This is a genomic window from Curtobacterium sp. P97 (assembly GCF_023712445.1).
Classification (GTDB): domain Bacteria; phylum Actinomycetota; class Actinomycetes; order Actinomycetales; family Microbacteriaceae; genus Curtobacterium.
On sequence record NZ_JAMAYF010000007.1, the window covers coordinates 1 to 109593 of the forward strand.

Here is a 109593-nt window from a genome sequence, read left to right on the forward strand (position 1 = left end):
GCCCCCGGGGCGGGCGGGGGGGGGGGGGGCGGGGGGCCCCCGCGCCTCCCGTCCGTCCGTCCGTCCGTCATCCGTGTCGCACCGGTGCCGGGTCGGAGGCTCCCGGCCCACCTAGGATCTTCCGGTGAGCACCGCGACCGCGCCGCCGACGCCCCTCGACCGCCCCGACCACCTCGTCGGCGAGTCGACGCACGACCCCTCCGGAGCGCTGCACGACCGCGGTCGACGGGCGCTTCGCGGGACGCTCGCGGCGCTGGCGATCTGGGCGGTGGCCCGGGTGCTGCTCGAGGGAGCCGCCCTCGTCGCCTGGCTCGTCGAGCGACCGGGACAGCTCGGCCTGCGGACGCTGCCGACCGTCCTGAACCACTGGGACGCGGAGAACTACCTGCACGTCGCCCTGGCCGGCTACCCGACCTTCGGCGTCGTGCCGTTCGACGAGGCGTTCCTGCCCGGGTACCCCTTCCTCTCCCGCTTCGTCGCCGAGGGTGTGTTCTTCACCGTCACCCCGAACCCGACCCAGGTCGCCGCGGCCATGTGGCTCGTGACCGGCCTCTCCGCCGCCGTCGCCGCGGTGCTGCTGTGGAAGGTCGTCCGCGACCGCTTCGACGCGCGCGTCGCGGCCGGCGCCGTCGCGCTCCTGGTCGCGGGGCCCTACGCCCACTTCATGGTCGCGCCGTACGCCGGGTCGCCCTACCTGGCCTTCGCGATCGCCGCCTGGCTGCTCGTCCAGCGCGGCCGCTGGCTCACCGGGGCGCTGCTCTGCATCCCGGCGGGACTGATCCGTGTGGAGACGGTCTACCTCGTGGCGGCCCTGGTCGTCGCGCAGCTGCTCGGCCCGCGGATCCGGCCGTTCTGGTCGCGCCTGTGGCGAGCCGCCGCCTTCGGTGCGGTGGGGTCGCTCGGCCTGGGCTACTACCTCGCCTGGCTCTGGCACCAGACCGGAAACCCGACGCACTGGTTCCTCGTCCAGAAGCTCGGGTGGCACCGCGAGACGCAGTGGCCGTGGGAGACGTTCCGCACGACGCTCCGGATCGCGACCGGGACGACCGGGTCGGGGCAGTTCCAGGAGTGGTCGGACATCGTGATGGTCGCGGTCTACCTGGTCGCGGTCGGCTTCCTCATCGCGAAGCGGTGGTGGCCCGAGCTGGTGTACACGGGCCTCATGGTGGTGTCCATGGGGACGAGCTACGCGTGGACCTCGATGGCCCGCGAGAGCTCGGTGCAGTTCCCGCTCATGGTGCTCGTGGCCTCCACGCTGGCCGGCCGTCGTCGCTCACGGTGGGTCTTCTGGGTGGTGCTCGGCATCGGGATCGTGGACGCGACCTACCAGTCGTACCGGTTCGCACTCGGCGACTGGGGCGACTGAGCCGTCAGCGGCCTGCTCGACGGGCGGTCCGGGCGTCGGGCGGTCCCGGTCCTCGCCGTTCCACAGGTCCGCGCAGTCGACCGCGGAGGCCCCCGCCCGCCGGAGCCAGGCACCGGCGACCCGGTCCCCCGGGTCGGCCGTGACCGCCGCGACGAGCGCCCCGCGGTGCGCCGGACCGACCAGCACCGGGTGACCCGGTCGGCCGTCGAACGCGGCACGCCGCAGGACGTCCGCACCCGCAGACGCCCCGATGACGCGGCGCACGACCGTCGGTGGCATCGTCGGCAGGTCGACGAGCGCGACGCACGCGACGACCCCGTCGTCGAGCACCCGCAGCCCCGCCGCGAGCGACGCACCGGGTCCCTCGGCCCAGTGCTCGGCGACCACCGTGCGGACGGACGGCAGGTCCGGCACGAGCACTCGGGCGTCCCCGGCCGCGGCGCCGAGGACCACGACCACCGAGGCGCAGCCGCCGTCGAGCAGTGCCCGGCTCACGGACCCGAGCCACGGCGTCCCGTCCGTCGTCCGCACCAGCGCCTTCGGCATGCCCATGCGCGTCCCGGCACCGGCGGCGAGCAGGACCCCGGTCACCGGCAGCGGGACGTGCGGGGCGACCGGCAGCGGGTCGTCCGGTCGCGGCACGCGCGGGCCGCCGCTCAGACGAACGCCGGGACGGACGTCCAGGCTGCCGGGGCGTCCTCGACCCCGTCACGCACGACCGTGCCCGAGATGAGTCCGTAGGGACGGTCGGCGGCGAAGAACACCTCGCCCGGGTTCTCGAGCCCGAACGGGGACAGGTCGACCAGGAAGTGGTGCTTGTTCGGCATCGAGAAGCGCACTTCGGCGATCTCGGGGAACGACTCGATCGCCGCGCGCCCCATCGCGAACAGGGTCTGCTGCAGGGCGAGCGAGTGCAGGTCCGCGAAGGTCGCGAGCATCCGGTCGAGCACGCCGGTCCACACCCCGTCGTAGTCGATGCCGTCGGCGACCGCCTCGGGTGTGTAGCGCCACCGCGCGGTGACCGACGTCGCGAGGATCCGGTCGTCGGTCTCGGCGAGCGTCGTGTACGCGTCACGCGGGAAGCCGTGGAACTCGCTGCCCGTCGACTTCAGGACCGTCAGGTCGGTCACGCCGGCGAGCACGTGGACGTCGTCGCCGTCGACCTGCACCACGGCGGTGCGGGTGCCGCGGCCGGACCGGACGAACGCGTGGTCGTGCGCCCGACCGTCGACCGCGATCCGCTCCCAGGCGTGCTGCTCGGCGGACAGCGTCGACCCGTCGTACCAGTCGAACGCCGTCGCGAAGTGCCGGCCGAGGCGGAGGAGGAACTCCTCCGGGGCGCCCACACCGTGCTCCTTCGCGAACGCGTAGACGGTGTTCTTCTGCGTGTCCGTCGCGACGACCTTCGCGTTGTCGCCCTCGGTGTAGGACTCGGCGAGCGCCGCACCGCGCAGCTGGGTCGTGACCGTCAGGTCCTCGATCTCGTGGCGGTCGGTGTCGCGGGTGACCCGGACGAGGCGGACCTCGGCCTTGCCGTACTGGTTCGCACCGAGGCGGACGGACGTGCTGACGGGGGCTGCGGTGGCGGTGGTGTCCATGCGGCGACGATGACAGCCGCGTGTTTCGGTGGTGCGTCGATCAGGTCACGAGCTCCGTCCGCCGAGCCGGCCCGGTCGTGACGCGGCCGTCGTTCCCCCGTAACGGTGCCGAAACACCCGTTCCCTAGCGTTGCCGCCACGAACCGATCCGACCGAGGAGGCACCGTGGCGCGCAGCACCGCACCCCGAGCGTCCTCGGCGTGGAACCGCGGGATGATCGCGCACGGCCGACGACCGGGCGACACCGTCGTCACCCGTCCCGCCACCCCGATCGGACCCCTGCATGGACCTCGTCACCGTCCGCACCCTGCGGACACCGTCGCACCGCGACGACCTCGCGCTCGCACCCGGTGAGCAGCCGCTCGCCGGCGGCACCTGGCTGTACTCCGAGGAGCAACCGGGAACCACCGGCCTCGTCGACCTGACCGGCCTGGGCTGGCCGGACGCCGAGCACACGCCGGAGGGCCTGCGGCTCGGTGCGACGTGCACCATCGCGGCGCTGCTGCGGCTCGACCCCGAGCCGGGGTGGCGTGCGTGGCCCCTCGTCGAGCGGTGCGCGAACGCCCTGCTCGCGTCGTTCAAGGTGTGGAACGCGGCGACGGTCGGCGGGAACGTGGCGACCGCGCTGCCCGCGGGAGCGATCACGGCGTTGCTGGTGACCCTGGACGCGACGGCGGTCGTCTGGACGCCGGACGGCGGGGATCGCCGCCTGCCCGTCGCCGCCCTCGTCACCGGGGTCCGCGCCACGGCACTGGCGCCCGGCGAGGTCGTCCGCGCGTTCGACGTGCCGGAGTCGGCGCTCAGGAGCACCACCGGGTACCGCCGTGTGTCGCTCAGCCCCCACGGTCGGACCGGCGCGCTCGTGACCGCGCGCTGGGACGCCGACGGCTTCGTCCTCGTCGTCACCGGCGGGACCCCGCGACCGGTCGTGCTGCGGTGGGACGCGGTGCCCACGGCTGCCGAGGTCGACACGGTGCTCGCCGCCCACGACGACTGGTACGACGACCCGCACGGCTCCCCCGACTGGCGTCGGGCGGTGTCCCGCCGCTTCGCCGCCGAACTCGCCGCCGAGGCCGGCGGCTCGGGTCTCGCTGCTGCGGAGGGGGTCGCCCGATGAGGTTCGAGGTCGACGGGACGACCGTGGACGCCGCCCCGCAGCCGGGCCAGGTCCTGCGCACCCTGCTCCGCGAGCACGGTGTCACCAGCGTCAAGAAGGGCTGTGACGCCGGCGACTGCGGTGCCTGCTCGGTCCTGCTCGACGGGGTGCCCGTGCACTCCTGCATCACACCGGCGCACCGGCTCGAGGGTCGCGTGGTGACGACGGCCGCGGGCCTCGGCACGCCGGAGCAGCCCCACCCCGTGCAGCGGGCGTACGCCGAGGCCCCCGGGTTCCAGTGCGGGTTCTGCACCGCCGGGTACGTCGTCACCGCGTCCGCCCTCGACGACGACCAGCTCGCCGACCGACACCGGGCGCTCAAGGGCAACCTCTGCCGGTGCACGGGGTACCGCGCGATCGAGGACGCCCTCGACGGCGTGCGCAACACGGCGTGCCCGGGTGCCGGGGCCGCCGTCGGCACGTCCGTCGCGGCCCCGGCGGCGATGCGGATCGTGACCGGGGGCGAGGAGTACACGCTCGACGTCCGCCCGACCGAGGCGCTCCTGCACGTGGCGGTCCTCGGCAGCCCCCACCCGCACGCCCGCGTCGTGTCGATCGACGCGAGCGCGGCCGAGGTCCTGCCCGGTGTGCACCTCGTGCTCACCCACCACGACGACCCCGGCGTGCTCTTCTCGACCGGGCGGCACGACTCGCGGCTCGACGACCCCGACGACACCCGCGTGTTCGACCGGGTGCTGCGGTTCCGAGGGCAGCGCGTGGCGGCCGTCGTCGCCGACAGCGTCCGGATCGCGGAGCAGGCGTGCGCCGTGCTGCGGGTCGAGTACGAGCTGCTGCCGAGCGTGCACGACGTCGACGCCGCGCGCGGCCCGCGCGCTCCCCTGCTGCACGGCGACAAGACGACCGCCGAGCACCGCATCGCCGAGCCCGGCCGCAACGTGGTCGCGGCCCTGCACGGCGAGACCGGCGACGTCGAGGCCGCGCTGGCGTCCGCCGTCGCGTCGGTCGACGGCACCTGGACCACCGGTCGTGTCTCCCACGCGGCGCTCGAGACGCACGCGACCCGCGGTTCGCTGGACCGGGACGGGAGGCTCGTGCTGCGGACCGCCACGCAGGTCCCGTTCCTGGTCCGCGACGAGATCGCGCACGTCTTCGGCCTCGACCCGTCGCGTGTGCGGGTGGTCGCCAAGCGCGTCGGCGGTGGGTTCGGCGGGAAGCAGGAGATGCTCACCGAGGACCTCGTCACCCTCGCCGTGCTGCGCACGGGTCGGAGCGTGCAGTACGAGTTCAGCCGCCGGGACGAGTTCACGATCGCGCCCACGCGGCACCCGATGCGGGTGCGTGTCCGGCTCGGTGCGGACGCGTCCGGCCGCCTGACCGCGATGCACGTCGACCAGGTGATGGACACGGGCGCCTACGGGAACCACGGCGTCGGCGTCATGTTCCACTCGGTCAGCGAGTCGGTCGCCGTCTACCGCTGCCCGGCGAAGCGGGTCGACGCCGAGTCCGTCTACACGAACAACCTGCCGTCGGGGGCGTTCCGCGGGTACGGCCTGGGCCAGGTGGTGTTCGCGATCGAGTCGGCGATGGACGAGCTCGCGCGTCGGCTCGACCTCGACCCGTTCGAGCTCCGGCGGCGCAACGTCGTCGTGCCGGGCGACCCCCTCGTCGTGACCGATCCCGACGAGGAGGACGACCTGCGCTGGGAGGGCAGCTACGGCCTCGACCAGTGCCTCGACCTGGTGGAGGACGCGCTGCGCGCGCCGCTGCCCGAGGTCCCGGCGATGGACGGTCCACCGCTCGACCCGCCCACGGCGGACGGCTCCGGGGACTGGGCGTACGGCACCGGCATCGCGCTGGCCGCCATCGCGACGATGCCGCCCCGTGGGCACCACGCGCACGCGACCGTCGAGGCCGCCACGGACGGCCGCTACCGGATCGGGGTCGGCACGGCGGAGTTCGGCAACGGCACGACGACCGTGCACACCCAGCTCGTCGCGACCGCCCTCGGCTCCACGCCGGACCGGGTCGACGTGCACCAGTCCGACACCGACGCCGCGCAGTACGACACCGGTGCGTTCGGCTCCGCCGGGGTGGTCGTGGCGGGCAAGGCGCTGTTCGCGGCGGCCGAGGACCTCCGCGAGCAGCTGACCGCCCGCGCGCTCCGGATCGTCGCCGCGCGCACACCCCGTGCCGCCTCCGGGCCGCTCGGCCCCGCCGTCGAGGTCCTGCCCGGCGGCGTCCGCGTCGGTGACGAGGTCCTCGGACACGCCGAGCTCCTCGCCGAGGGACCGCTGGTCGCGCACGGCAGCCACGACGGCACCCCGCGGTCGCTCGCGTTCACGGTGCACGGTGCCCGTGTCGCGGTGCACCGACCGACCGGCGAGGTCCGGGTGCTCCACAGCGTGCAGGCCGTCGACGCCGGCACCGTCCTGAACCCCGAGCAGCTGCGCGGACAGGTCGAGGGCGGCGCAGCACAGGCGATGGGATCGACCCTGTACGAGGAGGTCGTGCTCGACGACACCGGTCGCGTGACCACCGACGCCTTCCGGTCGTACCGGGTGCCGAAGATCTCCGACGTGCCCCGCACCGAGGTCCGCTTCGCCGACACGCACGACCCGCTCGGACCGCTCGGGGCGAAGTCGATGAGCGAGGCCCCGTACAACCCCGTCGCCCCGGCGGTGGCGAACGCCGTCCGCGACGCGATCGGCGTGCGTCCGTACCGCCTCCCGATGACGCGCGACCGTGTCTGGGCGCTGCTGCAGGGCGACGCGACCGACGCCGGAGGTGCGTGATGTTCGAACTGGCACCGCGCCTCCTGGCCGTCCTCGACACGGGTGCACCGGTCGTCGTCGCGACGGCGGTCTCGATGACCGGCAGCGCGCCGAGCGGCGTCGGGACCTCGATGGCGGTGCTGCCGGGCGGACAGGTCGTCGGCACCATCTCCGGAGGCTGCGTCGAGGGCTCGCTGTTCCTCACCGCCGAGCAGGTGCTCGACACCGGCGAGGCGGTGTTCGAGCGGTTCGGCTTCGACGACGCCCCCGACGACCCCGATGCTGTGTGGGCCCCCGCGCTCCGGTGCGGTGGTCGCGTGGAGGTGCTCGTCCACCGGGTCACGTCCGACGACGCCCTGCTCGTGAGCGCGCTCCGTGACGCCGCGGCCGGTCTGCCGACCTCGCTCGCCGTCTCGCTGGAGCCGGGGACGCTCGGGGTGGTCGTCACCGCTCCGGACGGGTGCCGCGACCGGGTCTTCGTCGAGCGCAGTGACCACCGCCCCCGCTGCGTCGTCGTCGGCGCCGTCGAGACCGCCGTCGCCGTGACGAACGCCGCCGCGGTGCTCGGCTACGCCGTGATCGTGGTCGACCCGCGGCCGGTGTTCCTGACGGACGAGCGCTTCCCGGCCGCGGACGAGCGGATCGTGGGCTGGCCGACGCGCGTGCTCGAGGGGTTGCCCGTGGACCGGACGACCGCCGTCGTGGTGCTCTCGCACGACGACCGGTTCGACGCCGAGGTGATCGACCAGGCGCTCCGCCGCGGAGCCGGGTACGTCGGCGCGATGGGCTCCCGATCGACCCACGAGCGGCGGCTCGCGGAACTGCACGCGCTCGGCACGCCGGACCTCGATCGGCTCCGCTCCCCGATCGGTCTCGACATCGGCGCGCGGACCTCGGCCGAGACGGCCGTCGCGATCATGGCCGAGGTCGTCGCCGTGCGGACGGGCTCCTCGGGAGGGGCGCTGACCGGCGGGTCCGGCCCGATCCACCGCGTCCCCGCGCGGGTCCCCTGACGCGCGCGCGTCGTGCCCGTCGAACGACGCTCCCGGGACGGCACCAGGGGCGGCGCCTGGTTCGACCTCGCATCCGTGGTTCGACGTCGCATCCGTGGTTCGACGTCGCATCCGTGGTTCGACACGGCCGTCCCGCTCGGCGCCGCGAGCGTCCGGGCGAGAGGAGCCCGAAGGGCACGGGCTCCCACGCGCCTTGAACGGTATGACGATTCGAGCGCACACAGAGCGGTCCAGTGCACGAGGACCGACCGGCACCGACCGCTCGTCACCGCCGCGACCGGGCGACGACGACTCCGGGTTCCGACTGCGCCTCCGGGCGCCGAGGGGAAACTCCGCGGTGACACCGGCGAAACACGGGCACCCTAGGTTCGCCCCATGACGCAGACCCTGATCCGCGCCGGCTGGGTGCTCACCGCCGCACCGGACGGCTCCTCCACACCCGCAGCGATCCGCGACGGCGCCGTCCTGCTCGACGGGGACCGCATCGCCGCCGTCGGCACCTTCGCCGAGCTGTCCGCTGCGCATCCCGACGCACCCGTCCGCGGCGGCGCGTACGACATCGTGACCCCGGGCTTCGTGAACACACACGGCCACTTCAGCGAGGGGCTCATCACGGGCATCGGCTCGCAGTACACGCTGTGGGAGTGGCTCACCGCACTGATCGGCCGCGTCAATCGGGTGATGACCCGCGAGAAGGCGTACGCCGGCACGGTGCTCCAGGGCATCCAGCTCCTCCGGAGCGGTGTGACGACCGCGAACGACATGTTCTGCGCCGACCCGGTGCCCGACGAGCCGGCGACCCCGGGTGTCGTGCAGGCACTCGAGGACCTCGGGCTCCGCGGTGTCGTGTCGTTCGGCTCCGGCGACGTCGACCGCGACTTCGGCGCGACCCCGATCCTCGACGAGTTCGAGGCCCTGCGCGAGGCCGCCGACGCCAGCCGCTACAGCACCTTCCGCGTGGGCGTCTCGTCGATCGGCCGGTACACCGACGACACCTGGCAGGAGCACGTCGACTACGCGGTCGCGGGCGGCCACGGGGTGCACGTGCACTTCCACGAGGTGCGCGAGGAGGTCACCGCCGCCCGGCAGCGCACCGGTCGGACGGCGATCGGCCACGCCGAGGCGACGGGCATGTTCCAGGTCCCGGTGATCGCCGCGCACAGCGTCTGGGTCGACCGCGAGGACCGCGAGCGCTACGCCACGCACGGCGTCGGGGTCGCGCACAACCCCGTCGCGAACGGCATCCTGGCGAGCGGCATCGCGCCGGTCGCCGAACTGCGAGCGCTCGGCGTCCCGGTCGGGATCGGGGTCGACGGTCCGGCGTCGAACGACTCGCAGGACTTCCTGCAGGCGATGAAGACCGCGGCCCTGCTCGCCCGCGTCCGCGACCTGCAGGCAACCGCGATGAGTGCACGCGAAGCCCTCGAGATGGGCACGATCGGCGGCGCCCGGGCCCTGCGGATGGAGCAGGAGATCGGGTCGCTCGAGCCCGGCAAGCGCGCTGACCTGGTGGTGTTCGACGGCGACTCCCCCACGCTGGCGAACGTGCACGACCCCTACCAGGCGGTCGTCTTCGTCGCGGGCAGCCGTGAAGTCCGCGACGTCTGGGTCGACGGCGAGCTGAGCCTCGCCGACGGCGACGTCACGAAGGTCGACGTGCGCGAGGCGGTGGACCGCGCCCGCCCCCTCGCCCGCCAGCTCGTCGCCGAGGCAGGGCTGGAGCGCCTGTCGGCGCTCACCGGTGGCGCGCTCGACGACACCGAGCGTCCGTAGCGGCGCACGTGCGACCGATCGGCTGTGGGGCTCAGCCAAGCGTGATCTCCCGGATCGTCGCCGACACCGTCGACGGATCGTCGGCCGTGGTCTGCGCGGAGCACGACCACTCGACCGGTTCCGTCGCCGTTCCGTGCTCCTCGCGCCGCACGGACGACTCCCCGGTGACGGCGGCCACCGTCACCCCGCTCGGACCGGACGATCGCTGCTCGACGCCCGTCGACCGGGTGTCGACGACCTTCCACGGGGTCGTCCCGTACTGGTCACGCCACCAGGCGACGATCGCCGGCCCGACCCTCGTCTCGCACGCCGCGCGCGCAACCCCGTCGAAGGAGGTCTGCTGCTGCGTGCAGCCGGTGAGCGCGACGAGCACGACCACGACGGCCGTGGCCGCGACGGTGCGGGTCCTCATGCACCCATCGTGCCGAACGCCGTGCGGCGCGTACAGCCCGGGGACGCCGGAGCGCGCGACGCGGCGACCGATCCGCTGCACGACGCACGGTCGCCCCCGCGCTACGCCCCGCCGAGCGCCCGCGTCGCCAGGTGCAGCGCGAGCCGGGTCTCCGGGTCGCCGAGGTCCACGCCGAGCAGCCGCTGCACCCGGTCGATGCGATCGGCCACGGTGTTGCGGTGCACCCCGAGCACCGCGGCCGTCTCCGCCACCGAGGACTCCGCGTCGAGGTACGCCGCCAGGGTCGAGCGGAGCGCCCCGCCCCCGCGCTCCAGGGGCGCGAGGAGCTGCTCCGCCGCCGGCAGGAACGTGTCGGTCTGCGTCCACGCGAGCAGCAGCTGCGCGAGGCCGAGCCGGTCGACGTGCACGAAGAAGCCCGACTCCGGTCGCGCGGCGGCGAGGCGGACGGCGTCACCCGCTTCGCCGAGCGTCCGCACGAGCCCCGCCGGACCGGCGTGCACGCTGCCCACGCCGGCGTTCGTGTCGACCGCGGAGCGCAGGGCGTTCTGGGCGGCGCGCACCGAGGCGGCGAGCGCGGCGACCGCGGCACGGTCGGGTTCGTCGGACGACGAGCACCAGAGTGCCCACCCGTCGGTCTGCTCGACCACCACCACGTCGAGCCCGTGCGCGTCGAACGCCGTCTCGACCTCGCGTCGCAGGGCCACCGCGTCGACCGGCTCCCGCGCGACGAGCCGGACGCCGACGTGCCAGGCGTCGAGCTCCCAGCCGGCGGCGATGGTCCGCTGCACCAGGGGCGGCGCCGGTGCCCCGTCGGCGCTTCGGAGGTCGTCGAGCATCGCCATCCGGTACCGGGCGTCGCGCTCGTCGTCGAGCCGGGTGAGCACGAGCCGGTGTCCGGCCGCGACCGCCGCGACCCGCAGTGCGGTCGCGAGCACGACCCGCTCGGCACGCACGGGCGTGGTGGTGCCGACCGCGAGCCAGGCCCGCGGTCCGATGCCGGTCGGGACGGGCACGGCCACGACCGTCTCCCGGTCGTCGGTCGCCCAGACCGGCTCGCTCGTCCCGACCGTGCGCGCGAGCAGTGCCGCGGTCGCCGGCGCGACCCCCGCACCACGCAGGGGACGTCCCGACGCGTCGAGGAACCGGATCGCGTGTCCGAGCTCGTGCTCGAGCCGGGTGAACAGCTCGTCCAGGGCGGGTCCGGCGTCGAGTCCGACGCGCGCCGCGACGACGGCGGCACGGGCAGCGGGAGCGTCCCCGGACCCGATGAGCTCGTGCACCCGCACGGAGGCGGCCCACGGGTCCGGGGTCACGACCACCGCGACGCCGAGTCGATCGGCGAGCGCGGCGGTCCCGGCGCCGGGCAGCGGTGTCCCGTCGGCGAGCCCGACGACGAGCACCGCGACGCCGGCGGTCGCCGCCCGGCGGAGCAGCACGTCGAACCGGGCGTCGAAGCGCTCGACCGGGGTGAGCAGGACGACCGCGGAGTCGTCCGTCCCGAGCTGCCGACCGACGTGCTCGGGCGGGCCGACGAGTCCGCGCACGGTGGTGACCGTGCCCGTCGCCGGTCCGACGAGCAACGTCGTGCCCTCGGGCAGCAGGGGCAGGAAGTCCGAGACGGGGATCACGCTGCGGCCTCCGGCACGGCGTCGGCGTCGATCCCGAACGCGCGGGGCGCCACGCGTGCCGTGCGCTCCGGCGACGCCCACCACCACGGCGCACCGGGCAGCACGAGCACCGCGAGCTCGTCCCCGACCCGGGCTCGCTCGGTGCTGACGGGCCGCAGGGACCTGGCGTCGACGACGACGATGCAGCTCGGCGTGCTCGCGACCGGTTCACCGTCCACCAGGCAGTGCACCCACTCGCTGCCCGCCTCGACCCGGACGACGGCGCCGGTGGCCGCGTCGCGGATCGCCATCGACCCGTGCACGAACGCGACCGCGTCGCCGCCGCGCTGCACGTCGAGCACGCGGCCGCGGGCGACGGCACGAGCGCCGTCGAGCCCGACCACGAGGTCCTCGACGCCGGCCGCGGCCGCAGCGACGCGTCCGGTGCGCAGTGCCCGGTCGACACTGCCCGTGATGCAGCGTCCGGCGAGCACCTCGGCGTCGACGGGGCCGACCGCGAACGCCGCCCACCCGCCGCTGTGCGAGACCGCCTCGCGCCAGACCGTCTCGAGGTCCCGCGGGTCCGGCGCGTCGACCACGATCCGCAGGCCGCTGGACGTCACCGCAGCGGCGGTGACCGAGGGCGACGACCCGACGAACAGGGAGAGCTGGTCGATGCGCGGTGTCGCCCGACCGACCAGGTCGGCGTCGACGAGCGGCAGGCCGACCGCGTGCGCCGTGAGCGCCGCGGCCGGTCCGGTGACGCCACCGATCTGCGCTGCGACGACGGCGTCCGCCCGACGGCCGGTCCAGCGTTCCACCGCGGCGAGCGCGTCGGGCAGCTCCCGCCCGCTCGGCGTCTTCTCCTCGAGCACGGTGGTCGAGCCGACGAGCCCCACCGCCATCACCGCGCGGACACCGCCGCCGACCGGCACGACCGGCACCCGGGCGTCGCCGAGCGCCCGCCGCAGGGCGTGGGCCATGTGGTCCACCTGGCCGCCACCGCCGCACCCGAGGAGCGCGGTGCCGCGTGCGAAGTCGTCGACGTCGTCGGCCCGGAGGCCCGTCACGACCCCGTCATGCTGCTCGCCCTGGTGCACACCTGCGATCCTCGCGCATCGGCGCCGCTCAGCGCGCCCCCACCGGCGCGCGATCGTGCAGCTGCTCGACCGGGACGAAGTCGTCGTCCAGGCCGAAGCACGACGGCCCGAACACCGCGAGGGCCTCCGGTGTGCGCATGAGGTCGGGCGTCGACACCCCGATCACCCGGACGCGCTGGCCGTAGCGCAGGCGCTCCGTGGTGATCGGTTCCGCCGTCTCGGCGTCGAGCACGCAGATCAGGTCCGGCACCACCGCGACGAGGCGGCCGTCCCGTCGGGCGACGAGGTTCTCGTTCTGGAAGGCGATCTCGAGCTCCGACCCGTCGGCGCCCTGGACGACGGCCCGGCCCTTCGCGAACCCGTCGACCGTCCGGCGCTCGACGTCGACGACCTTGCCGTCGAACAGCTCGCGCAGGTGCGTGTAGATCGTCTGCCCGAACGCCTCGGCGAGCCCCTCGACGGGGTCGCGGTGCTCTTCGCGTGCCCGTCGGATCGCCCGACCGACCGCCAGCGCGAGCGAGAGTGTCCGCGGGACGGCGGTCTCCCGGACCTGGCGGCCGCTCATCGCGTACTCGGCGATGTACGCCACCCCGCCGAGGCGGATCGTGACGCCGCGGGCGAGCCACTCCATCTGCCGGTTGTCGTGCCCGGTGTCGATGACGACGCCGTGGCCGTTCTCGTCGCTGATCGCCAGCGGGGACCCGGGCACCCCGTACACCGAGAAGGTCTCCATCTGCAGCTCCGGGAACGCGCGCCCCATGCCGTCCGCGTCGACGACGGGCAGGCCGCCGGTCGCGCCGACGAGCAGCGGGATCATCGAGTTGATGCCGCCGCACTCGATCGGCATCGTGGCGGTGGCGGTCCGGCCGAGGTGCGCCTCGAGTCGGCGGAGGGCACCGAGCGGCTCCGGGCCGGCGGGCAGCCGCTCGAGCACCACGGTCGGGGCGCCCATCTGCGCGGTGGGGATGACGAGGGCGTCGTCCGGCACCTCGGACGGGTCGAGGACCGTCACCGGTCCGTGCTCCTCGATCGCCGCCTTGACGAGCAGCATGCCGATGAGCGGGTCGCCCCCGCCCCCGGTGCCGAGCAGTGCGGCGCCGCGCGCGAGGTCGGGCAGGTCGTCGACGTCGATGGTCCAGCTCATGCGTGTTCTCCCTCGCTGACGGTGCCGTCGTGGCGGACCGCCGGGGTGTCGTAGCCGAAGTACCGGGGTCCGGCGAGCGCGAGGCCCTCCGGGGTGTGCCAGCGCGGATCGGCCGGTGCGGTGACGATCCGGACGCGAGCGCCGAAGCGCAGCCCCTCGGTGGTGATCGGTTCACCGGTCTCGGCGTCCAGGGTGACGATCAGGTCGGGGGTGGTGGTGCGGACCGACCCGGCCACCTCGACCAGCAGGTGCTCGTTCTGGAACCGGAGCACGGCCTCCAGGCCGGTGTCACTGCCGGAGCCGGCGATGCGGGCGGTCCCGCGGGCGAAGCCGGTGACGGTCTTCCGCTCCACGTCGGCGACCTTGCCCTCGAACACGACGGTCCCACCGAGCACCGCGGTGACGGCGTCCACGGGGTCCTCGTTCGCGGTACGGGCGGCGACGAGTGCCTCGCCGATCGCGACGCTGAGCGAGAGGCTGCCGCGGACGTACGACTGCTTGAGCTCGGCGCCGGACATCGCGTACTGCGCGGTGATCGCGGAGCACCCCATCTCGACCGTCGCGGTGCGGGCGAGCCGTTCCGCCCAGCGGTTGTCGACGGTGTCGAAGACGGCGGTGTTGCCCTTCTCGTCGGCGAGTGCCATCGGCGTGGCGCTGATCCCCGACAGGGTCGGCAGGACCATCTGCACCTCGGGGAAGGCGCGGCCCATGCCGTCGCCGTCGACGAGCGGCAGGCCGAGCTCGGCCGCGGCGACGATCGGGCTGGTCGAGTTGACGCCGCCGACCTCGATGCACGCGACGTGCGTCGGGGTGACGCCGAGGTGGGTGGCCAGGCTGCGGATCGCCTCGGCGAACTGCGCGCCGGACGGCAGCTTCTCGACCATGACGGTCGGTGCGCCGATCATCGCGACGTTGAGCACGACGGCGTCGTCGGGCAGGTCCTCGACCTGCACGACCGGCACGGGGCCGTGCTCGCGGACCGCGGCCTCGGCCAGCAGTCGGCCGATGTAGGGGTCGCCACCTCCGCCGGTACCGAGGACGGCGGCGCCGCGGGCGAGCGCGGAGCAGTCCTCGCCGATCTCGGTGAGGGGACGGACGGTGGTCGCCGACGGACGCGTGTCCGCGCCGGGTACCGTCGCCGTCGTCGTCATCGGACCAGCGCCCCGAGTGCGAGGTCGCCGACCGCCTTGGCGCGGATGCGCGTGGCGTTGCCGGGCAGGTACGGGATCGGGACCTCGTCGAAGTCGACGATCGCGACACTGGACGGATCGGCTCCGGCGGCGACGGCGCGGTCGACGGCCTCCTGGCGGGCCTCGTCGACCACGGCGGAACGCCTGCCCTCGCTGATCGCGTAGACCTTGTCGACCTCGCCGGACACCTGCGCGATGGCGGCGCCGATCGCGTTGGCGACCGAGTGGTGCTCCGGCCGGTGCACCGTGCCGAGCCCGGGCAGGGTGTCGGGCAGCAGGACGGACCCGCCACCGACGGCGACCACGGGCAGCGGGTCCGACGAGGTGCGCATGCGCTCCACGACGTCGGCGACGCGCTCGGCGATCACCGCGAGGGCCCGTTCGGCGACCTCGGCCGGCACCCCGGCGACACGGGAGACGTCCCCGATGGCGCCACGGCCACCGCGGACGGCCACATCGGTCGCGGTGAGGGTGTCGCCGCCGAAGACCAGGCTCTCCTGGGTGAGCCGGTAGCCGACCGAGTCCGGGCCGACCAGGGCGCCGTCCTCGCGGATGCGGGAGCCGCCCCCGATGCCGATCGACAGCACGTCGGGCATCCGGAAGTTCGTGCGGATGCCCGCGACCGCGACCTCACCGGTGGCCTCGCGCGGGAAGCCACCGGTCAGCACGCCGACGTCGCTCGTGGTGCCGCCGACGTCGACGACCGCGCAGGTGTCGAAGCCGGAGAGCACCGCGGCGCCGCGCATCGAGTTCGTCGGGCCCGAGGCGAACGTCGCGACCGGGTAGCGCCGGGCGTACTCGACGTCCATGAGCGTGCCGTCGTTCTGGCTGAGGAACAGGGGCGCGTCGATCCCGCTGCCGGCGACGGAGCCGGACAGACCGTCGACGATGCGGTCGGCGAGCTCGCGGAGCGCCGCGTTGATGATGGTGGCGTTCTCGCGCTCGAGCAGCCCGATGCGTCCGATCTCGCTCGACAGCGAGAGCGCGACGTCCGGTCCGAGCTCGGCGGCCATGATCGCCTGCGCCCGCTGCTCGAACTCGTCGTTGATCGGGGAGAACACCGACGAGATCGCGATCGAGCGGATCCCGGCGGCACCGATGGCCTCGGCGTGCCGCTTCAGCTCGTCCGGGTCCAGCTCGGAGATGACCCGGCCGTCGAACTCGTGGCCGCCGTGCGCCAGGAACGCCCGTCCCTGCACGGCGCCCACCAGGTGCTCGGGCCAGTCGGTGAAGGGCGGCAGGGACGCGGTCGCCGGCAGGCCGAGACGGACGGCCGCGGTCGGGGCGAGCCCCCGGGCCTCGACGAGCGCGTTGATGAAGTGCGTCGTACCGATCATCACGCCGTCGATGTCCGCCGAGGTGAAGTCGCGCTGCTCGCGCAGGCCGGCCAGGGCGGCGACGATACCGGACGTGACGTCCTGGGTCGTCGACCGCTTCACGGCCGCGGCGACCGTGCTGCCGTCCATCAGGACGGCGTCCGTGTTCGTGCCGCCGACGTCGATGCCGATGCGCATGGGGTTCCCTTCGGGGTGGTGCTGTCGTGGTGCTGACGGAGTGCCGGTGGTGGTGCTGTCGTGGTGCCGGTGGTGGTGCTGACGGAGTGTCGGGCCGGGCCGGGCGTGGGCCACGGCACGGCCGGCGACGAGGTGGCGGTCGGCAGGGGGGGGGGGGGGCCGACCGCCGGCTTCAGGGCGCCGGTGCCGGCGCGGGTGCCGCCGTCGCGGCGTCGCTCGTCGTGCCGTCGCCGACCGCTGCCGGCGCGTCCTCGGTGCGGCTCACGCCGACCCCGCGGACCCATCCGGCCTTGCCGGCGATCACGTAGAGCACGAAGGCGATGACGACGGAGTTGATCGACGGGATGCCGATCGCGACGAAGTAGCCGACCAGTGCCGCGACCGCCCAGATGACGAGTGTCGCGGGGACCCACGTCGGGCTCGTAGCCGGCAGGCCCTCGCTCTCGCTGAGTTCACGGCGTCAGCGCTGCACGACGAAGTACTCGGCGATCATGATCCCCGCGATCGGCGGGAACACGACACCGAGCACGATGAGGAAGGGGGTGAAGGCGTCGAGGAACCCGACGGCGGCCAGCACCGACCCGACGATGCCGAGCACGAGGGTGACGACGCCACGGTTCACCTTCCTGCCGAACACCACGTCGATGAAGTTCGTGACGCCGAGGCTCGAGCTGTAGATGTTCCAGTCGTTGATCTTGAACGTGCCGAGCAGGATCACGAGGATGCCGACCCAGCCGACGCTCGACGTGATGACGCGGGTGATGTCGGACGACCCGACGGCGTGGGCGAGCAGGACGCCCGCGAGCCCGATGACGTACTCCCCCAGCGTGACGCCGAGCGCGGTCTGCTTGACGACGTCGCCGACCGAGCGGTTGAAGCGCGTCATGTCCGGCGTGATGACCGCGCCGACGATGAAGCCCCCGGCGACGAGGGTCGTGCCCGCGACGAAGCTCAGCTCCGGGCCGGCCGGGGCCTTCGCGGCGAGCTCGGCGATCGAGTGCTGGCTCAGCTCGACGACGACCGCCCAGCCCACCAGGATCAGGAACAGCGGCACCGTGATGTTGGCGAGCCACTGCATGGAGTGGAAGCCGCGGAGCACGATCGCGGTGACGAGCAGGCCGAACACGAGCGACCACGCCCACGCCGGCAGGACCGGCAGGATCGCGACGAGCCCGGCGGCGGAGACGCCGGACTGGATGCCGAACCACCCGATCAGGCTCAGGCCGATCGCCAGGCCCACCAGTGCGGAGCCGGCCTTGCCGAACCCGGTCCACCGCGCGATCACGGAGGTGTTGAGGCCCTCGCGCATGCCGATGATGCCGACGAAGACCGACACGATCTCCAGGATCACGGCACCGAGGGTGATCGCCCAGAACGCCTCCCAGAAGCCCATGCCGAAGCCGAGCGTGGCACCGAGCAGGAACTGGGACAGGGCGGAGATCTGCCCGAACCGCTGCACCGCGACCTGGAACCAGCCGTAGCGGGCGGAGGCGGGGACGCGGGACAGGGAGTGGTCGTCGACGACGACGGACGGGGCTGGTGGTGCTGACGCTGCACTGGCCATCGGGTGCTCCTGGGGGAAGGGGAGCCGGTCGGGGCGACCGGGTTGCGGCAACCGTAGTGACGTGACGGAAGCGGGTACACGTGCACGATGTCGTTACCGACAGGTGAACCGGTGCACTCTGCACAGCGTCGTCCCTGGGAGCGTCGGGTGGCGCTGTCCGGCGCCGAACCCCGAACACGACGGAGGCCCGGGAACGACATGGGCCCGGGAACGACGAAGGCCCCGTCGCAGTGCGACGGGGCCTTCTCAGATGTGCGCTCGAAGGGACTCGAACCCCCAACCTTCTGATCCGTAGTCAGAAGTTTTCCGCGTTTCTGTTTTGCAACTCGTCAGATTTGCGGTGTAGAGTCTCAAACATGCGAGCACACCTGAGGACAGGTGAGCAGCTATGGATACACCGATTGGATGCACGGATGCACCGCAGAAGGAGGCAGGGCTAAGCCCGCCACGGAACCAGCAACAAGGAGGGCCGGCCCGCAGCAACGGACCAGCCCTCACACCCCACCCGTAAGTCAGTACAGGAGGAACAGTCGTGGACGCTACACGCAACCACCGACGTAGGAGGCCCGCAGCCTTCACCCACATCGGAGTGCTCGGCGGTCAATGGACCGCGCACGACAGGAGAAGGAGGCGTGATGGCACGCATCACCCGAGGTAAGGGCGAGGGAGCTCTGTTCCGCGTCCCGGCCGACACCAGCAAGCCGCTGAAGTTCTGGCAGGCCGTAGTAGAGCTCCCTCCCCGCAACGGGGAACGACGACGCAAGTTCGTTCGCTCGAAGGATAAGCGCGTCGCGCTCACGAAGCTGCGAGTCCTGCAGAAGGATCTCGCGAAGGTCGGAGACCTTCCCACCGCGTCGCAGACACTCGAGTCGTGGCTGCGGCACTGGTTCGACAACGTGCACGTGAAGCGCATTGCACCGAAGACCGCGCCAACGCAGCGTGGCCTGATCGAGAACCACATCATCCCGTCGATCGGGAACGTCCGACTCGACAAGCTCGAGCCGTCGCACGTGCAACGGCTACACAACGACATCCTCAGCAAGCGGGCACTGAAGGGCAAGACCGCCGGCCAGTTCTACTCGTCGACCACCGCCCTCCAAGCGCACCGCGTGCTCGGTACGGCGATGCGTGACGCCGAACGCGAAGGACGAGTCACCCGCAACGTCACCCAGCTTGTCGATGCTCCACGTCGTGCGAAGACCAACCTTGCCGTCCTCGATCTCGACGCCGGCATCCGCATCCTGCAGGAGTCAGCACGACCAGGCGACCGCATGGGATCGCGCTGGGCCACCGCGCTTCTCACCGGAGCGCGGCAAGGGGAGGTCATTGGTCTTGAGGTCGACCGTGTTGGAGAGCACCTCGACCTGTCCTGGCAGCTGCAGCGCCTCACCTGGTCGCACGGCTGTAACCCAACCGAGCCACGCAAGCCGAAGTGCTCATGGAAGCGCGGCACCGACTGCCCGCAGCGGCAACTCAACGCGCCACCGGACTGGGAGCACCGACACCTGACCGGCGGGCTCTGGCTGTCCCGCCCCAAGTCGGCCGCCGGCTGGCGGGTGATCCCACTCGTCGACCCACTACGGGAGATCATTGAACGGCGCGTGCACATTGCGTCGACCGAGCCGAACCCGCACGGCCTGGTCTGGACCGCAGACCGCAAGCGCACCCCTCAGGGAGTGCTGCTCGAACTCGACGGCTCCCCCATCGACCCGGGCTACGACAACCGCGCATGGCACCAGCTCCTCGAGCGAGCCGGCGTCATCGATGCCCGACTGCACGACGCGCGGCACACCACTGTGGACCTGCTCTACGAAGCCGAAGTGCCCGAACCGGTCATCACGGAGATCGTTGGACACTCCACGATCGGGATGTCGCGGCGTTACCGGTCCCGCGGCAACCAGCGTGCGCTACGCGACGCCCTGACCAAGATGTCCGCCCTGCTGACGCCAGGAGTTGCACCAGACCCGCCAGATTCGCCCGGTGACTCCGAGCTCGGCAGCGATCCGAGCTGAGTCGTCACTCCACCGCATCAACGCAACCGCCTCATCCTCGCTGATGAGGCGGTTTGCTGCGTACCGGTCGGCCTGCACCTCGTGCTTCGGACGGTCGTCCGGGTGACCGAGCGCCGCGTGGGCAATCCCGTGAGCGAGAGCCGTTCGGTCGTGCACACGCCGCAGCCGGTCGCGGATCACGATGATGTTGTGCTCCGGCAGCCACATCTCGTGAGTCGTCCGGAGCGGACGGTGCAGGACAGTAATCCCAAGCTCCGCTGCGTGTTGGTACGGGTCGTACATGCTCCCCCAGATCGGTGGTCAGTCGAACTGTTCGTCCGTGTCCATCTCAGGGTCGGTGGTCGCTGCGTGGGGCAGCTTCTCGATCTCGTCGACGGTCATGTCCTCAACCCGCTTCGGGTGAAGGGTGGTCACATTCTGACCAGCGACCTCCGACAGTTTCGCCGCCCGCTTGTCCGCTGCGTCGAGGATCTCCTGTGCCGAGATGCCGAGCGCGCGGGCGATGTCGTAGAGCCGGCTGATCGGAATCTCGGCGTTGCCGGACACCAGCCGAGTCATCGTCGCGACCGAGAACCCCGCACCCTTCGCAACGGCCGCCTTGGTCGTGTCTTCTCGGGAGATGAACCCCTTGATCACGTCAGCGGTGGCGCGGTTGATGAACTCATTCGGATCGGTCACCTCGTCACAGTACCGGAGTCGATCCTCACTTTTGCGGATAAATCCCGCGTCCTCGCTTGTGCTCGTCAGATTTGACGAGTAGCGTTGCAGGCATGAGCAGGAGGACGAACCCCCAGACGATCGGCCAGCACGTGAGTGCGCTGATCGTCGCTGGCGGTGCCAACGTGGCAACCGTCGCAGCAGCCGCCGACATGGACAAGTCCGGACTACTCGCACGCCTCAACGGCGACCGCGAGTTCACAGTCCGGGAGCTCGCCCGTGTCGGCGGCTTTCTGCGTCTCAGCACCTCCGCGCTTCTCCCAGGAGGATCCGCGTGAACGACAAGACCCCCGGCGACAAGCTCGCCTACACGATCGACAACCTCGCCCGCGCAGTGGACGTGTCCGACTGGACCATCCGGCAGGCGATCAACTCAGGGGACCTCATCCCGGTCTACCCGGGCAAGAAGAAGGCCCTGATCCCCAAGTCGGAGGCCGAGCGCTGGCTGCACTCGCTTCCCACTGAAAGGCCCGAAGCCTCCTAGCTTCCGGCCCCACCTCTTCCGAACTGCGCGCCTCACGGAGGGCGCTGTTCGGCGCGCACGGAAACGGGCGCATCAGCACCACCCGCGTCGCTTGCCCCTAGCACTGGACGTCTCTTCGGAGAGGTGCAGCACGGGTATCAGGCCCCTGGACAGCAGTCAGCCGACTGCGGCGGCGACAGCAGCGGGAGAACTACACAGAGTCTTTCCGCCCCTGGCATGACGGGGGCGCGGCAGTGAGCAGCACGGGCGTCGTTGTGGGCGTGGCCGGCATTCCTGCCGAATCTGCGGACGGATCACCGTAATCCGCGGCCCAGCCACATGCGTGGGGCTGGTCGGTGATGAACGCAGACAAGTCATGCGGCCCCGGATGGTCGTAGCAGCGTGTTCGACTCCGCTGCCGGGGACATGGAACAGGAGAGATGGCTACCAGTGCCGAACTGGACTGACTACGAGGTCTCGGATCGTGGCCGGCTCCGCCGCGCTACTCCGGGCAAGAACACGCACCCGGGCCGAGTCCTGCTGGGCCGAGTCGACCACAAGGGCTACCGCATGTTCATGATGCCCGGCGGGAAGCGTGAGAGAGCGCACCGGCTCGTGGCGCAAGCGTTCGTCGCGCCCTACTTCGGCGATCTTGTTCGTCATCTCGACGGCGACCAGACGAACAACAGCGCGGCGAACCTTGCGTGGGGCACGGCACAGGACAACACGGACGACCGGAAGCGGCATGGCCGGAAGACGGGCTGGCATCACCTGCAGACCCATTGCAAGTGGGGGCACCCGCTGACGGAGGGCAACTTCCGCTGGAGCAACATCCGCGGACGTGAGCCGTACCGGGTCTGCCTTGCCTGCCGGCGAGACCAGGCCAGGAGACGTGCGGCACGTCAGCGGATGCCCGCTTGACCATCAGCCCCCGAGTCGTAGTCGGGATTGTCCGCGTTCGAGTCGCGGCGGGGGCACCAGCGCGCCCGGACCCCTAACCGGGCGCGCTCCCTCATCTATCGAAGGAGCCCAACGTGCACTACATCGAGATCCAGACCGCGGAGAACAGTCGACTCATCGGCTGGGTCCGCATCTACGGAGACAGCGACCTCGACCGTCTCCTGCGGTGGGGCAGCAGCCTGCTCGACGGCGTTCACCCCAAGCCGTCCCTCCGCGTCACCGACTCCGAAGGCGTCGTCGCCGGCGCATGGCAGAAGGACGGGTACACCGCATGAGCCCCGCAGCTCGCACCACCGACCCGGCCACGTCGCACGCTGCAGCGAGATCCGTGGCGAACGTCACCGTCGTCCAGTCCCGCATCTTCGACATCATCCGCGACGCCAGCCTGTTCGGCGGCGGCATCACGGATGAGGGAATCATCGCGACGTACTCCCGTCAGGCGCGGGTGAACGCGTGGACGATGCCGTCGCCGTCGTCGATCCGCACCCGCCGTAAGGAGCTCGAGGACCGCGGTGAGATCAGGCCGTACGTCGATGAGGACGGCAACGTCGTTCACGGTCACACGGAGCGGGGACGGCTGGCGCAGATGTGGACGGTCGCCTGATGGCCGAGATGACCGGCGACATGTTCGGCCGCGCGTGGCCTGGGGAACCGTACGCGATCGAGTTCGAACCGACCGCAGAGCAGACCGCCGCAATCGAACGGCTCGCTGCACGACACAACTCAACCGAGCTGCTGCCGATGCTGCTGGGGGTGACCGCATGAAGACCGCACTCGCACTCATCGCACTCGGTGTCCTCGCTGGCCTGTTCGCGTCCGCCGCTGACCGGTACTCGCTGACGTGGACGTTCCTCGCGTGGCTGGTGTTCGTGTCCGCGGTCGGGTCGCTCCTCCGAGTCCACGCCGTCGTCAACGGTGAGGAGGAGGACCGGTGAGCTGCAACAAGTCAATTGAGCAGCGGTTCTGGCCCAAGGTTGACCGCTCTCGAGGCGAGCACGCGTGCTGGTTGTGGAAAGCCGCTTGCACCGACCAGGGGTATGGGTCGATCAAGGTGAACGGCAAGACAGCCCTTGCGCACCGGGTGTCCTACGCGCTGTTCGGTGGCGACCTGACCAGAGCACGGGTACTCGACCACACATGCTTCAACCGTTCATGCGTGAACCCGCGTCACCTGCGAGCTGTGACGACCAAGCAGAATGCCGAGCACCTTCGGGGATCGCGCCCCAGCAACCGCAGCGGCATTCGCGGCGTGGTCTGGCAGAAGCGGACCGGCAAGTGGCAAGTGCGCGTGACGCACAACCGACGCGCTTACTACGGCGGCACGTTCTCGGACCTTGCGTCTGCTGACGATGCTGCAACCGCGTTGAGAGCCGCGCTGTTCTCACACGACGACTACCAACCGACGGCAGCACGCGCCGACTACGAAATGCAAACCGAGCTCGATGGCAAGGAGATCGCGAGATCTGCCGAGAGCGACCTCGTCTCAACCTGCGACTGACCGTCGCCACAATCCCGCGCGCCCCACCCGGAGAGCGCGCCATCAACCATGCCCAGGAGGCAGACATGAGCAACAGTTGGAAGGACGCGGCTGAGTCGTCCGACGCGGCCGTGCAGAACATGAGAGCCGGCAACCATGCTCTCGCGCAGACGCACGCGGTCGTCGCGATCATGCACCTGCTCAGCGCGATGAACAAGCCGGCGGAGTTCACGCTCAACGTCAAGCCAGACCTCTTCAGCCTCAACGACGCCGGCGCACGCATCAACGCGAGCCTCTGGAACGTGCAGCCGCCCACCCTCCCCACCGAGCCGGGCATCTACCAGGACCGGCACGGCCTCCCCTGGTGGAGGACCGCCGTCGAATCCGACGCACCGTGGATGAGCATCACCCACGGGCACTGCGACGACCGCTGGTTCACCGACCAGCACGCCGCGCAGCACGCACCCTTCACCCGGATGGAGGCGGTGCAGCGATGAGCGGCACTGAGGACGTCGTGAACCATCCGTCGCACTACACCGCTTACCAGGGCATCGAGGTGATCGACCTGACGGAGCAGATGAACTTCAACCGGGGCAACGCCGTGAAGTACATCGCACGCGCCGGCCTCAAGGACCCCGCGAAAGAGGTCGAGGACCTGCAGAAGGCCCGCTGGTACCTCGACCGGGAGATCGCCCGACTCAGCGCCCCCGGAGCCATCCGGATCCAGCGGGCACCGCAGGACGAGTGGGTGGAGGTATGACCGGCCGAATCGACCTCGCGCTCCCTGAGGCGGAGTACCACGCCCACCCGGCCCTGTCCTCGACCGGCGCACGCCGCCTCCTCGACTCACCTGCCCGGTTCGACTACTGGCAGAAGCACCCGCAGCCCGGGAAGCAGTCGTTCGACGTCGGCACCGCGGTGCACACGCGAGTCCTCGGGATCGGCGCGGGGACGATCCCGTACCCGGACGAACACGTCACCGCATCCGGAGCCGTCAGCACAAAGGCTGCGACGGTTGCGTGGGCGGAGGAGCAGCGTGCGATCGGCCTGACCCCGGTAGCACCGGCGCAGGCGGCGCGGATCGGCGGGATGGCAGAAGCGGTGCTCAAGCACCCAGTCGCCCGTCCGCTGTTCGAGCGCGGCGGGCACCCCGAGACGTCCGTGTTCACCACCGACGAGGACACCGGCGTCGACATGCGTGCCCGGTTCGACTACCTGTCGCTCACCGGTCGTCCCGTCGCCGTGGACCTCAAGACCACCGCGAAGTCCGCATCCGTCGACGGCTTTACCCGCACCGTCGCCGACTACGGCTACGACGTCCAGCAGGCCCACTACCTCCGCACCCTCCGCAACCGGTCCATCCCGTTCTACTTCGTCGTCGTCGAAGCCGAAGCACCACACCTCGTCGGCGTCCACCACCTCGACATCGAATGGGTCCGCATGGGGGAAGCGCGAGTGCAGCGTGCGCTCGAGCTCTACGCCGAGTGCACCGCATCCGGCATCTGGCCCGGCTACCCAACCGAGCCGCAACTCATCAGCCCGCCCAACTGGCTCGTCTACCAGCACGAGGACGAGTACGGGCCCGTCGAAACCACCACCGTGAGGCACCTATGAACATCTCCAAGCTGCGGCAATCCAACAGCCAGCAGATCAACGCCGATGACCTCTTGAGTTCGCCCGTCACCGTCACCGTCACCGGAGCGGTAGAGGGCACCGCAGAGCAGCCGGTACTCGTCTCCGTCGCCGAAGTACAGGGGAAGACGTACCGGCCGTCGCTCACCATGCGGAAGGTGCTCGGAGCGGTCTGGGGCGACGAGACCAACGTGTGGATCGGCAGACGCCTCACCCTGTACCGCAACCCCGACATCCGGTTCGGTGGGCAAGTCGTCGGCGGCATCGAGATCTCAGCGATGAGCGGCATCGACCGCCCCGTCGAAGTGTCCGTCCTCGAGAAGCGCGGCAAGCGGAAAGCGTTCACCGTCCAGCCGCTCGCGGATGCTGCACCCGGCCGCGACTGGCAGTCCGAACTGCAGCTCGCCGGCACCGACATCGAAGCGCTCCGAGCTCTCGGCAACGCTGCCCTCCGCGCGAAAGCCGACCAGTCCGTCATCGCCGCCATCCGAGCAGCCGTCGACCAAGCGCAGAAGGGCGGCACCGAATGAGCCGGAGCAAGCAGAAGGGCACCGCCTTCGAGCGGGCCATCGCCGACTACCTCGCCCAGCAGATGCACGACGACCGCATCGACCGGGCCCCCCTCGTCGGCGCGAAGGACAAGGGCGACATCTCCGGCGTCGTCTCACCATTTGGCCGGATCGTCCTCGAGCTCAAGAACCACAACCGGCAGGAACTCGCCGTCTGGGTCGACGAAGCCGAGACGGAACGCGGCAACGCGGATGCTCTCGTCGGCGTCGTCGTCCACAAGCGCCGCGGCAAGGGACAGCCCGGTGATCAGTACGTCACCCTCACCGTCGACGGGCTCGTGAAGCTCCTCGGCGGACCGATCGGCAACGACCGATGAGTTCCGTCGAGCCCGGCGACTGGTTCCAGTCCAAGGGCAACCCGGCCGCCTTCCTCGAAGTGCTCGCCGTGTGGACGGAGAGCGGCGAGGAGCAGGTAAAGGTCCGCGTCGGCAAACAGGAACGCACCTGCTCGAAGCGGTACCTGCTCAACACGTGGACACACCTCGAGGACGACGCATGACAACAGGAAGGAGGAACGATGGCGAAGGACGACAGGCTCTACGCCCGCTTTGACATCGCGATGGACGAGCACCCGAAGATCATGCTGCTATCCGACGCCGGTTTCCGTGCACTCATCGAGGCGACGTTGTACTCAAGACGGCAGCTCACGGACGGCTTCCTCGCCGCCCGTATCGCTGAACGCAAGTGGGGCCGCGACGTCATCACCGAGCTCACTGGCAATGATCCGGAGCGCCCGTCGTGGCAGCCGTACGAGAAGGACGGCGTGGACGGGTACATGATCCACGACTTCGCGGAACACCAGACCACCAACGCCGACATCGAGGCGAAGCGTGCGGCTGGACGCAAGGGCGGGCTAGCGAAAGCTGCCAGGACGGGTAGCAAACCGCTAGCACCTGCTACGGATGTGCTACAGCAGAACGCTAGCACCACCTCTAGTCCACCCCTAGCTATTACAGAGACAGAGACAGAGACAGAGACACCTACTTCTAACGAAGTAGGTGAGAAGCCGCGCAAGCGCGGTACACGCATCCCTGAACCGTTCATCGTCGATCGCGCCATGAGGGAGTGGGCGGCCGAGCACACGCCGGGCGTCGACGTGAACTTCACAACGGCGAAGTTCGTTGATCACTGGCGGGCAAAAACCGGCAGGGACGCAACGAAGCTCGATTGGCGTGCGACGTGGAACAACTGGCTGCGCAACGACTATCAGCGACTGCCCCAAAGGAGACCGCAGCAGCAGCCCTCACGTGGCACTCGCCGTGACGACGAACTGCTCGCGTTCATGACCCGCGACGACAACAACGACCAACAGCAGTGGGAGATCGAAGCATGACTCAAGCAATTTGCAAGCACTGCGGTAAGCCAATCCACTTGACGCATTGGACCACTGCTCCGTGGAGTCATGGCTCAGGCGATAACGAACCCGTCTGCCAGTCGACGACGATCGCGGAGCCCAAATGAACCGCCCCGAAGTGCGTCGACTTCTCGGCTACATCTCGGCCGGATTCGACAACCGTGCCCTGTCCGACGCGACCGCCGAAGTGTGGTCCGAGGAACTACCCGACGTCAGCTTCGACGTCGCCAAGGAAGCCGTACGCCGGCACTTCCGGAAACCGACGCCACGACCATACCTGTCGTTGGACGTGCTCATGGACGAGATCCGGGTGCTCACACGGCAGACGACGACGGCGATCGAGGAGGACGTGCGCTCAGCGAAGGCACGCGGACTCCTGGACGCCTCATGGCCTGCACGTGAGCCGTTGCCTGCAGCAGTTGCCGCTCGGCTCGCAGAAGCCCGCCAGACGTTCGCGAGACAGGCGGCCGCGATCGAGTCTCGCGTCATCGAGAACCCGCGCAGCCTCGGTGAACTTGGACGGCCCGGAAAGGACATGCCCCGTGACTGACGACCGCGAACGTTGGCGCATCACCAAGGAAAACATCTACGACCGCGATCTGCGGCGACGCGTTCAGCACAAGGCCTGGCACCTGTATCGGGGCCGAAAGCTGATTGCCAAGTACCGCCGCTGGGAGCGTGCCTGGGAGCACCTGGACGCCATCCACCGCAAGTTCCCGGAGGTGTTGTGACTGACCAAAACGACTGGGACGTGTGGCCGGCACCGCACACGAAACCGGAACATTACGAGTTCGACCGCGACGCACACGAAGCGGAAGTGCAGCAGTGGATCGAGCACTACCGGAAGGAACGAGGGGAGGGCAATTCATGAACGAGCCATGTGATCGATGCAAGACCTCAACCGATGGCATCTACCGGCATGAGCAATACGACCCCGACAAGGAGCGTTGGATCGACAGCCTCAGGAACGGATTCCGGAAGACGACGAAGGTTTACGAGACCGTACACACAGCTCGGTTCTCACGCCTCGTCTACGGCGACCGCACCGTAAAGAGCAACACCTTCACCGACTTCCACCTGTGCCCGTCCTGCTGGGACGGCCTGACGGACTATCTGTTCCCCAGGCGACCGCATGAGCGATGACGCGTGGGAGAACTTCATCGCCTCCATCGACCCGGTAGCGCTTGAAGCCGAACGAATGCGCGTCCACGGCAACCTGATGACAGAACGGTTCGGGTCAAGACAGCACCACGAAACCGTCCGCGCCCATGAATGGCTGAAAGCGCACCGGCAAGACGCGACCACCGCAGTCACGGGCAACACACCTTGTGAAATCTACCCGACCGTGAGCGACGACGAGCTCTTGGCGTCCCTCGAAGAGGTGGCCGAATGGAACGCCCGGCAGACGGTATCGCGACATGCACGTGACGCCGCGAACCAGAAATACAAGCAGTACAGAGACGCCGCGCGTGCGGCAAGGAAGGCAGCAGCATGAGCAAGGCAACCATCACCGTCGAGGGTTTCGTCACAAAGGACCCCGAACTGAAGCAGCACAACGGCAAGCCCGTCATCGCCGTCGACATCGCACACACGCCCCGCAAGAAGGACGGCGACCAGTGGGTAGACGCCGGCGACACGATCTGGTTCCAGGCGTCCTTCTGGGAACGTGACGCGGAAGCGATCGCAGCGTCCGTACGCAAGAGCACGCTGGTGACCGTCACCGGCCAGCCCGAGCTGAACGTGTACACGCGCCAGGACGGCACCCCCGGCGTTTCGGTGCGCATCAAGTTCGGCACCCTCGGCGTCATCCCCAGGCAGGCGCAGGGCGGCCAGCAGCGCCCGTCCGACCCGTACGCCGGACAGATGGACTACACGCAGCAGAACGCGCCGCAGACAGGCGCACAGGAGACCTGGCTTGGCGGCTCTTACCAGGATGAGAGCCCGTTTTGACCGGCATCAGCGTCGACCCGATCGTCGTCTTCGCCGCCTTCCGGTATGCGCTCGGCCGAAGCACGTACATCACCAGCGACATCACTGACTGCATCCAGCGCAACGCGAGCGCCCTGCCCGCCACCGATCGAGCAGTCATGGTCCGAGAAATACGGGAGGCCATCGTCACCGGCCAAGCGGGTATGCCAACGGATGTCGAGGCCTGGCAGCGCACGCTCGAACGACTCAGCAAGGAGAACCGATGACCGCCACCCCAGCGACCCGCATCCGTCTCGACGCGCTCCTCCGCCTCCTCACCCAGAGCGGCGAAATCACACCACTCGGCGTCCGACAAATCGAACGCGTACTCGACAACGAAGGGATCACCACATGACCGAGCAAGAGCCGACCGTGCAGGTGCCAGTGTCGCTGCCGACGCGCGAGGAGATCGCGGAGGCGTGGGATCGAGCGCGCGAAGACAGCTCCATCCCTCGAAAGCGCAGTGGTGCAATGCGCCCAGTTGATGCGTTCGAGGCAGGCTTCCGTTCTGCGCTCGCCCTCCTCTCGCAGGCGACCCCGACCGCCGAGCAGTGCGGGGCAGTGTTCCCGGGAGACTTCCAGGGGCCGCCCATGTACTGCACGCGCCCGGTCGGTCACCAGGGCCCTCACGATGCAGATGGCATGCGCTGGCTCAACCGGTACACGATCCGCGACGTGACACCACCCAAGGACGCCCCATGACCACCCGCGAGGAGTGGCGCACGATCCTCCTCGACCGGGGCGTCGACGAGGACACCGCTGACCTGATGTGCCGCGTCTACGCGGACGACGAGGAGGACGACTGATGACCAAACCGATCAAGACCACGGGCGACAAGGAAGTGACGGTCGACCACACCTCGCGAGGAATCGTGGTCGTCACCGTGGGGCGCTCGCTTCCGATCCGCTACGAGCCGGCGGACGCAGCACGACTCGCGGACGCTCTCAAGACCGAGGCACAGAACGCGATCCACGCCGAGCGCGTGGGGAGGAGGAAGACGTGACCGAGAGTCAGTACATCCAGGCGCGGCCAGCAAACGGGTACCTGGTGCACGCCATCCCACGGACCGCGACGCAGCAGGTGACCCAGGCGGAGCGAGATCGATACCAGGCACTCGTCTACGCCACCGCCCTCTGTGGGGTCCGAGGCTCGTCAGGCATGGGCGCAGGCGGCATGCGGATCACCCCGATCGTCCCGCCCGCGTTCACCATCGATCCCACCTGGGGGCCGCCGCTCGGGTCCTGCCGCCGCTGCGCCCAGATCCTCCGCAAGCAGCAGTCGCGGTCCTGATGCTCGAACCCCTCCACCAGCCCGGGGAGCTCTGCACCCACCAGTGCAAGGAGTTCCCCGAGCTGTGTCCAGCCAACACCACCCCACCACCACGGCGAGCGCTCCGACAGCGGAGGGCTCGCCGTCGTCGTTCCCAGACCAGGAGAGACCCATGACCGACATCGAGACACCGCGCCGCACGAAGCGCCGCTACGCACACGAGCTCTTCCCTGCCGGCGACGAGTGGGAGGTCCGCCCCCTCGCCGTCGAGGTGCCCCGCCTGTACGCCCGCGCGATGGGCTTCGAGGTCGACGGCACCGGCTGGTACGACCTCCTCGACGCCGGCTCGACTGCGGACAGCCGCACGGCGGGCAACCGGACGTTGCAGCTCGTCGACTGCCGGAACATCGCGTTCCTCGCCGACGCCCTCGCGCAGGGCCTCACCGGCGACGACGCCTGGACGTGGGCGGAGGAGCACGCCCGCGACGAGTCCGGCGAACTCGCGTGGGAGCGCGCCGAGCACTACGGCGTCCGCCCCGAGCTCATCAAGCCGTACCCGTGCGGCCCCGAGCCGGATCACCACGACCACTTCGCCGACATGGAGAACCGTTGCGGCATCACCACCCAAGTCGACGGCCCCGAGTCCGCCTGCCCGACCTGCACCGAACCGATCCCCGCCGAGGAGGAAGCATGACCGTCACCCTGCCGCCCGACCAGTACGAGGGGCAGCAACTCTGCCCCCGCTGCGGAGACGACGGCACCGGCCACCGGTACCAGATCTGCGCAGAGGAGCAGCCCCTCGGCTTCCGCCCGACACACGCCGAATCATGCGAGCGCTACAGGTACGCCAACGAGCTCTGCAGCGCATGCGAGTCGCTGTACGAACAGGAGACCCCATGACCACCACCGAACAGCCACAGCGCTCGCCGCAGCCGACGTACCGATGGGAAGTCCAGTCGGATGCGCCGTACTGGTCGCTGATCGACGCAAGCGCAGTCGAAATCACCGGCACCGGAGACCTCGTGTTCTTCGTGGACGGCGAGGTCATCCAGACCTTCGCTGCGCGTCACTGGCACAGCTGCGAACGAAAGGGGGAACGCGGATGACCGTCATCGTCGGCTGCATCACGAACACGATGCGCGATCAGAAGCCCTGCCTCCGCCGCGACGAACACCTGCCTACCTGCGACGGCACCGAGTACGCCTGGTCCATCCACGACGGCGTGTGGCTCGAGACCGACCAGCCCTGCACCGGATGCTCACCCCGGCCCGCCGCCCACGGGCTCCTCTGCGGAGGCCACTGGGGGCGCGTCGAAGCCGCTGTGAAGGCGTGGCCCGACCTGCACGACGTCCTCACCCAGTTCGACCGCCTCGTGCAGCAGGAAGGCGGCTCGAGCGGCCACGAGTCGTCCGTGCCGATCAGCGCCACCAAGCTCGCCATCGACGAGGTTCAGTCCCACCAGCGATCGTTCACCGGCAACGTCGACGTGTGGGTCGCGGGGGAGCAGGGTGCGGCCGAGTCGATCCGGTTCGCGGCCGCCGTCAACCGGGCCATCCGCACGTTCCCCACCGAGGAGGCTGCGCACAGCGTGCAGATCCTCCGCTGCCCCGAGTGCGAGCTCCGGTCCCTCGTCTGGCACCCGCCGACGTCGACAGCGGAACCCGTCCGCATCGAGTGCCGCAACCCGAAGTGCACCTACGACGTCGACCAGGACACCTTCGAACCCGAAACCAGAACCGTGGAGGCAGCATGACCGAATGGGTCAGCATCCGAGAAGCGGCGATCCTCGCCGGTAGAGCACCGCAGAACATCTACGCGTGGATCAACAAGGGCAAGCTCACTTCCCGGCGCAACGCTCAGGGGCAGCTCGAAGTCAACGGAATCGACGTCCTCCGCGTCGAGTCGACCGTGAAGCCCGGCCGTCCGCGGGGCACGGTGACACGCCGAGGGATGGTTGTTGACAAAACCCGTGAAAGGCGTGAAAGTAGCTAGTGAGGATTTACCCGTGTGTCCAAATCCGGCACGCGCTTGGAAGCCCCGACCACTATGGTCGGGGCTTCCGCCGTTTCCAGACATGAGAGGCCCCCGCGCTGCTGTAACAGCCGGGGGTTTGACCGACTCGGTGAGGAGTCGATATGCGAAGCGTATCAGTCAGCAAGGATCGCCTGCGGTTCTGGTCCAAGGTCGACAAGACGGAGACCTGCTGGATCTGGACGGCTGGGAACACCTGCGGATACGGCCGGTTCAAGATCGCAGGCCGAATGGCCATGGCGCATCGAGTTGCGTGGTCGTTCGAGCACGGCGATGTTCCGGCTGGGATGGTCCTGGACCACATGTGTTTCAACACGATGTGCGTTCGGCCGTCCCATCTGCGATCGGTGACTCCGAAGCAGAACATCGAACATCGTGCCCGCGCAAACTCGAACAGTAGCACCGGCGTCCGAGGCGTCTCCTTCGCTGCGGGTGCCTACGTTGTCCGCGCAAAGCACAACCGGAGGACCGTCAACGGCGGCCGGTTCAAAACCCTGGCAGAAGCAGAAGCCCGGGCCGTCCAACTGCGTGCTGAGCTGTTCACCCACGACGACGCATTAGCACCGAGCTAGCCGAAGCGACGAGCGCCCCGCAGCGCTGCACGCTTCTCGGTCGCTCGCTGCACACGACTCGCGACCACCGCGTAGTCGGCGAGCACGTCCTCACGCTTGACCAGCCGCTGTAGACGCTGCTCGTACCGGACCCACGACTCACCGAACGTCTCACGTACCGCCGCTTCCTTGCTGCGGTCGTTCCTCGGGTGCAACTCCTCGAAGGCGAGGATCGCGCGCTCGTCATCCGTCATCACCACAGCATGCGCCGCACCGCCGACACGGTCGCGGCCGCGACTTCCATACCCGCCGCAAGTCGTTCAGGGGACGACAGGCGGGGCCGAACAAGACGCTGGTGCCTCCGCAGACGCATACGGAGGGGCAAGCCGGGTGCAGATCCGGGACCGATCACGGTGGTCAGCCCACCCGCGGAGGCTCGCCGCGACAACAACGAGCTTCGGGAAGGCGGACGGTCGGACCGGTTGGGAACGCCCGACCGGAGCGCACCGACCGTCCGCCAGTCCCGCCCTGAGTTTGAGGACACCGTGAGAATCACGGCAGTCCCAAACTTCCCCCAAACTTCGCAGAGGCCTTTGCCGGACCAGTCCTGCGTCGAAGTAGACCGGCTGAGCAGTCTCACGCGGTGGCCTGCCAGGTGAATCCGAGCAAAGCTGCCGCCCCGCCAGAGAGCGGGCGTAGGAGACCAGCGAGACGGTGCTGCCACCGCTCAGCCGTTCAATCGGCGTCGCCCTCCACGCCCGCTCTGCTGTGCGCCCCACTCTTCCCCGTCACCCGCAGACCACAACAGATGCTGCTGCGACGAGCTGACGGGGATCTAACGCGCCGTCTTCCCTCGGGCACACCCACCTGACACGTGGACCTGAGACGTGAGCGGCCACCACTTGAGGGCGTCAGCGCGAACCTGTAGCGCGAAGGACGTCCACGACGGGTACGACTCTTGGCCCGAGACGCACCTGCGCCCTCACCACTTCCGCCCCCGAGCACACAGGAGAACACGATGGACGAAGAGATCGACCGCGAGAACCGCCGGATCGCACTCGACCATGCCGTGAAGGTCAGCACCTACGACGGCGAGACCGGCAACGAGGAACTCGTGCAGCGCGCCGAGGCGTACCTGACGTTCCTCAACGGGTCTTCCTCGTGAAGCTCTCCGCCATCCGCGCGTTGCTCAAGCAGCACGGCCACAAGACGACCGCCGAGATCGACCGCTTCGACGTGAAACGCGCCGCCGGCGAGGTCATCGGTGTCGACGTCATGCTGACCGACGGCACCCTCGCCTACCTGCCCGTCGATGCAGTAGCCGGGCGGGGGTAGGCGCAGCTCATGCCCGGAGGGGCCGGCATTACAGCCGGGCACCCGGAGCCCCCACGAACCGGAGCCCCCACCCGGACGGTCCGCCTGCGCTTCCCCGAGCCGGACGCAACGCACCGCACCAGGACGAACACGCGCACCTCGCTCGCGCCCATCGGCTACGACAGCGAGGGCGCGCCGCTGTACGCATGGCAGCTCGACGACGAGCGCTGACGACAGGAGCACGACGTGGGCGAGCAGTGGTCAGGCAGCACACGCAAGCAGCGGCTACCGCGCGACTGGGACGAGCGGCGCGCGGCCGTTCGCGATCGCGCCGGCGGACGATGCCAGGGCACGATGCGCGACGGCACACGCTGCGTCGAGCTCGGCACTGACTGCGACCACATCGTGCACGGCGACAACCACGCTCTCTCGAACCTGCAGTGGCTGTGCTCATGGCACCACGACAAGAAGACCGCACGCGAAGCGCTCGAAGCACGACGACACCAGCGCGTCCCGTCCGCGCGTAAGCCACGCGAGAAGCACCCAGGACTCAGGTAGACACCGACGCCACGAACACGCGGCACACGGGCGTACAGAGGGGGCCTCCACCCCCTCCCCCCGGGGTCGCCCCGGTCGTAGAGGTGCTGTGGCCGAGGCTGTGTACGGGTCTGGGGATTCTCGCCCCGCCACGGCGCGTGCCCGTGGCATGAGACGTACCACGTTCACTCTGCCCCTGACCGCAACGGACACGAGGGCATCACCCGAAACGGGAGCCCATCATGCCCGGACACGGCCCCGCACCGAAGGACCCGAAGAAGCGCGCACGACGCAACGCGGAGACGACCGTCGTTCGCATCCTGCCGCGAGCCGTCGTCGCGCAGCCAGAGCTGCCGACAATCGCGATCGAGGAGGACGGCGAGCTCCGCGAGTTCCGGTGGCCGGCCATCACTCGCGAGTGGTGGGACATGTGGGCGACGTCGCCGCTCTCGCTCGACTTCACCGCGACCGACTGGTCCGAGCTCCGAGACACTGCGCTCATCCACGCCCGCTACTGGAACGGCGACATCAAGCTCGCCGCCGAGCTCCGACTGCGGACGGCGAAGTTCGGCGCGACCCCCGAGGATCGCGCCCGGCTTCGGATCTCGTTCGCGCAGGCCGAGGACGCCGAGACGAAGACCGCCACCCGGCGCGCCAGCTCGCGCGATCGGTTCGGGGGCGTGGCTCTGCCGAAGGAAGCGACGGGAGACTGATGCCCTGGCGACCGCTCGACGGCGAGGAGTTCCCGACCCTCGGCTACCACGTCGCGGACCAGATGGCGGAGTTCCTCGAGTACGTCGTCTCTCGCGAGCAGCTCGAGTTCCTCATCCGGCTTTACGAGCTCGACCCGGCCACCGGCAAGCGAGTGAAGACCCGCGCCGTGATCCAGCGCCCCCGTGGCTGGGGCAAGTCCCCGCTGCTGGCATCGATCGGCCTGGCCGAAGCGCTCTTCGAGGTCGTCCCCGACGGCTGGGACGCCGGCGGGCAGCCCGTCGCGCGGCCGTGGATCGACTTCAAGAGCATCATCAACGTCCCGATCACCGCAACGTCGGACGACCAGGTGGGCAACACCTGGGCACCGATGCTCGAGATGGCTCGCACGGACTCGCTCGTCGACGAGTTCGACATCGACCCGATGGACACCTTCATCGGGATCCCCGGCGGCAAGGTAGAGCCACGCACCTCGTCCGGTCGGTCGATCAAGGGCCTCCCGGGACAGGTCGCGGCGATCATGGACCAGACCGAGGAGTGGGTCCGCGGCAACGGCGGGCTGCGCCTCGCACAGAACATCCGCGACAACTCGACCAAGGCCGGCGGCGTCGTCATCGAGTCACCGAACGCGTTCACCCCGGGCGAGAACTCGGTCGCGGAAGCGTCCGCCCGCGACTGGGAGCTCATCAAGAGCAAGAAGTACGTCGACCTGGCCAAGACGCGGCAGATCCACTACGACCACCGTGAGGCCCCGGCGGACACCGACCCCACCGACCAGGCATCCCTCGAGTACGGGCTGCGGTACGCGTACGGCGACAGCTCGGACCACCCCGACGGCTGCGTGATCCACAATCCGCCCTGCGAGCCCGGCTGGGCTCCGATCGAGCGCCAGATGCTCGCGTTCCTCGACACCTCGAACGATCCGCAGTCGCTCCGCGCGAACTTCCTCAACCAGATCACCCACGCGACCAACTCGTACATCTCGCAGCCCGAGCTCCGCGCGATTCAGGATCTCGACAAGGTGATCTCGAAGACGGAGCCGGTCACGCTCGGCTTCGATGGCTCGGAGGGGCGCAAGCCCGGCCGCGGCACCGCCGACTCGACGGTGCTCATCGGCTACTCGGTCACGCAGAAGCACCTGTTCAAGCTCGGCGTCTGGGAGCAGCCCGACGGCCCCAAGGGCGAGGGCTGGCGGCCCCCGGTGCTCGAGATCGAGGCGAAGGTCCGGCAGGCGTTCAAGGACTACAACGTCGTCGGCTTCTACGCCGACCCCTCCGCTGGCTGGGCCGGTCACGTGAAGACGTGGGAGGCCGAGTACGCGAAGCGGCTCAAGGTCCGGATGTCCCGCGACGAGCCGATCCGCTGGCGGCAGAAGGATCTCGCGCGCACAACGGGCACGTTCGACCAGCTCGAGTCGGCGATCGCCGCCGGCGACATCAGCTACGACGGCTCTCCGGAGCTCACCGCCCACTTCCTCAACGCCCGGCGCGACCCGCGCCGGTCCGGGTACGTGCTCAAGAAGCCCGACGAGGACCAGGACGGCAAGAAGATCGACGCCACCTGGGGCGCGATGTTCGCCTACGCGGCCGGCATCGACGCGCTCGGCGCGAACCTCACGAAGAAGAAGACCGCCGCCCGCCGCATCCGCTGAGAGGAGAACCGTGGCTACCACCCCGGCCGAATGGCTCCCGATCCTCGCGAAGCGCCTCGACGCCCGCCAGAAGCGGATCGAGAAGAACCGTTCCTACGCCAACGGCAACGCGCCGATGCCCGAGATGGGTGCGAACACCCGCGAGTCGTGGAAGGCGTTCCAGAAGAAGGCCCGCACGAACTACGGCGGACTCACCTGCGAGTCGCTCGGCGGCCGGATGGTCCCCAACGGGGTCCGCGTCGGCACGTCCACGACCAGCGACGCCGTGCTCGCCGCCCGCCGGGTCTGGCGCGACAACCGCCTCGACGTCGTCTTCGGCGACGCGATCGCGAACATGCTCACCACGAGCGTCGGCTACCTCGTCACCGGTGTCCGCGACGGCCGCCCGATCATCACCTCCGAGCTGCCCGAGCAGGTCATCACCGCCCCTGACCCGACGCAGCCCTGGCGGGCCCGCGCCGCACTCAAGGCGTGGCGCGATCCCGACGACGGCAAGGACTACGCCCTCGTCTGGCTCCCCGGCGTCCGGCAGCTCTTCTCCCGCAAGTCGACGAACTCGAACGGCACCCCGCAGCCGCAGGTCGACGGCGACTGGGAAGAGGACCGCCCCGCCGAGCTCCACGCTGGCGGCGTCCCGGTCTACGTGCTCGAGAACAAGGGCGGCGTCGCCGAGTTCGAGCCGCACATCGACGTCATCGACCGTGCGAACCTCGGCAAGCTGCAGCGCCTCGTCGTCACCGCGATGCAGGCGTTCAAGCAGCGCGCCATCAAGGGGGGCCTGCCCGAGAAGGACGACGACGGCAACGACATCGACTGGGCGAAGGTCTTCGACCCCGCGCCCGGAGCGCTCTGGGACCTCCCCGAGGGCATCGACGTGTGGGAGTCGGCCGAGACGGACATCCGGCCGCTCCTCGAGGGCGAGAAGACCGACGCGCGCGACTTCGCCGCCGTGACCCTCACCCCGCTGTCCGTGTTCATCCCCTCCGGCGAGAACCAGTCCGCCGAGGGAGCGCAGAACGCGAACAAGGGTGAGATTCAGAAGGCGAAGAACCGCATCGCGCGGGCGACCGCGCCGATGGAAGGGTCCCTCCTCGAAGCGCTCCGCGTGCTCGGCGTCGACGACGGCGAGACGATCGAGCTGCTCTGGGAGCCGCCGGAGCACATCTCGTTCGGCGAGAAGACCCTGGCGGCGAAGCAGGCCAAGGAGGCCGGCATGTCGGCCCGGTGGATCAAGCAGAACATCATGGGGATGTCGCCGGACGAGATCGACCAGGACGAGTCCAACGCCACCTCCGACGCGCTGCTCGCCGCGACCCTGATCGGAGCCGCCGGTGGCAACGGCAACGCTTGACCAGCTGACCGCCGCGCACCAGACGACGACGGCGCAGATCCGCGACCGGACGCTCGCCGTCACCGCCGCCCGGTGGGACGCATCGCCGGCGTACCGGGACGCTGACATCGACCAGCTGATCGCGCAGATCCTCCCGCAGGTGCAGGCCAGCCAGCTCGCCACTGCGACGCTGACGAACGCCTACATCGGGCAGGCCGCGCGCCTCACCGGTACGGCGATCGCCCCGGCGACCGTGAACCGCGACGCGATCCTCGGCTACCGCGGCGTCGACTCGTACGACGTCTACCGCCGCGGCGCGGTCACGCTGTACACGGCCCTGTCGAACGGGTCGCCGCTGAGTCTGGCCGTCGGGTACGGGCTCGACCGGATGCTGACGATCGTCGCGACGGAGCTGCAGCAGGCGAAGAACCGGCAGGCGCAGCGCGCACTCGAGGAGTCCGGCTTCTACGGCTACCGGCGGGCCCTCACCGGCCTCGAGAACTGCGCGCTGTGCGCCATCGCGTCGACACAGCGCTACTCGAAGTCGGAGCTCATGCCGATCCACCCAGGCTGCGACTGCGGCGTGCAGCCGGTCCGGGACGCCGACGGGCCGGGCACGATCCTCGACCCCGACGTCCTCGAGCGCACGCACGCGCTCATCGACCAGAAGCTCGGCGGCACCGACCGCGGCGCACGGGACCTCGGCATCGAGAAGACGTCGTCCGCAGGCAAGCCCCTCAGCGACTTCACGGACCTCGTCGTCGTCAACGACCACGGCGAGCTCGGTCCCACCCTCGCGTGGCGGTCCGACAAGTTCACCAGCGCCGCGGACATCGCAGCGCTCACCTGACTTCCCCACGCCGTGGGGAGTGACCGAAACGGTCAACCACCAACCCGAAACGGGAGATACCGATGCCGGACGACGACAACAAGCCGAAGCCGACCGAGGGCGCAACGCTCGAGGAGCAGCTGGCAGCAGCACTCGCCGACGCTGAGAAGTGGAAGGGCCTGTCTCGCAAGAACGAGGAGCGGGCCACGTCGAACGCCGACAAGGCGAAGAAGTTCGACGAGCACGAGGAAGCGAACCGCACCGAGCTCGAGAAGGCCATCGCCCGCGCCGAGGCAGCCGAGAAGACCGTCGCGGAACGCGACGCGAAGGACACGGCCGCCACGCTGCGCGACGAGGTCGCCGCCGCGAAGGGCTTCGCCGATCGGAAGATCAGCGCGACCGCCCTCCGAGGTGCGACCCGCGAAGAGCTCGAGGCGCACGCCGACGAGCTGCTCGCCCTGGTCCCCGCGCCCCCCGCAGGCCCCTCGGCCGACGGGCAGGGACAGGCCGGACAGCAGATCGGCGAAGGCGAGATGTCGGCGGAAGACGTCGTCACGGCAGCCACCACCAGGTAACCCCCGCTGGCGTTCGCCACGAACCCAAGCGGCCACAACACACCCCGAGGAGGGATCGTGGCGGACAACAACATCTTCACGAAGGGCACGAAGTTCGCGCAGACCGCGCTGGCTCTGCTCCGGAAGACCATCAAGGCCCCCGGCCTGTTCACGACCAAGTACAGCGTCGCGGACTTCCGCGGTGCCGAGGGCGACACGATCGGCGTGAAGCGCCCGGCCGTGCTCGTCGCCCGCGAGAAGGCGTGGCGCGGTGACGACGAGATCGTCATCGACAAGCTCGTCAACACGAAGATCCAGGTGAAGCTGGATCGGCACGTCTACAGCGCCGTGGCGCTCTCCCCGGAAGAGGAGACGCTCGACGAGGTCGACTACGTGCGCGACGTCCAGGCCCCGCAGGTCACGGCCGTCGCCGAGGCCGTCGCCGCGGTGGCCGTCTCCGCGCTCACCGGCGCGACGTTCGTCAACTCGGTCAAGTTCAACCCGAACTCGGCCGACGCCGTCGAGTCCGACCCCCGCAAGGTCGCGATCCGTGCTCGGAAGCTGTTCCAGAAGGCACACGTGCCGGCTTCCGGCCGCTTCTGGCTCGTCGGCGCGGACATCTCCGAGGCGATCGCCTCGCACGACAAGCTGCTCGAGGTCGACACCTCCGGGCTGCCCGAGGCGCTCCGCGAGGGCGTCGTCGGTCGTCTCGGCGGCTTCACTATCGTCGAGCTCGACGAGCTCGACCCGACCGCCTCGTACTTCGTGCACGAGTCGGCGATCGCCTGGGTCGTCGTGGCCCCGGTGGTGCCGAACGGCGTCGCGAAGGGCGGCGGCGTCGCGGCCGGCAACGGCCTCGCCGTGACGCAGCTGTGGGACTACGACAGCGACCACCTCCGGGACCGCTCGATCGTGCACGCCTTCGCCGGCGCGAGCACGGTCACCGACCCGAAGACGAACGCGGACGGCTCGCTCGTCCTCGACTCGGACAACCAGCCGACGCTGCAGTTCGTCCGCGCGATCAAGGTCACGTACAGCACCACCGCCCCCGCGGCGTCCTGAGAGGAGTGAGGTCATGGCCGACAACGCCCTGGCGAAGTCCACCGACGTCTCCGACGCGCTCGGTCGTGACCTCACGCCCTCCGAGGCGAAGCAGGTCCCCGGGCACCTCCTCAAGGTGTCCGAGCTGTTCCGCCTCGAAGCTCGCCAGCAGTTCACCCGCGGTCGGTCCACCAACCGGCTCCGGGTGAACGCCGGCGCGCTCACGCTTCCCCAGCGCCCCGTGCAGACGGTGCACACGGTCGACGGCGAGCCCGCCGACCGGTTCACCCTCATCGGCCAGCGCCTCGAGGTTCCCGTGGCGACCGGCACGTTCGTCGTCGTCGACTACGACCACGGCTACGACGAGGTCCCCGACCTCGTCCGCCTCACCGTCGCCGGCGTCGTCGCGCAGCTGCTCGAAGCCGACCCACGGGCCCGCGCCGGCGTCAGCCAGCGCGGCGAGACGCGCGGGCCGTTCAGCAGCCAGGAGACGTACGCGGCGTGGGCGCAGGGCGCGTCCCCGCGGCTTGCGCCCGACGACGTCCGGACCGCGCAGTCGTACCGGGTGAAGACCTACGGCTCGATCGTGCAGGGGTACTGATGGGCGGCGAGTCCGTCACCTGGCACCACCGCTCCGCCACCGGCGAGCTCGACCGCTACCGGAAGCCGATCCAGGCCGACGTCGACACCGTGATCGACAAGGTGCTCGTCGCGCCGAACCTCGGCGACGAGGTCACCGGCACCGACGCCGACACCTCGAACCCCCGCATCACCCTCTACTTCCCGGCGGCCGTCGGCATCGGCCCCGCCGACCAGTTCACCGTCCGCGGCACCCGCTACAAGGTGTTCAGCAGCGAGGCCGACTGGTCTACCGGCATGACCGACTGGAACCCCGGATCCGTCGTGCAGCTCTCCCGGACGGAGTACGTCGATGGCTAGATCCCGCGTCGTCCTCAACCGCCGCGGCTTCGGCGCGGTCCTGGCGTCCGCCGCGATGGAGCGCCAGCTGCGCCCCTACGCCGACGACATCGCCGCGCAGATCCCCGGCGCGACCGTCACCGCGATCCGCACCGGCGTCGGCACCGCGAACTCCCGCGTCCGCCTCCGCGTCGAGGCTGAGGTCTGGGAGCGGGCCAGGCTCGTCGCCGCCATGCGCGCGGTCCTCAGCAACGCAGCATCCCGGTAGGAGGGCCCGTGCACGGCGTCATCTACGGCGACTTCCTCGCCCACCTCATCGCCCGCACCGACGCGCTCCTCCGCACCCGCACCGAGCCGTACGCGGCCGGCGTGGACGTGTCGAACCGGAAGGGTGCCACCGGACGTCGCGCGGTCGTCCTGACGACCAGCCCGGGCGGCGGCACCGGCAACACGCTCCGCACCTCCTACGTCACGGTCGACGTCGTCACCGACGACGAGGGCACCACGGTCGACCTCATCAACCTCGTCCTCGCGCTCGTCACCTCGCGCGGCTCCGGCGGCATGGTCGACGGGAGTCCGATCACCCTCCTCGAGGTGAACGGCGGCCCGAACCCGGACCCCGCACCCGACGGCTTCTACAAGCAGACCGCCGAGCTCGAGGTCCAACACCGCGGCTCCTCGCTCTGAGCCGCCCACACACGAAGCCCTGCCGACCGGCGGGGCTTCTCGCATTCCTCCCACCGAGCAGGGACCCCAGGGGCACACGCCCACCACACCACAACTGGAAGGAAGGGCCCTCGTGTCCCTCAAGGCAGAGAACGTCCGCGTAGCGGTCACGGGCGCGGTGTACAACGCCCCGAAGACCGCCGCGCGTCCGGCAACGGCGACCGAGGCTCTCTCGGCCGACCACAAGGACCTCGGCTACGTCGGCGACGGCGGTGTCACCGAGACCCGCGACCGGTCGACGAACCAGATCCGCGCGTGGCAGAACGGCGCACTCGTCCGCGAGCCCGTCACCGAGTCCACGATCCGCTACAACTTCATCCTCCTCGAGACGAAGAAGGAGACCATCGAGCTGTACTACGGCACGAAGGTCGCCGCGGACGGCTCGGTCAAGATCAACCCGTCCAAGACCGGCGGTCGCCAGTCGTTCGTCATCGACGTCATCGACGAGGACGACATCATCCGCATCGACATCCCCGACGGTGAGGTCACCGAGGTCGGCGACCAGGTCTACGTGAACGGCGAGGCCATCGGTTACGAGGTCACCGTCACCGGCTACTCGATCACCGACGGCGACGAGACCTACTCCGCTGTCAAGTGGTACGGGTCCCTCGACACCACCGCGGGGGCCTGAGCGATGGCCGCCGCGAAGACGATCCTCGTGCGCCACACGCACACGGGCGAGATCAAGGAAGTCACCGCCGAGCAGCGCGAGAACCAGGACAAGAACTACTGGGTCCGCATCACCGGCGACGCCAAGCCGGCTGCCCCCACCGCGCCGGAGCCGAAGACCACCCCGAAGGCGACCACGCCCAAGGAGTGACCGACCGGTGTGCCGGGGCGCTCGGGCCCCGGCACACCACCCACCCCACCCGAGCACTCCACCGAGCTAGGAGAACAACATGGGCGACACCGCCACCAAGGCCCTGCAGATCAAGGCCAAGACCCGTCCGCCGCTCGTCATCGAGTACGCCGGCACCGAGTACACCCTGCCCGGCCGCATCCCGGCCGAGATCATGACGATCCAGGCGCAGCACAAGAAGCCGAAGAACCCGGACAAGAAGGTCCAGGAGCAGTGGCAGCGCGACCTCGGCGTCGCCACGATGGACAAGTTCGTCGAGCTCGTCCTGCCCGAGGACTTCCGCGCCGCCGTCGACCTCGAGGACCTCGAGACGGTCTTCGAGCACTGGGCGGGGCACGTCGGCCTGGGGGAATCGAAGGACTCCGAGAACTAGCGGAGTCCTACCCCGACGAGCTCGTCTGGGAGCTCCACCAGCTGGGGATCGACGTCGATGACATCGGCGACGACGAGGACTCCACCGCAGAACAGATCGCGAAGGCGGTCGACCACGTGAAGGTCGACCGCCTTCTGCGTGTCGCGACGCGGGAGCCGAGCTCGGTTCTCTTCGCCGTGCAGCACGGGTGGGACTACCCCGTCAGCCGCGAGTGGATGCAGCACGCCGACCAGATGGACCAGTTCGCCGCCGCCCAGTGGACCAAGGGCAGCCCCCGCCCGAAGCCGTACCCGCGCCCGTGGCGGGACGCCAACACCAACCGCCTCGGCAAGACCAATCTCGCCCCCGCAGAAGCGCGGGAGGTGCTGCGAAGGAACAGGGAGGGACTGACGCATGTCGACTGAGTCCGCCGTTGCGTACGTGTCCGTGGTTCCCCAGGCGAAGGGTGCCGGCCGGGCGATCGAGCGGGAAATCAACCCGCAGGCACTCGGCGTCTCGGTCGGCAGCAAGATGTCGTCCGGCTTCCTCCGCCAGGTCGGGTCGATGGCCGTGAAGTCCACCGCGATCGTCGGTGCAGGCGTCACGGCCATCGGCGCGACCATCGCAGGCGTCGCCGCGAAGAAGGGCATCGCCCGACTTCTCGACATCGACGACGCCAAGGGCAAGCTCGCAGGCCTCAAGACCTCCACCGAGGGCATCGCCCAGATCATGGACAGCGCCCTGCAGTCCGTCCGCGGTACCGCGTTCGGGCTCGGCGACGCCGCCGGGGTCGCCTCGAACGCCGTCGCCGCCGGCATCAAGCCCGGCCAGGCGCTCACGAAGTACCTCAAGCTCACCGCCGACGCGGCCACCATCGCGGGTGTCTCGCTCGACGAGATGGGCTCGATCATCAACAAGACCACCACCAGCGGCAAGGTCTACACCGACAACCTCAACCAGCTCGCCGACCGGGGCATCCCGATCTTCCAGTGGCTGCAGAAGGAGTACGGCGTCTCCGCCGAGGGCCTGTCCAAGATGGTCACCGACGGCAAGGTCGACGCCGCCACCTTCCGCAAGGTCATCGAGGAAAACATCGGCGGCGCGGCCCTCGCGTCCGGCAAGACCGTCCGCGGCGCGTGGGCGAACGTCGGCGCGGCGCTCGGCCGCCTCGGAGCCGCCTTCGGCGCGGGGCCCGTCGCTGCGGCACCCGAGCTGTTCACCGCGCTCTCGAACGCGATCGACCGAGTCGGCGTCGCCCTCACGCCCCTCTCGGACCGCTTCAACGAGTTCTCGTCGATCCAGCTCTACGCCCTCACCGAGCGGATCGACGCGATCGACTTCGGCAAGGTCATCTCCGGGGCAGGAGCCTTCGCGGCGAAGATCGGCGGCATCTTCGCCTCCCTCCGCAGCGGCGACACCGACAGCGCCCTCGGCAGCATCGGCACCTCTCTGTCCAAGCTGACCCCCGCCTTCGTCTCGTTCCGCGAGCAGCTCCCCGCCCTCGGCGACTCGATCGGCAAGCTCGCCGCCTCCGGCATCACCGTCCTCTCCGGCGTCCTCGGCTTCCTCGCCGAGCACGTCGACACCCTCGTCAAGTACATGCCGCTCATCGTCGCCGGCTTCCTCGCCTGGCGACTCGCGACCGCGCTCGTGACAACCGCGTCGCTCGGCCTCCGCACCGCCGAGCTGCTCGCCCTGCCGGTGCAGGTCAAGCGGAACCTGCTTCGCGTGCAGGCCGCACAGCTCGAGTACGCGACCGCACGCGGCATGGGCGTCTCCTCGGCCGCCACCGCGGTCAACACCGCCGCGACGAACCAGAACGCATCCGCGCTCGGCCGGTTCACCCTCGCGCAGCGGATCTCGACCACCGCGCAGAAGATCGGCACCGTCGCCACCCTCATCGGTGCCGGCGCGCTCCGGGTTTTCGGGGCCGCGGTGAAGGTTGCGATGGGTCCGCTCGGCTGGATCATCGCGATCGTCGGTGCCGTCGTCGCAGCGCTGACGTGGTTCTTCACCCAGACCGAGCTCGGCAAGTCGATCGTGCAGACCGTCTTCGCCGCGATCCAGGTTGCCGTCGCCGCGGTCGGCGACGCCTTCGTGTGGCTATGGGAGAACGCGATCAAGCCGGCCTGGGACGGGATCTCCACCGGCGCGACCTGGCTGTGGCAGTCCGTGCTGCAGCCGGTGTTCTCCGCGATCTCGACCGCCGTGCAGACCGTCGGCGGCTGGTTCGTCTCCCTCTGGACGAACTACATCGCCCCGCCGCTCACCGCGATCGGCGACGCGATCAGCTACCTGTGGTCATCCTGGATCTCACCGGTCTTCCAGCTGATCGGAGCGATCTTCAAGTGGGTCGGTGGCCTCATCGCGACCGCCGTCTCGATGATCGTCGGCCTCCTGGTCAACACCCTCGGAGCGGCCTTCTCCTGGCTGTGGACCGGCGTCATCCAGCCCGTGTTCGGGTTCATCGGCACCGCGATCTCCGCCTGGTGGAGCGTCACCTCGGCCGTGTTCACCACGGTCGTGTCGTTCCTGCAGGGGACCCTCGGAGCAGCCTTCTCGTGGCTGTGGACGGCCGTGATCCAACCCGTCTTCGGCTGGATCGGCTCGGCGATCTCCACCTGGTGGAACGGCCTGGTCCTCCCGGTCTTCTCCGCCGTCGTGGGAACCCTGCAGAACGTCCTCGGCCCGGTCTTCTCCTGGCTCTGGAAGTCGATCGTGCAGCCCGTCTTCGACGGCATCGGCAACGTCGTCCGCGGGGTATGGGAAGGTTGGCTCAAGCCAGTCTTCGACAAGATCATCGACATCGCGAAGGTGGTGCTTCCGGCGGCGTTCCAGACCATGAAGGACGCCATCGGCAAGGCCTGGGACGCGGTCAAGGAGATCGTGAAGGCCCCGATCCGGTTCATCGTCGAGACGGTGATCCAGAAGGGCATCATCGAGAACTTCAACAAGGCCGCCGACTTCTTCAAGACCGACCACCTGCCGAACGTCTCGCTGCCGAAGGGCTTCGCGACGGGCGGCTACACCGGCCCGGGCGGCAAGCACGACCCCGCCGGCATCGTGCACGCCGGCGAGTTCGTCTTCACGAAGGAGCAGACCGCGCGCCTCGGCGTTGGTCGGCTCTACGACATCGCACGGAACGGGTACGCCAACGGCGGGCTCGTCACCGCCGCGTCGGGTGCGTGGGACTGGCTCGCCGGGAAGGCCGGCAAGGCATGGAACTGGGCGCAGGACGCCGCGGGAACAGCCGCGTCGGTCATCTCCGACCCGATGGGGACTCTCGGGAAGCTCGTCAACGGGATGCTCGGGAGCGTTCCTGGGGCAGGCGGCATGCTGCAGCTCGCGAAGGGCGTCGGCAGCAAGATCCTCTCCGGCGTGATCGAGAAGCTGCAGGGGCTCGGCGACCTCGGCGGCCTGTCGCCGTTCGGCGGGGACGGCCGCAACGGCAACCTGCCGTCGACCGCGCTCGGCAAGGCGCTCGGCTTCGCACCGGGATCAGGCGTCGGTGCGACCGGCGGACTGCTGCAGACAGCAGCCGCGAAGGCATGGAACCTCGCGTACCAGGCATCCGGCGGTGCCCTCCGGCTCACTGAGGGGTACCGCGACCTGGCGGGACAGCAGTACCGGTGGTCGCTGTTCAAGAAGGGCGGCAATCTCGCCGCCCCGGTCGGCACGTCGAAGCACGGCTACGGCCTCGCAGCGGACGTCGCCGGTGGTCAGGGATGGCTCCGGGCGAACGGCGCGAAGTACGGCTGGGCGAACACCGGGCTCGGCTTCGCGCAGCGCGAGCCGTGGCACTTCGAGTACCGCGGCGTCCCGCAGCTCGCCGCCGGCGCGGTCGTTGGTCGCCGTCGCGGCGGGACCCTCGTCAACGTCGGCGAGGGCCGGTACGACGAGGCCGTGGTGCCGCTCACCCCTGGGATCACGGATGCGCTCGCTCGAGGCGGCCAGCGCGACCGTTCCGGCGGGCAGTTCACCGGGCAGCTGTACCTCGACAGTGGCGAGCTCCTCGGGATCGTCCGCGGGCAGATCGCCGAGGCCGACGGCCGACAGCGCACAACGATCATGAACGGCAAGAAGTGAGGGCCCTGTGATGGTGGACGTCGTAGATGGTGGAAACGCGACGTCCACCTTCACCGGAACTCTCGACGGCGGGAACGCGTTCACCGTGTTCCCGCCGGAACCGGTCCTGGTTCCGGAGATGTCGCCGGTGCCGCACATCGAGATCACCGTCGACACGGTGATCCCGGGCACGGTCACCGCGACGCTGTACCGGATCGTGGATGGTCGTGCGATGCGTGTCCGCGGGCTCGTGAACGTGTACGCGGCCGGCGGGTTTGGCGGGATCGACATGGAAGCTCCGTTCCGGACTGCGATCACCTACCGAGCCGAGTTCTTCGACTCCCGCGGGATCAGCCTCGGCTTCGGGGAGTCCTCCGAGACGTACCTCGACTTCGTAGGAACCGTCATCCACCAGCCGGTCGACCCCACTCGCTCCGCGATGGTGATCCTCGAGCAGAACGCAGCGAAGACTCTCACGCGTCCGTTCGATGGGTCAGTTGTGCGCCCCCTCGGCCGGTCGGTGCCGGTCTACATCGGCAACGGCCGCTCCGGGCTCGAGGACATCACCCTCGACTGCATCACCCTCACCCGCGCGGACGCAGCATCGCTGCGATCCGTGTTCGGCGGCTACGGCGACGGGGACGAGCAGCTGCCCGTCATCTGCTTCCGCTCATCGCTGCCGACCGGGCTTCCCGCGGTGCTGTTCGCCGTCATCCCGAAGCCGATCGAGGAGCCGTACGGGTGGAGCAACGACGACGAAGCGATCGTCTGGCATCTCGCGGGTCAGGAAGTCGCACCGCCGGTCGAATCGGTGGTCCGATTCGGGCTGACGTACTCGAGCTTCGAGAACGCGTTCGCGTCGTACTCCGACTTCGAAGCGGCCTACCTGACCTACCTCGCCGCTGAAACTGACTTCGACCTCGCAGGAGCGTGACGTGCGAACCATCTCCACCGCAGCCCGCGACGTCATCACGGGCGGTTCGTTCGACCTGGCCTACGTCGCGGACCTCTACTACGACGACCGCCGCTTGTTCGCGGGCCTGCCGATCATCGACCCGTCGTTCACCTGGGATGCGTCCGGTGCGGTCGAGGGGTCGGCGACCGTCACCGTCGTGTGGACCGACGAGCAGGGCACCTCGCTGTCCCCGACCGATCCGCAGGACTGGCTCGCCCCGTTCGGCGCGCGGCTCGTCGTCTACGCGGTCGTGTCCCTCGGCAGCACGTTCACCGAGCGGGTACAGATCGGCGACTTCACCATCACCGCCGTCCCATCGGCCGACGACAGCGTCTTCATCTTCGGCGAGACCCGCATCATCGTCGGGTCGAAGGTGGCGCTGCAGCTCAAGGACCGCATGGTCGAGGTGCAGCGCGACCGCTTCACGAAGCTCACCACCCCGTCGAACATGGGATCCGTGTGGGCGGAGGTGGCAGCACTCACCGGGCTCCAGCTGACCCGGTCGATGCTGGACGCACCGATCAGCCGCTCCGTCGTGTACGAGGAAGACCGCGTGAAGGCACTGACCGACCTCATGGCTGTCATCGGCGGTGTCCCGTGTATGGCAGCGGACGGCACTCTCACCGCCCGCCCGATCAAGCCGGGCGACCCGGTCGGTGCGCTCCGTGTCGGCGCGACCGGCACGATCACACAGCTCGGCGCTTCCCTCGACTCGGAGCAGGTCTACAACGGCGTCGTGATCCGGTCGGAGACCGGTGAGCAGAAGTCCGTGCTGGCCGAACTGTGGGTGACGTACGGGCCGCTCCGTGCCACGCCGGCGGGCGGCAAGCGAACCCCGTACCACCGAGTCCCGAAGCTGTTCTCGTCGCCGCAGATCACCTCCACCGCGCAGGCTGTCGCCGCAGCGCCCGGACTGCTCGAGACGTACTCGCAGCCGCGAGCCTCCACGCTCGAGATCCAGTGCATCGCGGACGTCTCCGTCGAGCTCGGCGACGTTCGAACTGTCGACGACGGGCAGGCCACGTGGACGGTGCGAGTTGTGAAGTACTCGCTGGGTGCTTCCGGAACGATGTCGATCACAGGGGACGTGCTGAACCGTGACATCAACATCCGCTGACGTCGTCGCCGAGCACCTCGCTGGCATCCCCGGCGTCGACCTGTTCCTCGGCGTCTTCGCCGGAGCCGGCGACAGCCTCGCCCAGGTCAACGTCGATGACCGGCAGCTCACCGTCCCCGCGCTCGGCAACTCCTGGCCGATGATCGGTGACCGGGTGCGTCTCCTCCGAGTCGGGAAGGCGACGATCATGCTCGGCAGTGTGCAGCAGCGCGCCACCGTCGGCAGGGTCACCGCACCCGGCAGTCCCCGCTGCACTGTCGAGTACCCGGCTGGGTCCGGCGTGACGCAGCTGATGGGCTATCCGAAGGGGGCTACGCCGGAAGTCGGCGATGTGGTCCTCATTAGCTGGGATGGTGAAGCAGGCGGCACGGTCACCGCGATCGTCACCGCAGCCGGCGGGCAGGACGGCCCCGTCCCGGAACCGCCAACGCCGCCGAAGCAGACCGACTTCCAGTACGTGTTCACCATGTCCGACTCCGGTTCGTTTCGGGACGGCGGCTGGTGGACGAACCAGGTGTACGCGTCCCCGTCGAACCAGTCCGCGTACTTCCCCGGGTCCGGGAAGATCGCCGACACCATCCCCGACGACGCGACGATCGACTCGGTCGCCATCTGGCTCCCCGTCAATCGTGACACCGGCAACCGGCCCCGCATCGGCACGCACAGCTACCAGACCAAGCCAGGCGGCCCACCGACCATCAGCAACCTCACCGAGCTCGGAACACAATCCGGCTGGGTGCAGCTCCCCACCTCCTACGGGGACCTCCTCAAGACCGGCGAGCAGTCCGGCATCGGCTTCGACGGAGCCGGCTTCGCGATTTTCGCCGGCACCCAGCAAGACGGACAAGCCGGCGCACTCGACATCGCCTGGCACCTCTAACCGCACACCCCGCCCCGGCCGCCACCGCGGCCCGCTCCGACGCGCCTTGGAGGTGCATCCATGACGACCACACCCGAACCCCTCAAGGGCGTCCCCAGGATCGAAGGCGACACCCCACCCACCTTCCGCGGCGACCACAACGCGCTCGCCGACTGGGTCCGTGATCACACCGGAGAGTCGGTTGCGACGGCCGCGGCTCTGCCGACGGCCGACAACTGGATCGGCCGCACGATCCGGGTACGTGCGGAGAACACCACGTGGGTGTTCATGGGGTCCGCTCTCGGGTGGCGTCCCGACCTGATCGCCCGCCTCGCACAGCCCCGCTCCAACACCGGCGTTGCCAACGCGACGCCTGTGTTCCTGACCGGTTCCGTGTCGGGCACGACCGGTGCGGGCGGCACGCTGAACCACACGTTCCGCACGCCGTTCCCCAACGGGTGCTCCTGGGTCGGTTGGACCCGAACGGACGGAAACGCCGGCTACTCGCCGCACCTGCAGGGCGATCCGACTCGGACGGGCTTCTCGACGTTCTGGCCGAACTCCGGAAACACCAAGGTCGGCCTCGACTACTTCGCGATCGGATGGTGACCCAGTGACCGCGCAGTTCAGCATCGGCCCGTCCTCCTACCCGGATCTCTTCGGGGTGGAGCAGGTCACGGCCACAGAGCGCATCGCGCTGCAGTTCCTGTCGATGAAGGTCGATTTCGACCAGTGGAAGGCCGATCAGGGGTCCGGTGATCGCCTCAGCGCGAACGAGGGCCGCCGGTCCGAAGCGCGCTGCCGATGGCTGTGGGCGAACCGGTTCGTGCTCGGCGTCGTCGTTGCACCACCGCTGACGTCGCGGCACTACGTGTCGGCGAACGCCATCGACGTCGGCGTGACGATGGCGAACGGCCGCAACCGCGCGCTCACCCCCGCCGAGTTCGACTGGATGCACACCCAGGCCGAGCTCCGCGGCTTCACCTGGACCGGCCGGAACTTCGGCGAGCCGTGGCACATCGAGGGAGCCACCCGCCCCGAGCACTTCCCGCCCTACCCGAACGCGCGCGAGCTCGTCGCGAGCGGCCCCAACCGCGGCGGGGCACCTGCCCCGACGATCGAACCGTCCCTGCTAGGAGAACACGACATGATCCTCTTCGAACACGCCAAGCGCGGCCAGGCCCTCGGTGGCGCTGGCTTCTTCCACCCGCTGACGCCGGAGGAAGCACCGTGGGCGGGTGCAATCTCGTCGACCCACATCGTCTGCGTCAACGAGCGCCACTTCGACCTCATCAAGGCGATGTGCACGCAGGGCGCGATCCAGCAGCCGGACGCGAAGGCGATCGCGAAGGGCGTCTGGGACTACGGCATCAAGGCCGAGAACGGCACCCAGCCCGCCGGCAACCGGCTCGCCGGCAGCGACCTCGGCCGAAACCTCACCACCGAAGTCCTCGGGAAGATCGCCAAGGCGGTCGTGGCTGCACTGGGAGGGAAGCGCTGATGGGCGACCACGAGATCATCAAGCCGAAGCATCTCGACGTCGACAGCATCTGGTACCGCGCGCAGCGCGTGCTCCGGACGGGCCTGACGACGCTCCTCACCGTCCTCCCGCTTGTCCCGCAGATCATCCAGATCGTGCAGGGGCAGTGGCCGGCCGCGACCGGGCTCACCGCGGTCGCGGTGCAGGCGGTCGCAATCAACTCCGCCCTCACCGCGATCATCGCCCTCCCGACCGTCAACCGGTGGCTCACCGCCATCGGCTTCGGTTCCGTGCCGCGGTCGGTCGCTCGCGAGCAGGCAGCAGCGAAGACGCCGGAGCTGCAGCCGGCCCAGTTTGAAGCCACGACGACCGACCTGCGTGACGAGCAGGGCGACGACCGCTCCGCGGCGCTGTAAGCCGTGACGAGCACACCGGGGGTGGACATCGTGCAGTGGTTACTCGCATCGACGGTGTCCACCCCCGCGAGCCCACCGGGCGACGTCTGGGCGTGGGTGTCCGGCAGCTTGTCCGTCTCCGACATCATCCAGGGCAGCGGTCTCGCCCTCATCGTCGTCCTCTTCGCCACCCGCCGCATCCTCACGATCGCCGACCACAGGAGCCGCATCGCGGACCTCGAGAAGTACCAGGCTGCGGTCCTCAAGGAGAAGGACGACCGCTACGCCGAGATGCGCGAGTCACGGGACGCGTGGAAAGAGACCGCCAGTACGGAACGCGCTGGCCGCGAGAAGGCAGAAGACGGCGTCCGCGAATTCGCCGACGAGTACGCGAAGCTTTCCAACCACCTGCTGGGCTCCATCGAGCAAGCCGCCGGAGGCTCGTCATGAACGAGAACACGTCAGGCCGCGAGGAAGCCCGCCGAGCCCGCGAGGAAGCCCGATCAGCGTCGCATCGGATCGATGCGCTCCTCGACAGCATCCGCACCGGGCCGTTGGCGCAGCTGCGGCAGTCGCGGGAAGAGAACCACTTCGCGCAGAAGATGCGCGCGATCATCCGAGGGGATAACTGATGGACGTCTGGCTCAACACGTGGGCGACTGCGCCGGCGACGGTGGCGGGCGTGTTCGCGCTGCTGACGGCGCTGCTGTACGGGCTCGGCTCACCGTGGTACCGGTCGGTCCTCGGTGTTGTGTTCTTCGGCCTGTTCGTCGGCTCCGTCCCGGTGTTCGCGCTGGTTCTAGTGCGACGGATCGTGGCGACGATCGCATCCGGCGGCCCCCAGACATCCGGCGACGGTCTGGGCGCGCTCGCGTTCACCGTGTACACGTTCGTTGCCGTCATCTGGGTGCTGGTGTTCTTCACCGTCGTCCGTGAGCGACGGCACACCCCCACGCCCACCCCGCCGCTCGAACGGCGCACCAAACACCGCGCCACGGCGCACGACTGAGAGCAGGAAGCATGGCCGACGACATCCGGCGCATCCGCGTCCGCCGCGACACCCTCGCGAATTGGCAGGAGGGCAATCCGACCCTCGAAGACGGAGAACTGGTGTGGGTCACTGACACGAGAGACCTACTCGCAGGGCCCGGTAGTTTCGATTCTCTCTGGGACGCGGCGCAGTCAGTGCCGACCCGGGCAAGAGCGGCGGCGGATGACGCGAAAGCATCGGCAACCTCCGCTGCCACCTCTGCTGCCTACGCGGGTACTGCTGGAGCGGCAGCTGCACAGAGTGCGGTGGGCGGCGCACCGGCCGAGCTGCTGGCTACGTTCAGCGGTCAGGTGCCGACGCTGGACCCGACGCCCCCGAAGGTCACCGTGAGCAACAACCAGTCGCTCGGCGGCGGGCCTGACGCTTCGGGACTGATCACAGACCGCAAAGCGAACGCGTCCGGGTGGTACACATCCATCGCCCCGACCGATACGACGCAGCAGCGTTACTTCGCTCCGTCCGCCCCGACGAACAACCCGAGCGCTCCCAACCCGGATACGTGGAACGTGTCCTTTCCCCGCGGCGGAGTCGGTCCAGGCAACTTCTCGCACGAGATCCGCGTCACCGGCGGCCAGATCATCCAGTACATGTTCAAGCAGCTCACCGGTGCTGCTTTCCGCATCCTCGTCAACGGGCGCTATTTGACACCAACGCATGTCCCGCTCGGTGGAACGGCGGGTCAGCTAGGTTTCGTCACGGTGGACTTCGGCGCGCCGATCGTCGCGCCGGTGAACATCACGCTCGAAGCTACGGGGGCACCGTTCTACGGCGTGATCCACCAGAACGCGTCCACCATCAGCAAGATTCCGGGGCCGGAACCGAAGAAGCTGATGATGATCCTCGACTCCTACGGTGGAGGGTCCGGACAGGTGACCACGCTGACGTCGCTCGCGAAGACAACGGCATGGCTGCTCGGTTGCCGCGCGCTCGCGAACACGAGCATCGGTGGTTCCGGCTGGCTCGCTAACGGCAACAACGGCGAACCATCCATTGGGAACCGTGTGGCGAACGACGTCGTCGCACAGGCCCCAGACGTGATCGTCATCGGGTTGGGGCACAACGACGCCCCGTACTCGGATGCACAGATCCAGACGTCGGTGAACTCCGCCGTCGCCGCGATCCGCGCTGGCCTGCCTAATGCTTTGATCGTCGTGACGGGACCGATCTTCTCGACTCCGGCACCCGGCCGGTACACGGCGATGCAGGCAGCGATCTTCGCAGGAGTGTCTGGCATCGCAGGCGTTGTGACTGTCGACACGGTCAACCGTCCGTGGATCACCGCCGCGAACGCCGGGAAGTACGTCAGCTCGGATGGCACGCACCCCGTGCAGCTCGGCGCGAACTACTTCGGGATCCGTTACGCGGCGATGATCGCCGAAGCCCTCGCGGTCAAGTTCTGACAGTGAAGCGACGTTGATAAAGCGCCCCGCCACCTCAAATGAGGTGGCGGGGCGCTTTCGTCGTCACCCCTCAGGAAGCGGTAGCCTCGACCTGGTCGAAGCCGCCTGACGGAGCGACGGTGACGCGCCACGCGGAGGTGATGGGCTCGTCGAAGGCGACGAGTGCGGTGCCCTTCGCGCCCGGCTGCAGGTCGAACAGTGCGTACTTGTTGCTGGCCTCGGTGAGGTCGTACACCTTGTCGGTGTCGTCGCCGGCGGTGTCGCGCCAGTCGGCGAAGACGTCGGAGAGGTCGATGCTGTCGAGCTGCTGGCCGTCCTTGGTGATGACGGTGAGCCCGTACATGTTGAGGCTCTCGGTGCCGTTCGTGTTGTCGAGCGTCACCGGCACCAGCGTGTACTGCTTCCCGTCGACCGTCGCGCGTGCCGCCTCGACAGCGTCGATCTCTGGGCCCGCGGGCTCGTCGCCGAGGTTGAACGTGCCCGTAGCGCCCTTGTAGTCGAACGTCCACGTCTTGTCGATGTTCTCGACGGGGGTCTGCTTCGTCTCGGTCGGGGTCGGCTCCGACTCGACCTCGGCCTGAGTGCCGGTGCCCGTCGTGGATCCCCCCGCGCTGCAACCCGTCAGCCCCAGCGCGGCGGCGAGGGCGACGGCAGCGATCGTGTGCTTCTTCACAGACCGAAGCATAGGGGCGCTCACGTCCGCGCGGGTCAGAAGATCCGGAACGAGAAGCCCTTGCCGAGACGGATCGTCACCCGCCCCTTCGACGACACCGAGATCGGACCCCGCCGGGCGCTCGCCGAGACGCCGCGCTGAGTGACGTTCAGTCGGACGCCGCGGCCGAGCCGCTTGCTCTTGCGGAACAGGAGGCCCATCAGCGCTTCGCCTCTTGCTCAGGCTGGTATTCGAAGTGCCACGGTTCCGATAGGGAGTCCTCCCACGATGGGCGCGCAACCGCGACGTCGTGCCGGGACCGCCCCGCCTGTCGGCTACCACCAGACTTGCGCCAGCGGGCGTAGAGCTCGAGCTGCCGTTGACGGCTCTCCTCGCTCATCGCTTCGCTCCCCGCTCGAGCACGCCGAGCAGCTCGTCGCACAGCCAGACCGCGGTGCCGAGCCCGCGGCGCACGGTCACCAGCACCCGGGTGGCCTGGTCGGCGCGCGTCGTGCGCGCCAAGTCGGTCGTGTCACTCATCGTCTTCCTCCACGTACTCACGGAGCCGCTCGCGCACGACGGCCGTGAGGCTGCCGTACCGCGGGTCGGTCTTGGCCTTGGCGAGCGCCGGGTCGTACTCCTCGTCCGGGATCCGGAACGGGCGGCTCGGTGTCTTCGGTTGGTTAGGCATCGGTGCCTGCCTGCTCGGTTGCTCGCATGATGCTTGCCTTGTGCCGGTCATGGATGTGACGGGCTGTCTTGCTGTCGATGGGCCACAACAGCAGCTGTTCGCCGCATTCACACCAGGGGATCACTCCTCGGGGGGCGATGGGGTTCTTGACGGGACGGAACGCGTGACCGCGCAGAACCACCGCCTTCTTGCGCGGCGGGATGGGTGTGTTGTCGTCCATGTGGGCGACCCTACACGGGTGTAGATACACCCGCAAGGGGTCAGGCTGGCCGCACGGCATCCCTCCACACCCACGCCGTGTCTGCGCCCTGCCCGAAGCCCCACTCGACCAGCACCGCGCGCTCTGTGTACGCGAGCACCCGCGCCTCGACTTCGAGGATCCGGTCGGCGAACTGCAGCCACGCGAGCACCGTGTCCGGCGCGGGCAGGTCAACCTCGGGCCCGCCTCGAGCCACCTCGGGGAGCGAGAACGCATCACCGAGCGCCCACCGGTCCCGCCGGCGCTTCGCCATCAGCTCCGCCGCGACTTGATCGCGCGCCGCGTCACACGCTCCCGCGGCAGCCACACCTTGTGTGGGAACCCCATGTGCACGAGCTGCACCAGGACCCGGTCACCACCGTCCGCGTCCACGAACCCCGGCGAGCGCTGCGGTCCCGTCCGGGTGAAGTCGACGCGGGCCCAGACGGGGTCATGGGCCACCGGCGTCGCGCCGGCCGCGGCGGGGATCCCGAGGGGCTGGTCGTCTGGTGGGTCCGGGTGTGACGGCGGGGACCAGGTGTAGTCGCTCACGGGCGCAGGATGCCGTGCGCCACCGACATCAACCCGCCGGGGTTGATTCGGCCGGAATCAGCCCTGCGGGGTTGACGCCTGCTCGGCGTTGCAGCGGGCGCATACACGCGGGTCGTCGTACTCGAGCCCCGCGGGGACCCAGACGTGCAGGCAGTCGGTCGCTTCGTCCATGCGACCCAGTCTCCCCCGATCGGAGAACAACGAAGCCCCCAGGCGGTCTGCCTGGGGGCTTCTGTGTTGCCGTTTCCAGCGATGGGATACTGTCCGGGATGCACCCGGTTCCCACTTCCTGTGCGCTCGAAGGGACTCGAACCCCCAACCTTCTGATCCGTAGTCAGATGCTCTATCCATTGAGCTACGAGCGCATCCGGTCTTGCGACCGATGCTGGCCTTGCGGCCGTGGAAGACTCTACAACAGGTGCGGCGCGGAACGCCAATCGAGCCGCGCCGCACCGAGCCCTCGGCGTGTCGCGCCGTTCAGACCACGGTCGGCTCCTCGTCGAACACCTCGGCGAGGAACACCTGCAACGCCTGCCACGAGCGGCGGTCGGCGCGCTCCTGGTACTGCGCCCCGTGGTCCGGCGCATCGGTGCCCGGCACCGCGAACGCGTGCATCGCGCCGGCGTAGGTGGTGACCTGCCAGTCGACCGACGGCACCGCGCGCATCTCGTCCTGCCACTCGGCGACCGTCGTGTCCGGCACCATCGGGTCCGCTCCCCCGGTGAGCACGAGGAGCTTCGCCCGGATCGCGGACGCGTCCGAGGGCTCGTGCACGATCAGGCCACCGTGGAAGGACACTGCGCCGGCGAGGTCCGCACCGGTGCGCGCGAGTTCGATCGCGCCGGAGCCGCCGAAGCAGTACCCCATCACGACGATGCGGGAGTGGTCGACGTCGGGGTCGTCGCGCAGCCGGTCGAGCCCCGCGGTCAGCCGGGCGCGGAACAGCGGCAGGTCCCGGTAGAACGAGCCCGCGACCTCGCCGGCGGTGTCGTCGCCGGGACGGACGCCCTCGCCGTAGACGTCCGCACCGAAGGCGACGTAGCCGAGACGGGCGAGCATCGTCACCCGGGCCTCGACGTGCTCGTTGACGCCGTGCCAGTCGTGGATCACGAGGACGGCGGGGCGGGGCCCCGACACGGCGTGGTCCTTCGCCAGCACACCGAGGAGCGCGGTGCCCTCGTGGTCGTAGCGGACGGGCTCGACGCGGACGTCGGAGCCGGCGGGGACGGGGACGGTGGACAGGACGTCGTCGGTGGTCTTCACGTCACCGGACGCTACGCCGCGCGACCGGCAGACGGACGGGAGGCGCGTGGCGGCCCCGCCACGCGCCTCCCGTCCGGCACCGCGTCTCCCGCCGACGCGACGTCAGCAGTCGATGTTGTCCCAGCTGTCGGGACCGGCCGACCCGGCCGCGTACTCGTCGAGCGGCGCCTTCCCGTCGCGCCACGCACGCAGGAACGGCTCGACCACCTTCCACCCCTGCACCGCGCTGTCACCGCGCACCGACAGCGTCGCGTCGCCCTCGAGCACGCCGGCCAGGACCTCGCCGTAGGCGCTGAGCCGACCGGGGTTGAAGTTCACGGACAGCGCCGTGTGGTCGATCGTGTACGGGTCGCCGGGACCGTTGACGTTGAGCTCGAGCTGCATCTCGTCCGGAGCGATCCAGATCCGCAGCTTGTCCGGACGCTCGGCGCCGCTCAGCCCGTTCGGCACGTGCGGCGAGTCCTTGAAGGTGATGACGATCTCGCGACGCTGCTGCTCCAGCGCCTTGCCGGACCGCAGCGTGAAGGGCACGCCGGCCCAGCGCCAGTTCGCGACCTCGAGGGTGAGCTGCGCGAGGGTCTCGGTGCCGAGCGACGGGTCGACGCCGTCCTCGTCGACGTAGGACGGCAGCTCACGGTCGCCGATCGTGCCGGCGGTGTAGCGCGCACGCTTGCCCGCGGCGACGACGTCCTCGCCCCACGGCCGGACGGCGCGGAGGACGAGCTCCTTCTGCGTGCGGAGGTCGTCGGCGTCGATGGATGCAGGCGCCTCCATCGCGACGACGGCCATCACCTGCAGCAGGTGGCTCTGGATCATGTCGACCAGTGCACCGGCCTTGTCGTAGTAGCGCGCGCGGCCCTCCAGCCCGAGGGTCTCGTCGTAGACGATGTCGACGCGGTCGACGTGCGCCGACGACAGCAGCGGCTCGATGATGCGGTTCGCGAAGCGCAGCCCGAGCAGGTTGAGGACCGTGGAGCGGCCGAGGAAGTGGTCGACGCGGTGGATGCGCTCCTCGGGCAGGAACGAGTGCAGCAGGTCGTTGAGGTGCTCGGCGCTCTCGGCGTCGGTGCCGAACGGCTTCTCGAGCGCGAGCCGCGTACCACCGGGCAGGTCGAGGTCCTTGAGGACGGCGCAGCTCTTCTCGGTCACGGCCGGCGGCAGCGCGAAGTAGATCGCCGGGTCGTGGTGGCACGCGTCGAGCAGGGCCCCCAGGTCGTCGGCGTCGGTGACGTCGGCCTTGCGGTAGGTCGAGGCCTCGATGACCTCGACGAGCCGCCGGCTGAGCTTCTCGCCGCCGTCGTGCGCGCCCTCGTCCTCCTCGTTCTTCGACGCCTGCGCGTTCTCGAAGGACGTGCGCACCTGCGCCTTCCAGTCGTCGTCCGAGATGTCCTCCACGCCGGCCCCGACGAGCTGGACGTCCCAGTCGTCCTTGACCTCGAGGAGGGTGGCGAGACCGGGCAGCAGCAGTCGCTTGGACAGGTCGCCGCTGGCTCCGAGGATGAGCAGGCTGGTCTGGAGGCTCGACATGCCCCCGACCGTACTCACGCGTTCCGGCGCGTGGCCGGGTTGCGTCGGTACGGTGGGGCGAGTCCGGCGCGAGGGAGCACCATGAGCAGTGGGTACGGAGGGCGACGCATCCGCGTCGCCGTGGTCGGCACCGGGATGATCGCGGGGGTGCACGCCCGTGCGGCACGGGCCGCGGGCGCCGAGGTCGTCGGGGTGCTCGGCCGGACGCCGGCCCGGTCGGAGCAGGTCGCCGCACAGCTCGACGTGCCCCGCGGCTACGCCTCGCTCGACGAGGTGATCGCCGACGCCCCCGACGTCGTCCACGTCTGCACGCCGAACGACCAGCACCACCCGCAGTCGCTCGCGGTCGTCCGCGCCGGGATCAACGTCGTGTGCGAGAAGCCGCTCGCGATCAGCGCCGAGCAGGCCGCCGAGCTGGTCGCCGCAGCCGACGAGGCCGGCGTCGTCGCGACCGTGCCGTTCGTCTACCGGTACCACCCGGTCGTCCGGGAGATCCGTGCCCGCATCGCCGCCGGTGAGCTCGGCCGGTTGCTCGCCGTGCACGGCCACTACCTGCAGGACTGGATGCTCGACGAGGACGCCTCGAGCTGGCGGGTGGACGCCGGTGCCGGCGGGGTGTCCCGGGCCTTCGCGGACATCGGCTCGCACTGGTGCGACCTGGTCGAGTTCGTGACCGGCGACCCGTTCGCCGCGGTGAGCGCCGCGACCGACATCGTCTACCCGACCCGTCCGGCTGCCTCCGGGCCGTCGTTCTCCGGCTCGCCGGACCCCGACCCGGTGGCGGACGCCGGGCAGCGGGCCGAGGTCACCACGGAGGACACGGCCGTCGCGACCTTCCGCACCGGCACCGGGCGCATCGGCAACGTCGTCGTCTCGCAGGTCGCGGCCGGGCGGAAGAACCGGCTGTGGTTCGAGGTCGACGGCACCCTCGGGTCGGCGGCCTTCGACCAGGAGCAGCCCGAGGCGGCGTGGTTCGGCAACGAGCGCGGCGCCCAGATCGTGGTGCGCGACCCCTCGCTCGGGTTCCCCGACCAGCGTCGGCTGGCGGTCGTGCCGGCCGGGCACCCGCAGGGGTACCTCGACGCCTTCGCGGCGTTCGTCGCCGACACCTACGCGGCGGTCCGGGCGGAGGGCGACCGTTCGGCGTGGCCCGAGGGGCTCCCCACGTTCGCCGACGGTGCTCGTGCGGCGTCGGTCATCGAGGCCGTCGTCGCCAGCGCGGCCGACGGGACGTGGCGTCCCGTCGCCTGACGTCCTCCGGGCGACCTGAGCGCGTACAGGAACCGCCGAGCACGGTGGGTGCATGAGCACGACCGTGAGCGACTTCGTCATCGACCGCATCAAGGCATGGGGCGTCTCGCGCGTCTTCGGTTACCCCGGGGACGGGATCGGTGCGTTCGACGGGGCGCTCGGCAAGGCCGACGGCAGCGAGCGGGAGCTCGAGTACGTCCGGCCGACGCACGAGGAGATCGCCGCGCTGATGGCGACCGCGCACGCCAAGTTCACCGGCGAGGTCGGGGTCTGCGTCGCGACCTCGAGCCCCGGCGCGTTCCACCTGCTCAACGGGCTGTACGACGCGCAGATGGACAACCAGCCGGTCGTCGCGATCGTCGGGCAGCAGGGCCTGGCGTCGATCGGGTCGTTCACGCAGCAGGAGTCGAACCTCGAGCGCGTGTTCGCCGACGTCGCCTGCTACGTGGAGACCGTCGCCACGCCGGACGCGGTCGGCGTCGTGGTCGACACGGCGTTCCGGACGGCGATGCTCCGGAAGCAGCCGGCCGTCGTCGTGCTCCCCCACGACGTGCAGGCGATGGCGTACGAGGCCCCGGCCGCCGAGCACTGGGTGTCCCGGTCGAGCGACGTCGCCCCCTCGACCCGGATCGTGCCGCCGCAGGACCAGATCGCGCGCTTCGCCGAGATCCTGAACGCCGGGGAGCGCGTGACGTTCCTGGTGGGTGCCGGCGCGCGCGGCGCCACGGACCTGGTGCTCGAGGCCGCCCAGAAGACCGGCGCCGGCATCATCACCGCCCTGCGCGGGAAGGACGTCGTCCCCTCCGACGTGCCGTACCACACGCAGCAGGTCGGGCTCCTCGGCTCGCGCCCGAGCCTGACCCAGGTCAAGGAGTGCGACACGATCGTGCTCCTCGGCTCGAACTACCCCTACGGCGAGTACCTGCCCGCCTCCGGTCAGGCCCGCGGCGTGCAGGTCGACATCAAGCCCGAGCAGATGGGCCTGCGGTACCCGACCGAGCTCAACCTGTGGGGCGACGTCGGTGCGACACTGCAGGCGGTCATGCCGCTGCTGCGCGACAAGCAGGACACCACGTGGCAGGACAAGCTCGCCGGCGAGATGCGCGAGTGGGAAGCGGAGATGCACCGCCAGGCCGAGGTCGCGTACGACGACGGCGTCAACCCACGACGCGTCATCCGCGCCGTGAACGAGCGCCTGCCCGAGGGCGTCACGGTCACCTGCGACGCCGGGACCACCGCCGACTGGTACGGCCACCACATCCGGCTGCGCCGCGGTATGCACGGCGACATGTCCGGACGGCTCGCGACGATGCTCGCGGCGATGCCCTACGCCGTCACGGCGAAGTTCGCCTTCCCGGACGCCCCGGCGGTCTGCACCATCGGCGACGGGGCCTTCCAGATGCTCGGCATGAACGAGCTCATCACGGTGAAGAAGTACATGGCCCAGTGGCCGAACCAGCAGCTCGTGATCGTGGTCATGCACAACGACGACCTCGGCCAGGTCTCGTGGGAGATGCGGACCGAGGACGGCAACCCGATGTGGTCCGGGTCGCAGGACGTCGAGTCGATGGACTACGCCGGGTACGCCCGGCTGCTCGGCTTCGAGGGCATCGCGGTGCACGGTGACGACGAGGTCGAGGCAGCCGTCGAGCGGGCGTTCGCCAACCCCGGGGTCACGCTCATCGACGCCTACGTCAGCCGCAACGTGCCGCCGCTGCCGCCGCACATCACCGCCGAGTACGCGGTGAACACCGCGAAGAGCCTGCTCAAGGGCGACCCGGCGGAGATCGGCGTCATCAAGGACTCGGCGAAGGCCATGGCCGCCGAGGCCGTCGAGCGGGTGAAGGGCGCGCTGGGCCGGGACTGACGCCGATCCCGCCGTGGTTGTCCCCCGAACGGGAGGAACGTCCCCCGTGGTGTGAACACCACGTGACGTGTTGCGGCAACCCCTGGCGCGTCGGCTGTGGGAGTTCATAGGTTCTTGCGGTGATGAACGCTCACACTCCCCCGCGTCGCCGGCGCCTGGCCGGGGCCTCCGCCCTGGTCGCCGCCGGCGTCCTCACCGCCCTGACCGTCCCGTCCGCCGCCCTCGCCGCCGAGGGCGACACCACGATCGACCTCTACAACGTCAACGACTTCCACGGCCGCATCGCGCAGTCGATCTCGAAGGACTCCGCCGGTGCTCCGGCACCGCGGGACGGCGACGCCGCCGGTGCCGCGACCCTCGCCGGTGCACTCGAGCAGCTCCGGGGTGCTGATCCCTCGAGGTCCGCCTTCGTCAGCTCCGGCGACAACATCGGCGGCTCGACGTTCGAGTCCTTCATCCAGGACGACCAGCCGACGATCGACGTCCTCAACCAGATGGACCTGTCGGTCAGCGCCATCGGCAACCACGAGCTCGACAAGGGCCAGGACGACCTGCGCGACCGCGTGATCGGCGGCCAGGGCGAGGGCGTCCGCGCGGCGCAGTGGGACTACGTCTCCGCGAACATCCTCGACTCGACCACGGGCGAACCTGCGTTCCAGCCGTACTCGATCCAGGAGATCAGCGGCAAGCGCGTCGGGTTCATCGGCGCGACGGTCGACCTCGTCGGCCAGGGACTCGTCGCTCCGGACGGCATCGCCGGACTGGAGATGGGCGACATCACGACCGAGGTGAACAAGGTCGCGGCGCAGCTCACCGACGGTGACACGGCGAACGACGAGGCCGACGTGCTCGTCCTCCTCGTGCACGACGGCGCCGAGTCCCCCGCCGAGGTCGCGCCCGGCGACGACTCCGACTTCGCGCGCGCGGTCCACGGCGTCACGCCGAAGGTCTCGGCGATCCTGTCCGCCCACACGCACCAGACGTACGCCTACTCGGTCGTCCCGACCGGCGGTACCGTGGCCCGTCCCGTGATCCAGACCGGCTCGTACGGCTTCAACCTCGGTCACGTCGAGCTCACGGTCGCCGCGGACGGCACGGTGACCGCGGCGACGCCCGAGAACCTGCGCCTGGTCGACGGCACGTACACGCCCGACCCCGCCGTGCAGACCACGGTCGACGCCGCCGTGCAGGAAGCCGACCGCCTCGGCGCCGTCGAGCTGGGCACGGTGGACCGCGACCTGCAGCGCGCCGTGCAGTCGAACGGGTCGGAGAACCGCGGCGGCGAGTCCACCCTCGGCAACTTCGTCGCCGAGGTGCAGCGTGACCAGACGCAGCGCCAGGGCTCGCAGATCGCCTTCATGAACCCGGGCGGTCTCCGCGCAGACATCGCCTCCGGCGCGGTGACGTACAAGGAAGCGGCGGTCGTCCAGCCCTTCGCGAACACGCTCGTCGTGCTCGACCTGACCGGCGACCAGATCCGGCGGGCGCTCGAGCAGCAGTGGCAGCCGTCGACCGCGAGCCGCCCCTTCCTCAAGCTCGGCGTCTCCGAGGGCTTCAGCTACACCTACGACCCGCTGGCCACGGCCGGCGAGCGCATCACGGGCATGACCCTCGACGGTGACCCGATCGCGTCCGACCGCACCTACAAGGTCACGGTGAACTCGTTCCTCGCGACCGGCGGAGACAACTTCGCCGCCTTCAAGGACGCCGCCGCGAAGCAGGACAGCGGCATGGTCGACCTCGAGGCGCAGGTCCAGTACTTCCGAGCACACCCGACCGTCGCGGTCCGGGAGGACCAGCGGGCCGTCGGCGTCCGGGTCTCCGAGGCACCTGCCGGCGGCTTCGGCCCCGGCGACGACGTCCGCATCGACCTGTCGTCCCTGACCTTCAGCAACGCGGCCGACCAGGGCGGCACCGTCTCGGTCAGCGCCGGTGGTCAGGAGCTCGCGTCCGCCGAGGTCGACACGACGGTCGTCGACACCACCGACGAGCAGGGTCGCGCGACCCTCGCGTTCACCGTACCGGGCACGCCTGCCGCGGACACGGAGCCGACGGCCGTTCCGACCGCTGCTGCCCGCACCGCCGCCCCGACCGCGACGACCGACCAGCCGCTCGTCCTCACCCTGCCGAACGGGCAGACCGTGACCCTCGCCGTGACGGTCCCGGTCGAGACGGCCGTCGAGCCGGAGCCGGGCACCGGCGAGCCGACCGACCCGGGTACCCCCGGTCCCGGCCTGCCGGGCAGCGGCGACACCGACGGCGACGGCAGCGCGGGCGGTGCCGACGGCGCGGGCACCGGTGTCGTGGACGCCGACCGACCGGACGCCGCTCGCGGCGACCTGGCGTTCACCGGCGCCGACCTGGTGTTCCCGGGCATCGCCGCCGGCGTCCTGCTGCTCGCCGGCGCCGTGGCGCTGGTGCTCGCACGCCGGAAGCGCGCCGTCGAGGACGGGCCGGTCCTGACGGATTGACACCGCGCCTCCCGGCCGACGACGCGACGGGCCGTCCCACCTGGTGGGGCGGCCCGTTCCGCTGTCCGATCCCAGAACGGGACTGCTCAGGGGCAGTCCCGCGAGGTACGCTCCCCCTGTCGCATCGCGATGCGTCGCGCCGGGTCGTCCCCCCAGGGGGCGGGCGGTGGTTCCGTCCGCCGGACTCCGCGGCGCGGGTGCTCTCCGTCTCCAGGGAAACGACGGAGGGCACCCACCTCGACTCCCGCCGGGGTCAGTGGAAGAGCTGCTCCCCGATGTACGAGCCCTTGCGGGGTGCCGGCGGCGCGGCGAACACCCCGGACCCGATGTGCGACACGTACTCGTTCAGGCGGTCGGACGCACCGAGCTTCCGCTGCAGCCGCGTGACGTGCTCCGGGTCGTTCACGTACGCCGCGAAGAGCAGGCCGGCGTCGAGCTGCCCGTACTGGTTCAGCCCGTCGGTGTAGTTGTACCCGCGGCGCAGGATCTTCACGCCGCCGTTGTTCTCGTGCGCCGCGAGGGCGACGTGGGAGCGCGGGTCGATCGCGGTCCCGCCGTCCGCGTCTCTGCCGTGCGGCGCCCGGGCGTGGAAGTCCGGCGTCGTGTGCTCCGACCCGCCGGAGAGCGGCGCGCCCTCGACCTTCGTCCGGCCGAACACCCGCTGCTGGTCGGAGACGACGTCGGCGTCCCAGGTCTCCAGGTTCATGCGGATCTTCCGCACCACCTGGTACGTGCCACCGGCCATCCAGCCGGCTCCGCGGTCGAGCCACACGAACCGGTCGTACTCGTCGTCCGTCGTGACGTTCCGTGTCCCGTCCTTGAACCCCATCAGGTTGCGCGGCGTCGACTGCGTCGGACCGGCCGAGGCGCGGCCGAACCCGATCACGGTCCACCGCACGGTCGCGGTGCCGCGGGCCATCCGGGCCAGGTCGCGGACCGCGTGGTACGCCACCTGCGGGTCGTCGGCGCAGGCCTGCAGCGACAGGTCGCCGCCGGTCAGCTGCGCGTCCAGGTCGTCGCTCGGCAGCGGCGGGATCGCGGCCAGGTGCGCCGGACGCTTCGCGGCGAGGCCGAAGCGCTCGTCGAAGACGCCGGGCCCGAGCCCGACGGTGACGGTCAGCGACGCCGGGCCGAGGTCGAGCGCCTCGCCCGTGTCCGCTCCCACACCGTCGCCGTGGACGGGTTCGACGCTGCCGATCGTCCGGCCGGCCTGCAGCTGCGCGATCGCGGCCGACCAGCGGGCGAGCAGGACCTGGAGCTCGGTCGCGGTGGACGCCGTCAGGTCGAACACCATGAAGACGCAGTGCCGCTGCGGCGTCGTGCGGATCCCGCCCTGCGGCTGCCGGGCGGCGGTCGCGTAGAACGGGACCGACTGCGACAGGTCGACGGACTCGTCGCCGTTCGCGGCCGCGGTGAACGGGTCGACGCCGGTGGCCGCGGCCGACCCGGCGACACCCGCGACGGCACCCACGCCCGCACCGGCGGCCGCGAGCCCGGCACCGATCAGCCCGCGGCGGGAGAAGCGGGAGTCGTTCACGCCGTCGCGACCTTCTCGGCCAGGCGCGAGAGCGGGTCCTGCAGCGCCTGGACCTGCTGCGAGATGCGGTTGGCGTCCTTCGCCTTCGCGGCGGTGTCCCACGTGGCGAAGCCGCCGAGGGAGTCCGCGTCGCGGAAGCCGTCCATCAGTGTGTTCGTCGTGTCGAACTGCGTGGCGATCTGCTTCGTCAGCGTCGGGTCGACCTTCGTCAGGCCGGGCTTGAGGTACGCGAAGGCCTGTCGGGCACCCTCGACGTTCGCGGCGAGGTCGACCAGGTCGATGTGGCTGTACGCCTCCTCCTCGCCCGTGATCTTGTTCGACTGGACCTCCTCGAGCAGCCCGGCAGCACCGTTCGCCAGGTCCTCGGGCTTGTACTCGATCGACGGCACGCGCTTCGCGAGGAGCTCGACGTCGGCGGTCAGTGCGGCCGCGGTCTCCTTCGTCGACGCGGTGATCGCGCCGGCCTGGAACAGGTCCTTCTCGACGGCGTGGAAGCCGCTCCAGCCGACGGCGTCGTCGAGGTTCGACGCGCGCATGTCGATCAGGTAGTCGAGGTTGCCGGCGTTGTCGGTGGCCGAGAACCCCTTCTTGACGAAGCCGTCGACGTCGCTCTCGACGTGCTCGTAGAACGGACGGGCCGCCGCGTAGTCGCGCTTCGCCGCGTCGAGGTCGCCGGCGTCCACGTCGTGCTGCAGCTGCTGCACGGCCGCCACCATGTCGGTGACCTGGCCGTCGACGTAGGTCGCGTAGCCCTTCGCTCCGTCGGCGAGCAGAGTGGCCGCGCTGCTGTTCGCGGTCGACGCAGCCTTGCCGGTCACGGTGAGGTCGGTGAGCTCGTGCTCGGCACCCGGGCAGTAGACCTGGTACTCCCCACCGCTCAGCGTGGCGGTGAAGCGGACGGCGTCGAGCCCCGGGGCGAGGTTCTCCTTCTCGCCGAGGATGCGCTGGTCCTGCAGGAGCTCCACCTCGGTGATGGCGGTGGACGACTCGTTGTGCACCGTGAACGTGACGGGGCCCGCGGGGACCTTCGTGGTCGACACGGCGCAGGCGTCGGAGCCGTCGTTCGTCAGGGTGATGGTGACACGGGAGAGCTTCCCGGTGCTGCTCGAGCTGTCGTCGGCGGGCGACCCCGTCGAGCAGCCGGACAGGGCGAGGGCGGTGACGGTGCCGAGCGCACCGAGGACGATCAGGGGGCGGGCGGCCAGGGGGCGGGCGGCCAGGGGGTGGGCGGCGCGAGGGCGGGCGGTCCTACCGAACGGCATGGTCGAGGCTCCTTGCAGGGACGTCGGCGGGCGGTCCGCGCGACGGGTCGGTTCCGGGGGTGGTGGTCGGTGGGGCGACGGCGCGCCGACGGTCGCGGAGGGCGAGCAACGCCTGTGCGGCGGCGGCGACGGCGAGCGCGATCGGCAGCCAGGTGCTCCAGAGCCGCAGCTCGGCAGCGCGGGTGTGCGCCGCGGCCAGGTCCGCGGCCGCGCGGTCGACGCGGTCGGTCGGCACCGCCCACACCGTGCGTTCCAGCGTGGTGGTCCGGGCGGCCGGGAGGCCCCCACCGCGCAGTGTGAGCACGTCGCGTTCCGAGCGGGTCGCGTCCAGGACACCCCCACCGACGGTGGTCAGGGTGACGGTCTCGCGGACGGACCAGCGGGCCGTGAACGGCCCGGGGTCCGTGCTCGGCGAGATGCCGACGGGGACCCGGCCGAAGAGGCCGACGAGGTCGTCGACCGTCAGCGAGGTGGGGCGGCCGGCGACCGGGACGTCCTCGGTGACCTGCCAGCGGTCGGCGGCGACGCCGGAGCGGGTCACGCGGCGGTGGGCCGACGCGGGGAGGGTGCGTCGTGCCTCCCGGCCGGTGCCGGAGACGCGCAGGACTGCTGCCGGACCGTCGACGTCCGCCGTGACGGACCGTGCGTCACCGGTGACCGCCGTCGTGCGCGGCAGGTCGACGTCCGTGCTCGGGACGACCAGGGCGAGGACGACGGCCGTGGCCGCGAGCCCGGCGGCGACCGCCGCGCGGACCACCGGGACGCGGGCCGGCGACGGACGCCAGCGGCGCGGCCAGACCGCGACGGCGAGGACGGGCACGACGTAGAGGAACCAGCCGAGCACCTCGATGACGCGCGGATCGGCGGGGATCCCGAGGACGCCGGTGACGAGGGCGCCGCGGAGCGACCCGTTGGGGGCGAGCCACCCGAGGTCGACCGTGCGCTGCTGGCCGATGACGAGCCACCCGGCCTCGTGCGCGTGCCGCAGTGCGGTGAGCACGAGGCCGCCGGCGACGAAGACGAGGAAGACGCCGGTACCGGTGAAGAACCGGCCGAGGTCGAGGCGGACCCCGCCGGTGTAGATGCCGTACCCGACCGCCACCGCGACCGCGATGCCGATCACGGCACCGACGGCTGCCGTGCCGGTGTCCGACGACGCCTGGAAGGTCGCGAGGAGGAAGACCGAGGTCTCGAACCCCTCCTTGAGGACCGCGAGGAACGCCATGCCCGCCAGCGCCCAGGCGGTCCCCCGTCCGAGCGCCGCCGACGCACTGGCCTGCAGGTCCCGCGACAGCGTGCGCGCGTGCGTGCGCATCCAGACGATCATCCCGGTGACGAAGACCACGGCGACGGCTCCGATGACCGTCTCCATGCCCTCCTGCTGGGCCTGGGGCAGTGCCTGCTCGACGAGCTGCAGGCCGAAGCCGACGGCGATGCTCAGCGCGACGGCGAGCCCGACGCCGGCCCACATCGGGGCGAGAGGCGCGCGGTTGCGACGGAGGAACGCGGCGATGATGCCGACGATGAGCGTCGCTTCGAGGCCTTCGCGGAGGCCGATGACGAGGGTGGCGATCATGGCGAAGGTGAGGCTAACCTAACCAGCGCTCGGCCCGCCACTCCGGCGACGTGGGGTTTGATTGTTCTCATGAACGTGCTGACCCCGGAGGCCCTGGCGTCGGTCACCAACGTGCTCGACCTCGCCGGCGTGTTCGCCTCGGCACTGCTGGGCGGCTCGCTCGCACGCACGATGGACTTCGACCTGTTCGGCTTCCTCGTCGTCGGCTTCGTCTCCGGCCTCGGCGGCGGCATGCTCCGCGACACCCTGCTGCAGAACGGGCCGCCCGTCGCGCTCGTCGACCCGCTCTACCTGCCCGTGGCGATCGCCGGCGCACTGGTCGCGTTCTTCGTGTCGTTCTCGGAGCTCACCTGGGACCGACTGTTCACCGTGCTGGACGCCGCCGTCATCGGCTTCTGGTCCGTGGTCGGGGTCCAGCGGACCTTCGACGCCGGTCTCGGCTGGCCCGCCGCGATCATCATGGGCACCATCACCGCGGTCGGCGGCGGGGCGATGCGCGACCTGCTGCTCCGTCGCGTGCCCGCGGTGTTCGGCGGGAACGCGCTCTACGCCACCGTGGCCGTCGCCGCGTCCGCGGTGATGGTGGTCGCCTCGTACCTCGGATCGCCGTCGATCGGCATCATCGCCGCGATCGTGCTGTCGCTCGGGCTCCGGTACGGGGCCGTCAAGCGCGGCTGGGGGCTGCCGAACGGTCGCGAGTGGCAGCCGAAGTCGACGCTCGGCGCACTGCTGCAGCGCGGGCGACGGCTGCGCCCCGACGCGATCCGGCTGCTCCGTCGACCCGGACGCCGAACCGGCGACGGGGCCGTCCGCAGCGACCGGGACACACCCGACGGCGTCTGACGAGCCGCGGTCGGCGTTCCGTCAGCGCCCGTCAGCACCCCGGCCGGTGCCTCGGTCAGCGCCTCGGTCAGCGCCTCTGCCCGGGCTCCGGTCGGTACCCGGGCACGGCGGTGGCCCACCGTCCGGACGACGCACGACCCCGTCGCTGCAGCGGCCTGCCGCGGTACGATCGCTCCCGCCGGGTACCGACCCGGTGACCACCGTCCTCGACGCACCGACACGACCCGAACGTGGCGGTCCACCGAGCGACGGGGCCGGGGGCTTCGCTGGTGCCGCGCGTGATCACGACGCGCGGCGCGGCAGGTCTCCGAGGGTCGCACCGGACCGGGTGCGGCACGGCCCGTGCGCCACCGACGCGCGGGGATCGACAGGACGGCGCACCACCGTCCACGACGACGATCACGGACCAGGACCCATGCGCGACGACGCTTCCTCCCCCAACCCCCGGACACCCCGCGCCGAGGTGCGCGAACGACTGCTCGTCGCCGGAGCCGACGTCTTCGCCGAGTCCGGCGTGCACGGCGCCCGGCTCGACGACGTGGCCGCTCGCGCCGGCTTCAGCAAGGGCGCCGTCTACTCGAACTTCACGTCGAAGCAGGACCTCGTCGCCCAGGTCATGCAGCGCTCGACGAACCGGATCCTCGCCGCGCTCCAGGAGGTCGTCCACGAGGACGTCGCCGCCGCGAGCATCGCCGAGGTCGTCCGGGCGGCGTTCGGGCGGTACGACCAGGGTCGGCAGTTCGCCCTCGTCTCGGAGCTCCGGGGGTACGCGCTCCGCGACCCGGAGTTCATGCCCGAGTTCGTCCGGCAGCGGCGCGAGCTGCAGGACGGCGTGCTCGACCTGGTCCGGTCGTGGTTCGGGGCGCACCCCGAGGTCGAGCCGGGCATGCCGCTCGAGGACTTCGCCACGCTGCTCATCGGCGCGAACACCGGGATCGTGTTCGACGGGCCGGCCCTGCCCGGGGTGAACCCCGGCGACGTCATCGCGAGCCTGGTCGACGCGGTCGTGCGCCCGCGTCGCTGACGCGGCCGCGGCGGCGGCGCCGCCGCATGCGCGCCGGCGCGGCAGGGCGCATGCGCCCGGCGCGGCGGGGCGCGAGCAGCCGTCCGCACAACCGGAAGCACGTCGCGCCACGCGATTCCGCGGCGCGACGTGCTCGCCGTTGTGCGCGAGCACGCCACACCACGCCCGGCCCGGCGAGGCCGCACCAGGCCCGGGCCGGCACGGCCGGCCCAGCCGGCCCAGCCGCCGCGGTCGTGCGCCCGCGGCGCTGACTCGACCGCGGCGGCCGCGGCCGAGTCCCGCCGCGGCCGTCCGCACAACCGGAAGCACGTCGCGCCACGCGATTCCGCGGCGCGACGTGCTCCCCGTTGTGCGCGAGCACGCCACACCACGCCCGGCCCGGCACGGCCGGCGCGTAGCCGCCGCGCGGCGGCTAGGCCGTGCGCCGGCGCTGCCGGCCCTCGTGGGACCACGCGGACGAGGGCAGCAGGCTCGGCGGGAACAGCCGCGCCCGGACCACGCGCGCCCGCGGGACGGACGCGTCGAGGGCGACACGAGCCTCCAGGAGGGCCCGCCGGAGTGCTGCCGTGTCCACGCCCGCCGCACCGTCCGCGGCGAAGCGCTCCAGGTCGACCGCATCGACGATGCTCGTCAGGTGCGGGAGCACGCTCGCGGGGACGGTCCCGACGAGCCGACCGCGCACCGCACGCGCCGTCCGCGCTGCTGCGGCGGCGTCACCCGGCGGCGCGAGCCCCGGTGCGTACCCGTGGTCGGCGACGTCGTCGAGCACCTCGCGCCAGGCCTGCAGTGCGGGCGAGCGTCCCGCCTGCACCGCGGCGAGCCGTCGGCGGCGACGCACCACACGGACGACCCCGGGTGCGACGAGCACCGCCAGCAGGAGCAGCAGCCCGACCACCAGGCCGGCGGCACCGGGTGGGGTGCCTCCGCCCGTCGTGGCCGCCGCGCCCGCTCCGGTCGAGGCGGAGGGTGTCGGGGTGGGCGAGGCCTCGGCGGGAGCGGTCTCCCCCGGGGCCGGCAGCGGCGTCTCCGACGGGGCCGGAGCCGGCGTCGCCGACGACTCGGTCCCCGCCTGCGCTGCGGCGTCGGAGCTCGGGGTCGGCTCGAACGACACCCAACCGGCGCCACGGATGTACAGCTCGGGCCACGAGTGCAGCTGTCGGTTCGAGACGGTGTACTCGCCGTCCTCCGTCTGGTCGCTGCTCGCCCGGTACCCGACTGCGATGCGCGACGGGATCCCGAGCGTCCGCGCCATCACGGCCATCGACGACGCGAAGTGCACGCAGTAGCCCTGGCGCACGCGCAGGAACGTGTCGATCACGTCCATGCTGTCGCCGTCGTAGCCCTGCTCGACGGGGGCCGTCTCGGAGTAGGTGAAGAGGTCGCTGCGGAACCACTGCTCCAGGGCACGCGCCCGGGCGTAGTCGTTCGGCAGCCCGCCGGCCACCCGCTGGGCCGCCGCCCGGATGTCACGTGGCAGGTCCTCGGGCAGTGCCAGGTCGGTGCGGAGCTGCGTCTCGCTCGGCGCCGTGAACCCGCGGCCGTCGGTGCGCCCGAGGATCCCGCTCGCGGCGATCGCGTCGAGGTACTCCCCCGACCAGGTCGAGGCGCCGAAGACCTGGTAGGTCGAACCGCGCTGGGTCACGGGACCGGTCGACCGGACCGTGCTCGAGTCCCCCATCCAGCGCCACTGCGACAGGTCCAGGTTCGTCGACTGCGACTCGAGCGACACGGCGCCGCCGGGCACGGGCAGGTAGTTGCTCGACAGCCCGGTGATCCGCACGGTCAGGTCGCCGCGGCTCGCCAGACGGGGGTTGATCCCGACCGCCCACTGCTGCTGGTCCGCGGTCTCCGCGGTGCTGGCGTCGGTCACGGTCGGCACCCAGTCGCCGGTGCCGAACTCGTCGAGGTCGGCGAGCTTGAGGTACTCCGGCTGCCCGTCGGCGGTGCGGTAGCGGAACACCTCGAGCTCGTTCGGCTGGCGGAGGTCGCGGCCGAGCTCGAGCAGCGTGCCGGGACGACCGGGCTGGATCGGGGCCTGCAGCGCGCCCGTCACGCCGGACAGCCAGCTGGCGTTGATCGGGACGAGCACCGGGAGCCCCACGGCGACGACGAGCCCGATCGCGCCCACGACGGCGGCCGGGAACGCCCGTTGCACCGGTCGGACGGACAGCCAGAGGAGCCCGAGGAACGCCGCCCCCACCAGGACGACGAGCACCGGCGAGGCGGGCTCGCCCGTGACGACGCCGGGGACGATGAGCACGACCAGCGCGGGCACGGCCGCGAGCGCGACGGTCGGCGCGATCGCGGCGAGGAACAGGGTCACCCCGGCGACCCAGGCGATCGCGACGGTGACGATCAAGCGGATCGCGTCGCTCTGCGGCAGCGGCGCGGGGTTGAGCCGGATCGCGGCGAGCGCCTCGCCGAGGGCTCCCTCGCGGTCGAGCCAGCCGAGGGGGTGGACGTCGTTGACGACCGCGGCGACGCACGACCCGACCACCAGCGTGGCGACGAGGGCGATGAAGCGCACGCCCGGAGCGCGACGGCGGACGGCGAGGACGACGGCGACGAGCACCGCCGTGAAGACGACGCCGGACAGCCACCAGGCGGTGCCCTGCACGAGCGGACGCATCGCGAGCGCCGCGATGAGGACCGGCAGCGGTGCCAGGGCGACGACCCACGGTCCCGGGGCGTCGTCGCGTTCGGCCGGACGCTCGGGGCGGCCGCTGCGCGTGGGCGTCCTGACGCGGTCGGCCGTCGAGGTCCCGCTCACCGGGTGCTCCCGTGCGCCTGCGCGCCCGCGACGGGCACGACCAGGGTCCGCCAACCGGCACGGTCGAGGATGCCGCGCACCACGGGGTCGGGCGGGACGATGGTCGCGAGGATGCCGCGACTGGAGCCGCTCGTCGCGGCGACGAGTTCGGCGGCCTGCTCGGCGGTGCACCGGCCGGTGACGACGGCGGTCATGCCGTGGACGTCGCGACCGTGCACGTCGGACAGGACCTCGGTGACCGGGCGGGCGTCCGAACGGACCCGGACGTCGGCGAGTCCGACGAGCAGGTCCGTCAGGCTGCCGACGTCGCCGGTGTGCCGTCCCGCGCCCGGGCCGTCGTCGCTCACGAGCACCACGCGCGACGTCCGCGCGCTGAGGGCACGGGCGACGCTCGCGGCGACGACGACGGCGTGCTCGAACGCGGCGTCGCCACCGAGGTCGCTCAGTTCCGCGAGGTCGTCGCGGCCGAGCGCCTGGTAGGACTCTCGGCGGAGGTCGATGGCGATGACGGCCTCCGGCGGCTGCGCCTGCGTGGTCTGGCGGACGTGGAGTTCGCCGCGTCGGGCGCTCTGTGCCCAGTGCACGCGGCGGATCGGGTCGCCCTGCCGGTACGGCCGGAGCTCGCTGTCGTCGGCGGAACCGCCCTGACCCACACGGCCCTCGTCCGCCGAGACGGCACCTGCGAGCGCTCCGGTGTCGATGGCACCGAGGGTGGTGGATGCGGGGACGATCACGACCTCCTCGGCGGGGACGACCGGCCGGTCGATGCGCAGCAGGCCGAAGGGGTCCTCGACGCGGATGGTCACCGGACCGACCAGCGTGCGGCCCCGGTGCATCGCGAGGGCCTCGACGTCGAGCACCGCCGGGGGCTCGTTCGGGCCGACCAGGGCGTAGGTCTGCGCGTCGGACACGCTCGCGAGGGCGTCCTCGAGCTGCTCCCGCACCAGCAGGGTCGTCCGCGGCCCGATCGGCAGCGACGTCCCCCGCAGGGTGATCCGCTCGCGGTGGACCTCACCGACCTGCACGACCGAGCGGGCGGTCGACCGGGTCGCGCGCAGCGGCGCCGCGACGACGAGTGCCATCACGATCCCGAGCACGAGCAGCACGAGCAGCAGGAGCCCGGCGGAGACGGCGATGCTCGTCGTGGCGACGAGACCACCGCCGACGAGGGCGATCCCCGACCCGAGCACCGTCCACCCCCTGGCCGTCGGCCGCGGGAACGGGGTCCGGCGGAGCATGGCCGCGCCGCGTCGCCCGGTGCGGAGCACCCACGACCGCACCGCGCCCGCACGCAGCGCGGACGTCGAGGGCCCGCTGCCGTCGGGCATCAGGAGCGGACGGCGGCCGAGGCGAACGGCACGGCGGTGTCGGACACGATCCGGACGACCACGTCGCGCGCGGTGTCCTCGGCGGCCCCGCCGAGCCCGCGGGCGACCGGGACGAGACGGTGGGACAGGATCACCGGTGCGAGGTGGGCGACGTCGTCGGGGGTGACGAACGGGCGACCGAGCAGCGCGGCGTGGGCACGAGCGGCCTGCGCCAGGTGCAGGGTGGCGCGAGGGCTCGCGCCCAGCACGAGGTCCGGGTGCGTGCGGGTGGCACGGACGATCGCGACGATGTAGGCCTCGACGTCATGGGCAAGGTGCACCCCGCGCACGGCGTGCACGATCGCCCGCAGCGTCTGCACGTCGACGATCGGTCGGAGCGCGGACAGCGGGTCGCGGGTCCCGCGCGCCGCGAGCATCTGGCGCTCGGCGTCCGCGCTGGGGTACCCCATCGCGATGCGGGCCATGAACCGGTCGCGCTGGGCCTCGGGCAGCGGGTACGTGCCCTCCATGTCGATCGGGTTCTGGGTCGCGACGATCATGAACGGCGACTCCAGCGGCCGGGTCACGCCGTCGACGGTCACCTGCGCCTCGGCCATCGCCTCGAGCAGGGCCGACTGGGTCTTCGGGCTCGTGCGGTTGATCTCGTCACCGATGACGACGTTCGCGAACACCGGACCCGGCGAGAACCGGAACGTGCCCGACGACTGGTCGTAGATGTTCACACCGGTGACGTCGGACGGCAGCATGTCCGAGGTGAACTGGATGCGGTTCACCGTCCCGCCGACCGAGGCACCGAGCGCCTTCGCGAGCACGGTCTTGCCGACGCCGGGGACGTCCTCGACCAGCAGGTGCCCCTCGGCGAGCATCACGGTGAACGCCGTGCGGATGGCGTCGACCTTGCCGTCCACCACGGTGGAGACGGCTGCGACGACGTCGTCGCCCACCGCTCGCACGTGCTCGATCGGGAAGGCTTGGTCGGTCTGGTCCGGCACGCAGGCCTCCTCGTCTCGGGACAGGTGTCGTGCATGCTACAACGGCGCGGTGACAGGCACCGGAGGATGCGTCACCGATCATCCGGAAGGCACACACGGGCCGTGCCCCGCGACGGACGGGAGGCGCGGTGCGGGGCCGCCACGCGCCTCCCGTCCGCCTCCTGGTCACGGTCCGGTCGGTGCGGGCGTCAGCGCGGCAGGGCCTCGGTCGTCAGCGACCAGAGCGCGACGCCGTGCAGCCCGAGTCGCTGCGCCAGCGCGACACGTGCCCGGTAGGAGCGGGCGTCCGACCAGTGCAGCTCGTGTCCGTCACCGAGCGTCGCCGACCACTCCCCCGTGCGGTCCGACCAGCGTGCGGCACCGCCGGCCAGCGCACGGGCCCGCGTCGGCGACACCTGCCCGGCGTCCGGTCCACCCCAGCGGTACCCGTACCCGGCGACGCCGAGGTCGGTGCGGTCGGCCGGCAGTCCCTCGTGCTCGGCCACCTCGACGACGCGCTGCGCCCACGGCAGGGCACCGATCGTGCCCGGTCCGCTCCACGGGCCGTGCTGGTCGTAGGTCATCAGCACGAAGCGGTCGACGTGCTCCGCCAGACGACGGAGGTCGTACCCGGTGTCCCGGAAGCCCGCGGCCGAGGTGGACGCCATCACGGCCATCGACACCGGGGCGTCGGCACCGAGCTCGTCGTGCACCGCGTCCTCGAGCGCGGCCGCGAAGGCGACGAGTCCCGCGCGGTCGCGGTCGCGCAGTGATTCGAGGTCGATCTGCACGCCCGTGCAGTGGTGGTCGTGCGCCAGGGCTGCCAGTTCCCGGGCGACCCGTTCGCGGGCGACCGGGTCGGCCAGCAGCGCCGAGGCGGTCTCCGGCGAGAAGTCACCGAGCGTCTCGGAGAAGTTGCTGACGAGGAGCTCCGGTCGCGCACCCCCGCGGGCTGCGGCGCGGGCGAGTCGGTCGACGCCGTCGGGCAGCGGCGCGAGGCCCGTGCCGTCCGCGGTGAGGGTGACACCGTCGATGCCGATGGTGCCCGCCCGCTCGGTGGCGGCTCGCACCCGGGCGACCGCCGTCGGAGCTCCCGGCTCGACGTACGCCTCGACGGCGACGCCGCGGGCAGCGGACGCGTCGGCGCAGCCGGCGACCGTGGTGACGATCACGACGAGCGCGACGGCGAGGGCGGATGAGCGGAGCACGGGCCAACGGTAGTGGGCGGGGTCAGGGCGCCCGTGCCGGGCCGGCCCGTGCATCCCGACCGTCGAGCACGGCCGCACCGTCGTGATCGTGAGCGCACCCTGCCGGAACGACGAAACCCCCGCCGGTGGCAGGGGTTTCGTCGACTGCGGAGACGGAGGGATTTGAACCCTCGGTCCCCTCAAAGGGGACTCCACCTTAGCAGGGTGGTGCACTCGGCCGGACTATGCGACGTCTCCGTGCGCTCTCACGAGCGCGAGACCCACCATACAGGAGGACGAGCGTCCTCTCGACCTCCCGCCACGACACGATCACCTCGGGTCGGTCGCCGGGTCCCCTGAAGTGGGGACAGGTGGGGCTTGTCCGCTCGTACCCCGACGCCTAGCATCGTCGGGACGCGGACATCACGTTCCGGGGGCATCACCTCCCCCGTCACCGCGACACAGCACCAGACGTCGTCCCCCCTTCTGCCGAGCCCGACGCACCCGACCGCGGCGGCCCGGACGGGGACGACCAGGGGGCGCGGACCCGGTCCGCGCCCCCGCTCTGGGTGATCCGGTGCGCAACGCCCCCACCGTGCCTCACGCGGCGGAGCGGAACCGGTCGGGCAACGCGATGAGGTCCTCCGCCAACCCCACGAGCGCTGCGGCGCACTCGTCGAGCTGTCCACGCTCCGCCGCAGCAGCCGCCCGTTCGACCTGCTGCACGCGAGCACGCCGCCCGACGACGGCGTCGATGCCGTTCGCCACGGCGACGTCGTCCGTGAAGAAGGTGTCGAGCACGGCTCGCTGCGCCGTGAGCCAGTCGGCACTGACGATCGCACCGCGCCGACGGAGGTACCAGGCACCGAGCTCGACGAGCGCCCCGGCCTCGGTCAGGCAGGACCTGAGCACGAGCGCGTCGAACTGCTCGTCCGCCCCCTGGCAGCCGGGAGCGGGGTCGGCGATCATCGCCCGGGCGACCCGGAGTCGCTCGACCATCTGGCCGACGGACCAGTGGGCGACGACGACGCCGACGTACCGCTGCACGCTGACGAGCCGCAGCGACTCGAGCGGGACGAGGGCTTCGCGGACGGGTGTGCGCGAGACCTGCATGTCCCGGGCGATGTCGTCGAGCCGGAGCCGTTGCCCCCGCCGGTAGACCCCGCGCAGGACGTTCTCGAGCAGCTTGAGGAAGACGGCGTCACGCAGCAGGCTGCGGCGGATGCCGTTCGGGTCGGGGACCCGGTCGTTCCCCGAGGACGATGAGCGATCCATCGCCCCAGGGTCACGCACGACGACCACCCGGTGCTCCGGGAGCGGGCGACCAGGGGAACGATCCGGTCGGGGTCGGGATGTGGAGGAGTGCCATGCCGAGACCCTCCCAGCGGGAGGGTCTCGGCGCTAAACATCACGTATACGAAATCCTACTTCTTGGACGCGTCGGTGAGGACGGACAAGGGTTGGGTGATGTCCTCCAGACCCTTGCGCGCCGCATCGACCCCGAACACCAACGCCACGATCCCGCCGGCGATCATCACCGCCGACCCGAGCAGGTACCCCCAGAAGAGCGGCTCACGCGACGACCCGTCCCCGATGAACGCGCCGTAGATCGCCGGGGCGACCGCACCGAAGATCTGCGCGAGGGCGAAGAAGTACGAGATCGCCTGCGACCGCAGCTCGAGCGGGAAGATCTCGCTCACGGTCAGGTAGGCGCTCGAGGCACCGGCCGAGGCGAAGAAGAACGAGACGCACCAGAACACGACCTGCACGGTGGCGCTGATGGCGTCGGCTCGGAACAGGAACGCCGAGGTGGCGAGCACCAGACCCGACACCAGGTAGGTCAGGAAGATCATCTGCCGACGACCCCAGGTGTCGAAGAACCGGCCGAGCACGATCGGGCCCAGCAGGTTGCCGATCGCGAACGGGAAGAAGTACACGGCCGTCTCGGCGGTCTTCAGCCCGAAGAAGTTCGTGAGCACCAGGGCGTAGGTGAAGAAGATCGCGTTGTAGAGGAACGCCTGGGTGATCATCATGGTCGCGCCCACCAGGGTGCGGGTCGGGTACTGCTTGAGCAGCACCTTGGCGATCGTCAGGAACCCCACCTTGTCCAGCGGCGTGACGGTCATGGCCTTCGACTCGTCGACGTCCGGCAGCCGGTGTCCGGTGGACTTCTCGACGGAGGCCTCGATCTCGGAGACCGTGCGCTCGGCCTCCTCCTCGCGTCCGTGGGTCATCAGCCACCGCGGGCTCTCCGGGATGTGCCGCCGCAGGAAGATGATCGCGATGCCGAGCACCGGGCCGAGGAAGAACCCGATGCGCCACCCGATGTTCTCGGCGAAGATCGACGTGTCGAGCAGGTAGATGTTGGCGAAGGCGCCGAGCGCCGCACCGCCCCAGTACGTGCCGTTGATGGCGATGTCGACGTGCCCGCGGTACTTCGACGGGATGAGTTCGTCGATCGCCGAGTTGATCGCCGCGTACTCACCGCCGATGCCGAGGCCCGCCACGAAGCGGAACGCCGCCAGGAACCAGAAGTCCTGGGCGAGTCCGGCGATGCCCGAACCGATGAGGTAGATCGCGAGCGTCAGGATGAAGAGCTTGCGGCGGCCGAGCCGGTCGGACATCCGTCCGAAGACCAGGGCGCCGACGACCTGCCCCACCAGGTAGATGGTGCCGAGCAGGGTGACCTGCTGCGTCGACAGGTCGAGGTCGGCCTGGAAGCCGGCGTTCGAGACGATCTGGATCTCGAGGCCGTCGAGGATCCAGGACACCCCCAGGCCAACCACCACGCTCCAGTGGAAGCGCGTCCACGGCAGTCTGTCCATCCTGGCGGGGACCAGGCTCTTGATCGTCCCGTTCGTCGTGCTGCTCACGAGAGCGGACCGTACTCCGGAGATTCCAGGCTGGTTCCCAGTACCAGCGCAGCTTTACGTCCTCACAGATTCAGGAAGTCGTGCGAAGCGGACGGGAGGCGCGGGGCGGGCCCGCACCGTGCCTCCCGTCCGCGTCGGATCGCGGTGACGCGCGACGTCACGACCGCACGCGGCCGGAGCCCGCGTCGGTAGCGTGACGACGTGCCCACCCAGAACTCGATCGACCGCATCCTGACCACGCACACCGGCTCGCTCCCCCGATCGCCCGAGCTGACCGCGCTCCTGGTGGCCCGCGACCAGGGGAAGCCCCACGACGAACAGGCACTCCGCGAGGAGATCGCCGCCGTGCTCGCGCGCACCGTCGACGCGCAGCTCGACGCGGGCCTCGACGTCGTCAACGACGGCGAGGTCCCGCGCGTCGGCTTCTCGACCTACATCCGCGATCGGCTGTCGGGGTTCGGGGGCTCCGGTCACCGCAAGCCGACGCTCGACAGCGTGAAGTTCCCGGAGTACGCGGCGTTCCAGGCCCGGCAGATCGACGAGGGCGCAGAGTTCGCCCGGGTGTGGGACACCCCGCTCGCCCAGGGGCTGCTCGAGTACGACCAGGAGCGCGCCGGCATCCGCGAGGACCTCGACGGCTTCGAACGCGAGCTCGCCCGGAACGCCGCCGCCGGCCGCACCCCGGCCGGCACCTTCATCTCCGCCGCGACGCCGGGCATCGTCGCCACGACCCTGCTGCTCGACGACGAGAACCCGCACTACCGCGACCACCGGGAGTACGTGTTCGCGCTGGCCGAGCAGCTCCGCGTCGAGTACGAGGAGATCGTCGCCCGCGGGCACGTCCTGCAGCTCGACGCCCCGGACCTCGCCATGGAGCGCGTCATCCACTTCGGCGACGCGTCGCTCGACGAGTTCCTGGCCGCCGTGGACCTGCACGTCGACGCGCTCAACCACGCGTTGCGGAACATCCCGAAGGAGCAGACGCGGCTGCACGTCTGCTACGGCAACTGGCAGGGCCCGCACCAGGACGACGTCCCGGTCGACGTGCTGCTCCCCCACCTGTACCGCGCCGAGGTCGGGTCCTTCAGCATCCCGTTCGGCAACCCGCGGCACGCGCACGAGTTCCCGGCCTTCCGCGACCTGCCGCTCCCCGCCGACGCGGTGCTCGTGCCGGGCGTCATCGACGTCACGACCAACTACCTGGAGCACCCGCAGCTCGTGGCGAACCGGATCGTCGAGGCCGCCGAGGCCGTCGGCGACCCCACCCGCATCGTCGCCGGGACCGACTGCGGCCTGGCGACCTTCGCGAGCTACGAGTTCGTGGCCTCGGACGTCGCGTGGGCGAAGCTCCGAGCACTCGTCGAGGGTGCGGAGATCGCGTCGCGCCGCCTGTTCGGCTGACGCTCCCGCCACTCTGCTCCCGCAAGACGCAACGTCGGCGGGTCCTCGCAGCGGTACAGCGCTGCGAGGTGTCGCCGAGGTTGTGTCTTCCGGAGCCGAGCGCCGCCACGCGCCTCCCGTCCGCATGTCGGTGCGCGGGCGTAGCGTGCGGACCGTGACCCGACCTGACATCCACACGGTCGGCGAGCTCCGCGCTGCTGGGCACGTCCAGAAGTCGGTCCGCGCCGAGATCCGCGACAACCTCCTCCAGGCCCTGCGCGAGGGCCGCGACCCCTGGCCCGGCCTGCACGGGTTCGAGACGACCGTCATCCCCCAGCTCGAGCGTGCGCTCATCGCCGGACACGACGTCGTGCTGCTCGGCGAGCGCGGGCAGGGCAAGACCCGCCTGCTCCGCACGCTGCAGGGGCTGCTCGACGAGTGGACCCCGGTGATCACCGGGTCCGAGCTCGGCGAGCACCCGTTCGAGCCGATCACCACCGCGAGCACCCGCCGCGTCGAGGAGCTCGGCGACGCCCTGCCGATCTCGTGGGTGCACCGCGACGAGCGCTACGTCGAGAAGCTCGCGACCCCCGACACCAGCGTGGCGGACCTGATCGGTGACGTCGACCCGATGAAGGTGGCCGAGGGCCGCAGTCTCGGCGACCCCGAGACCATCCACTTCGGGCTGATCCCCCGCGGGCACCGCGGCATCGTCGCGATCAACGAGCTCCCCGACCTCGCGGAGCGCATCCAGGTCGCGATGCTCAACGTGATGGAGGAGCGCGACGTGCAGATCCGCGGCTACGTGCTGCGCCTGCCCCTCGACGTGCTCGTCGTCGCCAGCGCCAACCCCGAGGACTACACGAACCGCGGCCGCATCATCACGCCGCTGAAGGACCGCTTCGGCGCCGAGATCCGGACGCACTACCCCATCGAGCTCGCCGACGAGGTCGCCGTCATCCGGCAGGAAGCCCAGCTCACCGCCGAGGTCCCCGACGCCCTGGTCGAGATCCTCGCCCGGTTCACACGTGCCCTGCGCCAGTCCAGCGCCGTCGACCAGCGGAGCGGCGTCAGCGCCCGCTTCGCCATCGCCGGCGCCGAGACGATCTCCGCCGCCGCCGTGCACCGCGCCGCGCGGCAGGGCGAGGAGCACCCGGTCGCGCGGCCGATCGACCTCGAGACCGCGGTCGACGTCCTCGGCGGCAAGATCGAGTTCGAGAACGGGGAGGAGGACCGTGCCGACGAGGTCCTCGAGCACCTGCTCCGCACCGCCACCGCCGAGACCGTCCGCTCGCGGTTCCGCGGGATCGACTTCGGCGTCCTCGTCGAGGCACTCGACGGCGGCACGATGGTGACGACGGGCGAGCAGGTCAGCGCCCGGGCCTTCCTCGAAGGGCTCCCGTCGATCGGCGAATCGGACGTCTACGACCAGGTGTGCGAGCGACTCGGGGCGACCGACGACGGCGAGCGGGCCGGCGCGATCGAACTCGCGCTCGAGGGGCTCTTCCTGGCCCGACGCATCAGCAAGGAGTCGGGGGGCGGCGAGGCCGTCTATGGCTAGCCGGCAGAACCGCCGCCTGACCCGCGACGCCCGGTACGGGAAGTACGAGGGCGGACCGGATCCCCTCGCTCCCCCGGTCGACCTGACCGAGGCGCTCGACGCCATCGGCGAGGACGTCATGGGCGGCACCTCCCCCGAGCGTGCCCTCCGCGAGTTCCTCCGGCGCGGCGGCCAGACCCAGCGCGGGCTCGACGACCTCATGCGCCGCGTCGCCGAACGGCGGCGCGAGCTCACCAGCCGGAACAACCTCGACGGCACCCTGCAGCAGGTCAGGGAGCTCCTGGACCAGGCCCTGCTCGCCGAGCGCGGTGAGCTCGCCCGGAACGTCGACCTCGACGACGGCGACCGCGCCCTGGCCGAGCTGCAGCTCGACAGCCTGCCGCCGTCGCCCGCGAGCGCCGTGCAGGAGCTGAACGGCTACGACTGGACGAGCCCGACGGCCCGGCAGAAGTACGACGAGATCAAGGACCTGCTCGGACGCGAGGTGCTCGACCAGCGCTTCGCCGGCATGAAGCAGGCGCTCGAGAACGCGAGCGACGAGGACCGCGCAGCCGTGTCCGCGATGATGCGCGACCTCAACCAGCTGCTCGACGACCACCGCCGCGGCACGGACACGCAGGAGCAGTTCGACGCGTTCACGGCGCAGCACGGGCAGTACTTCCCGTCCGGCCCGCAGAACGTCGAGGAGCTGCTCGACGACCTCGCCGCACGAGCCGCGGCCGCGCAGCGGATGCGGAACTCGATGACGCAGGAGCAGCGCGACGAGCTCGACGCGCTCGCGCAGCAGGCGTTCGGCTCACCGGACCTGATGGGTCAGCTCGGGCAGCTCGACGACACCCTCCGCGCGCTCCGCCCCGGCGAGGACTGGGGCAGCTCCGAGCGGATGGACGGCGAGCAGGGCCTCGGACTCGGCGACGGGACCGGCGTCTTCCAGGACATCGCCGACCTCGACGCCCTGGCCGAGCAGCTGGCGCAGTCCGGGCCCGGGTCCGACCTCGCCGACCTCGACCTCGACGCCCTGCAGCGTCAGCTGGGCGACGAGGCCACCGTCGACGCCCGGACCCTGCAGCGGTTGGAGCAGGCCCTGCGGAACTCGGGCGCGGTGCAGCGCGGCACCGACGGACACCTCCGGCTGACCCCGAAGGCGATGCGGCAGCTCGGCAAGAGCCTGCTCAGGGACGTGGCCGAGCGGATGTCGGGGCGCCAGGGCGCGCGTGACCTGCGTCGCGCCGGGGCGTCGGGCGAGCCCTCCGGGGCGACCCGACCGTGGGCGTTCGGTGACACCGAGCCGTGGGACCTCCCCCGGTCGATCACGAACGCCCTGGTCCGGACCGCGGCGGACGGACGCACCGGACCGGGTGTCCGCCTGACGATCGACGACGTCGAGGTGCAGGAGACCGAGGCGCGGACCCAGGCGTGCGTGGCGCTCCTCGTCGACACGTCGTTCTCGATGGCGATGGAGGACCGCTGGGTCCCGATGAAGCGGACGGCCCTCGCGCTGCACACCCTCGTCAGCACGAGGTTCCGCGGCGACGACCTGCAGCTCATCGCCTTCGGGCGCGAGGCGGAGGTCATGGACGTCGAACGACTCGTCGGCCTCGACGCCCAGTGGGACAAGGGCACGAACCTGCACCACGCACTGCTGCTGGCCAACCGGCACTTCCGGAAGCACCCGACGGCGCAGCCAGTGCTCCTGGTCGTGACCGACGGCGAGCCGACCTCGCACCTCGAGCCGAACGGCCAGGTGTGGTTCGGCTACCCGCCCGATCCCGTGACGATCGCGCTGACGGTCCGCGAGCTCGAGAACGCCGGCCGGCTCGGGGCGCAGACGACGTTCTTCCGACTCGGTGACGACCCCGGGCTGGCGCGGTTCATCGATGCCATGGCCCGACGGGTGGACGGCTCGGTCGTCGCGCCCGAGAACGACGACCTCGGTGTCGCCGTGGTCGGGTCGTACCTCGGTTCCCGTCGCGGAGGCGCGTCCCTGTTCGGCGACGACCGGGCGGGCTGATTGCGACCGGCCGTCGGACGGGAGGCTCCCCACCGGGCACGGCCCGGCAGCCGCTGGCGCGTCTGCCGGGAACCGGCCGGCGTGGGCCGCGGCGCCGGCTGGCACCGCGCCTCCCGTCCGTCAGAAGAGGGGCCAGGGGACGGCGGGTCCGTGTCCGGGCGGCGGCGGGAACATCCCGACCGCGCGCAGCGCGGCGCACCGGGCCCGCAGGTTGTCGATCTCCCCGCGGGTCAGGTGCTCGGCGAGCGCGACACCGAGGTCGCCGCGGAGCGCCTCGGACACCCGGTCGAGCCCCTCGAGCTCGTCGGGGTCGAGCGGCTCCCCGATCCAGCCCCAGAGGACCGTGCGGAGCTTGTGGTCCACGTGGAAGGTCAGGCCGTGGTCGACGCCGTAACGGTGCCCGTCCGGCATGGCGAGCACGTGCCCGCCCTTGCGGTCGGCGTTGTTCACCACCACGTCGAACACCGCCATCCGGCGGAGCGCCGCGGTGTCCTCGTGCACGAGCGTGACGGGCTGGTCGTGCTCGTCGATGGCCTCGAGCACGGGCAACCACGGGGTGCCCTCGGCGTCGGCCTCCTCGGTCGGCACCAGGTCGACGGGGTCCTGCTCCGGGTCGACGTCCTGCCAGCGCTGGACCATGCCGGGGCCGAACGGGCCGTCGCCGAGCCAGGTGGGCGGCACGATGCCCCACCCGAAGGCCTCGGAGACCAGGTGTGCCGCGACCTCCCGGCCGGCGAGCGTGCCGTCCGGGAAGTCCCACAGCGGACGCTCCCCCTCGACGGGCTTGTACACGACGGACTCGCCGTCGAGGTCGGCGAGGAAGGTGGCGTTCGACGCCTCGCGGATGCGCGCCCGGATCGTCAGCGGGCCGTCGTACCGGGGTGCGTCGTCGCTCATGCGTCGCCGGGGCGCCGACCGGCAGCGACGACCTCGCGCGTGCGTTCGACGAAGGCCCGGGCGCTGCCGACGGGGATCTTCACCTGGAAGACCTCGGCGGGCTCGGGCATCTCGACGACGGCCTCGACCTCGTCGCCGTCCTCGTCCGTCTCGGTGACGATCTCGAGCTCGTCCTCGATCGGGTACGCCTCGATCACCACCTGCGCCGTCGCCGGGTCGAACCCCAGGCTCAGGGCACCCGCGCGGAACTCGGGCTCCACCGGCTGGTCGAGCGGCGCGGCGTCCCGGAGCTCGGACGGTGCCGCCGGCGGGACGCTGAAGCGGTTGTCCTCGACGGTCGCGACCTCGTCGAGGAGCTCGGCGACCTTGTCCGCGAGCACCGCGGACTGCTCCTTCTCGAGCGCGACGCTGGTCACCCGCTTGCCGTCGCGTGCCTGCAGGTAGAAGGCGCGTTCACCCGGGCGGCCGACCGTCCCGACGACGAGACGTTCCGGCCAGTCGAAGCCGTGCACGATGGTGGGCATGACCCGATTGTAGGAGCGTGCGGCTCCGTCCGTTCAGGGTCGAGCGGTCCCCGGCTCACTGCTGCCGACCGCTCCGTCCGCCGAGCCGGTCCCGTCGTGTCCTGCTCCGCCGCCGGTCCCGTCCGCTCCGCCTCCGCCGCCGGTCCCGTCGTGTCCTGCTCCGCCGCCGACCGCGGCGTCGCCCGAGGGGGCCGGTGCCGCGGCGAGCCACGACAGGTCGCCGGAGTCGGTGTTGGTGGCGACGACCTCGGGCCGGTGTTCCCCGTAGCGGACGACCGAGACGGACGCCGGACCGACCGCGATGCGCTGGAACAGGTCGAGGTGCATGCCGAGCGCGTCGGCGAGGACGGACTTCACGATGTCGCCGTGGCTCACGGCGACCCACACCGCCGTCGGGCCGTGCTGCGCCTCGACCTCGGCGTCGATCCGGCGGATCGCGGCGACCGCACGGGACTGCATCGTCTGCATGGACTCGCCGCCGGGGAACACCACGGCGCTGGGGTTCGCCTGCACCGTGCGCCACAGTGGTTCCTTCGCGAGGTCCGCGAGCTTCCGGCCCTGCCAGTCGCCGTAGTCGGCCTCGGTGATCGCCCGTTCGACCCGCACGTCGGGGCTGCCCTGCTGGCGGGCGAGCAGGGCGCGTGCGGTCTGCCGGCAGCGCTCGAGCGGGCTCGTGACGAGCGCGACGAGCGGGATCGGCGCGATGCGCTCGGCGGCCCGGTCGGCCTGCTCGCGGCCGACGCGGTCGAGTGCCACCCCGGCGGTGCGACCCGCCAGGACCCCGGTCGCGTTCGCGGTGGTGCGTCCGTGCCGGACGAGGAGGACGGTCGCCATGCGGTCGATCCTAGGCCGCGGCGGCCACGCCCTCCGGCGCGGTCACGATCCGCCCGTCGACGACGGTCACCAGGTCGTCCAACGCGTCCCGGTGCACGAGGTCGTGCGTGACGAGCAGGGTCGCCGTCCCACGCTCGTGCGTCAGACGGGCGATCAGCTCCATCACGGCACCGCCCCGCTCCTGGTCGAGCGCACTCGTGGGTTCGTCGACGAGCAGCACCTCGGGGTCGTGCACGAGCGCCCGGGCGATCGCGACGCGCTGCCGTTGTCCCCCGGAGAGCTGCGCCGGTCGTGCATCGCCGTGACCCGAGAGCCCGACCGCGTCGAGCAGGTCGTCGACCCGGGCGCCGGGGACCCGACGATCGCGGGCGCCGAGGTGTCCCATCACGAGCAGCTGTTCGCGCGCGGTCAGCGACGGCAGCAGGTTCGACTGCTGGAACACGATCCCGATGCGGTCCCGGCGGAGGTCCGACGCTGCGTCGCGGGACAGCGACGCGGCGTCGACCGCCGTCGATCCGCTGCCGACGAGCACCCGACCGGAGTCGGGGCGGACGAGCGACGCGGCGACGGCGAGCAACGACGACTTGCCGGACCCGGAGGGGCCGGTGATGCCGGTGACGCTGCCGGCCGGAGCGGCGAGGGAGACGTGGTCGACCGCGGTGACGCGACGGTCGCCGTCGGGGAAGGTGAGGGTGACGTCGTCGAGTGTGATCATCGGTTGCTCCCGAGTGCGGTGAGGGGGTCGGCTGCGGTGACGGTGCGGAGGGCGACCGCGGCGCCCGCGAGACCGAGCACGGCCATCGCGACACCCGGTACCAGGGTGGTGAGGGGGCTGAGGAGGAACGGCAGCGTGCCCCCGGCGAGCGCACCGAGCACCGCGACGAGCGCCGTCCCGGTGCCGATGCCCGCCACGAGGACCACGAGCGCCTGACCGAGTGCGTCGCGGACGAGCGACCCGGTGCTCGCTCCGAGCGCCTTGAGCACGGCGACGTCACCGGCGCGTTGCATGGTCCAGACGGTGAAGAAGGCGCCGACGACCAGCGCGGAGACGCCGAACAGCATCGCGATCATGAGACCGAGCGACCCGACCTCGGACCGGAAGGTCTCGAGCGCCGTCAGCGATCCGAGCGGTGTGGTGGCGGACGTGTGCGTGGTCGCGGCGACGGCTCCCCAGTCCGGCGAACCGGACACGGCGAGCACCGTCGGTGCGCCCTCGCCGCCGAGCCGGCGGTCGGCAGCGGCCCACGCACCGGGGGTCATCACGACGACCGGGGTGTGGCTGTACCAGGCGTCCCCGCCGACGGACGCGACGCGGTGGTCGGTCCCGGAGACCGAGATGCGGTCGCCCACCACGACGCCGAGCTGCTCCGCCGCCGCCGCCGACAGGCCGACCGAGTCGTCCTGCGCGGGCGCCAGCGCAGCCACGACACCGTCGCCGCCCCGCGGCAGCCCGAACAGGGCGACGCCGACCGCGGACGCACCGGCACCCGACGTCGCGGGAGCAGCGCTGGCGCGTCCCTGGACGATGCCCACCGGCACCACGTCGTCGACGCCGGCCGCCGTCCGCCAGCCGTGTCGTGCCTCCCGTCCGATCGCGGACGTGGCGAAGGACGGCTGCCCCGCGGACGGCTGTTGCAGCACCAGCCGGTCGCCGGGCAGGTCGAGGACAGCGGAGACGTTCTGCGACGCCAACCCGCCCGTCAGTCCCGCCAGGAACCCGACCAGGAGGGTGATGAGCGCCACGACGGCACCGATGAGCACGAAGCGTCCACGAGCGAACCGGAGATCGCGCCAGGCGACGAACACGGCCGTTCCTTCCCGGTCACGGACCCTCCGTGACCTCCAGGACCAGCGTCGTGTGCCGACGGCGAGCGGTCATCGCCGGCACGGACGGTCCCACGATCGAACTTCTGGTTGATCCAGCGGGCCCGGGCCGTCCGTACGCTGGCCGGTGACATGGTCCACGGCACGCTCACCCCCGTCTTCGTCGGTCTCCGCACCGGCCTGCACGTGCTGTCCGCCGCGCTCCTCGCGCTCGTCGTCGTCCGGATCGTGGTCGAGGGCGGCGCCACGGCACCCCTCGCCGGCGTCCTGGCAGGTGCCTTCGCAGTCGTGTACCTGCTCGGGGCGGTGGTGGCACGCGGCGCCCCGGGTCGCCGGGCGGTCGCGGGCCCGCTCTGGGTCGGCGGGCTCTCCGTCGTGTGGGTCGCGCTCATGGTGCTCGTCCCCGAAGCTGCCTACCTGGTCTTCCCGCTCTTCTTCCTCTACCTGCACGTGCTGCCCCGGATCGTCGGTCCCACGGCGGTCGTCGTCGCGACGCTCGTGGCCGTCGTCGCGCTCGGAGTGCACGGGGGCTTCACGCTCGGCGGGGTCGTCGGACCGCTCGTCGGCGCCGGGGTGGCGCTGCTCATCGGGCTCGGCTACCGCGCACTCGCCCGGGAGGCCGTCGAGCGCGAAGCACTGCTGGCAGAACTGATCGCCACCCGGGACCGACTCGCGGCGACCGAGCGGGAACAGGGGGTCCTCGCGGAGCGTGCGCGGCTGGCGCGGGAGATCCACGACACGGTCGCGCAGGGGCTGTCGAGCATCCAGATGCTCCTGCACGCAGCCGAGCGCGCCGACGGCGACCGCCCCGGCACCGAGCACATCCGTCTGGCCCGGGGGACCGCGGCCGACGGCCTCGCCGACACGCGTCGCTTCATCCGCGAGCTCGCGCCGCCGACGCTGGACCAGGGCCTCGGTGCAGCACTCCGTCGGCTCGCGGACCAGCAGTGGACGCGGGACGGACTGGCGGTGTCGGTCGCGGTGTCGGACGACAGGCTGCCGATGGACGTGGAGACCGCGCTGCTCCGCATCGCGCAGGGCGCCGTGGCGAACGCGGTGCAGCACGCCGCGGCGTCGCAGGTCGACGTCACGGTCACGGTCGACGGTCGGGAGGCACGGCTGACGGTCGTCGACGACGGCGTCGGCTTCGACCCGGTCACCTCCGGCGACGACGTCGCCGCGTCCGACTCCTTCGGCCTCCGCGCGATGGCCGAGCGCGTCGAGCAGTTCGGCGGACGACTCGACGTCGACAGCGCACCGGGCCGCGGCACCACGGTCACGGCCGTCCTGGAGGTCCCGTGATCCGCATCGTCATCGCCGACGACCACCCCGTCGTCCGGGCCGGTCTCCGTGCGCTCCTCGACGGTGAGGAGGGCATCGAGGTCGTCGGCGAGGCCGCCACCCCGGACGCCGCGACCGCCCTCGCCGAGGAGCTGGCCCCGGAGCTGGTGCTCATGGACCTGCAGTTCGGCCAGGACACCACCGGCGCCGACGCCACCCGGTCGATCCGCGCACTCGAGGCGGCACCGTACGTGCTCGTCCTGACGAACTACGACTCGGACGGTGACATCCTCGGCGCGGTCGAGGCCGGGGCGAGCGGGTACCTGCTCAAGGACGCCCCACCGGACGAGCTCGTGGCGGCGGTCCGTGCCGCGGCCTCCGGGCAGAGCGCCCTCGCCCCGGCGATCGCCGGACGGCTGATGGCGCGGATGCGGGCTCCGCGCGTGAGCGTCTCCGCCCGCGAGATCGAGGTGCTCCGACTGGTCGCGGACGGGGCGTCGAACGGTGAGGTCGCCCGCGCACTCCACATCAGCGAGGCGACGGTCAAGTCGCACCTCGTGCACGTGTTCTCGAAGCTCGGAGTGAGCTCGCGGACAGCGGCCGTGTCCGCGGCCCGCTCTGCGGGTGTCCTCCGGTGAACCCCGGGACCCATCGGGGGGGTCCGTGCGGCACGCGGACAGTGGTCGGCGTGCGCCGCACCATGCACGAAGATGGTGCGGTGCTCGTCTCCATCGTCTACATGAGCCGCTCGGCCGTGCCCTTCGACGACGACGCGCTCGCCGAGCTCCTGCGCGAGTCACGTCTCCGGAACGAGGCACTCGGGGTCTCCGGCCTGCTCGTGGCGAAGGGCGGCCGGTTCATGCAGCTGCTCGAGGGCCCGGCGTGGAGCGTCGACGACCGCTTCGGCGCCATCGCGCGCGATCCTCGGCACGACGGGGTGAAGTCGCTGATCCGCGAGGACATCGAGCGCCGGCGGTTCGACGGCTGGTCGATGGCCTACCGGTCGCTCGACGAGTCCGACGTGGCGACCGAGGACGGCTTCAGCCCGTTCCTGTCCGGCACGATGGACTTCGCGCCGGAGTTCGACGGCACGAGCGCCGCGTGGCTGCTCAAGTGGTTCCGCGACCGGGAGCTCACCGACCGCTGACGCGGACCTCCGCCCGTCGACGGTCCACGAGGTCAGCCTGCCGCGCGGAAGGTGTCGGCGACCACCCCGAGCAGACGTGCCCGGTGCGCCGGCGCGGCCGTCGCCTGCAGGAGCACCCGCCACATCACCGCGACCGCGGGGTCGAGGTCCGCGCGACCGCTCCGCACCTCGGCGACCAGCTGCACCCCGGTGAAGTAGGGCACGACCGAACCGCCGAGCTCCTCCGGGGTCAGGTCGGTCTCGAGCTCACCGCTGCCGATCGCGACGCAGAACACGTCCACGATGCCGCCGATCCACTGCTCGTAGAACGACGACGTCGCTCCGGAGAACTCGCCGCGTTCGAGCGAGAGCCGGATGCCGGCACGCACGATCGGGTCGGTGCGGAGCAGGTCCGCGATCTGCTTCGACGCCCCGATCAGGGCGGCCGTCGGCGACGCGGCGTCGTGGCTCACCTCCGCGAAGGTCCGCGCGTTCTGCTCGTCGATCACGCCGAGGGCGAGCGCGAGCTTCGTCGGGAAGTGGAAGTGCAGGGTGCCCTGCGCCACGTCGGCGCGGCGCGCGACGGCGGCGATCGACGTGGCGGCGAAGCCGACCCGGTCGAACTCCTCCGCCGCGGCCACCAAGATCTGCTCACGTTTCCCCACGTGACCAGTGTCTCGAACTGGAGGCACGGTGCGGGCCCGCACCGTGCCTCCAGTCCGAGGGGTCCCGTCAGGTCGTCACGCGGCGTGGCGGGCCAGGGTCATGCGCTCCTCGGGCACGTCCTGCAGGTCGCGTCCGCGGAACCAGCGGAGCAGCCAGTCGGCCGGCGAGCCGGCCAGCTCGGCCGGCAGGCCGGAGCGCTCGGTGAGGAAGGTGTTGAAGCCGGGCTCGTCGCGGACCTCGAGGTCCGACGGGTTGCCGAACGCCATCGACCAGCCGTCGAAGCGGCGGGTGTCGATGTCCTCGCGGGAGAGCGACTTCACGCCCTCGTGGCGGGTGTCGCGCTCGATCGCGGCGAAGCGGTCCTCGACGCTCCAGGAGGGACCCTCGAGCACCTGCATGAAGCGGCCGCCCTTGGCGAGCAGGAGTCCGGAGACACCGAGCGCCTCGTTGCGCAGGCGGGCTTCACGGAGCATGGCGACCAGGTGGTCGTCGGTCATCTCGTCGACGGCGACGGACATGTACACGAGGGAGGTGAGTTGCGTCATCGGCGCCAGTCTGTGTGCTGCTCCGGTGGAGGGTCAATGCGGTCGTCCGCACACCGCAGTCGGGGGGGGGGGGCGCCCACGACCGGGGCGTTCTACCTCTTGTAGAGTGGACGCTCGTGCGGCACTGTGCCGCACCTCCGCCCGACAGCCCGACAGCCCGACAGCCCGACAGGACCCTGCGCTCCGATGCCCGTCACCGCCCCGCCTCCGTCCCGCGGCTGGTTCGCCCAGCTCCTCCTCCGCCTGCACTTCACCGCCGGGCTCTTCGTCGGCCCGTTCGTCCTGGTGGCGGCGCTCTCCGGCGCCGTGTACGCCGTCGCACCGACCGTCGAGCAGGGCGTGTACCGGCAGGAGCTCACGGCGCCGTCGTCCGCGCCTGCGCTCCCCCTCGCCGACCAGGTCGCGGCCGCCGAGCGCTACGTGGCCCGCCACCACCCGGACGACACCGTCGCCGAGGTCCGCCCGGCCCCCACGCCCGGCACCACCACGCGCGTGATGTTCACGGAGGAGGGCCTGCTCGAGTCCCAGACCCGTGCGGTGTTCGTCGACCCGGGCGACGCCGCGGTGCGCGGGGACCTGCCGGTGTACGGCACGTCGGGGTCGCTCCCCTTCCGCACCTGGATCAGCACCGTGCACCGCAGCCTGTTCCTCGGCGACGTCGGGCGGCTCTACAGCGAGACCGCGGCGTCGTGGCTCGGCATCGTGTCGCTCGCCGGCATCGGCCTCTGGGCGTTCCGCATCCGGCGCGCACGGCGGAAGCGCGACCTCGTGCTGCCGGACAACCGTGCGACCGGGTACCGGAGGACGTTCTCCTGGCACGCCGCGACGGGCGCGTGGGTGCTCCTCGGCGCGCTCTTCCTGTCGGCCACCGGCATCACCTGGTCGCACTTCGCGGGCGACAACGTCAGCGCGCTCCGCTCGACGCTCAGCTGGCAGGCGCCGACGGTCGACACCGCACTCGACGGCTCGTCGGCGACGTCGGGCGGGGAGCACGCCGGGCACCACGGCGGTGGCTCGATGCCGATGGGCTCCCCGACGACGACGCCCGAGCAGTTCGACGAGGTGCTCGCGGTCGCCCGCGACTCCGGTGTCCGCGCGGCCGAGGTCCGGATCCGTCCGCCGGCGGCCGCCGACACGGCGTGGACCGTCGAGGAGATCAAGCTCAGCTGGCCGGTCGCGATGAACGCGGTCGCGGTGGACCCGGGCACGATGACGGCGGTGTCGCGGGTCACCTGGGCCGACTACCCGCTCATGGCGAAGGCCGCCAAGCTCGGCATCAACACGCACATGGGCGCGCTGTTCGGCCTGGCGAACCAGGTCGTGCTGCTGCTCGCGGCGCTCGGGATCGCGGCGATGGTCGTGTTCGGCTACCTCATGTGGTGGCAGCGGCGTCCCACCGGCGCGCGTGCGGGTCGCGCGCCCGCCGCGGGTTCGCTGGCCAGGGCTCCGTGGTGGGGCACCGCCGCGATCGTCGCCGCCGCCGTCGGCCTCGCGCTGCTGCTGCCCGTCGTCGGGGTCACCCTGCTCGGGTTCCTGCTGGTCGACGCACTGGTCACGACGTTCCGTCGCCGCGCCCGGTGACGGACGGGAGGCCCGTGGCGGTGTCGCCACGGGCCTCCCGTCCGTCAGGTGGTCCGGATCAGGCGGAGGCGGGCTCCGCGATCGCGTCGCGGAGCGCGGACGCGGCGGCGGCCACGTCGTCGGCGCTGTAGATCGCGCTGCCGGCGACCGCGATGCGGGCGCCCGAGGCCTGCACGGCCTCGATCGTGTCGGTGGTGATGCCGCCGGCGACCGAGAACGGGACGCCCGAGGCCTCGCCGTCGCGCAGCAGCGTCTCGAAGGTGAAGCCCTCCTCGGCCTGCTCGTCGAGGCCGGCGTGCATCTCGACGAACTCGGCACCGAGCGCGACGACCTCCTTCGCGCGGGCGGCCTTGTCGGGCACGCCGATCAGGTCGACGACGATGCCCTTGCCGTGCGCCTTCGCGGCCTTCACGGCACCGGCGATGGTGGAGTCACCCGCGACGCCGAGCACGGTGACGAGGTCGGCACCGGCCGTGAAGGCGATGTCGGCCTCGAGCTCGCCGGCGTCCATCGTCTTGAGGTCGGCGAAGACGACCTTGTCCGGGTGCGCCTCCTTGATCGCGGTGATCGCGGAGAGGCCGGCGCTCTTGATGAGCGGCGTGCCGAGCTCGATGACGTCGACGTACGGCGCGGCCTTGCCGGCGAGGTCGAGGGCGGCCTCGGTGGTCAGGGTGTCCATGGCGAACTGGAGCTGCATGGTGGTGTCCTTCCGGTGGTGGTTCGTGGGGGTCTCGGTGGCGCGCTCGGGTCGCATCGGCGGCGTCACGGTCGCTTCACTCGAGGTTCGCGTGCCGCGGCCACAGGTCGTCGGCGGAGTGCCCGCTGCGCTGCCAGAGCGCGTGGAACAGGGCGTCCCCGAGGAGCGCGACGCCCTGCTCGAACAGGCCGCCCGCGTACTGCGCCGAGGCCGTGCCGGAGCGGTCCGTCTTCGTGGCTGCGGGCAGGACGAGCGTGGTGTCGGCGACCTCGGACAGCGGGGAGTCGTCCGTCGTGCTGACGGCGAGCACCTGCGCCCCGACCTCGGTCGCGGTGCGTGCTGCCTGCACGATGCCGCCGGTGGTGCCCGAGCCGCTCGCGACGAGCAGCAGGTCGCCCCGCCGGATCGCGGGCGTCGTGACCTCGCCGACGACGTGCACGTCGAGCCCGAGGTGCATGAGGCGCATGGCGGTCATCCGGAGCGCGAGTCCGGACCGTCCGGCGCCGTGCACGAAGACACGCTCGGCGTCGGCGAGCAGGTCGAGGGCACGCGCGAACGGTGCCTGGTCGGCGCGGCGGACGGTCGCGATCAGCTCCTGGAGCTCGTCGCCGATCACTCCGAGGGCGTCGGCGGTCGTCGTGGTGGCCATGACTCCGATGCTCCTCGCGCGGGGTCGATCGCGCCGCTGCCCGGGCAGGCGGTCCACCCACCCGATCGGGTGGGACCGTCCGTCCGGGTGGGACGGGTACGTTCGGTCCTCGTGGAGACGGAACCGGACGCACCAGCCAGCCGGATCGCGGCGTCGGAGCACGCCCGGACGGTTGCGGAGCAGGCCGACCGTCACGCGTTGACCCTCGAGTCGGTGCTCGCCGCCCTGCGCGCGAACCGCCTGTCCGACGCCGCCGCCCGCGCCGAGGCCGTCGAGATCGCCTCGGCCGCACTCGTCGAGCTCCGGACCGTGACCGACCGGCAGCGGAGCACCCTGCTCGAGCCCGTCACCGGGGCGTTCTCACGGCTGCGGGCCGACCTCCGCCCGCTGGTCCGGTTCGGTGACCTCGACGTGCAGTTCGTCGAGCCGCCGGCGACCGGCAGGGCGCTGCCCGGAGACGTCGCGCACAGCGCACGAGCGATCGTCCGCACGGCCGTGCTCGCCCTGGTCGACGGCGGGGTCGCCCGACGCGTCCGGATCCAGTGGGACTGCGACGGGCGCAACCTGCTCATGCAGCTCCGGGACGACGGAGCCGGCACACTCGACACCCACGACGATGCCGTGCGCCCGATCGCCGAGCGGGTCGTCGCCCTCGACGGCACGATGCACGTCGACTCCACGCCGGGCTGGGGCTCGACCCTGGACATCTCGCTCCCCCTCGACCCGGCGCCGGGCGCGGCCGACCTGCCGGAGGACACCGACCTGACCGAACGGGAGCGCGACGTGCTGCGGCTCGTGGTGACCGGCGTCGGGAACCGGGAGATCGCCGAGGGGCTCGGGATCAGTCCGAACACGGTCAAGTACCACGTGGCGAACCTGCTCCGGAAGCACGGTGCCCGCACCCGCGCGGAGCTCGCCGCGCTCGGCGCCCGCCCCTGAGCGGCGGGCGTGGGGCGCCTCCGTGTCGGCGGGATCGTGGTTCGACAGCGGGATCGTGGTTCGACGTGCGCGCGCACAACCGGGAGCACGTCGCGCCACGTCGTTCCACGGCGCGACGTGCTCCCCGTTGTGCAGCGTGCAGCGCGAGGCGTGCAGCGTGCGGCGTGCGGCGTGCGGCGTGCGGCGTGCAGCGTGCGGCGTGCAGCGTGCAGCGCGAGGCGGCACGCTAGGCTGCCCCGATGACAACGGGGGCGACGGTCGGCACGGACGAACGGTCGGGGTGGACGCGACCGGGCTGGGTCGCGCTCTACTGGGCGACCGTGGGGCTCGGCGTCCTCGGCGGGGCCTGCTCGTGGCTGTGGCTGTTCCTGGCATCGGAAGAGGCCACCCGCGGCGCGACCCCCGACCGATCGGGAGCGAACCCCGGCATCCCCCTCGGACTCGTCGGACTCGTCGTCGGCCACGTGGTGGGGTTCCTCCTGCTGCTGATGGCCGCGCACCTCGCTCGCCACGGCGGGGCGTCGGCGGCGCGGTTCGCGGTCCTCGGGCTCGTGATCGGCTCCGGGGTCGGGCTCGCGTGCTCGCTCGCACTCACCGGCGGTGCGCTCGTCGTGCCGTGGCCGGACGCCCCGTACACCCCCTGACGATCGCGCACTGGCTCGACGTCGGGGTCGTGGTTCGACACGCCCGCGCACAACGGGGAGCACGTCGCGCCACGTCGTTCCACGGCGCGAGGTGCTTCCCGTTGTGCAGCGGGCGTCGGGCAGCGGGCAGCGGGCAGCGGGCAGCGGGCAGCGAGCAGCGAGCACCGGGCACCGGGCACCGGGCACCGCGCGCGTACGGCTCGGACGTCCGCGCGTCAGGCGTCCGGCGCGAGCACCTGGAACATGACGTGGTCCCGCCACTCCCCGGCGATCCGGATGTACTTCGGCGCGAACCCGTACCGCTCGAAGCCGTTCCGCTCGAGCGCCCGCTGCGAGCCGGTGTTCTCCGGGAGGGTCTCTGCCTGGACCCGGTGCAGCCCGAGCTCCCGGAACGCGTGGTCCACCGCGAGCCCGACCGCACGGGTCGCGTGCCCCTGCCGCGTTCGGTCGGCACGGATCCAGTACCCGAGCGCACACGACTGCAGGGCGCCACGGGTCACACCGCTCAGGGTGATCCGTCCGAGCAACTCGTCGTCATCTCCCACGATCACGAAGGGCACCGAGCCGTTCTGCGCGGCGGCGAGCAGGACACCGATGGTCGCGCGCTGCCCGGCCTCGGTGAAGTAGCTGTCCGGCCGCGTCGGCTCGAACGGTCGCAGGTGATCGGCGCTCGCGCGGACGATCGCGGCGAGCTCGGCTGCATCGGACAGCTCGATCAGTCGGAGGCGGGTCCCGGTGCTCATGTGCGGAGGGTGTGGGATTCGAACCCACGAGACATTGCTGCCCACCTGTTTTCAAGACAGGCTCCATCGGCCGCTCGGACAACCCTCCGTGACGCGACCACGTGGCGAGACGTGATCGCGTCCCGGGCAGTCTAGCGAACCTGCCGTCCGTCAGCGCGGCAGCGCGTCGAGTGCGGCGGCGAGCCCGTCGTCGGTGACCCCGCCGGTCAGCTCGTTGCCCGCGTCGACGACGTCGTCCGGGGCCTGCCCCATGACGACTCCGCGGCCCGAGGTCGACGCCCAGCGCAGCATGTCGATGTCGTTCCGCCCGTCACCCGCCGCCATGACGCGGGAGCGTGGGATGTCGAGCCACTCGCGGACGCGCTCCATCGCGGTGGCCTTCGTCACGCCCTCGGGAGCGATGTCGAGCCAGGACGTCCAGCCGACCGAGTACGACACCTTCTGCAGCCCCATGCGCTCGACGACCTGCAGGAAGTCCTCGGTGTCGTGTCCCGGCGAGATGACGACGACGCGGGTGGCCTCGGTCCCGAGCAACTGCTCGAACGGCACGTGCTCGCCGGCGACGGTCATCGTGTCGTCCGGGAAGTTGCCGGAGAGCAGGAAGTGGCCGGTCTCGTCCTCGACGCCGAACGCCGCGTTCGCGAGCGCACCGTGGATGACCTGCAGGACCTCGGTCGGGTCGAACCGCTCGACGTGGACCCGGCGGTAGGACCCGTCGTCCTGACGGGCGAGGGTCAGCGCACCGTTGGCGCACACGACGTACTTCGACCGGAGCCCCAGGCGTTCGAGCAGCGGGATCGTCATGCCCTCGCTGCGTCCGGTGGAGAGCATGACCTCGTGCCCGGCGGCCTCGGCGTCGCGGACGGCGTCGATCACCGTGTCCGTGATGACACCGTCCTCGCGCATCGTCGTGCCGTCCACGTCGAGCGCGACGAGCCAGCGCTTCGTCCGCGGAGACGTGGCAGCACCACCGGCAGCACCACCGGTGGCACCAGCGACAGCGCCGCCGGCAGCGACCGAGCCCGAGCCGGACGCACCGGCGCCGGAGCCGCCGCCCTGCGCCGACCCGTCGACGAACCGCTCGTGGGCGCTCATCGGGGCTCGATGACCTCGACGCCGCCCAGGTACGGCCGCAGCACCTCGGGCACGACCACCGACCCGTCGGCCTGCTGGTGGGTCTCGAGGATCGCGACGATCCAGCGGGTGGTCGCGAGCGTGCCGTTCAGCGTGGCGACCGGCGCCGTCTTCCCGGTCGACGTCCGGTACCGGGTGTCGAGGCGACGGGCCTGGAACGTCGTGCAGTTCGAGGTCGACGTGAGCTCGCGGAAGGTGCCCTGCGTCGGGACCCACGCCTCGATGTCGTACTTGCGTGCGGCGCTCGTGCCGAGGTCACCGCCGGCGACGTCGATCACGCGGTAGTGCAGGCCGAGGTCCTGCATCATCGACTCCTGCATCGCGACCAGGCGCTGGTGCTCCGCCTCGGCCTGCTCCGGGAGCACGTACGAGAACATCTCGAGCTTGTTGAACTGGTGCACGCGGAGGATGCCGCGGTTGTCCTTGCCCGCCGACCCGGCCTCGCGCCGGTAGCAGGTCGACCAGCCGGCGTAGCGGATCGGGTCGCCCGACTCCGGGAACGACAGGATCTCGTCGGCGTGGAACCCGGCGAGGGCGACCTCGCTCGTGCCGGTCAGGTAGAGGTCGTCGGCCTCGAGCCGGTAGACCTCGGCCGCGTGCTCGCCGAGGAACCCGGTGCCCGCCATCGTCTCAGGACGCACGAGCGTCGGCGTGATGAGCGGCTCGAACCCGTGCTCCACGGCGCGGTCGAGCCCGAGGTGCATGAGAGCGATCTCGAGCCGGGCGCCCAGGCCGCGGAGGAAGTAGAAGCGCGATCCGGAGACCTTCACGCCGCGCGGGATGTCGATGATGCCGAGGTGCTCGCCGAGGTCGGCGTGGTCCTTCGGCTCGAAGGCGAACTCGGGCTTCGTGCCGACGGTGCGCAGCGTGACGAAGTCGTCCTCGCCGCCCTTCGGCACGTCCGGCAGCACGACGTTCGGGATCGTACGGACCACCCGGTCGAAGGTCTCCTCGGCTGCGGTGACCTCGGCCTGGGCCTCCTTCACGCGTGCGGCGAGCGCCTGCGCCTGCTGCACGAGCGCGGGCTTCTCGTCCTTCGGGGCCTTCGCGACGGTCTTGCCGAACGCGTTCTGCTCGGCGCGCAGCGCCTCGAACGACGTGATCGCAGCGCGGCGGGCGGTGTCGGCGGACACCGCGTCGTCGACGACGGAGACGGAGGCGCCGCGCGCCTCCTGCGAGGCCTTGATGAGGTCAGGGTTGTCGCGCAGGAGCTGCAGATCGATCACCGGATCATCCTAGAGGGAGCGTGTGACCGCCGGACGGGAGGCCCGTGGCGGCCCCGCCACGGGCCTCCCGTCCGTCAGTCGGTCACGGCACCCGACGGGACGTCACGCAGGGCGGCGACCATCCCGCGCAGCAGGCGGAAGGCCGCTGCGCGGCCCGCCTCGTCGAGGTCCCGGGTCATCCGGAGCTCGACCTGCCGGACCGCCGCACTCGCCGCCTCGCGCTGTCGCCGTCCGGCTGCGGTGAGCGTGGTGGGGAGCACCTTGCCCGTGGTCGGGGTGGCCGGCCGGGTGACGATGCCGTCGCGCTCGAGCTGCTGCAGGAGCGTGTTCATCGACTGCCGGGTGACGAAGGTGCCGCGCGCGAGGTCGGAGTTCGACATGCCGGGGCGCTGGGCGAGCAGTTCGAGGCACGAGTAGTGCGTGACCGTCATGCCGAGGGGACGGAGGGCGTCCTCCATGGCGGCGCGCAGGGCACTGGCGGCCTCCTTCAGGATGTAGCCGACCGAGCTGTCGAGGTCGATCCGCGCTTGACGCATGTCAGGAGTCTGACACATACTGCTTGTGTCAGGCATCTGACACAGACGAAGGAGCACACCATGCCCGCCACCGGGATCGACTTCACCTCGCTGCAGGTCCGCGACCTCGACGCCTCGCAGGCGTTCTACGAGCGGTACCTCGGACTCGTCCGCTCTCCCGCCGGCCCGCCGCACGCCGTGGTCTTCCAGACCGAGCCGATCGCGTTCGCGCTCCGCGACCTCGTACCCGGGACGGACCTGTCCGCCGGGCAGCCCGCGCTCGGCGTCGCACTGTGGTTCCACGCGACCGACGTCCAGGCGATCCACGACGCGCTCGTCGCCGACGGGCACACGATCGTGACCCCGCCGTTCGACGGCCCGTTCGGTCGGACGTTCACCTTCGCGGACCCGGACGGCTACCCGGTCACGCTGCACGACCGGCGCTGAGCCGGACGGGCGGGCCACCGACTCGGGCGGTCGCCGATCATCGATGCGCGCGGTCGTGCGCCGGTACGGCCGGTCGGGTTGCCGACCCGGGCGGTCGCGCGCCGACCCGGCCGGTCGCTCGCAGGCGTCCGTCGGTAACGTCGGCAGCATGTCGACACCATCGGAGACCGCGCCCGCGGGCCAGGACGCCCTCCCCACCAAGCAGAAGACGGCCGCGGTCGTCTACAACCCGGTGAAGGTGGACCTCGAGACCCTGCAGCGCACCGTCGCGGAGCACGAGCAGGATGCCGGCTGGGCCGAGACCCTCTGGTTCGAGACCTCGGAGGAGGACCCGGGCGGCGGCATGGCGAAGGCCGCGCTCGACGCCGGAGCCGACGTCGTCGCAGCGGCTGGCGGTGACGGCACCGTCCGTGCCGTGGCCGAGATCGTGCACGGGTCCGACGCCGTGCTCGCCCTGCTGCCGAGCGGCACCGGCAACCTGCTCGCCCGGAACATCCCGGCGCCGATCGACGACCTCGGTGCGAGCGTCCGGACGATCTTCCGCGGCGAGGACCGCCCGATCGACTTCGGTGAGCTCGAGGTCGAGCGCGAGGGCGGTGAGCGCGAGCAGTTCGGCTTCGTCGTCATGGCCGGGCTCGGGCTCGACGCCCGGATGCTCGCCAACACGAACGACGACCTGAAGAAGAAGGTCGGCTGGCTCGCCTACGTCGACTCGCTCTTCCGGTCGCTCCGCGACGCCGACGCCTTCGAGTTCCGGTACCGGCTCGACGGCGAGGGCAACCAGTCCGTGCGCGCGCACTCGCTCATCGTCGGGAACTGCGGGATGCTGCAGGCCGGCGCGACGCTCCTGCCGGACGCCGAGATCGACGACGGTGTGTTCGACATCGTCGTGATGCGGCCCCGCGGGTTCTTCGGGTGGGTCCGGATCGGCGCCCGGGTGTTCTGGGAGAACGCGATCCTGCGCTCGTTCCGCCGCTCGAAGATCGGGCAGACCCAGGTCGGCAAGCGCATCGCCACCGCGGCCCGCGACGAACGACCGCTGCGCTACATCCGCGGTCAGGAGTTCGTGGCGCGGCTCGAGCGTCCGGACGAGTTCGAGATCGACGGTGACCCGGTCGGCGAGGTCGTGGCGTTCAAGGCGCGCATCGACACCGGTGGGCTGCGGGTGCGGGTCGCCGGACCGCAGGACCAGACCCGCAACACGCGCCGGGTCGAGAACGCCCACAGCTGACGCGGGCCCCCTTCCGGCGGGCGTGCGCCTGCTGGGACGGAGAGCGGCCCGCACAACCGGAGGCACGTCGAACCACCGAAGAGCGTGGTGCGACGTGCCTCCGGTTGTTCGGCGGCGCGTCGCGCCACTGCCGGACCAGCCGCTCAGCCGGGCTCGGCCGGGCTCGGGCTCGGGCTCGGGCTCGGGCTCAGCCGGCCTCGGGCTCAGCCTCGGGCTCGCCGGAGACGATCGCGCGGAGCCAGTCCCGTGCCTCGACGAACGCCTCGTCCGAGTAGCGCGCGGAGACCTCCGGGCGGAAGCCGTCGGCGCGCGGGTACGACCCGAGGAACGTCACGCGGGGACTGAACCGCCGCAGACCGAGCAGGGCGTCGGCCACCCGCTCGTCGTGCACGTGTCCGTCGAGGTCGATCACGAACCGGTAGCGCCCGAGCTCGTCGCCGATCGGCCGCGAGGACAGCAGCCCCATGTTGATGCCCCGCGTCGCGAACTGCTCGAGCATGTCGACCAGGGCGCCGGGGTGCTCGCTCGGCAGCTCGACGATGACGCTCGTCTTGTCCGCTCCCGTGCGCTCCGGGATCGCGAGCGTGCGTGACACGAGCACGAAGCGGGTGACCGCCGAGGCGTTGTCGCCGATGGACGACGCGAGCACCGCCAGGTCGTGGTGGTCGGTGATCCCCGGCGGGGCCACGGCGGCGTCGGCGACGGGGTGCTCGTCGAGCAGCGCGGTCGCGGCGGCGACGTTCGACGACGCCGGGATGTGCCCGTGGCCGCGCAGGTTGGTCTCGAGCCAGCGGTGCGTCTGCGCGTACGCCACCGGGTGCGCGTTCACGGTCCGCACGTCCGACAGGGCGGTGCCGTGCCGGGCCACGAGCACGAAGTCGACGGGCACGAGGTACTCGCCCACGATCCGCACGCCGGGGATCCGCGCCAGGGCGTCCTGCGTGGCGCTGACGCCGCCGTCGACGCTGTTCTCGATCGCGATCACCGCTCCGACCGACCGTCCCGTCACGACGTCGTCGAGCGCCTCGCCGACGTTGTTCACGCTGCGCCAGGGCTTGCCGGCGGCGGCCTCGACGAGCTTGAGCGCCGCCTCGGTGAACGTGCCGGCGGGTCCGAGGTAGGAGTACGTGTCGGACGGCGTGGCACGGTCGGTCATGCGCCAGATCCTACTGGTGTACCAGTCACCCGCGACGCGAGCAGACCGACCAGACCGACCGAACCGACCAGGCCGACCGAAGCGCCCAGGCCGACCAGGGCGCCGGCCCGGACGTCAGGACCGGACGAGCATCGTGTCCGAGTCCCCGTTCCGCCCGACCGTCCGGAACCCGGCCCGCTCGTACGTGATCCGCGCCCCGGTGTTGCCGTCCTCGACGCTCAGGCTGACACCCGGCCAGCCCGCGGCCCGGCCGGCGTCGAGCAACCGCGCGAGCAGCGCCGTGCCGATCCCCCGACCCCGTCCGCGCGCCTCGACGGCCATCGTGAGTTCCGGGACGTCCTCGGCCACGAACCCGTACCCGGGGTCGTCCGCCGGCAGGAACCGCGCCCACGCCACCCCGACCGGTCCCTCGCCGTCCACCGCCACGACGCCGTGGTCGCGGGCGAGGTCGAAACCGACGAAGTAGTGCGCGAACTCGGGGCGGTCGAGGTCGGCGTCCACGAAGGACGGGGCCTTCCAGTTCATCGCCGCGAGCGTCGCGTGCCGGAGCAGCCCGGTGTCGTCGGCAGTCGCGTCCCGGAAGAGCACGCCCGCCGGTGCCGCAGGCGACGCACCCGTCAGACGCTCCTCGCACAGCACCTCGCCGTCGGACCGCGGGTAGGTCAGCGCCGCGAACCGCCCCTCGGGGTCGAGCCGCCCGAGCAGCGCCCGCGTGATGCCGTCGAGCTGCCGGACCTGCTCGTCGCTCAGCGCGTCGATGACGAAGCGTCGGGCGGTCCGGACGTGGTCGGGCGCCGCCGCGACGATGGCCGCGAACCCGTCGTCGGTCAGTCGGACGTCGGTGGCTCGGCGGTCGTCGACCGAGGGGCACCGGGTGACGAGCCCGCGCTTCTCGAGCCGCGACACCACGTGCGACAGGCGCGGCAGGGACGCGTTCGTCGCCGCGGCGAGCGCCGACATCCGGAGCGTGCGCGACTCGGTCTCCGACAGCATCGCGACGACCATGTAGTCGAAGTGGGTCAGATCGGCGTCCCGCTGGAGCTGCTGGTCGAGCGCGGCCGGGAGGAGTTCCATGACGGCGACGAGCTTCATCCACGCGCGGAGCTGGTCGCGCGTGAGCCAGGGCGTCTCGTCCGTCATGCACTCATGCTAGCCATTGGTTGTCGATGCAACCAGTGGTCGTGGGGATCGTCTTGCGCGGACGACGCCCACCACGAGTGCGACCACGACGACCGCGAGCAGCAGCCCCTCGACGACGAGCAACCGCGTGGTGTAATCGAACGGCAGCACGGTCGGGTTCTTCTGTCCGTGCTGCTTCGCGGCGATCTCCGGGAGCACCACCAGGGCGAGCACGCTCCCGAGCACCACCGCGGTCTGCACGACGACGAGCACCCCGGCACCGAGCGTCCTGCCGGTCCGACGGAGCAGGAGTCCTGCTCCGACCACGAACGGCGACAGCACGACGTCGTGCAGCACGACCGCGCCGAGCAGCCACGTCGCCAGGCCCCAGATGCGGTTCGGTCGGACGGTCGTGACGAGCACGTACGCACCGAACGCCATCACGAGCACGCCCACGACGACGAGCACGATCCTCGCGGCCCTCATCGGATCACCTCGATCTTCCCGATCCACTTCGTCTGCAGCACGCCGGGTCGTCCCGGCGCGATGACCCGGGCGGGGAACCCGTGGTCCAGGTCGAGCGTCTTCCCGTTCACCTCGAGCGCGAGGAGCGTCGTCGGGTCGGACGCGTACTCCGGGCCCATCTCGGTGACCCGGTACCCGCCGCTCTTCTCGAGGCTCGTGATCCGCAGCGCCGACGCCGGGTCGGCCTGCACGGAGGCGAGCAGGTCCCGCATCCGGACACCCCGCCACGACGCCACCTGGCTCCACCCCTCGACGCACGAGATCGGCAGGTCCGCGGTGGCGGTGCCGAGCGCGACGAGCTCGGCACGCGAGAACGTCCGTGTGACGTCCGGACCGACCACGGTCAGCGTCCAGTCCGCCGCGGTCGCGGTCGCCAGGACCCCGGCGGCGCGAGCGGTGCGGTTGACCGGCAGGTCGTCCGGGCCGATGTACCGCTGACGGGCACCGAACACGTTGAGCGGTTCGAGCAGCCGGTTCGACTGTCCCGCGGTGAGCGCGACGACGCCGACGGTCGCCGCCGTCACTCCCGCCACGAACCCGCGGCGTGCGATCCGCTGACGGGGTCCGGGGAGCGCGTCGTCGTGCTCCGGCCGGGAGGCGCGACCCGCCTCCGCCCCGCCGGCGCCGTCCCCGAGACTCGGCTCCGCGGACAGGTTCGCGGTCCCGAGACCGCGAACCTGTCCGCCAGGGCGAGTCTCGGCAGCGCCCGCCGGCGCAGCCGGCGCAGCCGGCGCAGCCGGCGCAGCCGGCGCAGCCGGCGCAGCCGCGCCGTCCACCCACCGCAGCAGGCGGCCGGTCAGGCCACGGGGGTACGCGCCGGCCGTCTGCTCGGCCGCGGGGCGTCCACCCACGGCGGGGCGGGCCCCCCGGCCGTCCGGCAGCAGCTCGCTGCCCACCGTCGGGTCCGCGACGAACCGACCCTCGGCGTCGTAGGCGTCCCGCGCCCGCCAGTAGCGCACGATCACGGGCAGCTTCGACGCTATGTGCACGACGAGCGAACCGATGATCAGGTACGACATGGCGTAGTGGACCTGGCGGAACGGGAACGGCCACGGGTACCACTGGTACGTGTTCAGCAGGCCGGTGCCGACCTGCACGATCGACGCCGACACGAGCACCGCGATCGACAGCCGCTCGAGCAGGTGCAGGACCCCGCGCACCGGCGGGACCTGGGCCAGCGCGGGCATGACGACGTTCAGCTTGGCGAGCAGCAGCGGGATGATCGCGATGCCCGCGGTGATGTGCAGGCCCTGCGTGAACTGGTAGAGCTGCGTCGGCCGGGTCGGGAAGCGCATCCACGGCAGGGGGTCCTGCAGCAGGTGGCTGTAGACGCCGGTCCCGAAGCAGACGACGAACGCGATGCCGAGCAGGCGACCCCAGACGACGGCCGAGCGGGCGTTGCGGTTCGGGGACGCCATGGTCGCGCGTGCATCCAGCAGGACCCGGCGCACGATCGGTAGCCTCGGGGAACCATGAGCAGACGACCGCGCGCCGCCTCCGTCCCGACGACCGCGGTCGTGTCGACCGTCCTGTCCGTCGTCGGCGTGCTGGCGCTGGCGGGTGTCATCGCCTTCGGCATCACGCATCTGGGGTTCCTCCGTGCCGGTCATCGTGCACCATTCGTTGCCTGGACGCTCATCGCTTGGGCGGTCTTCGCGGGAGCAGTGGTCGCCGTGCGGTTCGTGCCCCGCGAGTGGACGACCCGGATCGTCCTCGGTGGGGCGGTCGTGGTCGGCATCGCGGCGCTCGTCGGCCCGCCGAACACCAGTACCGACTCTGCCCGGTACGCCTGGGACGGCATCGTGCAACACGCCGGCATTTCACCGTACGCCCACACGCCGCAGTCGAACGCGCTGGCCGACCTGCGCCCGGACTGGCTGTTCCCGGACAAGATCGACGGCACCTGCAAGCCGCTCGAGCCGCGGATGCGCGGGCTCGGCGACGGGGCCGACGGGCACTGCGTCGCCATCAACCGGCCGGACGTGACCACGATCTACCCGCCGATGGCGCAGCTGTGGTTCGCCGGTGTGCGCGCCTTCGTGCCCGCGACCGCGCAGTACATGCCGTTCCAGGTCGCGGGACTCCTCGTCTCCCTCGGCGTCACGATCGGTCTGGTCGCGGTGCTCCGTCGCGTCGGCCGCCCGACCTGGTGGGCCGCGCTGTGGGCCTGGTCGCCGCTCGTCGCGTCCGAGGCGGTCACGAACTCGCACGTCGACGTCGTCGGTGCCGCCCTCGCCACGGCGGGCGTCGTGCTCGTCGCCTTCGGTCGGCCGATCTGGGGCGGGATCGCCCTCGGTGCGGCGACGGCCACCAAGCTCATCCCGGCGATCGTCTACCCGCCCCTGCTCGGCCGGTGGCGGTACTGGTGGGCGGTCCCCGTCGGCATCGCCACGTTCGCGCTGCTCTACGTGCCCTACGTGCTCACGACCGGCGTGAAGGTCCTCGGGTACCTGCCCGGCTACCTGTCCGAGGAGGGCTACGAGGACGGCTCCCGGTTCGCCCTGGTCTCGTCCGTGATCGAGGGCGATGCGGCGACGATCGTCGTCGGGCTCGTGGTGCTCCTGGCCGCCGTGGTGTCCTGGCGCCTCGCGGACCCCGCACGGCCGTGGTCCGCCGAGGTGTTCATGATCGGTGTGACCTTCCTCGCCGTGACCCCGCGGTACCCCTGGTACGCGCTGCTCCTCATCCCCTTCGTGGTCCTCTCGGGTCGGTGGGAGTGGATGGCCCTGAACCTCGCCATCGCCCTGCGCGGGGTCTGGCCCTCGGCGCCCGCGTTCCGGTGGTGGCTCCTCGCCGCGGTGCTCGTGATCGTGGTCGTCACGCTCGTCCGCACCCGGCGCGAGGACTGGGTGCGCTGGGGACGACGACTCGACCCCCGTGGGTGGCGGTCCGTGGACCCCCGCACCCGCGACCGCATCGACGCGGGGTAGCATCACGGGGATGACGGCGCGGATCCTGCCCTCGACCGGCCTGCTGCGCCGGGTGCGCAGCGAGTCGCCGGCCATCCCTCCTCGACCCGTCGACGACCCCGGGCTCGTCGACCGGTTCGCCCGGCGCGCCGTCGACCTGCGGGTCTCGCTCACCGAGCGCTGCAACCTCCGATGCACGTACTGCATGCCGGCGGAGGGGCTGCCCGTGA

At 71.2% G+C, this 109593-nt stretch carries 128 protein-coding genes, 3 tRNA genes and 3 pseudogenes (1 of these 134 only partly in view); 84 read left to right on the forward strand and 50 right to left on the reverse strand.

Features of this window, described 5'->3' with window-relative positions; all coding sequences use genetic code 11:
- The first annotated feature begins 124 nt into the window (after window positions 1–124).
- Complete coding sequence (locus tag M3677_RS08850) at window positions 125–1366, forward strand: mannosyltransferase family protein (RefSeq protein WP_251160292.1); 1242 nt, start codon at window positions 125–127, stop codon at window positions 1364–1366.
- Here M3677_RS08850 and M3677_RS08855 read toward each other — a convergent pair.
- Both M3677_RS08855 and pucL read right to left on the reverse strand, forming a co-directional pair.
- Window positions 1274–2008 carry an NTP transferase domain-containing protein gene (locus M3677_RS08855; RefSeq protein WP_251160293.1) on the reverse strand — a complete coding sequence of 245 codons (735 nt, stop codon included), beginning with the start codon at window positions 2006–2008 and terminating at the stop codon, window positions 1274–1276. The two genes, M3677_RS08850 and M3677_RS08855, sit on opposite strands and share 93 nt — an antisense overlap.
- A 14-nt stretch (window positions 2009–2022) precedes the next feature.
- Window positions 2023–2964, reverse strand: a complete 942-nt coding sequence (gene pucL / locus M3677_RS08860; RefSeq protein WP_066655738.1) for a factor-independent urate hydroxylase — start codon at window positions 2962–2964, stop codon at window positions 2023–2025.
- 283 nt (window positions 2965–3247) lie between these two features.
- Between pucL and M3677_RS08865 the strand changes: the two genes are divergently transcribed.
- From M3677_RS08865 to M3677_RS08880, 4 genes are all read left to right on the forward strand, one after another.
- On the forward strand, window positions 3248–4081 hold the full coding sequence (locus tag M3677_RS08865; RefSeq protein WP_251160294.1) for a xanthine dehydrogenase family protein subunit M: 834 nt from the start codon (window positions 3248–3250) through the stop codon (window positions 4079–4081).
- Entirely contained in the window at window positions 4078–6873 is a 2796-nt protein-coding gene (locus M3677_RS08870) for a molybdopterin cofactor-binding domain-containing protein (RefSeq protein WP_251160295.1), read from the forward strand. Before M3677_RS08865 ends, M3677_RS08870 begins: the two co-directional genes overlap by 4 nt.
- Complete coding sequence (locus tag M3677_RS08875) at window positions 6873–7865, forward strand: XdhC family protein (protein WP_251160296.1); 993 nt, start codon at window positions 6873–6875, stop codon at window positions 7863–7865. Before M3677_RS08870 ends, M3677_RS08875 begins: the two co-directional genes overlap by 1 nt.
- 375 nt (window positions 7866–8240) lie before the next feature.
- Window positions 8241–9638 (forward strand): amidohydrolase family protein, encoded by a 1398-nt coding sequence (locus M3677_RS08880; RefSeq protein ID WP_251160297.1) that lies wholly within the window; start codon window positions 8241–8243, stop codon window positions 9636–9638.
- A 31-nt stretch (window positions 9639–9669) separates the two neighbouring features.
- Here the strand turns inward: M3677_RS08880 and M3677_RS08885 are convergent, their stop codons facing one another.
- The 7 genes and pseudogenes from M3677_RS08885 to M3677_RS08915 form a co-directional block, all read right to left on the reverse strand.
- Entirely contained in the window at window positions 9670–10050 is a 381-nt protein-coding gene (locus tag M3677_RS08885) for a hypothetical protein (protein WP_251160298.1), read from the reverse strand.
- A 101-nt stretch (window positions 10051–10151) separates the two neighbouring features.
- A complete protein-coding gene (locus tag M3677_RS18400; RefSeq protein WP_251160299.1) occupies window positions 10152–11678 on the reverse strand; it encodes a helix-turn-helix domain-containing protein in 1527 nt (508 codons plus the stop codon).
- Window positions 11675–12757: a DUF917 domain-containing protein gene (locus tag M3677_RS08895; RefSeq protein ID WP_251160300.1), complete on the reverse strand. Its 1083-nt coding sequence runs from the start codon at window positions 12755–12757 to the stop codon at window positions 11675–11677. The genes M3677_RS18400 and M3677_RS08895 overlap by 4 nt, the downstream gene beginning before the upstream one ends.
- Window positions 12758–12785: 28 nt before the next feature.
- The gene (locus M3677_RS08900; RefSeq protein WP_251160301.1) at window positions 12786–13901 is read right to left on the reverse strand and encodes a DUF917 domain-containing protein; all 1116 of its coding nucleotides are present in this window, start codon (window positions 13899–13901) and stop codon (window positions 12786–12788) included.
- Window positions 13898–15052 (reverse strand): DUF917 domain-containing protein, encoded by a 1155-nt coding sequence (locus tag M3677_RS08905; protein WP_251160302.1) that lies wholly within the window; start codon window positions 15050–15052, stop codon window positions 13898–13900. Before M3677_RS08905 ends, M3677_RS08900 begins: the two co-directional genes overlap by 4 nt.
- The gene (locus M3677_RS08910) at window positions 15049–16605 is read right to left on the reverse strand and encodes a hydantoinase/oxoprolinase family protein (RefSeq protein WP_251160303.1); all 1557 of its coding nucleotides are present in this window, start codon (window positions 16603–16605) and stop codon (window positions 15049–15051) included. The genes M3677_RS08905 and M3677_RS08910 overlap by 4 nt, the downstream gene beginning before the upstream one ends.
- Window positions 16606–16777: 172 nt before the next feature.
- Window positions 16778–18169: pseudogene (locus M3677_RS08915) on the reverse strand (cytosine permease).
- Between the two features lie 635 nt (window positions 18170–18804).
- On the opposite strand from M3677_RS08915, the gene M3677_RS08920 reads away from it, so the two are divergent.
- Entirely contained in the window at window positions 18805–20181 is a 1377-nt protein-coding gene (locus M3677_RS08920; protein ID WP_251160304.1) for a site-specific integrase, read from the forward strand.
- Here the strand turns inward: M3677_RS08920 and M3677_RS18545 are convergent.
- Both M3677_RS18545 and M3677_RS08925 read right to left on the reverse strand, forming a co-directional pair.
- Entirely contained in the window at window positions 20077–20463 is a 387-nt protein-coding gene (locus M3677_RS18545) for an ImmA/IrrE family metallo-endopeptidase (RefSeq protein WP_368859906.1), read from the reverse strand. The genes M3677_RS08920 and M3677_RS18545 overlap by 105 nt on opposite strands.
- Before the next feature lie 18 nt (window positions 20464–20481).
- A complete protein-coding gene (locus M3677_RS08925; protein WP_251160305.1) occupies window positions 20482–20859 on the reverse strand; it encodes a helix-turn-helix transcriptional regulator in 378 nt (125 codons plus the stop codon).
- 92 nt (window positions 20860–20951) lie between these two features.
- Between M3677_RS08925 and M3677_RS08930 the strand changes: the two genes are divergently transcribed.
- The 31 genes and pseudogenes from M3677_RS08930 to M3677_RS18565 all read left to right on the forward strand — a co-directional run bounded on the left by M3677_RS08930 (window position 20952) and on the right by M3677_RS18565 (window position 33193).
- Window positions 20952–21176 carry a hypothetical protein gene (locus M3677_RS08930; protein WP_251160306.1) on the forward strand — a complete coding sequence of 75 codons (225 nt, stop codon included), beginning with the start codon at window positions 20952–20954 and terminating at the stop codon, window positions 21174–21176.
- Complete coding sequence (locus M3677_RS08935; protein ID WP_251160307.1) at window positions 21173–21382, forward strand: helix-turn-helix domain-containing protein; 210 nt, start codon at window positions 21173–21175, stop codon at window positions 21380–21382. The genes M3677_RS08930 and M3677_RS08935 overlap by 4 nt, the downstream gene beginning before the upstream one ends.
- A 405-nt stretch (window positions 21383–21787) precedes the next feature.
- Window positions 21788–21919, forward strand: a pseudogene (locus M3677_RS18560) (NUMOD4 domain-containing protein); the annotation flags it as partial.
- Window positions 21920–21931: 12 nt separating this feature from the next.
- The gene (locus M3677_RS08940; RefSeq protein ID WP_251160308.1) at window positions 21932–22282 is read left to right on the forward strand and encodes an HNH endonuclease; all 351 of its coding nucleotides are present in this window, start codon (window positions 21932–21934) and stop codon (window positions 22280–22282) included.
- A 113-nt stretch (window positions 22283–22395) separates the two neighbouring features.
- Window positions 22396–22596, forward strand: coding sequence for a hypothetical protein (locus M3677_RS08945; RefSeq protein ID WP_251160309.1), 201 nt, complete (start codon window positions 22396–22398; stop codon window positions 22594–22596).
- A gap of 53 nt (window positions 22597–22649) precedes the next feature.
- The gene (locus M3677_RS08950) at window positions 22650–22925 is read left to right on the forward strand and encodes a hypothetical protein (RefSeq protein ID WP_251160310.1); all 276 of its coding nucleotides are present in this window, start codon (window positions 22650–22652) and stop codon (window positions 22923–22925) included.
- Entirely contained in the window at window positions 22925–23086 is a 162-nt protein-coding gene (locus M3677_RS08955; protein WP_251160311.1) for a hypothetical protein, read from the forward strand. The genes M3677_RS08950 and M3677_RS08955 overlap by 1 nt, the downstream gene beginning before the upstream one ends.
- Complete coding sequence (locus M3677_RS08960; RefSeq protein WP_251160312.1) at window positions 23083–23256, forward strand: hypothetical protein; 174 nt, start codon at window positions 23083–23085, stop codon at window positions 23254–23256. Before M3677_RS08955 ends, M3677_RS08960 begins: the two co-directional genes overlap by 4 nt.
- Window positions 23253–23819 carry an HNH endonuclease gene (locus M3677_RS08965; RefSeq protein ID WP_251160313.1) on the forward strand — a complete coding sequence of 189 codons (567 nt, stop codon included), beginning with the start codon at window positions 23253–23255 and terminating at the stop codon, window positions 23817–23819. Before M3677_RS08960 ends, M3677_RS08965 begins: the two co-directional genes overlap by 4 nt.
- A 65-nt stretch (window positions 23820–23884) precedes the next feature.
- On the forward strand, window positions 23885–24295 hold the full coding sequence (locus M3677_RS08970) for a hypothetical protein (RefSeq protein WP_251160314.1): 411 nt from the start codon (window positions 23885–23887) through the stop codon (window positions 24293–24295).
- Window positions 24292–24558 (forward strand): DUF3310 domain-containing protein, encoded by a 267-nt coding sequence (locus tag M3677_RS08975; RefSeq protein WP_251160315.1) that lies wholly within the window; start codon window positions 24292–24294, stop codon window positions 24556–24558. The genes M3677_RS08970 and M3677_RS08975 overlap by 4 nt, the downstream gene beginning before the upstream one ends.
- Complete coding sequence (locus tag M3677_RS08980) at window positions 24555–25412, forward strand: PD-(D/E)XK nuclease-like domain-containing protein (RefSeq protein ID WP_251160316.1); 858 nt, start codon at window positions 24555–24557, stop codon at window positions 25410–25412. Before M3677_RS08975 ends, M3677_RS08980 begins: the two co-directional genes overlap by 4 nt.
- Window positions 25409–25960, forward strand: a complete 552-nt coding sequence (locus M3677_RS08985) for a hypothetical protein (protein WP_251160317.1) — start codon at window positions 25409–25411, stop codon at window positions 25958–25960. Before M3677_RS08980 ends, M3677_RS08985 begins: the two co-directional genes overlap by 4 nt.
- Window positions 25957–26316, forward strand: coding sequence for a hypothetical protein (locus M3677_RS08990; protein ID WP_251160318.1), 360 nt, complete (start codon window positions 25957–25959; stop codon window positions 26314–26316). Before M3677_RS08985 ends, M3677_RS08990 begins: the two co-directional genes overlap by 4 nt.
- Entirely contained in the window at window positions 26313–26498 is a 186-nt protein-coding gene (locus M3677_RS08995) for a hypothetical protein (protein WP_251160319.1), read from the forward strand. Before M3677_RS08990 ends, M3677_RS08995 begins: the two co-directional genes overlap by 4 nt.
- 18 nt (window positions 26499–26516) lie before the next feature.
- Entirely contained in the window at window positions 26517–27332 is an 816-nt protein-coding gene (locus tag M3677_RS09000; RefSeq protein ID WP_251160320.1) for a hypothetical protein, read from the forward strand.
- Window positions 27333–27456: 124 nt separating this feature from the next.
- A complete protein-coding gene (locus tag M3677_RS09005; protein ID WP_251160321.1) occupies window positions 27457–27903 on the forward strand; it encodes a hypothetical protein in 447 nt (148 codons plus the stop codon).
- A complete protein-coding gene (locus tag M3677_RS09010; protein ID WP_251160322.1) occupies window positions 27896–28084 on the forward strand; it encodes a hypothetical protein in 189 nt (62 codons plus the stop codon). The genes M3677_RS09005 and M3677_RS09010 overlap by 8 nt, the downstream gene beginning before the upstream one ends.
- A gap of 401 nt (window positions 28085–28485) precedes the next feature.
- Window positions 28486–28848 (forward strand): hypothetical protein, encoded by a 363-nt coding sequence (locus tag M3677_RS09015; protein ID WP_251160323.1) that lies wholly within the window; start codon window positions 28486–28488, stop codon window positions 28846–28848.
- Entirely contained in the window at window positions 28845–29303 is a 459-nt protein-coding gene (locus M3677_RS09020) for a single-stranded DNA-binding protein (RefSeq protein ID WP_251160324.1), read from the forward strand. Before M3677_RS09015 ends, M3677_RS09020 begins: the two co-directional genes overlap by 4 nt.
- A complete protein-coding gene (locus M3677_RS09025) occupies window positions 29300–29548 on the forward strand; it encodes a hypothetical protein (protein WP_251160325.1) in 249 nt (82 codons plus the stop codon). Before M3677_RS09020 ends, M3677_RS09025 begins: the two co-directional genes overlap by 4 nt.
- Entirely contained in the window at window positions 29545–29676 is a 132-nt protein-coding gene (locus tag M3677_RS18035) for a hypothetical protein (RefSeq protein ID WP_285844634.1), read from the forward strand. Before M3677_RS09025 ends, M3677_RS18035 begins: the two co-directional genes overlap by 4 nt.
- Entirely contained in the window at window positions 29673–30023 is a 351-nt protein-coding gene (locus M3677_RS09030; RefSeq protein ID WP_251160326.1) for a hypothetical protein, read from the forward strand. Before M3677_RS18035 ends, M3677_RS09030 begins: the two co-directional genes overlap by 4 nt.
- Window positions 30024–30126: 103 nt before the next feature.
- Window positions 30127–30324, forward strand: a complete 198-nt coding sequence (locus M3677_RS09035) for a hypothetical protein (RefSeq protein ID WP_251160327.1) — start codon at window positions 30127–30129, stop codon at window positions 30322–30324.
- Complete coding sequence (locus M3677_RS09040) at window positions 30321–30611, forward strand: hypothetical protein (RefSeq protein WP_251160328.1); 291 nt, start codon at window positions 30321–30323, stop codon at window positions 30609–30611. Before M3677_RS09035 ends, M3677_RS09040 begins: the two co-directional genes overlap by 4 nt.
- 151 nt (window positions 30612–30762) lie before the next feature.
- A complete protein-coding gene (locus M3677_RS09045) occupies window positions 30763–31284 on the forward strand; it encodes a hypothetical protein (RefSeq protein WP_251160329.1) in 522 nt (173 codons plus the stop codon).
- Window positions 31281–31490 carry a hypothetical protein gene (locus M3677_RS09050; protein WP_251160330.1) on the forward strand — a complete coding sequence of 70 codons (210 nt, stop codon included), beginning with the start codon at window positions 31281–31283 and terminating at the stop codon, window positions 31488–31490. The genes M3677_RS09045 and M3677_RS09050 overlap by 4 nt, the downstream gene beginning before the upstream one ends.
- Entirely contained in the window at window positions 31487–31696 is a 210-nt protein-coding gene (locus tag M3677_RS09055) for a hypothetical protein (protein WP_251160331.1), read from the forward strand. Before M3677_RS09050 ends, M3677_RS09055 begins: the two co-directional genes overlap by 4 nt.
- A complete protein-coding gene (locus tag M3677_RS09060) occupies window positions 31693–32343 on the forward strand; it encodes a hypothetical protein (RefSeq protein WP_251160332.1) in 651 nt (216 codons plus the stop codon). Before M3677_RS09055 ends, M3677_RS09060 begins: the two co-directional genes overlap by 4 nt.
- Complete coding sequence (locus M3677_RS09065) at window positions 32340–32582, forward strand: hypothetical protein (protein WP_251160333.1); 243 nt, start codon at window positions 32340–32342, stop codon at window positions 32580–32582. The genes M3677_RS09060 and M3677_RS09065 overlap by 4 nt, the downstream gene beginning before the upstream one ends.
- 275 nt (window positions 32583–32857) lie before the next feature.
- Entirely contained in the window at window positions 32858–33193 is a 336-nt protein-coding gene (locus M3677_RS18565; RefSeq protein WP_368859907.1) for an HNH endonuclease, read from the forward strand.
- On the opposite strand, the gene M3677_RS09070 is transcribed toward M3677_RS18565, so the two are convergent.
- Complete coding sequence (locus M3677_RS09070; protein ID WP_251160334.1) at window positions 33190–33426, reverse strand: DUF3263 domain-containing protein; 237 nt, start codon at window positions 33424–33426, stop codon at window positions 33190–33192. The two genes, M3677_RS18565 and M3677_RS09070, sit on opposite strands and share 4 nt — an antisense overlap.
- Before the next feature lie 764 nt (window positions 33427–34190).
- Here M3677_RS09070 and M3677_RS09075 point away from each other — a divergent pair.
- The 29 genes and pseudogenes from M3677_RS09075 to M3677_RS09215 all read left to right on the forward strand — a co-directional run bounded on the left by M3677_RS09075 (window position 34191) and on the right by M3677_RS09215 (window position 55316).
- The gene (locus tag M3677_RS09075) at window positions 34191–34337 is read left to right on the forward strand and encodes a hypothetical protein (protein ID WP_251160335.1); all 147 of its coding nucleotides are present in this window, start codon (window positions 34191–34193) and stop codon (window positions 34335–34337) included.
- Window positions 34334–34507: a hypothetical protein gene (locus tag M3677_RS09080; protein WP_251160336.1), complete on the forward strand. Its 174-nt coding sequence runs from the start codon at window positions 34334–34336 to the stop codon at window positions 34505–34507. The genes M3677_RS09075 and M3677_RS09080 overlap by 4 nt, the downstream gene beginning before the upstream one ends.
- Before the next feature lie 9 nt (window positions 34508–34516).
- On the forward strand, window positions 34517–34717 hold the full coding sequence (locus M3677_RS09085) for a hypothetical protein (RefSeq protein ID WP_251160337.1): 201 nt from the start codon (window positions 34517–34519) through the stop codon (window positions 34715–34717).
- Window positions 34718–34732: 15 nt separating this feature from the next.
- On the forward strand, window positions 34733–35044 hold the full coding sequence (locus M3677_RS09090) for an HNH endonuclease (protein ID WP_251160338.1): 312 nt from the start codon (window positions 34733–34735) through the stop codon (window positions 35042–35044).
- A 221-nt stretch (window positions 35045–35265) separates the two neighbouring features.
- Entirely contained in the window at window positions 35266–35736 is a 471-nt protein-coding gene (locus M3677_RS09095) for a hypothetical protein (RefSeq protein ID WP_251160339.1), read from the forward strand.
- Entirely contained in the window at window positions 35736–37385 is a 1650-nt protein-coding gene (locus M3677_RS09100; protein ID WP_251160340.1) for a hypothetical protein, read from the forward strand. The genes M3677_RS09095 and M3677_RS09100 overlap by 1 nt, the downstream gene beginning before the upstream one ends.
- A 10-nt stretch (window positions 37386–37395) precedes the next feature.
- Window positions 37396–38736: a phage portal protein gene (locus tag M3677_RS09105; protein WP_251160341.1), complete on the forward strand. Its 1341-nt coding sequence runs from the start codon at window positions 37396–37398 to the stop codon at window positions 38734–38736.
- The gene (locus M3677_RS09110; RefSeq protein ID WP_251160342.1) at window positions 38717–39565 is read left to right on the forward strand and encodes a hypothetical protein; all 849 of its coding nucleotides are present in this window, start codon (window positions 38717–38719) and stop codon (window positions 39563–39565) included. The genes M3677_RS09105 and M3677_RS09110 overlap by 20 nt, the downstream gene beginning before the upstream one ends.
- Before the next feature lie 62 nt (window positions 39566–39627).
- The gene (locus M3677_RS09115; RefSeq protein WP_251160343.1) at window positions 39628–40119 is read left to right on the forward strand and encodes a hypothetical protein; all 492 of its coding nucleotides are present in this window, start codon (window positions 39628–39630) and stop codon (window positions 40117–40119) included.
- A gap of 57 nt (window positions 40120–40176) precedes the next feature.
- Window positions 40177–41160, forward strand: coding sequence for a P22 phage major capsid protein family protein (locus tag M3677_RS09120; RefSeq protein WP_251160344.1), 984 nt, complete (start codon window positions 40177–40179; stop codon window positions 41158–41160).
- Between the two features lie 13 nt (window positions 41161–41173).
- Window positions 41174–41740 carry a hypothetical protein gene (locus M3677_RS09125; RefSeq protein WP_251160345.1) on the forward strand — a complete coding sequence of 189 codons (567 nt, stop codon included), beginning with the start codon at window positions 41174–41176 and terminating at the stop codon, window positions 41738–41740.
- Window positions 41740–42078, forward strand: coding sequence for a hypothetical protein (locus tag M3677_RS09130; protein WP_251160346.1), 339 nt, complete (start codon window positions 41740–41742; stop codon window positions 42076–42078). Before M3677_RS09125 ends, M3677_RS09130 begins: the two co-directional genes overlap by 1 nt.
- A complete protein-coding gene (locus M3677_RS09135) occupies window positions 42071–42325 on the forward strand; it encodes a hypothetical protein (RefSeq protein WP_251160347.1) in 255 nt (84 codons plus the stop codon). Before M3677_RS09130 ends, M3677_RS09135 begins: the two co-directional genes overlap by 8 nt.
- Window positions 42326–42333: 8 nt before the next feature.
- Window positions 42334–42744: a hypothetical protein gene (locus M3677_RS09140; protein WP_251160348.1), complete on the forward strand. Its 411-nt coding sequence runs from the start codon at window positions 42334–42336 to the stop codon at window positions 42742–42744.
- Between the two features lie 112 nt (window positions 42745–42856).
- The gene (locus M3677_RS09145; RefSeq protein WP_251160349.1) at window positions 42857–43414 is read left to right on the forward strand and encodes a hypothetical protein; all 558 of its coding nucleotides are present in this window, start codon (window positions 42857–42859) and stop codon (window positions 43412–43414) included.
- Between the two features lie 3 nt (window positions 43415–43417).
- Window positions 43418–43603, forward strand: coding sequence for a hypothetical protein (locus M3677_RS09150; RefSeq protein WP_251160350.1), 186 nt, complete (start codon window positions 43418–43420; stop codon window positions 43601–43603).
- 79 nt (window positions 43604–43682) lie between these two features.
- Entirely contained in the window at window positions 43683–44015 is a 333-nt protein-coding gene (locus M3677_RS09155) for a hypothetical protein (RefSeq protein ID WP_251160351.1), read from the forward strand.
- 116 nt (window positions 44016–44131) lie between these two features.
- A complete protein-coding gene (locus tag M3677_RS09160) occupies window positions 44132–44419 on the forward strand; it encodes a hypothetical protein (protein ID WP_251160352.1) in 288 nt (95 codons plus the stop codon).
- Window positions 44409–47162 (forward strand): annotated as a pseudogene (locus tag M3677_RS09165) (tape measure protein); the annotation flags it as partial. The gene M3677_RS09160 and the pseudogene M3677_RS09165, both read left to right, overlap by 11 nt.
- Before the next feature lie 928 nt (window positions 47163–48090).
- Window positions 48091–48993, forward strand: a complete 903-nt coding sequence (locus M3677_RS09170; RefSeq protein WP_251160353.1) for a hypothetical protein — start codon at window positions 48091–48093, stop codon at window positions 48991–48993.
- A 1-nt stretch (window position 48994) separates the two neighbouring features.
- On the forward strand, window positions 48995–50131 hold the full coding sequence (locus M3677_RS09175; protein ID WP_251160354.1) for a hypothetical protein: 1137 nt from the start codon (window positions 48995–48997) through the stop codon (window positions 50129–50131).
- Entirely contained in the window at window positions 50112–51011 is a 900-nt protein-coding gene (locus tag M3677_RS09180; RefSeq protein WP_251160355.1) for a hypothetical protein, read from the forward strand. The genes M3677_RS09175 and M3677_RS09180 overlap by 20 nt, the downstream gene beginning before the upstream one ends.
- Before the next feature lie 60 nt (window positions 51012–51071).
- Entirely contained in the window at window positions 51072–51599 is a 528-nt protein-coding gene (locus M3677_RS09185) for a hypothetical protein (RefSeq protein WP_251160356.1), read from the forward strand.
- 4 nt (window positions 51600–51603) lie between these two features.
- Complete coding sequence (locus M3677_RS09190; protein ID WP_251160357.1) at window positions 51604–52491, forward strand: hypothetical protein; 888 nt, start codon at window positions 51604–51606, stop codon at window positions 52489–52491.
- On the forward strand, window positions 52491–52886 hold the full coding sequence (locus tag M3677_RS09195) for a hypothetical protein (RefSeq protein ID WP_251160358.1): 396 nt from the start codon (window positions 52491–52493) through the stop codon (window positions 52884–52886). Before M3677_RS09190 ends, M3677_RS09195 begins: the two co-directional genes overlap by 1 nt.
- A gap of 3 nt (window positions 52887–52889) precedes the next feature.
- The gene (locus M3677_RS09200) at window positions 52890–53315 is read left to right on the forward strand and encodes a hypothetical protein (RefSeq protein WP_251160359.1); all 426 of its coding nucleotides are present in this window, start codon (window positions 52890–52892) and stop codon (window positions 53313–53315) included.
- The gene (locus M3677_RS09205) at window positions 53312–53497 is read left to right on the forward strand and encodes a hypothetical protein (protein ID WP_251160360.1); all 186 of its coding nucleotides are present in this window, start codon (window positions 53312–53314) and stop codon (window positions 53495–53497) included. The genes M3677_RS09200 and M3677_RS09205 overlap by 4 nt, the downstream gene beginning before the upstream one ends.
- Entirely contained in the window at window positions 53497–53874 is a 378-nt protein-coding gene (locus tag M3677_RS09210; RefSeq protein WP_251160361.1) for a hypothetical protein, read from the forward strand. Before M3677_RS09205 ends, M3677_RS09210 begins: the two co-directional genes overlap by 1 nt.
- A gap of 11 nt (window positions 53875–53885) precedes the next feature.
- Window positions 53886–55316 (forward strand): SGNH/GDSL hydrolase family protein, encoded by a 1431-nt coding sequence (locus tag M3677_RS09215; protein ID WP_251160362.1) that lies wholly within the window; start codon window positions 53886–53888, stop codon window positions 55314–55316.
- A gap of 70 nt (window positions 55317–55386) precedes the next feature.
- Here M3677_RS09215 and M3677_RS09220 read toward each other — a convergent pair whose 3' ends face one another.
- The 10 genes from M3677_RS09220 to M3677_RS09265 all read right to left on the reverse strand — a co-directional run bounded on the left by M3677_RS09220 (window position 55387) and on the right by M3677_RS09265 (window position 60239).
- Window positions 55387–55989 (reverse strand): hypothetical protein, encoded by a 603-nt coding sequence (locus M3677_RS09220; protein WP_251160363.1) that lies wholly within the window; start codon window positions 55987–55989, stop codon window positions 55387–55389.
- 35 nt (window positions 55990–56024) lie between these two features.
- On the reverse strand, window positions 56025–56189 hold the full coding sequence (locus M3677_RS09225; protein WP_251160364.1) for a DUF4236 domain-containing protein: 165 nt from the start codon (window positions 56187–56189) through the stop codon (window positions 56025–56027).
- A 175-nt stretch (window positions 56190–56364) separates the two neighbouring features.
- Window positions 56365–56508: a hypothetical protein gene (locus tag M3677_RS09230; RefSeq protein WP_251160365.1), complete on the reverse strand. Its 144-nt coding sequence runs from the start codon at window positions 56506–56508 to the stop codon at window positions 56365–56367.
- Window positions 56501–56659 (reverse strand): hypothetical protein, encoded by a 159-nt coding sequence (locus M3677_RS09235; RefSeq protein ID WP_251160366.1) that lies wholly within the window; start codon window positions 56657–56659, stop codon window positions 56501–56503. The genes M3677_RS09230 and M3677_RS09235 overlap by 8 nt, the downstream gene beginning before the upstream one ends.
- Window positions 56652–56879, reverse strand: a complete 228-nt coding sequence (locus M3677_RS09240) for a hypothetical protein (protein WP_251160367.1) — start codon at window positions 56877–56879, stop codon at window positions 56652–56654. The genes M3677_RS09235 and M3677_RS09240 overlap by 8 nt, the downstream gene beginning before the upstream one ends.
- Before the next feature lie 40 nt (window positions 56880–56919).
- Window positions 56920–57171, reverse strand: a complete 252-nt coding sequence (locus M3677_RS09245; RefSeq protein ID WP_251160368.1) for a hypothetical protein — start codon at window positions 57169–57171, stop codon at window positions 56920–56922.
- Entirely contained in the window at window positions 57171–57449 is a 279-nt protein-coding gene (locus M3677_RS09250; RefSeq protein WP_251160369.1) for a hypothetical protein, read from the reverse strand. Before M3677_RS09250 ends, M3677_RS09245 begins: the two co-directional genes overlap by 1 nt.
- 292 nt (window positions 57450–57741) lie before the next feature.
- Window positions 57742–57814 (reverse strand) — tRNA-Arg (locus M3677_RS09255).
- A gap of 112 nt (window positions 57815–57926) precedes the next feature.
- Entirely contained in the window at window positions 57927–58712 is a 786-nt protein-coding gene (locus M3677_RS09260) for a dienelactone hydrolase family protein (RefSeq protein ID WP_251160370.1), read from the reverse strand.
- A 102-nt stretch (window positions 58713–58814) separates the two neighbouring features.
- Window positions 58815–60239 carry a glucose-6-phosphate dehydrogenase gene (locus M3677_RS09265; RefSeq protein ID WP_209685634.1) on the reverse strand — a complete coding sequence of 475 codons (1425 nt, stop codon included), beginning with the start codon at window positions 60237–60239 and terminating at the stop codon, window positions 58815–58817.
- An 81-nt stretch (window positions 60240–60320) separates the two neighbouring features.
- On the opposite strand from M3677_RS09265, the gene M3677_RS09270 reads away from it, so the two are divergent.
- From M3677_RS09270 to M3677_RS09280, 3 genes are all read left to right on the forward strand, one after another.
- Window positions 60321–61490 carry a Gfo/Idh/MocA family protein gene (locus M3677_RS09270; protein WP_066655782.1) on the forward strand — a complete coding sequence of 390 codons (1170 nt, stop codon included), beginning with the start codon at window positions 60321–60323 and terminating at the stop codon, window positions 61488–61490.
- Between the two features lie 52 nt (window positions 61491–61542).
- Window positions 61543–63357, forward strand: a complete 1815-nt coding sequence (locus M3677_RS09275) for a thiamine pyrophosphate-requiring protein (protein ID WP_251160371.1) — start codon at window positions 61543–61545, stop codon at window positions 63355–63357.
- 122 nt (window positions 63358–63479) lie between these two features.
- Window positions 63480–65828, forward strand: a complete 2349-nt coding sequence (locus tag M3677_RS09280; protein ID WP_251160372.1) for a bifunctional UDP-sugar hydrolase/5'-nucleotidase — start codon at window positions 63480–63482, stop codon at window positions 65826–65828.
- A gap of 253 nt (window positions 65829–66081) precedes the next feature.
- On the opposite strand, the gene M3677_RS09285 is transcribed toward M3677_RS09280, so the two are convergent.
- From M3677_RS09285 to efeU, 3 genes are read right to left on the reverse strand one after another with little or no spacing between them, the layout of a single operon-like run.
- A complete protein-coding gene (locus tag M3677_RS09285) occupies window positions 66082–67365 on the reverse strand; it encodes a Dyp-type peroxidase (protein WP_251160373.1) in 1284 nt (427 codons plus the stop codon).
- Complete coding sequence (gene efeO / locus M3677_RS09290; RefSeq protein WP_251160374.1) at window positions 67362–68627, reverse strand: iron uptake system protein EfeO; 1266 nt, start codon at window positions 68625–68627, stop codon at window positions 67362–67364. Before efeO ends, M3677_RS09285 begins: the two co-directional genes overlap by 4 nt.
- A complete protein-coding gene (gene efeU / locus M3677_RS09295) occupies window positions 68614–70203 on the reverse strand; it encodes an iron uptake transporter permease EfeU (RefSeq protein ID WP_251160375.1) in 1590 nt (529 codons plus the stop codon). The genes efeO and efeU overlap by 14 nt, the downstream gene beginning before the upstream one ends.
- A gap of 69 nt (window positions 70204–70272) precedes the next feature.
- Between efeU and M3677_RS09300 the strand changes: the two genes are divergently transcribed.
- Together M3677_RS09300 and M3677_RS09305 are read left to right on the forward strand one after the other, a co-directional pair.
- Window positions 70273–71046 (forward strand): trimeric intracellular cation channel family protein, encoded by a 774-nt coding sequence (locus tag M3677_RS09300; protein WP_066655795.1) that lies wholly within the window; start codon window positions 70273–70275, stop codon window positions 71044–71046.
- 415 nt (window positions 71047–71461) lie between these two features.
- Window positions 71462–72070, forward strand: a complete 609-nt coding sequence (locus M3677_RS09305) for a TetR/AcrR family transcriptional regulator (protein ID WP_209685623.1) — start codon at window positions 71462–71464, stop codon at window positions 72068–72070.
- Window positions 72071–72482: 412 nt separating this feature from the next.
- Here the strand turns inward: M3677_RS09305 and M3677_RS09310 are convergent, their stop codons facing one another.
- The 7 genes from M3677_RS09310 to M3677_RS09340 form a co-directional block, all read right to left on the reverse strand.
- Window positions 72483–74840, reverse strand: a complete 2358-nt coding sequence (locus tag M3677_RS09310) for a DUF3488 and transglutaminase-like domain-containing protein (protein WP_251160376.1) — start codon at window positions 74838–74840, stop codon at window positions 72483–72485.
- Window positions 74837–76168: a DUF58 domain-containing protein gene (locus M3677_RS09315; RefSeq protein ID WP_066655815.1), complete on the reverse strand. Its 1332-nt coding sequence runs from the start codon at window positions 76166–76168 to the stop codon at window positions 74837–74839. The genes M3677_RS09310 and M3677_RS09315 overlap by 4 nt, the downstream gene beginning before the upstream one ends.
- The gene (locus tag M3677_RS09320) at window positions 76168–77160 is read right to left on the reverse strand and encodes a MoxR family ATPase (RefSeq protein ID WP_235426362.1); all 993 of its coding nucleotides are present in this window, start codon (window positions 77158–77160) and stop codon (window positions 76168–76170) included. The genes M3677_RS09315 and M3677_RS09320 overlap by 1 nt, the downstream gene beginning before the upstream one ends.
- Window positions 77161–77348: 188 nt before the next feature.
- A complete protein-coding gene (locus tag M3677_RS09325) occupies window positions 77349–78347 on the reverse strand; it encodes a glycosyl hydrolase family 18 protein (RefSeq protein WP_251160377.1) in 999 nt (332 codons plus the stop codon).
- A 147-nt stretch (window positions 78348–78494) separates the two neighbouring features.
- Window positions 78495–78584, reverse strand: a tRNA-Ser gene (locus tag M3677_RS09330).
- A gap of 342 nt (window positions 78585–78926) precedes the next feature.
- Window positions 78927–79601 (reverse strand): GntR family transcriptional regulator, encoded by a 675-nt coding sequence (locus M3677_RS09335; RefSeq protein WP_251160378.1) that lies wholly within the window; start codon window positions 79599–79601, stop codon window positions 78927–78929.
- Window positions 79602–79750: 149 nt separating this feature from the next.
- On the reverse strand, window positions 79751–81151 hold the full coding sequence (locus M3677_RS09340; protein WP_066658565.1) for an MFS transporter: 1401 nt from the start codon (window positions 81149–81151) through the stop codon (window positions 79751–79753).
- Between the two features lie 249 nt (window positions 81152–81400).
- Here M3677_RS09340 and M3677_RS09345 point away from each other — a divergent pair, with 249 nt between their 5' ends.
- From M3677_RS09345 to M3677_RS09355, 3 genes are all read left to right on the forward strand, one after another.
- Window positions 81401–82600: a cobalamin-independent methionine synthase II family protein gene (locus M3677_RS09345; protein ID WP_251160379.1), complete on the forward strand. Its 1200-nt coding sequence runs from the start codon at window positions 81401–81403 to the stop codon at window positions 82598–82600.
- A 124-nt stretch (window positions 82601–82724) separates the two neighbouring features.
- The gene (locus tag M3677_RS09350; protein WP_144411357.1) at window positions 82725–84140 is read left to right on the forward strand and encodes an AAA family ATPase; all 1416 of its coding nucleotides are present in this window, start codon (window positions 82725–82727) and stop codon (window positions 84138–84140) included.
- On the forward strand, window positions 84133–86151 hold the full coding sequence (locus M3677_RS09355) for a VWA domain-containing protein (RefSeq protein ID WP_251160380.1): 2019 nt from the start codon (window positions 84133–84135) through the stop codon (window positions 86149–86151). Before M3677_RS09350 ends, M3677_RS09355 begins: the two co-directional genes overlap by 8 nt.
- A gap of 120 nt (window positions 86152–86271) precedes the next feature.
- Here M3677_RS09355 and M3677_RS09360 read toward each other — a convergent pair whose 3' ends face one another.
- From M3677_RS09360 to M3677_RS09380, 5 genes are read right to left on the reverse strand one after another with little or no spacing between them, the layout of a single operon-like run.
- On the reverse strand, window positions 86272–87048 hold the full coding sequence (locus M3677_RS09360; protein WP_066655828.1) for an SCO1664 family protein: 777 nt from the start codon (window positions 87046–87048) through the stop codon (window positions 86272–86274).
- A complete protein-coding gene (locus M3677_RS09365) occupies window positions 87045–87572 on the reverse strand; it encodes a DUF3090 domain-containing protein (protein WP_066655829.1) in 528 nt (175 codons plus the stop codon). Before M3677_RS09365 ends, M3677_RS09360 begins: the two co-directional genes overlap by 4 nt.
- Window positions 87573–87605: 33 nt before the next feature.
- Window positions 87606–88406, reverse strand: a complete 801-nt coding sequence (locus tag M3677_RS09370; protein ID WP_081985021.1) for an MSMEG_4193 family putative phosphomutase — start codon at window positions 88404–88406, stop codon at window positions 87606–87608.
- A gap of 10 nt (window positions 88407–88416) precedes the next feature.
- Complete coding sequence (locus M3677_RS09375; RefSeq protein ID WP_209685608.1) at window positions 88417–89121, reverse strand: ABC transporter ATP-binding protein; 705 nt, start codon at window positions 89119–89121, stop codon at window positions 88417–88419.
- On the reverse strand, window positions 89118–90212 hold the full coding sequence (locus M3677_RS09380) for an ABC transporter permease (RefSeq protein ID WP_066655831.1): 1095 nt from the start codon (window positions 90210–90212) through the stop codon (window positions 89118–89120). Before M3677_RS09380 ends, M3677_RS09375 begins: the two co-directional genes overlap by 4 nt.
- 150 nt (window positions 90213–90362) lie before the next feature.
- Here M3677_RS09380 and M3677_RS09385 point away from each other — a divergent pair, with 150 nt between their 5' ends.
- From M3677_RS09385 to M3677_RS09395, 3 genes are all read left to right on the forward strand, one after another.
- Entirely contained in the window at window positions 90363–91532 is a 1170-nt protein-coding gene (locus M3677_RS09385; RefSeq protein ID WP_251160381.1) for a sensor histidine kinase, read from the forward strand.
- A complete protein-coding gene (locus M3677_RS09390; RefSeq protein ID WP_251160382.1) occupies window positions 91529–92149 on the forward strand; it encodes a response regulator transcription factor in 621 nt (206 codons plus the stop codon). The genes M3677_RS09385 and M3677_RS09390 overlap by 4 nt, the downstream gene beginning before the upstream one ends.
- A gap of 80 nt (window positions 92150–92229) precedes the next feature.
- A complete protein-coding gene (locus M3677_RS09395; protein WP_251154491.1) occupies window positions 92230–92658 on the forward strand; it encodes a BLUF domain-containing protein in 429 nt (142 codons plus the stop codon).
- Window positions 92659–92690: 32 nt separating this feature from the next.
- On the opposite strand, the gene M3677_RS09400 is transcribed toward M3677_RS09395, so the two are convergent.
- On the reverse strand, window positions 92691–93302 hold the full coding sequence (locus M3677_RS09400) for a ScbR family autoregulator-binding transcription factor (RefSeq protein WP_158407764.1): 612 nt from the start codon (window positions 93300–93302) through the stop codon (window positions 92691–92693).
- A 75-nt stretch (window positions 93303–93377) separates the two neighbouring features.
- Window positions 93378–93848 carry a BLUF domain-containing protein gene (locus M3677_RS09405; protein ID WP_066655844.1) on the reverse strand — a complete coding sequence of 157 codons (471 nt, stop codon included), beginning with the start codon at window positions 93846–93848 and terminating at the stop codon, window positions 93378–93380.
- A gap of 186 nt (window positions 93849–94034) precedes the next feature.
- On the opposite strand from M3677_RS09405, the gene M3677_RS09410 reads away from it, so the two are divergent.
- On the forward strand, window positions 94035–95429 hold the full coding sequence (locus tag M3677_RS09410) for a PepSY domain-containing protein (RefSeq protein ID WP_251160383.1): 1395 nt from the start codon (window positions 94035–94037) through the stop codon (window positions 95427–95429).
- A gap of 58 nt (window positions 95430–95487) precedes the next feature.
- On the opposite strand, the gene hxlA is transcribed toward M3677_RS09410, so the two are convergent.
- On the reverse strand, window positions 95488–96126 hold the full coding sequence (gene hxlA / locus M3677_RS09415) for a 3-hexulose-6-phosphate synthase (RefSeq protein ID WP_251160434.1): 639 nt from the start codon (window positions 96124–96126) through the stop codon (window positions 95488–95490).
- A 76-nt stretch (window positions 96127–96202) separates the two neighbouring features.
- Window positions 96203–96775 carry a 6-phospho-3-hexuloisomerase gene (hxlB, locus tag M3677_RS09420; protein WP_066655854.1) on the reverse strand — a complete coding sequence of 191 codons (573 nt, stop codon included), beginning with the start codon at window positions 96773–96775 and terminating at the stop codon, window positions 96203–96205.
- Window positions 96776–96973: 198 nt separating this feature from the next.
- On the opposite strand from hxlB, the gene M3677_RS09425 reads away from it, so the two are divergent.
- Both M3677_RS09425 and M3677_RS09430 read left to right on the forward strand, forming a co-directional pair.
- Window positions 96974–97714 carry a LuxR C-terminal-related transcriptional regulator gene (locus M3677_RS09425; RefSeq protein WP_251154486.1) on the forward strand — a complete coding sequence of 247 codons (741 nt, stop codon included), beginning with the start codon at window positions 96974–96976 and terminating at the stop codon, window positions 97712–97714.
- Between the two features lie 239 nt (window positions 97715–97953).
- Window positions 97954–98358: a hypothetical protein gene (locus M3677_RS09430; protein ID WP_251160384.1), complete on the forward strand. Its 405-nt coding sequence runs from the start codon at window positions 97954–97956 to the stop codon at window positions 98356–98358.
- Between the two features lie 215 nt (window positions 98359–98573).
- On the opposite strand, the gene M3677_RS09435 is transcribed toward M3677_RS09430, so the two are convergent.
- From M3677_RS09435 to M3677_RS09455, 5 genes are all read right to left on the reverse strand, one after another.
- Window positions 98574–99101 (reverse strand): GNAT family N-acetyltransferase, encoded by a 528-nt coding sequence (locus M3677_RS09435; protein WP_066655866.1) that lies wholly within the window; start codon window positions 99099–99101, stop codon window positions 98574–98576.
- Window positions 99102–99104: 3 nt separating this feature from the next.
- A tRNA-Ser gene (locus M3677_RS09440) sits at window positions 99105–99189 on the reverse strand.
- Window positions 99190–99251: 62 nt separating this feature from the next.
- Window positions 99252–100196: an HAD family hydrolase gene (locus M3677_RS09445; RefSeq protein ID WP_081985027.1), complete on the reverse strand. Its 945-nt coding sequence runs from the start codon at window positions 100194–100196 to the stop codon at window positions 99252–99254.
- Entirely contained in the window at window positions 100193–101461 is a 1269-nt protein-coding gene (gene serS / locus M3677_RS09450; protein WP_209685589.1) for a serine--tRNA ligase, read from the reverse strand. Before serS ends, M3677_RS09445 begins: the two co-directional genes overlap by 4 nt.
- 74 nt (window positions 101462–101535) lie before the next feature.
- Window positions 101536–101997, reverse strand: a complete 462-nt coding sequence (locus M3677_RS09455; protein ID WP_251160385.1) for a MarR family winged helix-turn-helix transcriptional regulator — start codon at window positions 101995–101997, stop codon at window positions 101536–101538.
- A 60-nt stretch (window positions 101998–102057) separates the two neighbouring features.
- Between M3677_RS09455 and M3677_RS09460 the strand changes: the two genes are divergently transcribed.
- Window positions 102058–102423 carry a VOC family protein gene (locus tag M3677_RS09460; protein ID WP_066655875.1) on the forward strand — a complete coding sequence of 122 codons (366 nt, stop codon included), beginning with the start codon at window positions 102058–102060 and terminating at the stop codon, window positions 102421–102423.
- Window positions 102424–102571: 148 nt separating this feature from the next.
- Window positions 102572–103654 (forward strand): diacylglycerol kinase family protein, encoded by a 1083-nt coding sequence (locus M3677_RS09465; RefSeq protein WP_251160386.1) that lies wholly within the window; start codon window positions 102572–102574, stop codon window positions 103652–103654.
- Between the two features lie 187 nt (window positions 103655–103841).
- Here M3677_RS09465 and pheA read toward each other — a convergent pair whose 3' ends face one another.
- From pheA to M3677_RS09490, 4 genes are all read right to left on the reverse strand, one after another.
- Window positions 103842–104810: a prephenate dehydratase gene (pheA, locus tag M3677_RS09470; RefSeq protein ID WP_251160387.1), complete on the reverse strand. Its 969-nt coding sequence runs from the start codon at window positions 104808–104810 to the stop codon at window positions 103842–103844.
- 114 nt (window positions 104811–104924) lie between these two features.
- On the reverse strand, window positions 104925–105950 hold the full coding sequence (locus M3677_RS18405; protein WP_308201974.1) for a bifunctional helix-turn-helix transcriptional regulator/GNAT family N-acetyltransferase: 1026 nt from the start codon (window positions 105948–105950) through the stop codon (window positions 104925–104927).
- Between the two features lie 9 nt (window positions 105951–105959).
- A complete protein-coding gene (locus tag M3677_RS09485) occupies window positions 105960–106415 on the reverse strand; it encodes a hypothetical protein (protein ID WP_144411360.1) in 456 nt (151 codons plus the stop codon).
- Window positions 106412–107905, reverse strand: a complete 1494-nt coding sequence (locus M3677_RS09490) for a molybdopterin-dependent oxidoreductase (RefSeq protein WP_251160388.1) — start codon at window positions 107903–107905, stop codon at window positions 106412–106414. The genes M3677_RS09485 and M3677_RS09490 overlap by 4 nt, the downstream gene beginning before the upstream one ends.
- Window positions 107906–107926: 21 nt before the next feature.
- Here M3677_RS09490 and M3677_RS09495 point away from each other — a divergent pair, with 21 nt between their 5' ends.
- Together M3677_RS09495 and moaA are read left to right on the forward strand one after the other, a co-directional pair.
- Window positions 107927–109384 (forward strand): glycosyltransferase family 87 protein, encoded by a 1458-nt coding sequence (locus M3677_RS09495; RefSeq protein ID WP_209685583.1) that lies wholly within the window; start codon window positions 107927–107929, stop codon window positions 109382–109384.
- Between the two features lie 10 nt (window positions 109385–109394).
- Window positions 109395–109593: the 5' end (the start) of a GTP 3',8-cyclase MoaA gene (moaA, locus tag M3677_RS09500; RefSeq protein WP_251160389.1), read on the forward strand. 881 nt of this gene lie beyond the right edge of the window; only the first 199 of its 1080 coding nucleotides appear in the window; its start codon is at window positions 109395–109397; the stop codon falls past the right edge of the window.

Bases quoted from the DNA above. Each gene is read 5' to 3' on its own strand.
- M3677_RS09385 (WP_251160381.1), top strand. From the start codon at position 90,363: ATGGTCCACGGCACGCTCACCCCCGTCTTCGTCGGTCTCCGCACCGGC.
- M3677_RS08870 (WP_251160295.1), top strand. From the start codon at position 4,078: ATGAGGTTCGAGGTCGACGGGACGACCGTGGACGCCGCCCCGCAGCCG.
- M3677_RS09355 (WP_251160380.1), top strand. From the start codon at position 84,133: ATGGCTAGCCGGCAGAACCGCCGCCTGACCCGCGACGCCCGGTACGGG.
- M3677_RS08920 (WP_251160304.1), top strand. From the start codon at position 18,805: ATGGCACGCATCACCCGAGGTAAGGGCGAGGGAGCTCTGTTCCGCGTC.
- M3677_RS08970 (WP_251160314.1), top strand. From the start codon at position 23,885: ATGAGCAACAGTTGGAAGGACGCGGCTGAGTCGTCCGACGCGGCCGTG.
- efeO (WP_251160374.1), bottom strand. From the start codon at position 68,627: ATGCCGTTCGGTAGGACCGCCCGCCCTCGCGCCGCCCACCCCCTGGCC.
- hxlB (WP_066655854.1), bottom strand. From the start codon at position 96,775: ATGGCCACCACGACGACCGCCGACGCCCTCGGAGTGATCGGCGACGAG.
- M3677_RS09365 (WP_066655829.1), bottom strand. From the start codon at position 87,572: ATGCCCACCATCGTGCACGGCTTCGACTGGCCGGAACGTCTCGTCGTC.
- M3677_RS09460 (WP_066655875.1), top strand. From the start codon at position 102,058: ATGCCCGCCACCGGGATCGACTTCACCTCGCTGCAGGTCCGCGACCTC.
- M3677_RS09135 (WP_251160347.1), top strand. From the start codon at position 42,071: ATGGCTAGATCCCGCGTCGTCCTCAACCGCCGCGGCTTCGGCGCGGTC.
- hxlA (WP_251160434.1), bottom strand. From the start codon at position 96,126: ATGCAGCTCCAGTTCGCCATGGACACCCTGACCACCGAGGCCGCCCTC.
- M3677_RS09050 (WP_251160330.1), top strand. From the start codon at position 31,281: ATGACCGTCACCCTGCCGCCCGACCAGTACGAGGGGCAGCAACTCTGC.
- M3677_RS09360 (WP_066655828.1), bottom strand. From the start codon at position 87,048: ATGAGCGACGACGCACCCCGGTACGACGGCCCGCTGACGATCCGGGCG.
- M3677_RS08875 (WP_251160296.1), top strand. From the start codon at position 6,873: ATGTTCGAACTGGCACCGCGCCTCCTGGCCGTCCTCGACACGGGTGCA.
- M3677_RS18405 (WP_308201974.1), bottom strand. From the start codon at position 105,950: ATGACGGACGAGACGCCCTGGCTCACGCGCGACCAGCTCCGCGCGTGG.
- M3677_RS08885 (WP_251160298.1), bottom strand. From the start codon at position 10,050: ATGAGGACCCGCACCGTCGCGGCCACGGCCGTCGTGGTCGTGCTCGTC.
- M3677_RS09340 (WP_066658565.1), bottom strand. From the start codon at position 81,151: ATGGACAGACTGCCGTGGACGCGCTTCCACTGGAGCGTGGTGGTTGGC.
- M3677_RS09155 (WP_251160351.1), top strand. From the start codon at position 43,683: ATGGGCGACACCGCCACCAAGGCCCTGCAGATCAAGGCCAAGACCCGT.
- M3677_RS08960 (WP_251160312.1), top strand. From the start codon at position 23,083: ATGAAGACCGCACTCGCACTCATCGCACTCGGTGTCCTCGCTGGCCTG.
- M3677_RS09020 (WP_251160324.1), top strand. From the start codon at position 28,845: ATGAGCAAGGCAACCATCACCGTCGAGGGTTTCGTCACAAAGGACCCC.
- M3677_RS09045 (WP_251160329.1), top strand. From the start codon at position 30,763: ATGACCGACATCGAGACACCGCGCCGCACGAAGCGCCGCTACGCACAC.
- M3677_RS09125 (WP_251160345.1), top strand. From the start codon at position 41,174: ATGGCCGACAACGCCCTGGCGAAGTCCACCGACGTCTCCGACGCGCTC.
- M3677_RS09030 (WP_251160326.1), top strand. From the start codon at position 29,673: ATGACCGAGCAAGAGCCGACCGTGCAGGTGCCAGTGTCGCTGCCGACG.
- M3677_RS09195 (WP_251160358.1), top strand. From the start codon at position 52,491: ATGGGCGACCACGAGATCATCAAGCCGAAGCATCTCGACGTCGACAGC.
- M3677_RS08930 (WP_251160306.1), top strand. From the start codon at position 20,952: ATGAGCAGGAGGACGAACCCCCAGACGATCGGCCAGCACGTGAGTGCG.
- M3677_RS08985 (WP_251160317.1), top strand. From the start codon at position 25,409: ATGAACATCTCCAAGCTGCGGCAATCCAACAGCCAGCAGATCAACGCC.
- M3677_RS09410 (WP_251160383.1), top strand. From the start codon at position 94,035: ATGCCCGTCACCGCCCCGCCTCCGTCCCGCGGCTGGTTCGCCCAGCTC.
- M3677_RS09205 (WP_251160360.1), top strand. From the start codon at position 53,312: ATGAACGAGAACACGTCAGGCCGCGAGGAAGCCCGCCGAGCCCGCGAG.
- M3677_RS08995 (WP_251160319.1), top strand. From the start codon at position 26,313: ATGAGTTCCGTCGAGCCCGGCGACTGGTTCCAGTCCAAGGGCAACCCG.
- M3677_RS09280 (WP_251160372.1), top strand. From the start codon at position 63,480: ATGAACGCTCACACTCCCCCGCGTCGCCGGCGCCTGGCCGGGGCCTCC.
- M3677_RS09150 (WP_251160350.1), top strand. From the start codon at position 43,418: ATGGCCGCCGCGAAGACGATCCTCGTGCGCCACACGCACACGGGCGAG.
- M3677_RS09225 (WP_251160364.1), bottom strand. From the start codon at position 56,189: ATGGGCCTCCTGTTCCGCAAGAGCAAGCGGCTCGGCCGCGGCGTCCGA.
- M3677_RS09085 (WP_251160337.1), top strand. From the start codon at position 34,517: ATGCCCGGAGGGGCCGGCATTACAGCCGGGCACCCGGAGCCCCCACGA.
- M3677_RS09235 (WP_251160366.1), bottom strand. From the start codon at position 56,659: ATGCCTAACCAACCGAAGACACCGAGCCGCCCGTTCCGGATCCCGGAC.
- M3677_RS09035 (WP_251160327.1), top strand. From the start codon at position 30,127: ATGACCAAACCGATCAAGACCACGGGCGACAAGGAAGTGACGGTCGAC.
- M3677_RS09485 (WP_144411360.1), bottom strand. From the start codon at position 106,415: ATGAGGGCCGCGAGGATCGTGCTCGTCGTCGTGGGCGTGCTCGTGATG.
- M3677_RS09065 (WP_251160333.1), top strand. From the start codon at position 32,340: ATGACCGAATGGGTCAGCATCCGAGAAGCGGCGATCCTCGCCGGTAGA.
- M3677_RS09100 (WP_251160340.1), top strand. From the start codon at position 35,736: ATGCCCTGGCGACCGCTCGACGGCGAGGAGTTCCCGACCCTCGGCTAC.
- M3677_RS09300 (WP_066655795.1), top strand. From the start codon at position 70,273: ATGAACGTGCTGACCCCGGAGGCCCTGGCGTCGGTCACCAACGTGCTC.
- pucL (WP_066655738.1), bottom strand. From the start codon at position 2,964: ATGGACACCACCGCCACCGCAGCCCCCGTCAGCACGTCCGTCCGCCTC.
- M3677_RS09275 (WP_251160371.1), top strand. From the start codon at position 61,543: ATGAGCACGACCGTGAGCGACTTCGTCATCGACCGCATCAAGGCATGG.
- M3677_RS09265 (WP_209685634.1), bottom strand. From the start codon at position 60,239: ATGTCGAGCCTCCAGACCAGCCTGCTCATCCTCGGAGCCAGCGGCGAC.
- M3677_RS09015 (WP_251160323.1), top strand. From the start codon at position 28,486: ATGAGCGATGACGCGTGGGAGAACTTCATCGCCTCCATCGACCCGGTA.
- M3677_RS08865 (WP_251160294.1), top strand. From the start codon at position 3,248: ATGGACCTCGTCACCGTCCGCACCCTGCGGACACCGTCGCACCGCGAC.
- M3677_RS08940 (WP_251160308.1), top strand. From the start codon at position 21,932: ATGTTCATGATGCCCGGCGGGAAGCGTGAGAGAGCGCACCGGCTCGTG.
- M3677_RS09055 (WP_251160331.1), top strand. From the start codon at position 31,487: ATGACCACCACCGAACAGCCACAGCGCTCGCCGCAGCCGACGTACCGA.
- M3677_RS09270 (WP_066655782.1), top strand. From the start codon at position 60,321: ATGAGCAGTGGGTACGGAGGGCGACGCATCCGCGTCGCCGTGGTCGGC.
- M3677_RS08900 (WP_251160301.1), bottom strand. From the start codon at position 13,901: ATGAGCTGGACCATCGACGTCGACGACCTGCCCGACCTCGCGCGCGGC.
- M3677_RS09075 (WP_251160335.1), top strand. From the start codon at position 34,191: ATGGACGAAGAGATCGACCGCGAGAACCGCCGGATCGCACTCGACCAT.
- M3677_RS09430 (WP_251160384.1), top strand. From the start codon at position 97,954: ATGACAACGGGGGCGACGGTCGGCACGGACGAACGGTCGGGGTGGACG.
- M3677_RS09210 (WP_251160361.1), top strand. From the start codon at position 53,497: ATGGACGTCTGGCTCAACACGTGGGCGACTGCGCCGGCGACGGTGGCG.
- M3677_RS09070 (WP_251160334.1), bottom strand. From the start codon at position 33,426: ATGACGGATGACGAGCGCGCGATCCTCGCCTTCGAGGAGTTGCACCCG.
- pheA (WP_251160387.1), bottom strand. From the start codon at position 104,810: ATGACCGACCGTGCCACGCCGTCCGACACGTACTCCTACCTCGGACCC.
- efeU (WP_251160375.1), bottom strand. From the start codon at position 70,203: ATGATCGCCACCCTCGTCATCGGCCTCCGCGAAGGCCTCGAAGCGACG.
- M3677_RS09095 (WP_251160339.1), top strand. From the start codon at position 35,266: ATGCCCGGACACGGCCCCGCACCGAAGGACCCGAAGAAGCGCGCACGA.
- M3677_RS09435 (WP_066655866.1), bottom strand. From the start codon at position 99,101: ATGAGCACCGGGACCCGCCTCCGACTGATCGAGCTGTCCGATGCAGCC.
- M3677_RS09060 (WP_251160332.1), top strand. From the start codon at position 31,693: ATGACCGTCATCGTCGGCTGCATCACGAACACGATGCGCGATCAGAAG.
- M3677_RS09350 (WP_144411357.1), top strand. From the start codon at position 82,725: ATGTCGGTGCGCGGGCGTAGCGTGCGGACCGTGACCCGACCTGACATC.
- M3677_RS08990 (WP_251160318.1), top strand. From the start codon at position 25,957: ATGAGCCGGAGCAAGCAGAAGGGCACCGCCTTCGAGCGGGCCATCGCC.
- M3677_RS09495 (WP_209685583.1), top strand. From the start codon at position 107,927: ATGAGCAGACGACCGCGCGCCGCCTCCGTCCCGACGACCGCGGTCGTG.
- M3677_RS09335 (WP_251160378.1), bottom strand. From the start codon at position 79,601: ATGGATCGCTCATCGTCCTCGGGGAACGACCGGGTCCCCGACCCGAAC.
- M3677_RS09170 (WP_251160353.1), top strand. From the start codon at position 48,091: ATGGTGGACGTCGTAGATGGTGGAAACGCGACGTCCACCTTCACCGGA.
- M3677_RS08880 (WP_251160297.1), top strand. From the start codon at position 8,241: ATGACGCAGACCCTGATCCGCGCCGGCTGGGTGCTCACCGCCGCACCG.
- M3677_RS09115 (WP_251160343.1), top strand. From the start codon at position 39,628: ATGCCGGACGACGACAACAAGCCGAAGCCGACCGAGGGCGCAACGCTC.
- M3677_RS08975 (WP_251160315.1), top strand. From the start codon at position 24,292: ATGAGCGGCACTGAGGACGTCGTGAACCATCCGTCGCACTACACCGCT.
- M3677_RS09130 (WP_251160346.1), top strand. From the start codon at position 41,740: ATGGGCGGCGAGTCCGTCACCTGGCACCACCGCTCCGCCACCGGCGAG.
- M3677_RS09005 (WP_251160321.1), top strand. From the start codon at position 27,457: ATGAACCGCCCCGAAGTGCGTCGACTTCTCGGCTACATCTCGGCCGGA.
- M3677_RS09000 (WP_251160320.1), top strand. From the start codon at position 26,517: ATGGCGAAGGACGACAGGCTCTACGCCCGCTTTGACATCGCGATGGAC.
- M3677_RS18035 (WP_285844634.1), top strand. From the start codon at position 29,545: ATGACCGCCACCCCAGCGACCCGCATCCGTCTCGACGCGCTCCTCCGC.
- M3677_RS08910 (WP_251160303.1), bottom strand. From the start codon at position 16,605: ATGCGCATCGGCATCGACGTCGGCGGCACGAACACGGACGCCGTCCTG.
- M3677_RS09375 (WP_209685608.1), bottom strand. From the start codon at position 89,121: ATGATCACACTCGACGACGTCACCCTCACCTTCCCCGACGGCGACCGT.
- M3677_RS09315 (WP_066655815.1), bottom strand. From the start codon at position 76,168: ATGCCCGACGGCAGCGGGCCCTCGACGTCCGCGCTGCGTGCGGGCGCG.
- M3677_RS08980 (WP_251160316.1), top strand. From the start codon at position 24,555: ATGACCGGCCGAATCGACCTCGCGCTCCCTGAGGCGGAGTACCACGCC.
- M3677_RS09445 (WP_081985027.1), bottom strand. From the start codon at position 100,196: ATGAGCGCCCACGAGCGGTTCGTCGACGGGTCGGCGCAGGGCGGCGGC.
- M3677_RS09185 (WP_251160356.1), top strand. From the start codon at position 51,072: ATGACGACCACACCCGAACCCCTCAAGGGCGTCCCCAGGATCGAAGGC.
- M3677_RS09215 (WP_251160362.1), top strand. From the start codon at position 53,886: ATGGCCGACGACATCCGGCGCATCCGCGTCCGCCGCGACACCCTCGCG.
- M3677_RS08955 (WP_251160311.1), top strand. From the start codon at position 22,925: ATGGCCGAGATGACCGGCGACATGTTCGGCCGCGCGTGGCCTGGGGAA.
- M3677_RS08905 (WP_251160302.1), bottom strand. From the start codon at position 15,052: ATGACGACGACGGCGACGGTACCCGGCGCGGACACGCGTCCGTCGGCG.
- M3677_RS09465 (WP_251160386.1), top strand. From the start codon at position 102,572: ATGTCGACACCATCGGAGACCGCGCCCGCGGGCCAGGACGCCCTCCCC.
- M3677_RS09405 (WP_066655844.1), bottom strand. From the start codon at position 93,848: ATGACGCAACTCACCTCCCTCGTGTACATGTCCGTCGCCGTCGACGAG.
- M3677_RS09305 (WP_209685623.1), top strand. From the start codon at position 71,462: ATGCGCGACGACGCTTCCTCCCCCAACCCCCGGACACCCCGCGCCGAG.
- M3677_RS09240 (WP_251160367.1), bottom strand. From the start codon at position 56,879: ATGGACGACAACACACCCATCCCGCCGCGCAAGAAGGCGGTGGTTCTG.
- M3677_RS09370 (WP_081985021.1), bottom strand. From the start codon at position 88,406: ATGGCGACCGTCCTCCTCGTCCGGCACGGACGCACCACCGCGAACGCG.
- M3677_RS09455 (WP_251160385.1), bottom strand. From the start codon at position 101,997: ATGCGTCAAGCGCGGATCGACCTCGACAGCTCGGTCGGCTACATCCTG.
- M3677_RS18565 (WP_368859907.1), top strand. From the start codon at position 32,858: ATGGCGCATCGAGTTGCGTGGTCGTTCGAGCACGGCGATGTTCCGGCT.
- M3677_RS09245 (WP_251160368.1), bottom strand. From the start codon at position 57,171: ATGGCGAAGCGCCGGCGGGACCGGTGGGCGCTCGGTGATGCGTTCTCG.
- M3677_RS09230 (WP_251160365.1), bottom strand. From the start codon at position 56,508: ATGAGTGACACGACCGACTTGGCGCGCACGACGCGCGCCGACCAGGCC.
- M3677_RS18545 (WP_368859906.1), bottom strand. From the start codon at position 20,463: ATGTACGACCCGTACCAACACGCAGCGGAGCTTGGGATTACTGTCCTG.